The 112493-nt window shown below is 68.2% G+C and carries 103 protein-coding genes, 1 tRNA gene, 1 other RNA gene and 1 pseudogene (1 of these 106 running past the window's edge); 72 read left to right on the top strand and 34 right to left on the bottom strand.

The features are described from left to right. Window positions 1-152 carry the 3' portion of an MraY family glycosyltransferase gene (locus tag WG922_RS00530; protein WP_340279853.1) on the top strand. The gene continues 1021 nt to the left of window position 1, outside the view, so the window shows 152 of its 1173 coding nt (coding positions 1022-1173); its start codon lies beyond the left edge, outside the window; the stop codon is at window positions 150-152. Window positions 153-235: 83 nt separating this feature from the next. On the opposite strand, the gene WG922_RS00525 is transcribed toward WG922_RS00530, so the two are convergent. The 4 genes from WG922_RS00525 to WG922_RS00510 form a co-directional block, all read right to left on the bottom strand. Beyond that, window positions 236-1972 carry a hypothetical protein gene (locus WG922_RS00525; protein WP_340279852.1) on the bottom strand — a complete coding sequence of 579 codons (1737 nt, stop codon included), beginning with the start codon at window positions 1970-1972 and terminating at the stop codon, window positions 236-238. 162 nt (window positions 1973-2134) lie between these two features. Continuing rightward, window positions 2135-3277, bottom strand: a complete 1143-nt coding sequence (rffA, locus tag WG922_RS00520; RefSeq protein ID WP_445322781.1) for a dTDP-4-amino-4,6-dideoxygalactose transaminase — start codon at window positions 3275-3277, stop codon at window positions 2135-2137. After that, window positions 3256-3669, bottom strand: a complete 414-nt coding sequence (locus tag WG922_RS00515; RefSeq protein WP_340280473.1) for a GtrA family protein — start codon at window positions 3667-3669, stop codon at window positions 3256-3258. Before WG922_RS00515 ends, rffA begins: the two co-directional genes overlap by 22 nt. Beyond that, window positions 3669-4601: a glycosyltransferase family 2 protein gene (locus tag WG922_RS00510; RefSeq protein WP_340279849.1), complete on the bottom strand. Its 933-nt coding sequence runs from the start codon at window positions 4599-4601 to the stop codon at window positions 3669-3671. The genes WG922_RS00515 and WG922_RS00510 overlap by 1 nt, the downstream gene beginning before the upstream one ends. A 159-nt stretch (window positions 4602-4760) precedes the next feature. Between WG922_RS00510 and WG922_RS00505 the strand changes: the two genes are divergently transcribed. Both WG922_RS00505 and WG922_RS00500 read left to right on the top strand, forming a co-directional pair. Further along, window positions 4761-5645, top strand: a complete 885-nt coding sequence (locus WG922_RS00505) for a methionyl-tRNA formyltransferase (protein WP_340279848.1) — start codon at window positions 4761-4763, stop codon at window positions 5643-5645. Next, window positions 5642-6502, top strand: coding sequence for a class I SAM-dependent methyltransferase (locus WG922_RS00500; RefSeq protein ID WP_340279847.1), 861 nt, complete (start codon window positions 5642-5644; stop codon window positions 6500-6502). The genes WG922_RS00505 and WG922_RS00500 overlap by 4 nt, the downstream gene beginning before the upstream one ends. 41 nt (window positions 6503-6543) lie before the next feature. On the opposite strand, the gene WG922_RS00495 is transcribed toward WG922_RS00500, so the two are convergent. The 15 genes from WG922_RS00495 to WG922_RS00425 all read right to left on the bottom strand — a co-directional run bounded on the left by WG922_RS00495 (window position 6544) and on the right by WG922_RS00425 (window position 22500). Then, the gene (locus WG922_RS00495; RefSeq protein ID WP_340279846.1) at window positions 6544-7767 is read right to left on the bottom strand and encodes a glycosyltransferase family 4 protein; all 1224 of its coding nucleotides are present in this window, start codon (window positions 7765-7767) and stop codon (window positions 6544-6546) included. 10 nt (window positions 7768-7777) lie between these two features. Continuing rightward, on the bottom strand, window positions 7778-8914 hold the full coding sequence (gene wecB, locus WG922_RS00490) for a non-hydrolyzing UDP-N-acetylglucosamine 2-epimerase (protein WP_340279845.1): 1137 nt from the start codon (window positions 8912-8914) through the stop codon (window positions 7778-7780). A gap of 2 nt (window positions 8915-8916) precedes the next feature. Continuing rightward, window positions 8917-10041: a UDP-2-acetamido-2,6-beta-L-arabino-hexul-4-ose reductase gene (gene wbjC / locus WG922_RS00485; protein WP_340279844.1), complete on the bottom strand. Its 1125-nt coding sequence runs from the start codon at window positions 10039-10041 to the stop codon at window positions 8917-8919. A 2-nt stretch (window positions 10042-10043) separates the two neighbouring features. After that, window positions 10044-11087, bottom strand: coding sequence for a polysaccharide biosynthesis protein (locus tag WG922_RS00480; protein WP_340279843.1), 1044 nt, complete (start codon window positions 11085-11087; stop codon window positions 10044-10046). Next, a complete protein-coding gene (locus WG922_RS00475; RefSeq protein ID WP_340279842.1) occupies window positions 11088-11891 on the bottom strand; it encodes an AglZ/HisF2 family acetamidino modification protein in 804 nt (267 codons plus the stop codon). Between the two features lies 1 nt (window position 11892). Continuing rightward, entirely contained in the window at window positions 11893-12507 is a 615-nt protein-coding gene (gene hisH / locus WG922_RS00470) for an imidazole glycerol phosphate synthase subunit HisH (RefSeq protein WP_340279841.1), read from the bottom strand. Continuing rightward, window positions 12504-13637, bottom strand: coding sequence for an N-acetyl sugar amidotransferase (locus WG922_RS00465; RefSeq protein WP_340279840.1), 1134 nt, complete (start codon window positions 13635-13637; stop codon window positions 12504-12506). Before WG922_RS00465 ends, hisH begins: the two co-directional genes overlap by 4 nt. 41 nt (window positions 13638-13678) lie before the next feature. Next, entirely contained in the window at window positions 13679-14611 is a 933-nt protein-coding gene (locus WG922_RS00460; RefSeq protein WP_340279839.1) for a glycosyltransferase family 2 protein, read from the bottom strand. Beyond that, window positions 14602-15897, bottom strand: coding sequence for an O-antigen polymerase (locus WG922_RS00455; protein WP_340279837.1), 1296 nt, complete (start codon window positions 15895-15897; stop codon window positions 14602-14604). The genes WG922_RS00460 and WG922_RS00455 overlap by 10 nt, the downstream gene beginning before the upstream one ends. Then, window positions 15894-17207, bottom strand: coding sequence for a lipopolysaccharide biosynthesis protein (locus WG922_RS00450; RefSeq protein ID WP_340279835.1), 1314 nt, complete (start codon window positions 17205-17207; stop codon window positions 15894-15896). The genes WG922_RS00455 and WG922_RS00450 overlap by 4 nt, the downstream gene beginning before the upstream one ends. 9 nt (window positions 17208-17216) lie before the next feature. Beyond that, on the bottom strand, window positions 17217-18317 hold the full coding sequence (locus WG922_RS00445) for a DegT/DnrJ/EryC1/StrS family aminotransferase (RefSeq protein WP_340280472.1): 1101 nt from the start codon (window positions 18315-18317) through the stop codon (window positions 17217-17219). Continuing rightward, window positions 18317-18937, bottom strand: a complete 621-nt coding sequence (locus tag WG922_RS00440) for an acyltransferase (RefSeq protein ID WP_340279834.1) — start codon at window positions 18935-18937, stop codon at window positions 18317-18319. Before WG922_RS00440 ends, WG922_RS00445 begins: the two co-directional genes overlap by 1 nt. A 4-nt stretch (window positions 18938-18941) precedes the next feature. Continuing rightward, the gene (locus tag WG922_RS00435; RefSeq protein ID WP_340279833.1) at window positions 18942-19889 is read right to left on the bottom strand and encodes a Gfo/Idh/MocA family oxidoreductase; all 948 of its coding nucleotides are present in this window, start codon (window positions 19887-19889) and stop codon (window positions 18942-18944) included. Window positions 19890-19894: 5 nt separating this feature from the next. Continuing rightward, the gene (locus WG922_RS00430) at window positions 19895-21196 is read right to left on the bottom strand and encodes a nucleotide sugar dehydrogenase (RefSeq protein ID WP_445322774.1); all 1302 of its coding nucleotides are present in this window, start codon (window positions 21194-21196) and stop codon (window positions 19895-19897) included. A 224-nt stretch (window positions 21197-21420) separates the two neighbouring features. Further along, a complete protein-coding gene (locus WG922_RS00425) occupies window positions 21421-22500 on the bottom strand; it encodes a Wzz/FepE/Etk N-terminal domain-containing protein (protein WP_340279831.1) in 1080 nt (359 codons plus the stop codon). A gap of 120 nt (window positions 22501-22620) precedes the next feature. Between WG922_RS00425 and argB the strand changes: the two genes are divergently transcribed. The 11 genes from argB to WG922_RS00370 all read left to right on the top strand — a co-directional run bounded on the left by argB (window position 22621) and on the right by WG922_RS00370 (window position 35385). Beyond that, window positions 22621-23511, top strand: a complete 891-nt coding sequence (argB, locus tag WG922_RS00420; protein ID WP_340279829.1) for an acetylglutamate kinase — start codon at window positions 22621-22623, stop codon at window positions 23509-23511. A 94-nt stretch (window positions 23512-23605) separates the two neighbouring features. Continuing rightward, a complete protein-coding gene (locus tag WG922_RS00415) occupies window positions 23606-24301 on the top strand; it encodes a response regulator transcription factor (RefSeq protein ID WP_340279828.1) in 696 nt (231 codons plus the stop codon). A gap of 62 nt (window positions 24302-24363) precedes the next feature. Continuing rightward, window positions 24364-25788 carry a sensor histidine kinase gene (locus tag WG922_RS00410; protein ID WP_340280469.1) on the top strand — a complete coding sequence of 475 codons (1425 nt, stop codon included), beginning with the start codon at window positions 24364-24366 and terminating at the stop codon, window positions 25786-25788. Between the two features lie 49 nt (window positions 25789-25837). After that, window positions 25838-26515 (top strand): nucleoid occlusion factor SlmA, encoded by a 678-nt coding sequence (slmA, locus tag WG922_RS00405; protein ID WP_445322773.1) that lies wholly within the window; start codon window positions 25838-25840, stop codon window positions 26513-26515. Between the two features lie 225 nt (window positions 26516-26740). Further along, the gene (locus WG922_RS00400; RefSeq protein WP_340279827.1) at window positions 26741-27589 is read left to right on the top strand and encodes a fumarylacetoacetate hydrolase family protein; all 849 of its coding nucleotides are present in this window, start codon (window positions 26741-26743) and stop codon (window positions 27587-27589) included. Window positions 27590-28006: 417 nt separating this feature from the next. Next, window positions 28007-28639: a TetR/AcrR family transcriptional regulator gene (locus tag WG922_RS00395; RefSeq protein WP_340279825.1), complete on the top strand. Its 633-nt coding sequence runs from the start codon at window positions 28007-28009 to the stop codon at window positions 28637-28639. Window positions 28640-28700: 61 nt separating this feature from the next. Continuing rightward, on the top strand, window positions 28701-30497 hold the full coding sequence (locus WG922_RS00390) for an acyl-CoA dehydrogenase C-terminal domain-containing protein (protein ID WP_340279823.1): 1797 nt from the start codon (window positions 28701-28703) through the stop codon (window positions 30495-30497). Window positions 30498-30523: 26 nt separating this feature from the next. After that, window positions 30524-32923, top strand: coding sequence for a 3-hydroxyacyl-CoA dehydrogenase/enoyl-CoA hydratase family protein (locus WG922_RS00385; protein ID WP_340279822.1), 2400 nt, complete (start codon window positions 30524-30526; stop codon window positions 32921-32923). A 13-nt stretch (window positions 32924-32936) separates the two neighbouring features. Beyond that, window positions 32937-34145: an acetyl-CoA C-acyltransferase gene (locus tag WG922_RS00380; RefSeq protein ID WP_340279821.1), complete on the top strand. Its 1209-nt coding sequence runs from the start codon at window positions 32937-32939 to the stop codon at window positions 34143-34145. 33 nt (window positions 34146-34178) lie between these two features. Continuing rightward, window positions 34179-34943, top strand: coding sequence for an enoyl-CoA hydratase (locus WG922_RS00375; RefSeq protein WP_340279819.1), 765 nt, complete (start codon window positions 34179-34181; stop codon window positions 34941-34943). Between the two features lie 55 nt (window positions 34944-34998). Further along, entirely contained in the window at window positions 34999-35385 is a 387-nt protein-coding gene (locus tag WG922_RS00370) for a VOC family protein (RefSeq protein WP_340279817.1), read from the top strand. A 91-nt stretch (window positions 35386-35476) separates the two neighbouring features. Here WG922_RS00370 and WG922_RS00365 read toward each other — a convergent pair whose 3' ends face one another. Continuing rightward, a complete protein-coding gene (locus tag WG922_RS00365) occupies window positions 35477-35947 on the bottom strand; it encodes a helix-turn-helix domain-containing protein (protein ID WP_340279816.1) in 471 nt (156 codons plus the stop codon). A 137-nt stretch (window positions 35948-36084) separates the two neighbouring features. Here WG922_RS00365 and WG922_RS00360 point away from each other — a divergent pair, with 137 nt between their 5' ends. From WG922_RS00360 to gudD, 5 genes are all read left to right on the top strand, one after another. Next, window positions 36085-36534 carry a DUF3237 domain-containing protein gene (locus WG922_RS00360; protein ID WP_340280465.1) on the top strand — a complete coding sequence of 150 codons (450 nt, stop codon included), beginning with the start codon at window positions 36085-36087 and terminating at the stop codon, window positions 36532-36534. A 33-nt stretch (window positions 36535-36567) separates the two neighbouring features. Beyond that, window positions 36568-37308, top strand: a complete 741-nt coding sequence (locus WG922_RS00355; RefSeq protein ID WP_340279815.1) for a FadR/GntR family transcriptional regulator — start codon at window positions 36568-36570, stop codon at window positions 37306-37308. 281 nt (window positions 37309-37589) lie between these two features. Beyond that, window positions 37590-38501: a 5-dehydro-4-deoxyglucarate dehydratase gene (gene kdgD, locus WG922_RS00350; protein ID WP_340279814.1), complete on the top strand. Its 912-nt coding sequence runs from the start codon at window positions 37590-37592 to the stop codon at window positions 38499-38501. A 41-nt stretch (window positions 38502-38542) separates the two neighbouring features. Next, window positions 38543-39499: a Bug family tripartite tricarboxylate transporter substrate binding protein gene (locus WG922_RS00345; protein ID WP_340279813.1), complete on the top strand. Its 957-nt coding sequence runs from the start codon at window positions 38543-38545 to the stop codon at window positions 39497-39499. 1 nt (window position 39500) lies between these two features. Then, window positions 39501-40826, top strand: a complete 1326-nt coding sequence (gudD, locus tag WG922_RS00340) for a glucarate dehydratase (RefSeq protein ID WP_340279811.1) — start codon at window positions 39501-39503, stop codon at window positions 40824-40826. Between the two features lie 34 nt (window positions 40827-40860). On the opposite strand, the gene WG922_RS00335 is transcribed toward gudD, so the two are convergent. Together WG922_RS00335 and WG922_RS00330 are read right to left on the bottom strand one after the other, a co-directional pair. Then, on the bottom strand, window positions 40861-41943 hold the full coding sequence (locus tag WG922_RS00335) for an AI-2E family transporter (protein WP_340279809.1): 1083 nt from the start codon (window positions 41941-41943) through the stop codon (window positions 40861-40863). Window positions 41944-41991: 48 nt separating this feature from the next. Further along, the gene (locus WG922_RS00330) at window positions 41992-42459 is read right to left on the bottom strand and encodes an acyl-CoA thioesterase (RefSeq protein WP_340279807.1); all 468 of its coding nucleotides are present in this window, start codon (window positions 42457-42459) and stop codon (window positions 41992-41994) included. A 43-nt stretch (window positions 42460-42502) separates the two neighbouring features. Between WG922_RS00330 and WG922_RS00325 the strand changes: the two genes are divergently transcribed. The 11 genes from WG922_RS00325 (at window position 42503) to htpX (ending at window position 53851) form a co-directional block, all read left to right on the top strand. Beyond that, the gene (locus tag WG922_RS00325) at window positions 42503-44374 is read left to right on the top strand and encodes an ABCB family ABC transporter ATP-binding protein/permease (protein ID WP_340279806.1); all 1872 of its coding nucleotides are present in this window, start codon (window positions 42503-42505) and stop codon (window positions 44372-44374) included. 51 nt (window positions 44375-44425) lie between these two features. Then, the gene (locus WG922_RS00320) at window positions 44426-45358 is read left to right on the top strand and encodes a LysR substrate-binding domain-containing protein (RefSeq protein WP_340279805.1); all 933 of its coding nucleotides are present in this window, start codon (window positions 44426-44428) and stop codon (window positions 45356-45358) included. A gap of 44 nt (window positions 45359-45402) precedes the next feature. Beyond that, window positions 45403-46815 carry an aspartate ammonia-lyase gene (locus WG922_RS00315; RefSeq protein ID WP_340279804.1) on the top strand — a complete coding sequence of 471 codons (1413 nt, stop codon included), beginning with the start codon at window positions 45403-45405 and terminating at the stop codon, window positions 46813-46815. Between the two features lie 206 nt (window positions 46816-47021). Then, window positions 47022-47921 carry a transporter substrate-binding domain-containing protein gene (locus WG922_RS00310; protein ID WP_340279803.1) on the top strand — a complete coding sequence of 300 codons (900 nt, stop codon included), beginning with the start codon at window positions 47022-47024 and terminating at the stop codon, window positions 47919-47921. A 91-nt stretch (window positions 47922-48012) separates the two neighbouring features. After that, window positions 48013-48732, top strand: a complete 720-nt coding sequence (locus WG922_RS00305; protein ID WP_340279802.1) for an amino acid ABC transporter permease — start codon at window positions 48013-48015, stop codon at window positions 48730-48732. A 2-nt stretch (window positions 48733-48734) separates the two neighbouring features. Further along, window positions 48735-49403: an amino acid ABC transporter permease gene (locus WG922_RS00300; RefSeq protein ID WP_340279800.1), complete on the top strand. Its 669-nt coding sequence runs from the start codon at window positions 48735-48737 to the stop codon at window positions 49401-49403. Between the two features lie 21 nt (window positions 49404-49424). Then, window positions 49425-50162: an amino acid ABC transporter ATP-binding protein gene (locus tag WG922_RS00295; RefSeq protein ID WP_340279798.1), complete on the top strand. Its 738-nt coding sequence runs from the start codon at window positions 49425-49427 to the stop codon at window positions 50160-50162. 173 nt (window positions 50163-50335) lie between these two features. After that, window positions 50336-50908 (top strand): hypothetical protein, encoded by a 573-nt coding sequence (locus WG922_RS00290; RefSeq protein ID WP_340279796.1) that lies wholly within the window; start codon window positions 50336-50338, stop codon window positions 50906-50908. 181 nt (window positions 50909-51089) lie between these two features. Beyond that, window positions 51090-52133: a dihydroorotase gene (pyrC, locus tag WG922_RS00285; RefSeq protein ID WP_340279795.1), complete on the top strand. Its 1044-nt coding sequence runs from the start codon at window positions 51090-51092 to the stop codon at window positions 52131-52133. After that, the gene (locus WG922_RS00280; RefSeq protein ID WP_340279794.1) at window positions 52115-52885 is read left to right on the top strand and encodes a DUF3025 domain-containing protein; all 771 of its coding nucleotides are present in this window, start codon (window positions 52115-52117) and stop codon (window positions 52883-52885) included. The genes pyrC and WG922_RS00280 overlap by 19 nt, the downstream gene beginning before the upstream one ends. 96 nt (window positions 52886-52981) lie before the next feature. Further along, window positions 52982-53851, top strand: a complete 870-nt coding sequence (gene htpX, locus WG922_RS00275) for a protease HtpX (protein ID WP_340279793.1) — start codon at window positions 52982-52984, stop codon at window positions 53849-53851. Window positions 53852-54007: 156 nt separating this feature from the next. Here htpX and WG922_RS00270 read toward each other — a convergent pair whose 3' ends face one another. Beyond that, entirely contained in the window at window positions 54008-55651 is a 1644-nt protein-coding gene (locus WG922_RS00270; protein WP_340279791.1) for an NAD(P)/FAD-dependent oxidoreductase, read from the bottom strand. A 69-nt stretch (window positions 55652-55720) separates the two neighbouring features. On the opposite strand from WG922_RS00270, the gene rnpB reads away from it, so the two are divergent. Next, window positions 55721-56062: RNase P RNA component class A (rnpB, locus tag WG922_RS00265), an RNA gene on the top strand. A 204-nt stretch (window positions 56063-56266) separates the two neighbouring features. Here rnpB and WG922_RS00260 read toward each other — a convergent pair. Next, entirely contained in the window at window positions 56267-57898 is a 1632-nt protein-coding gene (locus WG922_RS00260; protein ID WP_340279789.1) for an MBL fold metallo-hydrolase, read from the bottom strand. Window positions 57899-57970: 72 nt separating this feature from the next. On the opposite strand from WG922_RS00260, the gene dapF reads away from it, so the two are divergent. The 26 genes from dapF to WG922_RS00130 all read left to right on the top strand — a co-directional run bounded on the left by dapF (window position 57971) and on the right by WG922_RS00130 (window position 87542). Then, complete coding sequence (gene dapF, locus WG922_RS00255) at window positions 57971-58828, top strand: diaminopimelate epimerase (protein ID WP_340279788.1); 858 nt, start codon at window positions 57971-57973, stop codon at window positions 58826-58828. Further along, window positions 58825-59526: a DUF484 family protein gene (locus tag WG922_RS00250; RefSeq protein ID WP_340279787.1), complete on the top strand. Its 702-nt coding sequence runs from the start codon at window positions 58825-58827 to the stop codon at window positions 59524-59526. The genes dapF and WG922_RS00250 overlap by 4 nt, the downstream gene beginning before the upstream one ends. Window positions 59527-59531: 5 nt before the next feature. Further along, on the top strand, window positions 59532-60449 hold the full coding sequence (locus tag WG922_RS00245) for a tyrosine recombinase XerC (RefSeq protein WP_340279785.1): 918 nt from the start codon (window positions 59532-59534) through the stop codon (window positions 60447-60449). 200 nt (window positions 60450-60649) lie between these two features. Continuing rightward, window positions 60650-61861 carry a class I SAM-dependent rRNA methyltransferase gene (locus tag WG922_RS00240; RefSeq protein ID WP_340279783.1) on the top strand — a complete coding sequence of 404 codons (1212 nt, stop codon included), beginning with the start codon at window positions 60650-60652 and terminating at the stop codon, window positions 61859-61861. 80 nt (window positions 61862-61941) lie between these two features. Further along, window positions 61942-63009 (top strand): CobW family GTP-binding protein, encoded by a 1068-nt coding sequence (locus tag WG922_RS00235; RefSeq protein WP_340279782.1) that lies wholly within the window; start codon window positions 61942-61944, stop codon window positions 63007-63009. A gap of 899 nt (window positions 63010-63908) precedes the next feature. After that, entirely contained in the window at window positions 63909-64694 is a 786-nt protein-coding gene (gene dksA / locus WG922_RS00230) for an RNA polymerase-binding protein DksA (RefSeq protein ID WP_340280463.1), read from the top strand. Window positions 64695-64713: 19 nt separating this feature from the next. Further along, complete coding sequence (locus WG922_RS00225) at window positions 64714-66513, top strand: type IV pilus assembly protein FimV (protein ID WP_340279781.1); 1800 nt, start codon at window positions 64714-64716, stop codon at window positions 66511-66513. 146 nt (window positions 66514-66659) lie between these two features. Continuing rightward, window positions 66660-67211: an ATP-dependent protease subunit HslV gene (gene hslV, locus WG922_RS00220; RefSeq protein WP_340279780.1), complete on the top strand. Its 552-nt coding sequence runs from the start codon at window positions 66660-66662 to the stop codon at window positions 67209-67211. A 23-nt stretch (window positions 67212-67234) separates the two neighbouring features. Next, a complete protein-coding gene (hslU, locus tag WG922_RS00215; protein WP_340279779.1) occupies window positions 67235-68551 on the top strand; it encodes an ATP-dependent protease ATPase subunit HslU in 1317 nt (438 codons plus the stop codon). A gap of 452 nt (window positions 68552-69003) precedes the next feature. Continuing rightward, window positions 69004-69432 carry a division/cell wall cluster transcriptional repressor MraZ gene (gene mraZ, locus WG922_RS00210; protein ID WP_340279778.1) on the top strand — a complete coding sequence of 143 codons (429 nt, stop codon included), beginning with the start codon at window positions 69004-69006 and terminating at the stop codon, window positions 69430-69432. Between the two features lie 11 nt (window positions 69433-69443). Further along, entirely contained in the window at window positions 69444-70355 is a 912-nt protein-coding gene (gene rsmH, locus WG922_RS00205; RefSeq protein WP_340279777.1) for a 16S rRNA (cytosine(1402)-N(4))-methyltransferase RsmH, read from the top strand. Between the two features lie 5 nt (window positions 70356-70360). Continuing rightward, the gene (ftsL, locus tag WG922_RS00200) at window positions 70361-70654 is read left to right on the top strand and encodes a cell division protein FtsL (RefSeq protein WP_340279776.1); all 294 of its coding nucleotides are present in this window, start codon (window positions 70361-70363) and stop codon (window positions 70652-70654) included. Next, window positions 70651-72381 (top strand): peptidoglycan D,D-transpeptidase FtsI family protein, encoded by a 1731-nt coding sequence (locus WG922_RS00195; protein WP_340279775.1) that lies wholly within the window; start codon window positions 70651-70653, stop codon window positions 72379-72381. The genes ftsL and WG922_RS00195 overlap by 4 nt, the downstream gene beginning before the upstream one ends. Beyond that, on the top strand, window positions 72381-73862 hold the full coding sequence (locus tag WG922_RS00190) for a UDP-N-acetylmuramoyl-L-alanyl-D-glutamate--2,6-diaminopimelate ligase (protein ID WP_340279774.1): 1482 nt from the start codon (window positions 72381-72383) through the stop codon (window positions 73860-73862). Before WG922_RS00195 ends, WG922_RS00190 begins: the two co-directional genes overlap by 1 nt. Window positions 73863-73864: 2 nt before the next feature. Beyond that, on the top strand, window positions 73865-75289 hold the full coding sequence (locus tag WG922_RS00185; RefSeq protein ID WP_340280462.1) for a UDP-N-acetylmuramoyl-tripeptide--D-alanyl-D-alanine ligase: 1425 nt from the start codon (window positions 73865-73867) through the stop codon (window positions 75287-75289). Continuing rightward, a complete protein-coding gene (gene mraY / locus WG922_RS00180) occupies window positions 75289-76467 on the top strand; it encodes a phospho-N-acetylmuramoyl-pentapeptide-transferase (RefSeq protein WP_340279773.1) in 1179 nt (392 codons plus the stop codon). Before WG922_RS00185 ends, mraY begins: the two co-directional genes overlap by 1 nt. Next, a complete protein-coding gene (locus WG922_RS00175) occupies window positions 76464-78047 on the top strand; it encodes a Mur ligase family protein (RefSeq protein WP_340279772.1) in 1584 nt (527 codons plus the stop codon). The genes mraY and WG922_RS00175 overlap by 4 nt, the downstream gene beginning before the upstream one ends. Continuing rightward, window positions 78044-79300, top strand: coding sequence for a putative lipid II flippase FtsW (gene ftsW / locus WG922_RS00170; protein ID WP_340279771.1), 1257 nt, complete (start codon window positions 78044-78046; stop codon window positions 79298-79300). Before WG922_RS00175 ends, ftsW begins: the two co-directional genes overlap by 4 nt. Then, window positions 79297-80394: an undecaprenyldiphospho-muramoylpentapeptide beta-N-acetylglucosaminyltransferase gene (murG, locus tag WG922_RS00165; protein ID WP_340279770.1), complete on the top strand. Its 1098-nt coding sequence runs from the start codon at window positions 79297-79299 to the stop codon at window positions 80392-80394. Before ftsW ends, murG begins: the two co-directional genes overlap by 4 nt. After that, window positions 80391-81803, top strand: coding sequence for a UDP-N-acetylmuramate--L-alanine ligase (murC, locus tag WG922_RS00160; RefSeq protein WP_340279768.1), 1413 nt, complete (start codon window positions 80391-80393; stop codon window positions 81801-81803). The genes murG and murC overlap by 4 nt, the downstream gene beginning before the upstream one ends. Then, window positions 81800-82768 carry a D-alanine--D-alanine ligase gene (locus tag WG922_RS00155; protein WP_340279766.1) on the top strand — a complete coding sequence of 323 codons (969 nt, stop codon included), beginning with the start codon at window positions 81800-81802 and terminating at the stop codon, window positions 82766-82768. Before murC ends, WG922_RS00155 begins: the two co-directional genes overlap by 4 nt. Beyond that, window positions 82765-83574, top strand: coding sequence for a cell division protein FtsQ/DivIB (locus tag WG922_RS00150; protein WP_340279765.1), 810 nt, complete (start codon window positions 82765-82767; stop codon window positions 83572-83574). The genes WG922_RS00155 and WG922_RS00150 overlap by 4 nt, the downstream gene beginning before the upstream one ends. A 13-nt stretch (window positions 83575-83587) precedes the next feature. Continuing rightward, window positions 83588-84817, top strand: coding sequence for a cell division protein FtsA (ftsA, locus tag WG922_RS00145; protein ID WP_340279764.1), 1230 nt, complete (start codon window positions 83588-83590; stop codon window positions 84815-84817). 148 nt (window positions 84818-84965) lie between these two features. Continuing rightward, a complete protein-coding gene (gene ftsZ, locus WG922_RS00140) occupies window positions 84966-86204 on the top strand; it encodes a cell division protein FtsZ (RefSeq protein ID WP_340279762.1) in 1239 nt (412 codons plus the stop codon). Between the two features lie 228 nt (window positions 86205-86432). Next, the gene (gene lpxC / locus WG922_RS00135; RefSeq protein WP_340279761.1) at window positions 86433-87356 is read left to right on the top strand and encodes a UDP-3-O-acyl-N-acetylglucosamine deacetylase; all 924 of its coding nucleotides are present in this window, start codon (window positions 86433-86435) and stop codon (window positions 87354-87356) included. 9 nt (window positions 87357-87365) lie between these two features. After that, window positions 87366-87542: a hypothetical protein gene (locus WG922_RS00130; protein ID WP_340279760.1), complete on the top strand. Its 177-nt coding sequence runs from the start codon at window positions 87366-87368 to the stop codon at window positions 87540-87542. Between the two features lie 25 nt (window positions 87543-87567). Here WG922_RS00130 and ruvC read toward each other — a convergent pair whose 3' ends face one another. After that, window positions 87568-88116 (bottom strand): crossover junction endodeoxyribonuclease RuvC, encoded by a 549-nt coding sequence (gene ruvC, locus WG922_RS00125; RefSeq protein ID WP_340279759.1) that lies wholly within the window; start codon window positions 88114-88116, stop codon window positions 87568-87570. Window positions 88117-88344: 228 nt separating this feature from the next. On the opposite strand from ruvC, the gene WG922_RS00120 reads away from it, so the two are divergent. From WG922_RS00120 to WG922_RS00110, 3 genes are all read left to right on the top strand, one after another. Beyond that, entirely contained in the window at window positions 88345-88749 is a 405-nt protein-coding gene (locus WG922_RS00120) for a group II truncated hemoglobin (protein ID WP_340279758.1), read from the top strand. Window positions 88750-88816: 67 nt separating this feature from the next. Continuing rightward, on the top strand, window positions 88817-89410 hold the full coding sequence (locus WG922_RS00115; RefSeq protein WP_340279757.1) for a LemA family protein: 594 nt from the start codon (window positions 88817-88819) through the stop codon (window positions 89408-89410). Window positions 89411-89422: 12 nt separating this feature from the next. Continuing rightward, window positions 89423-90418: a M48 family metalloprotease gene (locus WG922_RS00110; protein ID WP_340279755.1), complete on the top strand. Its 996-nt coding sequence runs from the start codon at window positions 89423-89425 to the stop codon at window positions 90416-90418. Here WG922_RS00110 and WG922_RS00105 read toward each other — a convergent pair. Next, a complete protein-coding gene (locus tag WG922_RS00105; RefSeq protein WP_340279754.1) occupies window positions 90415-91062 on the bottom strand; it encodes a Smr/MutS family protein in 648 nt (215 codons plus the stop codon). The genes WG922_RS00110 and WG922_RS00105 overlap by 4 nt on opposite strands. Before the next feature lie 122 nt (window positions 91063-91184). Between WG922_RS00105 and WG922_RS00100 the strand changes: the two genes are divergently transcribed. Genes WG922_RS00100 through WG922_RS00090 form a run of 3 tightly spaced genes read left to right on the top strand, consistent with a single transcriptional unit; the run spans window position 91185 to window position 97047 of the window. Further along, window positions 91185-92408, top strand: a complete 1224-nt coding sequence (locus tag WG922_RS00100) for an efflux RND transporter periplasmic adaptor subunit (RefSeq protein ID WP_340279753.1) — start codon at window positions 91185-91187, stop codon at window positions 92406-92408. Continuing rightward, complete coding sequence (locus WG922_RS00095) at window positions 92405-95584, top strand: efflux RND transporter permease subunit (RefSeq protein WP_340279751.1); 3180 nt, start codon at window positions 92405-92407, stop codon at window positions 95582-95584. Before WG922_RS00100 ends, WG922_RS00095 begins: the two co-directional genes overlap by 4 nt. Continuing rightward, entirely contained in the window at window positions 95581-97047 is a 1467-nt protein-coding gene (locus tag WG922_RS00090) for an efflux transporter outer membrane subunit (protein ID WP_340279750.1), read from the top strand. Before WG922_RS00095 ends, WG922_RS00090 begins: the two co-directional genes overlap by 4 nt. A gap of 118 nt (window positions 97048-97165) precedes the next feature. On the opposite strand, the gene WG922_RS00085 is transcribed toward WG922_RS00090, so the two are convergent. Then, on the bottom strand, window positions 97166-98074 hold the full coding sequence (locus tag WG922_RS00085) for a LysR family transcriptional regulator (RefSeq protein ID WP_340279748.1): 909 nt from the start codon (window positions 98072-98074) through the stop codon (window positions 97166-97168). 126 nt (window positions 98075-98200) lie between these two features. Here WG922_RS00085 and WG922_RS00080 point away from each other — a divergent pair, with 126 nt between their 5' ends. From WG922_RS00080 to WG922_RS00065, 4 genes are all read left to right on the top strand, one after another. Next, window positions 98201-99316, top strand: coding sequence for an aromatic ring-hydroxylating dioxygenase subunit alpha (locus WG922_RS00080; RefSeq protein ID WP_340279747.1), 1116 nt, complete (start codon window positions 98201-98203; stop codon window positions 99314-99316). 142 nt (window positions 99317-99458) lie between these two features. Further along, the gene (locus tag WG922_RS00075) at window positions 99459-100412 is read left to right on the top strand and encodes a PDR/VanB family oxidoreductase (protein WP_340279746.1); all 954 of its coding nucleotides are present in this window, start codon (window positions 99459-99461) and stop codon (window positions 100410-100412) included. 58 nt (window positions 100413-100470) lie between these two features. Further along, on the top strand, window positions 100471-101457 hold the full coding sequence (locus WG922_RS00070) for a Bug family tripartite tricarboxylate transporter substrate binding protein (RefSeq protein WP_340279745.1): 987 nt from the start codon (window positions 100471-100473) through the stop codon (window positions 101455-101457). Next, window positions 101457-102254, top strand: a complete 798-nt coding sequence (locus WG922_RS00065) for a class II aldolase/adducin family protein (RefSeq protein WP_340279744.1) — start codon at window positions 101457-101459, stop codon at window positions 102252-102254. The genes WG922_RS00070 and WG922_RS00065 overlap by 1 nt, the downstream gene beginning before the upstream one ends. A 15-nt stretch (window positions 102255-102269) precedes the next feature. Here the strand turns inward: WG922_RS00065 and radC are convergent, their stop codons facing one another. After that, entirely contained in the window at window positions 102270-102947 is a 678-nt protein-coding gene (radC, locus tag WG922_RS00060; RefSeq protein ID WP_340279743.1) for a RadC family protein, read from the bottom strand. A gap of 91 nt (window positions 102948-103038) precedes the next feature. Between radC and WG922_RS00055 the strand changes: the two genes are divergently transcribed. From WG922_RS00055 to WG922_RS00045, 3 genes are read left to right on the top strand one after another with little or no spacing between them, the layout of a single operon-like run. Beyond that, window positions 103039-103512 (top strand): FKBP-type peptidyl-prolyl cis-trans isomerase, encoded by a 474-nt coding sequence (locus tag WG922_RS00055; protein WP_340279741.1) that lies wholly within the window; start codon window positions 103039-103041, stop codon window positions 103510-103512. 5 nt (window positions 103513-103517) lie between these two features. After that, window positions 103518-104474 (top strand): 4-hydroxy-3-methylbut-2-enyl diphosphate reductase, encoded by a 957-nt coding sequence (ispH, locus tag WG922_RS00050; RefSeq protein WP_340280460.1) that lies wholly within the window; start codon window positions 103518-103520, stop codon window positions 104472-104474. Window positions 104475-104499: 25 nt separating this feature from the next. Next, the gene (locus tag WG922_RS00045; protein ID WP_340279739.1) at window positions 104500-106968 is read left to right on the top strand and encodes a DUF3482 domain-containing protein; all 2469 of its coding nucleotides are present in this window, start codon (window positions 104500-104502) and stop codon (window positions 106966-106968) included. An 87-nt stretch (window positions 106969-107055) separates the two neighbouring features. Here WG922_RS00045 and WG922_RS00040 read toward each other — a convergent pair whose 3' ends face one another. Then, a complete protein-coding gene (locus WG922_RS00040) occupies window positions 107056-107271 on the bottom strand; it encodes a CsbD family protein (protein ID WP_340279737.1) in 216 nt (71 codons plus the stop codon). A gap of 151 nt (window positions 107272-107422) precedes the next feature. Here WG922_RS00040 and serS point away from each other — a divergent pair, with 151 nt between their 5' ends. Beyond that, the gene (serS, locus tag WG922_RS00035) at window positions 107423-108733 is read left to right on the top strand and encodes a serine--tRNA ligase (protein WP_340279735.1); all 1311 of its coding nucleotides are present in this window, start codon (window positions 107423-107425) and stop codon (window positions 108731-108733) included. 53 nt (window positions 108734-108786) lie between these two features. Here serS and WG922_RS00030 read toward each other — a convergent pair whose 3' ends face one another. Further along, on the bottom strand, window positions 108787-109200 hold the full coding sequence (locus WG922_RS00030; protein ID WP_340279734.1) for a VOC family protein: 414 nt from the start codon (window positions 109198-109200) through the stop codon (window positions 108787-108789). Between the two features lie 142 nt (window positions 109201-109342). On the opposite strand from WG922_RS00030, the gene WG922_RS00025 reads away from it, so the two are divergent. Next, window positions 109343-109433: transfer RNA gene (locus WG922_RS00025), tRNA-Ser, on the top strand. Window positions 109434-110095: 662 nt separating this feature from the next. On the opposite strand, the gene WG922_RS00020 is transcribed toward WG922_RS00025, so the two are convergent. The 4 genes and pseudogenes from WG922_RS00020 to WG922_RS00005 form a co-directional block, all read right to left on the bottom strand. After that, window positions 110096-110428 carry an RNA recognition motif domain-containing protein gene (locus WG922_RS00020; protein ID WP_340279733.1) on the bottom strand — a complete coding sequence of 111 codons (333 nt, stop codon included), beginning with the start codon at window positions 110426-110428 and terminating at the stop codon, window positions 110096-110098. 418 nt (window positions 110429-110846) lie between these two features. Next, on the bottom strand, window positions 110847-111650 hold the full coding sequence (locus WG922_RS00015) for a DUF1206 domain-containing protein (RefSeq protein ID WP_340279731.1): 804 nt from the start codon (window positions 111648-111650) through the stop codon (window positions 110847-110849). Between the two features lie 301 nt (window positions 111651-111951). Continuing rightward, window positions 111952-112335, bottom strand: a pseudogene (gene nuoB / locus WG922_RS00010) (NADH-quinone oxidoreductase subunit NuoB); the annotation flags it as partial. Next, window positions 112277-112493, bottom strand: a 217-nt coding sequence (locus tag WG922_RS00005; RefSeq protein ID WP_340279730.1) for a hypothetical protein, incomplete at its 5' end; no start/stop codon positions are given. The pseudogene nuoB and the gene WG922_RS00005, both read right to left, overlap by 59 nt.

Raw genomic sequence — 112493 nt, 5'->3', positions numbered from 1 at the left:
CGGTTTCGCCGATCGTCTGGGGCTTCTCCAGTGTCCCGGCGGCTGCCGCCGTCCTCTGGTCCGACAGCACCCCCATCCTGATCGCCGCGTTCGCTGCGTGCGCACTGCTGTACGCGCTCGTGTACCGGCGGCTGGTTCGGTTCCGCTGGTGATCAGAGCACTGGCAGGTTCCCGCGCAGACAGCTGATGTAGCTATTGGGTGTTGGAGCAACTGTGGCTGTTCTCATTGCACGGGTCACTCGCCGGAGCGCTTGTCAGCACATACTGCATCACCCTGGGACCTTGTCGGCTGCATCAGTACCTGCAGGCGCCTTTCCGCATAACCGCCAGCACCCGGTGCAGTAAGCCAGCTGGCCACCATGCGGTAGTCGCGAGCCATCTCCAGTCCAAAGTGCGTCAGGAGTGCGGGGTCGAGCTTGCGTGGGCCGTCTGGTTCGAAGAGAACCCATGCGCGAGCGATTTCCTCGCAAGGGACGTGGCGCAACCCGGCAACGGCAAAGCGTTCACTGCCCGGGTATCCGCCAATCGTCCAGGGTTGACCAATGCTCTTCGCCCCGAGGGCATACAAAACGCCCGGGGACTGCCCGGTGAGATCGATCATGGGTGATCCGAGCTGGAAGCCGGCTGCGCGAGCTGTGCTCATCGCTTCTCGAATATAGTCCGCGAAGCCTTCGGACAGTACCAGCGTGCTTCCCGCGCGCCCGAACTCGATGGGACTCCCGTTCTCGTACAGCGACTGAGGCTGCCGATACGGATTCGAAAGCGCGGCGTGAATGATTAACGCAGTGATCAGCTGGGAGCCAGCGCCCAGCGGCAGCAATGCAGACCAGGTCCAACGATCGACGACCCGCATAAGCACGGTCAGGCCGGAGAGCGCCCAAAATAGCCCAGAGGCACCTGCGACCTGCCAGTAGTTGTTGTTCGTCCCGAAGGCATATACATGGGGGAGCGCCAGGAACAGAATGGCGAGCGACCAGTCCGGCCGTCGCACGGTCTTGGGAATGCCGCCACCTAGCAGGACGGCGAGTGCCAGCGCGGCTACGGACACTCCGAAAATCATCATGTCCTTGTGGCTTCCGAAGTCGAGCTTCGGCATCCATGCCCCCGCCGCCAGCAACACAACGAGGAGCACCAGCGCAGCGCTGATGCCGAAGGCTGCATATCGCCGGAAACCGGGGTGCTGCGCCGCCAACCCTGCCACCGTGGCAAGGACTGCGACAAAGGTGAGGATTGCCAGTTCCCCGTGTCGCAATTGGAACGTATCGATCCGCAGTACGTTCTGCAGCGAGTGCCCGCCTTGCAGATAGCCCAGATATTCCATCCCGAGCTGCAGCCGCTTTGTGAACTGGGCAACGGAGCCGTCGATGACCTGCGCGCTGACGAGTACCAGCAATGCGGCAAGCGTTGCCGTCGCAAGCAGCAAACGCGAATTCCACTTCCCGGCCAGGAGAACATAAGCGGTCGCGCACACCGCCAGCGCTGCGGCAGTGCTCGGCTTGGCCATGAAGGCGAGCCAGCCGCCCACCGCAACCAATAGCCACCCGGCTACGCTGGCCCGTGTCGGCGCGCGTTCGCTGAGTACCAAGCCGGAGGCGGCGATGAAGAGCGCCTGTTGGGCCAAGCTGTTGTAGCTCGGTGTAGGCAGCCAGGTGTCTACGACGAGCAGCGCGGCGCACGCGATGGCAGCCGACAACGCCAGGCGAGCTTTCCACGGCAATGGGTCGCGACTGTGCTTGCGGAGGGTGACCTCTGCCAGGAACCATCCAAGCACATATGAGATCAGGATGTTCGCTTGCCGGAGTGGAGCTACCTCACCTCCGAAAAGCTCATGAAGCGGGTTGTAGACGAAGCCGAAAAGATAAGGGGAGTAGCTGTAGAGAGATGGATCGGCCAGCCACGTAAGGTAGAAGGCTTCATCCGTCACGTCCACACCGTAGTGGCTGTAGTTCATCAGCCAGGCAAGGATCGCCACCGTGCCTGCTGCGCACAGGACCACCTGACCTAGGCGGCCCGATGAGCGAAGCCGATGAGATGTCGCCGAAAGCGATGGCGTTCGGGAAGTCATCGGGCTATGTTGCTGAGCCGATACCTGCGCTGTAGCGGCTTGCCCGCGCGGCGTAGTTGAAGGACGGGTTCAAAGCAGTTGGAGCACTTGTTCCACCACCTTGTCCTGCTGCTCTTCCAGCCCAAGCCACAAGGGCAGGCGCACGAGGCTGTCCGAGGCATCTGCCGTGCGTCGAAGGTCGCCTGTCGCTCTGCCCCGGCTCCCCATGGGGGCGCTATGCAGCGGAACGTAGTGGAAAACCGCCTGAATGCCGCGCTCCTTCAGCGCCTCGATGAGCGCAGTGCGGCGCCTCAGGTCAGGCAGGAGCAGGTAGTACATGTGGGCATTGTGTCGGCACGAATCGGGCACGATGGGGCGACGCAACTTGCCTCTTGCCTCGGCGTCTGCAAACGCGACGTGATAGCGTTCCCAGAGTGCCAGTCTGCGCTCCGTAATGGTGTTGGCTTCTTCCATCTGCGCCCATAGAAAGGCGGCGACTAGTTCACCGGGGAGGTAGGAAGAGCCCAGGTCCACCCATGTGTACTTGTCCACTTGGCCGCGAAAAAAGAGCGCGCGGTTCGTGCCCTTTTCCCGAATGATTTCCGCGCGCTCTTCATCCTGACGCCTATTGACCAGCAGGGCGCCGCCTTCTCCGGAAATGATGTTCTTGGTTTCGTGGAACGACACGGTCGCCAGGTCCCCAATGCTTCCCAACGCCCTGCCTTTGTATGACGACATCAGCCCCTGCGCGGCATCCTCAATGACCAGCACGTTGTGCCGGCGAGCGATGTCCATGATCGCGTCCATCTCGCACCCGACGCCGGCGTAGTGCACGGGCACGATTGCACGTGTGCGCGGGGTGATGGCTTGTTCTATCAGCCCCTCATCTATGTTCAACGTGTCCGGCCGGATATCCACGAACACGGGCACGCCACCGCGCAGAACAAAAGCGTTGGCTGTAGAGACGAAGGTGAAGGAAGGCATGATCACTTCGTCACCTGGTTGAATGTCAGCTAGTAGCGCGGCCATTTCGAGAGCAGCGGTACACGAGTGGGTGAGCAGTGCCTTTTGGGATCCAACGCGACGTTCGAGCCACTCGGAGCATCTTCTGGTGAATGCACCATCTCCAGCGAGATGCCCGGAAGCGTGAGCTTGGGCTATATACCAGAGCTCCTTGCCGGTCATGTACGGCTTGTTGAAAGGTACTTGAGTCATTGTGTCGGGTGCACCAATGTCGCTTCTGCGCCGCGAAAAACCCAAGAACGCTGAAGCAGGAACAGGAAAATGGCCACTGCCACTATGGCGACGGCCTGCACATGCTGATGGGGAAATCCGAGCCGATTCATGCCGATCTCCAGCGTGACAAGGTTCAAGGCATAGCCGCATGCGTACGAGACGTAGTAGCGAACTACGGTACTTCGCCTAGAGGCACGGCAAGAAAATGTCCAACGCTTGTTCAGGATGAACGTCTGCAGTGCCCCTAGTGCGTATAGCAGCGTTACCGCCGGAGTGACCGGCATTCCCAGCCACGTCAACGCCAGGTAGCCCGCATACAGCACTACATTGGATAGGACGCCAACGACTGCGAACCGGGCGACCTGGATGGCAAGTGGCCGACGTAGCATCATCCAGGCGCGGCGGTACTATCGGATTCGATATACGGTGGGCGCTCCATGGCGCGAAAGTGCATCCGAGCAAGGTACTCGCCGAAAATTCCCAATGCGAAAAGCTGCACGCCGGAGAAGATCGCGATGATCGACGCAAGGAATGTGAAGCCTGGCACCGAACTGCCGAAGATGAAGAAGCGTCCCAGGACGTACAGCATGATTCCCACACCGATGGTGCCGAAAACAAGTCCGAGAACACTGGCGACCTGAAGCGGCAGGATTGAAAAGCCGGTCACCATGTTGAGTGCATGCGTGACAAGTTTCTTCAAGCCATAGCCGGAATCGCCCAACGCACGCGCATCCTGCCGCACGCGTACTGATGAAAAACGAGTGGTTCCCCAGGTGAGCAAGACATCGATGTTCACCGACGGGCTGCGGTAGCTCTCGAATGCCCGGCGCAGGTGTGCGCGGAACACGCGGAAGGAACTCACCTGGCTCGCAGACTCCACGCCCATGCTTTCCTGCAGTGCAATCTTGGTGACGCGAGACGCTATGTCTCGAAGTAGCCCATGGGTCTCGCGCGCCGGCCTGCCGTAGACCACGTCATAGCCCTTCTCAAGATGCGCGAGCAAATGAGGGATTTCCTCCGGGGGGTTCTGCAGGTCGTCGTCGATCGTGACGATCAGTTCCCCCTTGGCTGCGCGGATGCCGCACAACAGCGCATTGTGCTGCCCGTAGTTCCGGCCCAACCTGATACCCCGCACGCGGCTGTCAAGGTTCGCAAGCTTCGTGATCACATCCCACGCGCCGTCTCCGCCACCGTCCTCCACGAACAGGATCTCGAAGGAGCGGGCCGGCTCTTCGAGGGCCAGGACCAGCCGCTGATAAAGTTCCGGCAAAGATAGTTCTGAGCGGAAGACCGGGACAACAATCGAAAGCTGGACCGACATGAAGGTTGCGACCGCGGGCCGCGGCTCAGGGTGCAAGGGATGGGAACCAAGGAGGATACCGCAGCAGCAGGCATGAAGCCCGCAGGCCCCGGGCGAATGGGCAAGCCTTGGCGGCTATACTGCCTCTTTGAGCTGTGACCTGGAATGCTGGTAGCGCCCATGACGATCACTGTGTTTGCGATGACACAGAAGGGTTATGCAGTTGTGGACTTCATCACGCAGCACTTTCCTCGCCTGCTCCACTCGGTCGTCATCGGGCGCGATCCGGCGCTGGAAAACGATTACTCGGCACAGTTGCAAGCGCTCTGCGAGACGCGCGGCATATCCTGGTCGCCACGCGAGGCCTGCGGCGCGCTGTCATCCGAATACGCACTGGCGGTCTCATGGCGCTGGCTACTGGATGTTCCGGACAATCGCCTGATCGTTCTGCACGACTCTCCTTTGCCGCGCTATCGTGGGTTCGCACCCATGGTCAATGCGCTTATCAACGGCGAACGTGAACTGGGTGTCACGGCGCTGTTCGGCGTTTCTGAATACGACCGCGGCGATGTTATCTGCCAGAGCACGACCACGATCGACTATCCGATGACGATCCAGGAAGCCATCGAGCACAACATGCAGAACTACCTTGCGGTTGTGCGTCGCGTGTGCGACCTCCTGGAACGGGGGCAAGCGCTTCCGCGGATGCGGCAGGTGGAAAACGATGCGACCTATTCGATCTGGCGTGACGCAGACGACTATCGCATCGATTGGTCGCAGTCTGCATCGGCAATCCGCCGGTTTGTCGATGCCGTGGGAGCACCGTATGCGGGCGCTCAGACGAACGACGGCGAGCAATGCGTGTTCGTGGACGCAGTAGAAGAAGTTCCTGATGTCCGCTGTGAACTGCGCGATTGCGGAAAGGTCATCTTCCTGTCGCAAGGCCGTCCCGTCGTCATCTGCGGCAGTGGCCTCGTGCGGGTCACGGCTGCCCGCGTGCAGGCTGAGGACGGCTCGTACGCGTCGTATCTGCCGTTGCAGCGTTTCCGCGTGCGCTTCCGATGAACCGCAGCGAGGCGAGCGGCTCCTATGTGCTCGGTTCTGACGGCATCTTCAGGCCGCCGTTCCAGGTGCAGCACCGAGACGAAGAGTTCCAGGAGAGCAGCTTCGACGTGCTGCTGGCGATGCAGGAGCGCCACTTCTGGTACCGGGGACGTCATCGGTTTCTACTAGGGGCCCTCGACCGCTTTCGTGCAGTCGCGAGCGATCCGGACGTTATCGATCTCGGCGGCGGTTGCGGCGGTTGGATCCGCTACCTGAGCCAGCATCGTGGTAGCTGGGCGAGCACCTTGGCATTGGCAGATTCCTCCCCCGTGGCGCTCCATGCTGCGGCTTCCGTGCTGCCGTCGTCCGTGCAACGCTATCAGGTGGACCTCATGGACCTGCGCTGGGACGGCCGATGGGATGTTGCTTTCCTGCTGGACGTTATCGAGCACCTTCCTGATGACCTCTGTGCTCTCCAGCAGGCGCGACGCGCGTTGCGTCCGGGTGGGCTGCTGCTCGTCACAGTCCCGGCATTTCCGGCGTTCTGGAGCTACAACGACGAACTTGCGTTGCACCTGCGTCGATACACCCGAGCCGACTTCTTGCGACTCGCCGAGGCAGCAGATTTCGAGTTATGCGATGCACGCTACTTCATGTTCCTACTGAGTCCCTTGTATCTGCTGGCGCGTCATCGACCTGGCATCGCCAGGATGTCGGAGGAGCAGAAGAGAAAGTTGTTCGTGCGTTCGCATCGCACGCCGGCAGCGCCTGTGAACGAGGCTCTCAGTGCTGTTTTCGCAGCCGAGACTCCTTTTGGGCATAAGGTGCGATTCCCCTGGGGTACATCGATGCTTGGTGTATTCCGGAAGGCGGGATAGGCCGAGAAACCCCCCGCATCCGTGCGGGCGCCGAAGAAGCATCAAGCAGCTGCGGCTGCGGTTGCGGTTGCGTGATCTTCCGAGAGCGCCGCAACGATGCGAACCACCGTGGCTTCCGGAGAAAACATCGTCTGTGCCAATGCCCGGCATCGTGCGTGGTAGTCGGTATCCCGCGCCACCTCCACAAGCAGCTTCTCCGCCTCCACCTCCAGCGCGTCGGCAGAACCGTCCGTGCTCACCGCGCCCACGCGTCGGCTGGCGATCAGCTGGACCAGGTCGTTGCCGGGGTTGATCGAGGCCAGCACCGGCAGGCCGGCCTGCATGTACGAGAGAAACTTGCCCGGGATGTTGTGGGTCTTGTGCTTGGGGTCGAGACACACGAGGCCGACCTGGCATTGCGCGTAGAGACCTGGGATCTCGGAGGGGTCGATCTCTTCGAAGAAGAGCACGTTGTCCAGCCGGCGTCGTCCGGCTTCTGCGCGCAGCGCATCCGCATCGCTGCCGCGGCCGACGAACACGAACCCGATGTCCGGACGCCGCCGCAGCCGGTCGGCGAGATCCAGCAGCAGGCCGGCGCCCTGCGCCACGCCCATGTTGCCGGCATAGACGAAGATCTTGCGGCCTGCCAGCCGCGTGCTTGCGATGGAGATGCTGCAGCCGCGGTTGGGCGCATCCGCCAGCCAGTTCGGAAGCACTTCCAGGACGCGACCGCTCTCTTGCTCCCACTCACGAAAGTACACCGCGTTGCCGGGCGTCTGAATGCCGATCACATCCGCCACCGCGTACTGGTGGTTCGCGACCGCCTTGAAGAAGCGATAGGGCAGCCCACGGCCCATCAAGCCCATATCGACGGCCCACTCCGGGAAGATGTCGCGGATGATGAGATAGCTGCGGCACGCGCTTTGCGACTTCAGCGCCTGAACCATCGGGCCGAAGAAGATGGACGGCGAATACCAGACGATTCCGTCCCAGCGCTGGTCGCGCAGCGGGCTCTTGCGCAGGTTGCGCAGCATTGCATGCGGCATGACCAGTTCCGCCAGCGTACGCCGTACGTAGCTGGTGTCTCGCGTGCGGGGCGTCCTCAGCCGCACGACCTGCACGCCTTCGTAGGTCTCGATCACCCACGGTTTCGCGAGCTCCGGCGCAGAAACGAGCACCGTGATCTCGTGGCCCTGCCTGGCGAATTCAACGGAAAGATCACGCAGCTGAACAGCGCCGGAAGACCGCAGCGGTGGATAGGAATCCGCGATGAGTGCCAGCCGCATCAAACCTTCCTCAAGCCTGCTTCCACACGACCCGGTTCACATAGTCGGTGTAGCTGTGGATCAGCCGGACCACCTTGTCCGAGACGTTCGGCATGCCGTAATCGGCCACAGGTCGCAGCAGGCGCTGGTCGCCGCGCGGCTGTCGCTCCAGGATGGCGAGGCCCTGCAGGACGCGCTCCACCTCCAGGCCCACCATCATCACCGCAGCTTCTTCCATGCCTTCGGGCCGCTCGTGCGCCTCACGGATGTTGAGTGCCGGGAAATTGAGGATGGAGGACTCCTCGGTGATCGTCCCGCTGTCGGAGAGCACGGCCTTGGCGCCTGTTTGCAGCTTCACGTAGTCGTGAAACCCGAGCGGCTTGAGCAGCTTCACCAGCGGGTGGAAGCGTGCACCGGAGGCGTCCACGCGCTTTTGCGTGCGCGGGTGCGTCGACACGATGATCGGCAGCGCGTGGTGCTCGGCGACCGCATTGAGCATGGCCACGAGCTTGGTGAAGGCGATGTCCGGCTCGATGTTCTCCTCGCGATGCGCGCTGACCACGAAGTAGCCGTGCTCGCCCAGGCCGAGGCGCTGCAGCACGTCGGACGCCTGGATCTGCGGCAGGTAGTGGTGCAGCACCTCGTACATCGGGCTGCCGGTCTTGATGACGCGGTCCGGCGGCAGCCCCTCGCGCAGCAGGTAGTCGCGCGCGATGGTGCTGTAGGTGAGGTTGACGTCCGCCGTGTGATCGACGATGCGGCGGTTGATCTCTTCGGGCACCCGCTGGTCAAAACAGCGGTTGCCTGCCTCCATGTGGAAGATGGGAATCTTGCGGCGCTTGCCCGGAATGACCGACAGGCAGCTGTTGGTGTCGCCCAGCACGAGCATCGCCTCGGGCTGCACCTGCGCCATGACGCGGTCCGCCGCCACGATCAGGTTGGCGATGGTGTGCGACGGGCTGCTGCTGCCCTCGGCACTGTCCAGGAAATAGTCGGGCTTGCGCACCCCCAGGTCGTCGAAGAAGACCTGGTTCAGCTCGTAGTCGTAGTTCTGGCCGGTGTGCACCAGCACGTGCTCGCAATGCTCGTCCAGCCGGGCCAGCACCCGCGACAGACGGATGATCTCCGGCCGGGTGCCGACGATGGTCATGACCTTGAGCTTGTTCATCTTCAGAGTGCGTTCGCGTAGGTGTCGGGGCGTTCGCGGTCGAACACTTCGTTGGCCCACAGCATGACCACGAGTTCGTCCGCTCCCATATTGGTGATGTCGTGGGTCCAGCCGGGGATGGTCTCCACGATCCGGGCCTCGTCGCCCCTGGTGGTGAGCTCGAAGGCTTCGCCCGTGTCCATGTGGCGAAAGCGGAACCGCGCCTGTCCCTTGATCACCAGGAACTTCTCGGTCTTGGTGTGGTGGTAGTGGCCGCCGCGCGTGACGCCGGGGTGTGCCGTGAAATAGGAGAACTGCCCCGAATCGGCAGTCTTGAGCATCTCGACGAACACGCCACGCGGATCGGCATGCTGCGCCACCGGATAGGCGAACGCCTCCGGGGGCAGGTAGCTCACGTAGGTGGCGTACAGCGCCCGTGTCAACCCCGTGCCGACGCGGTCGATGGTCAGCGTTGCGCGGCTGTCGCGGAACTGCCGGATGGAGTGCGCCAGCTCTCCCAGCGTCGCCGTGTAAGTCGGCTCCACCCGGGCGAATCCGTCGCCGTCGCGCTCGGGTGGCGTGCCGTCGATCACCCGCAGGAAGGTGTCCACCACATCGTCGACGTACACGAGCGTCAGTGGGGTGGTGGGGTCGTTCACCTGGATGGGGAGGTCACGGGCGACGTGGTGGCAGAAAGTCGCCACGACGGAGTTGTAGTTGGGCCGGGCCCACTTGCCGAAGACATTGGGCAGTCGAAAGACGTGCACCGGATGCCCTTCGCTTGCCAGTGCCTGCATGGCCTCTTCGCCCGCCCGTTTGCTGCGGCCGTATGGCGAGTCGTTGCGAGCCTGGATGGAGGAGGTATAGAGGACAGGCACGCGGCGCCCCGTGCGCCGGGCGATGTCTGCGACCGCCTCGGCGAGGCGCTGGGTCAGCTCCGCGTTGTCCGCGACGAACTCGCGCGGATCCGTGGGGCGGTTGGCGCCGGCAAGGTGCACGACGACGTCGGCCTGCGCGAGCCGCGCCGCCAGCGTGGCCGGATCGTCCTGACGGCCGAACGGCAGGACCTCGTCGCCCTTGCGTTCCGACAGGCGCAGCCGCAGGTTCTTGCCGACGAATCCGTTCGGCCCGGTGATCAGCACCCGCATGCTCAATCCTCGGGGTTCGCGTGCTCGCCGCGCACGATCTTCTGCATGAAGTCGAGCTTGAGCAGCAGCGCTTTCATGCCCTCGACATCCAAACGGGTGGTGTTGTGCGAGTTGTATTCCTCGCCATGGCTCGCCTGCGTGATCCGCGGCTCGCCCTTCTCGACGAACTTCGCGTAGTTGAGATCCCGTCCATCCGGTGCGACACGAAAATAGCCTTCGAGATCGTCCGCACCGGCGCGCTCCTCGCGCGTCAGCAGTGACTCGTAGAGCTTCTCGCCGTGGCGGGTGCCGATCTCGATGACCGGATGATTGGGCTTGTCCAGAAGTTCGAGGATGGCCTTGATCAGGGTCTCGACGGTCGCAGCGGGCGCCTTCTGGACGAAGATCTCTCCGTTGCTGCCGTGCTCGAACGCATACAGCACCAGCTCCACGGCGTCGGCCAGGGTCATCATGAAGCGGGTCATGCTCGGGTCCGTGACCGTGATCGGCCTGCCCGCCAGAACCTGTTCCACGAACAGCGGAATGACCGAGCCGCGCGAGGCCATGACGTTGCCGTAGCGCGTGCCGCAGATGACCGTGCCGCTGCCTTCGAGGTTGCGGGAGGTCGCGACCATCACCTTTTCCATCATGGCCTTGGAAATGCCCATGGCGTTGATCGGGTAGACGGCCTTGTCGGTGCTGAGGCAGATCACGCGCCTGACCCGCGCATCGATGGCTGCGTTCAGCACGTTCTCGGTGCCCAGCACATTGGTGCGCACCGCCTGCATTGGATGGAACTCGCACGACGGCACCTGCTTGAGCGCGGCCGCATGGAAAACGAAATCGACGCCGCGCATCGCCGCACGGACGCTGCGCTCGTCGCGCACGTCCCCGACGTAGAACTTCAGCTTCGAGTTGTTGTAGCGCTTGCGCATGTCGTCCTGCTTCTTCTCGTCGCGGCTGAAGATGCGGATCTCCTTCAGCCCCGAGTCGAGGAAGCGGCGCAGCACCGCGTTGCCGAAAGAGCCCGTGCCTCCGGTGATGAGCAGGGTGTCGTTGTCGAACATCTAAGCGATCCTTTTCTCCGCGAGCGCGGGGACTGCGGCGCGCAGCAATTCGTCTTTGCGCGCGGGATTGGGATAGTTGATCAGCACCGCCCGGTACTGGCCTTTGAATACAAAGAGACTGCCGGCCGCGGCGCCGACGACGCCGCATTCGCGCACCAGCGCTACGAGGTCGTCCAGCGATCCGGCGCCGCCCAGTATGGTGATGGGCACCTGGACCGCCTCGCGCAACTTGCGTGCGGTGGCCAGGTCGTAGCCCTTCATCTGTCCGTCGCGATCTACGGAGTTGAAGATGATCTCGCCGGCGCCGGCTTGTTGCATGCGCTGCGCCAGCTCGATCGGGTCGCCCCGATGTGCGCGCGTCGCGTTGTGCGTGCACACCTCCAGCGCCTGACCGAGAAAGCCACGCTTGCGCACATCGATCACCACGGCCACGCTCTGGCGCCCGACCGCATCGGCAATGCGGGTGACGGTGCCCGGGTCTTCGATCGCGGCGGCGCTGAGCGAAACCTTCTCCACGCCCAGACCGATGATCCGCTTGGCCTGTTCCGCGGTGCGCACGCCGCCGCCGTAGCACAGGGGCATGCGGCATTCGGCAGCAAGGTCGGCGATCAGCTTGTAGTCGGGTTCGCGGCCCCGTGCGGTCGCGTCGATGTCCAGGACGATCAGCTCGTCGGCCTCTTTCTCGTTGAAGATGCGCACGGCGTTGATCGGGTCGCCTACGTACTTGGGATTCTTGAACGCGACGGTCTTCACGAGACCGCCTTCGTGCACGAGCAGGCAGGGAGTGATGCGGGGTCGCAGCATCTCAGAGCTCCGCGAAGTTGCGCAGCAGGGCCGCACCCCAGTGGTGGCTTTTTTCCGGATGGCACTGCACGCCGAAAACCTTCCCACGTTGCACCGAGCAGCAGAAGTCGAGCCCGTATCCGGCTGCCGCCGCGGCATCTGCCCCGTCCTCGGGCTCGAAATAGTACGAATGGAGGAAGTAGAAGCGCCAGTCACCGTCCAGCCCCTGGAACAGCGGCGCCCCAGGCTGCGGGATCACGTCGTTCCAGCCCATGTGCGGCATCGGCAGGTTCGCCGCAGCGGGCTGCGACGCGAGGTGGCGCACCCGCCCCGGAACCCAGCCGAGCCCACGCTCGCGACCTTCGTCGCTGGAGTCCGCCAGGATCTGCATGCCCACGCAGATGCCCAGCACCGGCACCTCACCTTGGCGCACCAGTTCGTCGAGCGGCTCGCGCATGCCCGACGCCTGCAGCAGGTGCATGGCATGGTCGAACGAGCCGACGCCCGGAAGGATCACGTGGGTGGCGCCTTCGAGCTCGGCGGCCTGGGTGGCCCGGCGCGTGGCGATCCCCATGCGCTTGTACATGGTCGAGAACGCGCTGATGTTCCCGAGCCCGTAATCGACGATGGTGATCATCTGATGATGGCTCGCTGAACGCCGAGCGCGCGCAGCACCCGCGTGCCGAGTTCCATGATGGTCATGGAGTTGGCGTAGTCCCGGTAGGTCTTGTTCGGCGCAGCCATCAGCTCGCGGAGCTGGGGCACCGTCAGGCCAAGCTTGGTGGCGATGTATTCGAAGTCCTGCGCCAGCGTCTCTTCGTCATAGGCCGGCACGGCGATCTTCGCCAGCGCTTCCTCCCGGCTCATTTGCCCCGTGAGGATCAGGCTCGAGAAGTGGGCGCGGCGCTTGTCGTATCCGAACTTCGTCGGCAGCCAGTAGCCTTCGTAGAAGCGCGTGAAGCGCGACTCGTAGTGCTTGTGCGCGTATTTCTGCCAGCCGTACTTATCGACCAGTTCCTGCATGGCCGCTTCCTTGAAGTACGGCACATGGTTTAGCGGCTTGACCACCTGCACGCCCTTGACGTAGCGGTAGTAGAGCTTGAACTTCAGGATGTCCGCGGTGGGGAAGGTCTTGAGAGAGCGGGTGCCGAAACGACGATGGATGTCCTTGAGCTGGCGCAGGTCCGACGCGTGGTAGTGCCACTCCAGCGGCTCGCGCACGCACTCGGTCGAGTAGTTCGCGCCGGTGAGGATGTACTTGAAGCCGTGCTTGGCGGCGAAGTTGTAAAGGCCCGCGAAGAAGGCGTGGTCCTGTGGTGTGTCCAGGTGCGGGACTGCGGCCTTGAAGAACGCCAGCTGCAGGTCGCGCATTTCCTGCCAATCGACCACCTCGGTGTGCAGATCGACCCCGAGGCCGTCCACCAGCTTCTCGATGTTGTTCACCGCCTGCTGGGAGTTCCAGCCGGCGTCCACGTGGAACAGCAGCGGCCGCAAGTTGAACTTGGCCTTGGCGAGGTAGGTGACGTACGAGCTATCGACGCCGCCGCTGATGCCGATGAGGCAGTCGTGGTCGCGGCCCTTTCCGTGCCGACGGATCTGTTCGAGCACCGGCTCCAGCTCGCGCATTCCGCGCTCATCGGGGTGCCAGTGCGGCAGGATGTTGCTGTGGTAGTTGTTGCAGTAGTCGCACCAGCCGCGCGAGTCGAAGGTGATCTTCGAGTCGCTGGTGTCCATGATGCAGTTGGCGCAGATTCGGTACGGTTGCATGATCGTAATTATCGGAGGGGCTGTTGATGGGGTAGAAAGTGCTACCAGCCGCTCAGCAGTCCATAAAGTCGGCTCCGAACGCCGTACATGAAGGAGTTCGTCACGGAGAGTGCGCGCAGCTTGTCGATAAGCGCTACCCGGGATCGAATGACCCCGATCACGCTGCCGCCTGCACGACGTTCCTCACACTGGACTTTCGCCTCGAGCAGAAGCTTGTTCTCCATGGTGAGCATGTCCTTGTACTTGACGTAGAACAGGCGCAGAGCTGCCATCCGCGAGGTCAATTTCTTGTTGTACTCCTGGAACGGCAGGCTCATGTTGATGCTGTTGCCAGCGTGTACGCGCCAGCAACAACAGATCACGTCCGAGTGAACGATGGTCCAGCCATGGAAGTGGAGGATGGCCAGTTCCATCCAGGTGTCCTCGTTGGGCAGCGACTCGGGTACCGGGAAGATCATGCTCACGGCCGGCCTGTTCATGAGTGGCGAGACACCACTGAGCGCCCCTTTGCCCGGTGCACGCGGGACGACATGGCCGTCGAATTTCGCAATCGACGAGAAGGTTTTCAGCTTGCTCAGGCCGACCGCGGGCGCAACATCGGACAAGTTGCGCACCTGGGACCAGCGAAGAGCGAGGCTTCCGGCGGGCATGATGTCATCGCCGGCGAAGATGCAAACGAATCGCCCGGTTGCCTGTGCAACGCCGTAGTTAAACGCCGCGCACTTGCCCCGGCCAGGATTGCGCACCACCTTCAGATGGGAATAGGCGGGCATCAGGGCCGTAGCTATCGCGAGCGTGTCGTCCGTGGAGTGGTCGTCTACAAACACGACTTCGAAGCTCACTCCGTCTTGCCGAAGTATTGATTCCAAGGCCTCGTGCAGGTGCTTCGCTTCATTTCGTGCCGCTACCACAACCGACACTTCAGGCGGATGCTGTCGAACTTCGGCTTCGTGGACTGGCTTCATCAGGGACATGCGGTGTCGTTTGCATCAGGGGTGAGGCGCCGTCGCTGTGCCGGCTTGACCCTTACGAACAAGGCGTGGAAAACCACGTAGATGAACCCGTTGCTCAGGAGGGTTCCGATGAAGGGACCCGAGAACAGGGAGAAAGCGAATAGGGGCCAGAGGGACTCGATTCCGACGTCATCGGATCTGCGGAATAGGCGGAACAGCATTCCGACGGCGATGCCGAACACCACGACGCCGAGCCATCCGAAATTGACGTACGCATCGGTTGTGAAGACGGCGTTCGCGTTGGCGATCTCGTTCCAGGAACCGAACTGATGTTCGAACACAAAGCGCTCGATATTGACCCGCTCCAGGTTGAAGATCCAGCTGAGTAAGTTGCTCGTTGCGCCGTGCAGCGAGTGACCGCCAAACTGATCGCGGTGCACGACCAAGCTGTCCGTCGCTGTGAAGGTGGGCACTGCGACGGCGCGCCAGATGAAGTAGTCGAGAGGACCCGTGGGTTCGTATTGAGCAGAAAGATAGTTTCCGGGCTGGCTGCTTGCGTCGGGACCGTCGGCGACAGAAAGAGCTGTTGCTCCAAATAGCACCACCGTGGAAAAGACCAGGGCGAGGCTCAGCGTTTTGCCCCTCAGCCGGCTTCTGATCGCCAGCAGCACCAGCAACGGAAGTACAAGGTTCAGAAACAAAGCCTTCTGCATGAAGCTAATGCAGTACATGAAGAACGTCGCTGCGGCCGCGTGCCGCAAACGCGCCTGACGCGCATACAGCAGCACCAACGTATACGGCACAACCGTATTCACGAGAAAGGTGCTGATATAGAGGAGCGCAATGCCGGCGCCTTCTCGGCGCTTGAGGAAATCGCCCCTTTCCTCGCTGAGGGTGTTCGGATCCGCTCCCTGCAGCGCGCTGACGATGGGGATGGAGGGCGCCGTCACCACCGTCACCAGTACGAAAAGCAGGAACACGGTCCAGGTGACCGCGATGAAGGCAGTCTGGTCCACCACGAGCCGGGTTGATGACCGCTTCATCTGCTTGTCGAAATACGGGAACTTCGAACCCATCACCATGGCCGCCACGGCCAGCACGGTGATCAAGGCAAGCGTCAGGTGCTCCGTCCTTTCGAGGGACGTCGCATACACCCCCAGCGGCACCAGCGCATAGACGATCAACAGGGCGGCGCAGAAGACACGCAGCGCATAGCGGGGGTGGAGCAGCCGTTCGGCCCAGGTGGCGTGCGCATCGGACTCCGCGGGATGCTGCGGCGACGCGGCCATCGCGACGTTGTCGGTCACTTGCGCCTCCCTGCGATACCGGCGGAGCCGATGCGCGGCTCGGCTGCCCGGCCCAGGTGCTTGCCGCGAGCGGCAAGGTACTGGAGCGCCAGGTGCGCGAGATAGAAGACGGCGAACGCAACGATGTAGAGCCCGATCGCTCCGAGGTAGCCGCCGACCAGGTGGTGGCCTGCCGCGAACGCGGCTGCGGCGACAACAACGCGGCCGATCTGCCAAGCCAAATCGAGCCGGTACATGCCGGCCAGCAAGACCGTCTGACTCATGGGCGAGCCGAGCGTCTGGAAAAAGACCATCACGCCCAACATGGCTGCAATGGGCCCCGCCTCCGCCCACTGGACACCGAAGACGATCGGAAAGGCGCGCTCGGCCGCCACGATGGCGCACAGCGCGGGAACGGCACCCAGCAGCGCAAGCTTGCGGGTGGTCTGGATGAACAGATCGAGGCAGGCGCCGGTCGATCGGTATTGACGCGCGGCTTCGTGCCGGTAGACCTCGCCAATCGCGTTTGCGATGACAGCGCACGGCACCACCAGGACCCGATCGACCAGAGCGTAGAGCCCACCCACTCGCGTGCCGTAGACCGCCGTCAACAGCAGAACCGGCATTTGGCTCGACGCCATGTTCGCCAGGTGCCCGACGATCAAGTACTTCGGGAAGTCGTTGTAGTGCCGGGCCGCTGCGAGCAGGCTTTTCAAGGAGGTGCTCGCCGTGTGCCTGCGAAGGTCCTGGACCGTCGTCTTGGCAATGCGTGCCACGGCAACGGCGGAGCCGAAAGCATGCCCCGCGATCAGGCCGGCTGCTACCCAGCCGATCCAGCCGGCTGCCAGTGCCATCGCCGACATGGCCAGCGCCTGCGCGGCTCTCGCCTGCGCGATGACCGAGTAGCCGGCCTGCCGCGTCTGCCAGTACACGAGGCCCTGCAGAGAGCTAGTCAAGAATATGGATGCGGGCAACAGGAGCAGCCACATGGGCGTCGGTCCCACCCACGCCAGGAGATCCGGCGCCACGACAAAAAGCCCCGCGAGTACCGCCAGGATGAACAGACTGAAGGCGCCTGATAGCAACACGGCAATGGTCAGCAAGGCGAACGCTACCTGTTCGCGCCGAGGAATAAGGACCGCCAGCTCGTAGCGCCCCGTGGCCGCGACGGCGCCGATCGCGGAGATGGAAACGAACAGCGCCAGTTGTCCGAAGTGCTCAGGCGTGAAGAGTCTTGATAGCGCAGGGCTCAGCAGCACCGGCACAGCCAGGGCGAAGGTGGTCCCGCTCAGCAGCGTGAGAACGTTCCTGGCGAACCCGGCATGGGCCATGGTCGGCTGTCAGCGGATCAAGGCACAGCTACGCAGTGCGCCGACCACCTGATGCATCTGCGCTTCGCGCAGATCCGCGCTCATGGGTAGGCTCATGACCTTTTCGGCGCACTCGACACTGACCGGGCACATTCCCGGCACTGCGAACACCGCATATGCGGGTTGCCGGTGCAAGGGAATCGGGTAATGGACGGCAGTCGGAATGGACAATTCGGCCAGGCTGGAGCGAACCAGATCCCGGTTCTCCACGAAAACCGTGTATTGCGCCCAGACGCAGTCGCGATCGGATCGGATTGCGAGCCGCCGCACGCCGGCAACGTCCGCCAGGAGCTCGTTGTACGCGGCTCCGATGCGTTTACGTGATTCGACCTCCCAATCGAAGCGCTCGAGCTTTCCGAGAACCACCGCACACTGCAGAGTGTCCATCCGTCCGCCGACGCCGACGCGCGTATGCGTATAGCGAGCGCTTTGGCCATGGACGCGGATCTCCTTGCAAGCGGTCGCGAGGGCGTCGTCGTTCGTGAAGATCGCGCCGCCGTCGCCATAGCAGCCGAGCGGCTTGCTCGGGAAGAAACTGGTGCAGCCGAGCGTGCTCAGGTTGCCGCTGCGACGTCCGCGATAGGTGGCACCGAAGCTTTGCGCTGCATCTTCGATCACCGGCAGGCCGTGCCGCTGCGCGATCGCGTTGATCTCGTCCATGTCGGCCGCCTGGCCGTACAGACTCACGGGCATGATGGCCCGCGTCCGCGGCGAGATCGCGGCTTCGATGAGCCGCGCATCGATGTTGCAGGTGTCTGCTTCCACATCGACGAACACAGGGGTCGCGCCGAGCAGCACGATCATCTCGGCCGTGGCGGCGAAGGTGAACGGCGTCGTGATCACCTCGTCGCCGGGGCGCAACCCCAGCGCCATCAGCGAGATCAGCAAGGCCTCCGTGCCGCTCGACACGGTGATGCAATGGCGCGAGCCGGTGTATGCAGCCAGCTGCTCCTCGAGCTGGAACACCTCGGGCCCCATGATGTACTGGCCGTGGTCCAGCACCGCCTGGATGCGGGTGTTGATCGTCTCGCGCAGCGCTGCGTACTGCGACTTGAGGTCGATGAAGTCCATCATGGCCTTTCAGCTGTGTCGTCCGCGGGCGCGGCGAGGCTGCGGAATTCGCAGTGCAAGCGCTCACCCGACAGCCGGTAACGGTCTCCGGTGTGCGGGCATTCGTATTCGCCGGTGCCATGCACAGGCAGTGGAATACGTTCGCCGTGCCGACTCATCCAGCCGATGTGCCGCCCCGGAACGCCCGCGACCAGCGCGAACTCGGGAACGTCGCGGTTGACCACCGCTCCAGCGGCGACGAAGGCATAGCGGCCGATCGTGACGCCGCACACGATGGTGCTGTTCGCACCCAGGGTGGCTCCCCGGCGCACGAGCGTGCGCCGGTATTCGTCCTTGCGCGCCACCGCCGCCCGCGGGTTGTAGACGTTGGTAAAGACCGCGCTCGGCCCACAGAAGACGTCGTCCTCCAGCGTCACTGCGTCGTAGACCGACACGTTGTTCTGGATCTTGACGTTGTTCCCGATCACGGTGTCGTTGCCCACATAGACGTTCTGGCCGAGCGAGCAGTGCTGGCCGATCCGGGCGCCGCTGCTGACATGGCAGAAGTGCCAGATGCGCGTGCCCTCGCCAATCTGGCAGCCGGGGTCTGCAAAGGAACTCGGATGGATGGTTGCGGACATGGGTTCAGCGCAGATTCCAGGCCATGGGATGCATCTCGTTGCCTTCGCCGGAAGTGGCCTTCGCGGTGCGAATGACATCCACGGTTTCGATGCAGTGGCGGGCATCGGCCAGTCCGTATCCGCGGCCCGCCAGGATCTCCCGATAACTCGTCGTGTGCAGGTCCGTGAAGCCCTCGCTGAATTCGAGGAGTTGTCCATCGATGTCGATGCGGCGGAAGGTCGGCTTCTTGCCCTTGACCTCCGGCGGCAGGTCGTTCGCGTCGATGGAGAGGAACCACCGCACCCGCGCCCGCTCGTACTCAAGGTAGCCCGCCGCCTTCTCGGTGCCGCTGTAGTGCACAACATTGCGCTGCAAGCTGCCAAAGATGAAGTGCAGCATGTCGTAGAAGTGCACGCCGATGTTGGTGGCCACCCCGAAGGATTTGCGCGGGTCGCCCTTCCAGCTCTCCGCATACCACTTACCGCGGGAGGTGATGTAGGTCAACTCGACGTCGAACTTGCGGTCCGCTGGGGCGGCGCGTGTTTTCTCCCGCAGCGCCAGGATGGCTTCGTGATGCCGCAGCTGCAGGATGTTGTAGACACGGCGGCCGGTTTCCTGCTCCACGCGTTCCAGTTCGTCTATCAGCGACGGAGTGGGCACCAGCGGCTTCTCGCAGATCACGTCGGCGCCGAGCCGCAGCCCGGCAGCGATGTGCGCATGGTGCAGATAGTTGGGGCTGCACACCGAGACGTAGTGAAGGGCCCTCCCGGGATCGCGTCGCAGTTGCCAGGCGTGCTCGTGGAAGCGTTCGAATTCGGTGAAGAACTCGCTTTGCGGGGAAATGCTGTCGATGATTCCCACCGAATCGTTGATGTCGTAAGCGACCGAGAGGCGGTTGCCGGTGTCCTGGATGGCGCGCATGTGCCGGGGCGCGATGTAGCCGGCAGCTCCGATGAGGGCGAAGTTTTTCATGGGAATCAGAGGCGGAAGACGGAAAAGCCTGCGGCGGCGAGTTGGTGGCGGTCGTAGAGGCCCTTCAGGTCGGCCACCACCGGCTGGTGCTCCCAACGGCATAGCGATTTCAGTTGCGCGATGTCCATCGCCCGGTACTCGGAATGTCCGACCGCAATGATCAGCGAGTCCACTGGCCGGCGGGGCGTGAGCTCGCCCAGTTCGATACCATATTCCTCGTGCACCTCTGCCCGGTCGGCGAGCGGGTCCGTGACGACGACGTTCACGCCCCAACTTTGCAGTTCTCGCACGAGGCCCGCGACCTTGCTGTTGCGGATGTCGGGGCAGTTTTCCTTGAAGGTGATGCCCAGCACGCCGACGGTGCTGCGTGCAACATCGATTCCGTTGTTCAACATCCGCTTGATCACGTTGCGAGCGGCGTAGCGCGCCATGTTGTCGTTGATTCGGCGGCCCGCGAGGATCACCTGCGGGTGGTAGCCGACCTGCTCCGCCTTGTGGGTCAGGTAGTAGGGGTCCACGCCGATGCAGTGGCCCCCGACCATGCCCGGGCGGAACGGCAGGAAGTTCCATTTGCTTCCCGCAGCCTCCAGCACTTCGAGGGTGTCGATTTCGAGTCGCTCGAAGATCACGGACAGCTCGTTCACGAGTGCGATGTTGAGGTCGCGTTGCGTGTTCTCGATCACCTTTGCCGCTTCGGCCACCTTCATGCTTGCCGCGGGGAAGGTGCCTGCGGTGATCACCGAGCGATAGAGTTCGTCGATGGCAGCGGCTGCCTCAGCGCTGGAGCCGCTCGTGATCTTCCTTATCTTGGTGAGCGTATTCACCTTGTCCCCGGGGTTGATCCGCTCCGGGCTGTAGCCGCAGAAGAAATCGACGTTGAAGCGCAGGCCGGAGATCCGCTCGAGAATAGGGACGCAGACTTCCTCGGTGCATCCAGGGTAGACCGTGGACTCGTAGATGACCACGTCGCCCGACTTCAGCGCGCCGGCCACGGTCTCGCTCGCTTTCATCAGCGGCGTGAGGTCGGGGCGGTTGGCGGTGTCGATCGGCGTCGGCACGGTCACGATGAAGACCTGGGCCTGGCGCAGGTCCGCCGATACACACGAGTATTTGACGAATCGAGCTTCGAGAAGCTGTTGCGCGGACACTTCCAGCGTCCGGTCGTGGCCATCGCGCAATTCGCGGATGCGCCCTTCGTCGATGTCGAAGCCGACGACGGGCCGCTGCTTGCCGAATTCGACGGCCAACGGCAGGCCGACGTAGCCCAGCCCAACAACGGCAATCGTGCTATTTCCAAGATCGATCATTTCGTAGGGGGCCCTTGGTATGGCGTGTCGATTTCGGCGGCGTGCAAGCCGGGGGCCATGCACTCGCGTCGGCACATATTCGGAACTTGTTCGCCTTCTATGGCCTCAATACACCCGCGCGGCTGCCGGTCTGCCGGTGCGACGGGCCTGAATCTTAATCAGCCGTGAAGCGAGGCTTTCGCCGACGGCTGCTGTCTGTTGTTTCCGCAGCACGAGAAAGCCACCTAATTCGCTGAGCGCGCGCGGGGTGCAGCTGGAACGGCGGCTGGCTCATCGACTAATCCCAACTGCGCAGCCGACTTTCGCCGGCGCTCTCGTGTGAGCGCCACGATCAACGCAATGGCGAGGCCCAGCGCGGCGCCGAGGGCGGCGTTGAAGACCGGCCGCGGATGCTGAGGCCGCAAAGGCACGGCAGCCGGTGCAGCCAACCGGATCTCCTCGACTTGCTCCCTTTCCGCCGCCTCGATCTGCCGCGCAATGCGTTTTCGCAGGGCGCTCGCGTAGTACAGCTCCTTGAGAACTTCGAAGGCAGCCGGCGTCAGGACAGCACCGCTTTCGCCCACGCGCTTTCCTACGAGCTGACCTTGAAGACCGGCAAGCCGGTCTTGAACGAGGTTGAACAGCAGGGTGCTCTCGTTAGGGCCCGCGGGTGTGCCGCTTCGCAGGTTGCTCTCGGCCTGCAGGTCGGCCACCACCTGGATGACAGCGGCTTCGTTCGGCGACAGTACGTTGCGCCAGTTCGTAATCCCGACCTTTGCAAGACCCGCCTCCAATTCTTCAGCTTCGCTCCCAAGCTGCTGGGCATGCGCGCGCAGTTTCTGCAGCGTTTTCGCGCTAGCGGACAGGCGCTGGTCATGGGCTGTGCCGATCGTGAGTTGCGCAATCCGGTCCGCCAGCTTGGCCGCGTACCCCGGCTCCCGGTCGTCGGCGCTGATGGACAGCATGCCGTCCCGGCTGGCGTTCGTCGCGATCGAACGGCTGTAGATCAGCGCCGCTTCTGGCTCGCTTTGCGCGCCGTGGCGTTCGGCGAAATTCAGTTCGGCGAAGATCCTGCTGCGGACCAGGTCGCTGTCTGCCACTCGCTTGAGAACGAAGGCCGGAGTACCTGCCGAGGGTGCGATCGTGCTTGTGGCCCGATAGCTCGGCGCAAGCAACAGGCTGCCCAGGTATGCGAGAACCGCAAGCAGAATCGGCAGCCCAAGGATCAGGAATCGGTGCTGCCAGACGAACAGCAGGAGGTCTGTCAGCGAAAGGTCGGGGGATGACGACGGTGCAGGCGTCGCTCGAACTCGAGGCGCGGTCATGAAAGCTTGAGCATGGCCCTGCCAGCGGGCGAGGCTCGTATAGCGGATGAGGACCGGAATACTACACCAGCGCCATACGGCACAATTTGCCGTCTCAACCGACTTCGCGGCGCCTCCTCCATGTCCTCCCCCCCCACCATCGCCCCCCGCGACAAGGCCGAAATCCTCGCCCAGGCCCTGCCGTACATCCGCAAGTTCCACGGCAAGACCATGGTGATCAAGTACGGTGGCAATGCCATGACCGATCCGGAGCTGCAGGCGGACTTCGCGGAGGACGTGGTGCTGCTCAAGCTGGTCGGCATCAACCCGGTGGTCGTGCACGGCGGCGGGCCGCAGATCGAGACGGCCCTCAACCGCCTCGGCAAGAAGGGCCAGTTCATCCAGGGCATGCGCGTGACCGATGCCGAGACCATGGAGGTGGTGGAGTGGGTGCTGGCCGGCGAGGTGCAGCAGGACATCGTGGGCCTGATCAACCAGGCTGGGGGCAAGGCGGTGGGGCTCACGGGGCGCGACGGCGGGCTGATGCGCGCGCGAAAGCTCAAGATGATCGACAACACCGATCCGAGCAAGGAGCACGACGTGGGGCAGGTGGGCGACATCGTCTCGATCGACCCGTCGGTGGTGAAGGCGCTGCAGGACGACCAGTTCATCCCCGTCATCAGCCCCATCGGTTTTGGCGACCAGAACGAGAGCTACAACATCAACGCCGACGTGGTCGCGGGCAAGCTCGCCACCGTGCTGCAGGCCGAGAAGCTGCTGCTCTTGACCAACACGCCCGGCGTGCTGGACAAGACCGGCAAGCTGCTCACCGACCTCACGGCCCGAGAGATCGACGAGCTCTTCGCCGACGGGACCATTTCGGGCGGGATGCTGCCCAAGATCGCCGGTGCGCTCGACGCCGCCCGCAGTGGCGTGAACTCGGTGCACATCGTCGATGGCCGGGTGCCCCACGCCATGCTGCTGGAGATCCTCACCGAGCAGGCCTTCGGCACGATGATCCGCTCGCACTAGCTTCCTGCTAGTGTGAAGTTCTCGTTTTTGAGCGTTTTAACTCTTTCGGATAACTCAAAGGTCTGCTACGTTCGCGCCGAAGGATGGGCTGACTATGCGACTGCTGCTCGTGGAAGACGATTTGATGGTGGCCAGCGGAATTAAGCTGGGGCTGACGGATGCGGGATACGCGGTCGATTGGGTCGGCAGCGGCGAGCGGGCGGAGGAGGTGCTCAAGAAGGAGACCTTCGACGCCGCCATCGTCGATATCGGCCTGCCGAGCATGACCGGCCTCGAGCTCACGCGACGCCTGCGCAAGGCGGGCAGCGCCAGCGCCGCGATGCCGGTGCTGATCCTCACGGCGCGTGACGCCCTGCAGGACCGGGTGCAGGGGCTGGACCTCGGAGCCGACGACTACATGGTCAAGCCTTTCGAGCTGCCTGAACTCCTGGCGCGGCTGCGTGCGCTGCTGCGGCGCTCGCAGGCGGCCACCTCCGCCGTGCTGACCTTCGGTCCGATCGAGCTCGACACCGCGGCGCGCCGCGCTGGTGGGCGCAAGGGCGAGGAGCTGGTGCCCATCGAGCTGGGCCCGCGCGAGTGGACCGTGATGGAGTACCTGCTGCTCAACGCCCCGAAGCCGGCCAGCAAGGACAAGCTCCTGCAGGCGCTGACCGGCTGGGACAAGGAGATCACGCCCAACGCCGTCGAGGTCTACATCTCCCGCCTGCGCGGCAAGCTCGAGCCCTACGGTGTCGCACTGCGCTCCATCCGCGGCTTCGGCTACCGCGTCGAGCTGGTGGATCCGGGCTGAACGTGGACTATCCGACCGCTGCGCCGCAACATGGCGTGCCCGCCGGCTCGAGCGCGGGAGCGATCGTGTTCGGCCTGCGGCGGCGGCTGCTGGTGCTGCTCATCGCGCCGCTGCTGATGCTGGCGATGCTCAACGCCTGGTTCGAGTACCGCTCGGCGGACAGCGTCGCCGCCCTGCAGGACCAGCACCTGCTCAGCCTGCTGCCGCTGCTGGCCGACTCGCTGGTGACCGGCGACAGCGGCGCCCCGGTCCTGCTGCTGCCGCCGGCACTCGAGCAGTTCCTGGATGTCCGGCGAGCGACGACTGCCTACGCCATCAGCGACAGCGACGGCCAGGTCCTCTATGGACAGGCGTGGCTCGCCTCGTCCCCACTGGCAGTCCACGGCCCGGAGTTCCACAGCGAAGAGAGCCGCGGCGTCACCTGGCGCATCGTGCGCCAGCGTCACAGCACCATCTTCGGCGACCTGGTGATGACGCTGGCGGACGCATCCGATCCGCGCCAGCAGTGGGCCCGCGCCATCCTGGCCAAGGTGCTGCTGCCCCACCTGGTGATGATCGGTGCCGCCGCACTGGCGGTGCGCTGGGCCGTGGCGCGCGCGCTCAAGCCGCTGCTGCAGCTGGCCGAGGTGGTGTCGCGCCGCTCCCCCCAGGACCTGAGCGCGATCGAGCAGGACTCGTCGCCCGACGAGGTCCGGCCTCTGGTCGCCGCGCTCAACCGGCTGCTCGAGCTGGTGCGCGCCCAGGCCGAGGGGCAGCGGCGCTTCATCTCCGATGCGGCACACCAGCTGCGCACGCCCTTGGCCGCACTGCAGGCCCAGGTGGAGGCGTGGGCGCAGGCGGCGCGCCGCATCGCGCCGCCGGGCGGGCCGGGCACCATGCTGTTGCCCGTCGAGCAGATCGAGAAGCTGCGCGGCGCCACGCGCCGCACCACGCAGCTGGCCAATCAGCTGCTCGCGCTCTCCCGCGCAGACGCCGGCGCCATGGGGGCGCAGCCGCTGCAGCCGGTCGATCTCAAGGCGTTGTGCGAAACCACCCTTGAAATTCAGCTCGACGCGGCCACCCGCCACGCGATCGACCTGGGGCTCGACGTGCAGCCGGTCACCCTGGATGCCCACGCATGGCTGCTGCGGGAGCTGCTCGCGAACCTGGTCGATAACGCCATCCGCTACACCCCCCGCGGCGGCACCGTCACCATCCGCTGCGCACCGTGCGCGGGCGGCGCACTGCTCGAGGTCGAAGACGATGGTCCGGGCGTTCCGCCGGCCGAGCGGGCGCGCGTCCTGGAGCGCTTCTACCGGGTGCAGGGTACCCAGGGAGAGGGCACCGGACTCGGCCTGGCCATCGCCGAGGAGATCGCGCGGGTCCACGGCAGCCACCTCGAGCTCGACAGCGGGCAGGGCGGGCGTGGCCTGAAGGTCGGGCTCCGCCTGCGAGGTGAGCGCGTACTCGGTGGCATGGCCGCATCGGCGCTGCTGCAAGCGGTCTGAAACTGCTGTGCGAGAATTCCCGCAGCCCCTCACCTACGCCCCCGCAACCATGCCCGACGCCGAGCCGACCCTGCGCAGCGACTCTCCCGAGGAGGTGCTCCCGGCGCCTATGCCCCCGTCGGTGCGCAAGCGGCCCAAACCGGGGGAGCGGCGGGTCCAGATCCTGCAGGCCCTCGCCACGATGCTCGAGCAGCCCGGCGCAGAGCGGGTCACCACGGCAGCGCTCGCCGCGCGCCTGGAGGTCAGCGAGGCGGCCCTGTACCGCCACTTCGCCAGCAAGGCGCAGATGTTCGAAGGGCTGATCGAGTTCATCGAGCAGAGCGTGTTCACCCTGGTCAACCAGATACTGGAGCGGCCCCCCGCGCATACCGACGACTCGGCCGCTGTCGCAGCGCGCCAGTGCGTCGCCATTGCCACCATGCTGGTGCAGTTCGCCGAGCGCAATCCGGGCATGACGCGGGTCATGGTGGGCGACGCCCTGGTGTTCGAGAACGAGCGCTTGCAGCAGCGCATGAACCAGTTCTTCGACAAGATCGAGGCCACCTTGCGCCAGTGCCTGCGGGCCGGGGCAGAGCCGTCCGGCAGTGCCACACCCACGGTCGATGCGCAGGTGCGTGCCTCGCTGCTCACCGCGTTCCTGGTGGGGCGCCTGCAGCGCTTTGCCCGCTCCGGGTTTCGCCGCCCGCCTTCGGAGTACCTCGAGGCCAGCCTCGCGCGCATGCTCTGAGCGGCGGGCCGTTGCACCACGACTGCGGTGCCGGTGCATGCCGCTAGAACCTAGGCAGGCTGGGGAGCGGCGCTGGTCCTGGCGGCGCTTTGCGCCCGATGCGGTGCCCGCAGGCCTTGGCGTTGAACGTGCGCACGCGTGAGAGCGCAGGCGCCGGTCGCGCAGCCCGGCCGAGGGCCACGCTCGCGGCGATGATGCCGTCCTGATCACTTCACGAGACAACGAATGAAACTGCTGCGATACGGCAACCCCGGACGCGAGAAGCCCGCGCTCCTCGAAGCGGGCGGCAAGCTGCGCGATCTGAGCGCGGTAGTGCCCGACATCGGCCCCGAACAGCTCGGCCCGGCCGGTCTCGCGCGCCTGGCCAGGCTCGATCCCGAGAAGTTGCCCGCCGTGCGGGGCAAGCCGCGTCTGGGCTGCCCCGTCGCGCAGATCGGCAAGCTCGTCGCCATCGGCCTGAACTACGCCGACCATGCTGCCGAAGCAGGAGCGCCCCTGCCGAGCGAGCCCATCGTGTTCCTCAAGGCGACCAGCTGCATCCAGGGCCCGAACGATGCGGTCATGCTGCCACGCGGATCGGTCAAGACCGATTGGGAGGTCGAGCTCGGCGTGGTGATCGGCAGCCGGGCCCGCTACGTCTCCCGCAAGGACGCGCTGGCGCACGTCGCCGGCTACTGCGTGGTGAACGACGTGAGCGAGCGTTCCTTCCAGCTCGAGCGTGGCCCGCAATGGGACAAGGGCAAGGGCTGCGACACCTTCGGGCCGATAGGTCCCTGGCTGGTCACGCCGGACGAGCTCGCCAACGTGCAGCGGCTGGGCATGTGGCTGGACCTGAACGGCCAGCGCATGCAGACGGGCAACACCCGCACCATGGTGTTCGACGTCGCGCGGATCGTGAGCTACGTGAGCCAGTTCATGACCCTCCTGCCCGGCGATGTGATCGCAACCGGCACGCCGCCCGGCGTGGGGCTGGGCATGAAGCCTCCGCGCTTCCTGAAGAAGGGGGACGTGATGACCCTGGGCATCGACGGCCTCGGCGAGCAGCGGCAGGAGGTCGTCGCGTTTCGCGCGTGAGGCAAGGGGCGCGGGCCGCTCCCCGTCATGGCGAGGCCAGGCGTCCCGCATGACCGAACGAGAGCGGCTCGTCCGCGCTCGTGCAGCGCCAGGGCGCCCACTGGCCGCGTGCGACTCATGGAGTGGCGCGCCGCGTGGGCGGCGGGGCGATGGAAGACGTCCGGGCTGATCGGAACGACTGCCTGTGGAGGTCGCATGCAGATCCGGCCGCGAACAGCGAGGCTTCGCATGCCTTCGCACGCGCGGTAGGGGAAGCAGGATTGCCCCGCGCGCAGCCGCGACCCGCTTGTGCGCTTACTTCCGGTTGCCCCGGGCCGACCGCACCGGAACACCTTTTTTTGCTCCGACCAGGACATCCCCTCCGGAAATCCATGCAAAATAGAACGACCGTTCGTTTTATTCGGCATCCGCACCGTCATGTCCACCGCCTCCGCGCCCAAGAGCCAGCGTGCCCAGCACAAGGGCCAGGCGACCCGCGCCGCCATTCTGGATGCGGCGCTCGGCGTCGCCGCCCACGTCGGCCTTGAAGGGCTGTCGATCGGTGCGCTGGCCGAGGTCGCCGGCATGAGCAAATCGGGCGTGTTCGCCCACTTCGGCTCCCGCGAAGAACTGCAGATCTCGGTGGTGCGCGAGTACCACGAGCGCTTCGAGGCCGAGGTGTTCCGGCCGGCCCTGCGCGCGGCGCGTGGGCTGCCGCGCCTGCGGGCCCTGTTTTCCAACTGGATGAAACGCTCAGCGGTCGAGATCGACGCGGGCTGCATCTACATCAGCGGCGCCGTCGAGTTCGACGACCGTCCCGGACCGGTGCGCGATGCGCTGGTCGAGTCGGTGAATACCTGGCTGGATGCCATTCGCCGCGCGATCACGGCGGCCCGGCAGGAAGGCCATCTGCGCGCCGACACCGACGTGGACCAGATGCTGTTCGAGATCCACGGACTCATCCTCGCGCTGCATTACGAAGCCCGCCTGCTGCACCAGCCGGGCTCGGTCGCACGTGCCGAGGCCGGCTTCGAGAACCTGCTGCGCCACCGCCTGCCCGCAGCGCCCTGATTCACCGCCCGCGTCCCCGTTCCACTTCCACCCTTCCACGAACCCGTCCCAGGAGATCCACATGCCCATCTACACGCCGCCGCTGCGCGACATGCAATTCGTCCTGCACGAGGTGCTCGAAGTCGGCCGCGAATTCCAGGCCCTGCCGCGCCATGCCGAGGTCGATGCGGACACCGTCAATGCCATCCTGGAGGAGGGCGGCAAGTTCGCCAGCGAGGTGCTGCTGCCGCTGAACCAGGTCGGCGACGAGCAGGGCTGCACGCTCGATCGCGAGACGCACGAAGTGCGCACCCCCGCCGGTTTCAAGGAAGCGTTCGCGAAGTACGTGGAGGGCGGCTGGCCGGCGCTGTCGTGCGACCCCGAGTTCGGGGGGCAGGGCCTGCCCATCGTGGTCAACCAGGCCTTCTACGAGATGCTCAACTCGGCCAACCAGGCCTGGACCATGTATCCGGGGCTCTCGCACGGCGCCTACGAGGCCTTGCACGAGCACGGGACCGAGGATCAGAAGCGCCTGTACCTGCCCAAGCTGACCAGCGGCGAATGGACCGGCACCATGTGCCTGACGGAGCCCCACTGCGGCACCGACCTGGGGCTGCTGCGCACCAAGGCCGAGCCCCAGCCCGACGGCACCTACCGCATCACCGGCCAGAAGATCTTCATCTCGGCCGGCGAGCACGACATGGCCGCCAACATCGTGCACCTGGTCCTCGCGCGCCTGCCGGACGCGCCGCAGGGCAGCAAGGGCATCAGCCTGTTCATCGTTCCCAAGTACACGATCAACGCCGACGGCTCGCTCGGCGCGCGCAACGGCGTGCATTGCGGCGGCCTGGAGCACAAGATGGGCATCCACGGCAACGCCACCGCGCAGATCGTGCTGGAGAACGCGGTGGGCACCCTGGTCGGCAAGCCCAACAAGGGCCTGCAGGCGATGTTCGTGATGATGAATGCGGCGCGCATCGGCGTCGGCATGCAGTCGCTGGGACAGACCGAGGTCGCCTACCAGAACGCTCTCGCCTACGCCAAGGACCGCCTGCAGTCGCGCAGCCTGAGCGGCATCAAGGCCAAGGACAAGCCGGCCGACCCGATCATCGTGCACCCGGACGTGCGCCGCATGCTGCTCACGGCGAAGGCCTATGCCGAAGGCGGCCGGGCGCTCAGCCTGTTCTGCGCCTTGCTGATCGACCGCGAACTGCAGCACACCGACGAAAAGGTGCGCAAGGACAGCGCCGAGCTGGTGGCGCTGCTCACGCCCATCGTGAAGGCTTTCCTCACCGACAACGGCCACATCGCCACCAATGCCTGCATGCAGGTCTTCGGCGGCCACGGCTACGTGCGTGAATGGGGCATGGAGCAGTTCGTGCGCGACAACCGCATCAACATGATCTACGAGGGCACCAACACCATCCAGTCGCTGGATCTGCTGGGCCGCAAGGTGCTGGGCAACAACGGCGCCACGCTCAAGAAGCTGGGCAAGATGATCGGGCAGCTGGTCGAGCAGGAGGGCGTCAACGAGCAGATGGCCGAGTTCATCAACCCGCTGGCCGCCCTGGGCGACCAGATGACCAAGTTCACCACCGAGCTGGGCTTTCGCGCCTTCCAGAACGCCGACGAGGTCGGTGCCGCCGCGGTCGATTACCTGCGCGTGGCCGGCCACCTGGTGTTCGGCTACTTCTGGGCCCGCATGGCGCAGGTGGCGCTGCGCCGCATCGAGGCCGGCGACACCGACCCGTTCTACCAGGGCAAGCTGCAGACGGCCCGCTTCTACTTCGCCCGCCTGTTCCCCGAGACCGCCTCGCTGATGCGCAGTGCGCGAAGCGGTGCCAAGGTGCTGGTGGACACCGACCAGGCCCTGGCCTGAGCGCGGCGCCTGAACGAGACATCCCCATGAACCGATTCCAAGTCAAGAAGGTCGCCGTCCTCGGGGCCGGCGTGATGGGCGCGCAGATCGCCGCCCACCTGGTGAACGTGAAGGTGCCGGTGGTGCTGTTCGACCTGCCCGCCAAGGAGGGGCCCAAGAACGGCGTGGTCACCCGCGCCATCGAGGGACTGAAAAAGCTCAAGCCGGCGCCGCTGGGCGTGCCTGAAGACGCTGCGCTGATCGAAGCTGCGAACTACGACGACGACCTGGAACGCCTGGGCGAGTGCGACTTGGTGATCGAGGCCATCGCCGAGCGCATGGACTGGAAGCTCGACCTGTACCGCCGCATCGCGCCGCACATCGCGCCGCACGCCATCGTCGCCTCCAACACCTCGGGGCTGTCGATCACGCGCCTGTCCGAGCCGCTGCCGGCCGAGCTGCGCCCGCGCTTTTGCGGCATCCACTTCTTCAATCCGCCGCGCTACATGACGCTGGTGGAACTGATCGCCACGCCGGCGACGGACGCCGCCATCCTGGATGCGCTGGAGACCTTCGTCACCAGCGTTCTCGGAAAGGGCGTCGTGCGCGCCAAGGACTCGCCCAACTTCATCGCCAACCGCGTCGGCATCGCCGGCATGCTGGCCACCATGAAGGAGGCTGAGCGCTTCGGGCTGAGCTACGACGTGGTCGATGACCTCACCGGCAAGAAGATGGGGCGCGCCTCCAGCGGCACCTTCCGCACCGCCGACGTGGTGGGCCTGGACACGCTGGCCCACGTGGTGCGCACCCTGCAGGAGACGCTGAGCGCCGACACCGACCCCTTCTACGCCAGCTACGCCACCCCCGAGGTGCTCAAGACGCTGCTGGAGCTGGGCCACCTCGGCCAGAAGAGCAAGGCGGGCTTCTACAAGAAGGTGGGCCGCGACATCCTGCGCTTCGAGCTGGAAAGCCGCGACTACGTGCCCGCCGGCCAGAAGGCCGACGAGGTCTACGCGCGCATGCTCAAGAAGCCCGCGCCCGATCGGCTGCGGCTGCTGCGCGAGGCCAAGGGCCCGCAGGGGCAGTTCCTGTGGGCCATCCTGCGCAACGGCTTTCACTATGCCGCCGTGCACCTGGCGGACATAGCCGAGACCGCGCGCGACCTCGACCTCGCCATGCGCTGGGGCTTCGGCATGAAGCAGGGCCCCTTCGAGCTGTGGCAGGAGGCCGGGTGGCTGCAGGTGGCGCAATGGGTGCGCGAAGACATCGAAGCCGGGCGGACGCTGTCGGACGCGCCGCTGCCCGACTGGGTCTTCAGCGATGCGGTGGTCCAGGCCGGCGGCGTGCACACGCCCGAGGGTTCGTGGAATCCATCGACCGGGCGCTTCGAGCCGCCGCGCGTGCTGCCGGTGTATGCGCGCCAGCTGTTTCCCGAAACCGTACTGGGCAGCGGCGGACGCTCGCCCGCCACCGCAGGGCGCACGCTGCACGAAGACAGTGCCATCCGCCTGTGGACGCTGGACGACGAGGTGCTCATCGCCAGCAGCAAGACCAAGCTGCACGTCATCAGCCCCGAAGTAGCCGAGGGGCTGCAGCGCGGCGTGGAGCTGGCCGAGCAGCAGTTCAAGGGTCTGGTGATCTGGTCGGGCAGCGACAACTTCTCCGCCGGCGCCGACCTGCAGTCCATGCTGCCGGCCTTCATGGCCGTGGGCGTCGCGGCCATCGAGGACGCCGAACAGCACCTGCAGCAGACCATGCTGCGCATCCGCTATGCCGGCGTGCCGGTGGTCTCCGCCATCCGCGGACTCGCCCTCGGCGGAGGCTGTGAGCTGGCCGTGCATTCGGCGCGCCGCGTGGCTGCGATGGAGAGCTACATCGGCCTGGTGGAAGTCGGCGTCGGCCTGGTCCCCGGTGCCGGCGGCCTCGCGTATATCGCCCGCCGCGCCGCCGAGAACCAGCGCCAATCGACCCACAAGGACCTGCTGGCGTTCCTCACCGAGCCCTTTACCGCCGCGGCCATGGCTAAGGTGGGCACCAGCGCGCTCGAATCGCGCCAGCTCGGCTATCTGCTGGACAGCGACGTGATCGTGCCGAACAAGGATGAACTGCTCTGGGTGGCGATCCGCGAAGTGCAGGCGCTGCACGACGGCGGCTGGCGCGCGCCAATGCGCCGGCCGTTCCCGGTGGCGGGGCGCAACGGCAAGGCCACCATCCAGGGGCAGCTGCTGAACATGCGCGACGGCGGCTTCATCAGCCTGCACGATTTCCGCATTGCCAGCCTGATCGCGCAGGTGGTCACCGGCGGCGACGTCGATGCCGGCACGCTGGTGACCGAGGAGTACCTGATGAAGCTCGAGCGCGAGGCCTTCTGCTCGCTGGTTACCCACCCCAAGACCCAGGACCGCATCCTGGGAATGCTCTCGACGGGCAAGCCCGTGCGCAACTGAAGGAGCCCAAGACATGAGCAAGCAAGTCCAGGACGCCTACGTCGTCGCGGCCACCCGCACCCCGATCGGCCGCTCGCACCGCGGCTACTTCCGCCACACCCGGCCGGACGAACTCCTCGCCACCGCGCTGCGGGCGGCGCTCGCGCAGGTGCCCGGGCTGGACCCGCAGGCCATCGAGGACGTGGTCTGCGGCTGCGCCATTCCCGAGGCGCAGCAGGGCCTGAACATCGCGCGCATCGGCGCGGTGCTGGCCAAGCTGCCCAAGAGCGTGGGCGGCATCACCGTGAACCGCTTCTGCGCCTCGGGCCTGTCGGCCGTGCAGATGGCGGCCGACCGCATCCGCGTGGGCGAGGCCGATGTGATGATCGCCGCCGGTACGGAGAGCATGAGCATGGTGCCCATGATGGGCAACTCGCCGTCGCTCTCGCCCTCGATCTTCACCAACGTCGATGACATCGAGAGCTACGGCATCGCCTATGGCATGGGCCTGACGGCCGAGAAGGTGGCGCAGCGCTGGAAGGTCAGCCGGGAAGACCAGGACGCCTTCGCCTATCGCTCGCACATGAAGGCGCTCGCCGCGATGCAGGCCGGCGAGTTCGCCGACGAGATCACGCCTGTCGAAGTCACCGAGCGTTCGGTCGATCTGGCGTCGTCCGAGCTGCGCGTGAGCAGCCGCACCGTCGAGCTGGACGAGGGGGCCCGCCCCGACACCACCGTGGAAGGGCTGGCCAAGCTCAAGACCGTGTTCGCCGCGCGCGGCAGCGTCACCGCGGGCAACAGTTCGCAGACCTCCGACGGTGCCGGCGCGCTGGTGCTTGCCAGCGAAGCGGCCGTGAAGCGCTTCGGGCTCACGCCGCTCGCGCGCTTCGTGAGCTACGCCAGCCGGGGCGTGCCGCCGCACATCATGGGCATCGGGCCCATCGAGGCGGTGCCGGCGGCGCTCAGGGGCGCGGGCATCCGACTCGAAGACCTCGACTGGATCGAGCTGAACGAAGCCTTCGCGGCGCAGTCGCTCGCCGTCATCCGCGAGCTCGGGCTGGATCCGGCCAAGGTCAACCCCATGGGCGGGGCCATCGCCCTCGGCCATCCGCTGGGCGCGACCGGCGCGATCCGCTCGGCCACCGTGGTCCACGCCCTGCGGCGCAAGCAGCTCAAGTACGGGATGGTCACCATGTGCGTCGGCATGGGGCAGGGCGCTGCGGGTATCTTCGAGCGTGTCTGACCGGATCACCCCGCAACCCCAAGGAATGACTTCATGAGCGATGTCCTCGTCCACACCGAAGCCGGCGTGTGCACCATCACGCTGAACCGGCTCGCGCGCAAGAACTCCATCACCTCCGCGATGTACCAGGCGCTGGCCGACGGCATCGCGTCTGCCGAGGCCGATACCGGTGTGCGGGCGGTGGTGATCCAGGGCCACGAGACCGTGTTCTCGGCCGGCAACGACATCGCCGATTTCCTGGACAAGCCGCCTTCGGGCGAAGACGCTCCGGTATTCCGCTTCCTGCACGGCATCGCCGGCTTCTCCAAGCCGCTCGTGGCCGCCGTGTGCGGCCCCGCGGTGGGCATCGGCACCACGCTGCTGTTTCACTGCGACCTGGTCTATGCCGGCGACAACGCGGCGTTCTCGATGCCCTTCGTCAACCTGGGCCTGGTGCCCGAGGCGGCGTCCAGCCTGCTGGTGCCGCAGATGCTGGGCTACCACCGTGCGGCCGAGGCGCTGCTGCTGGGCGAGCCTTTCATGGCGGAGGCGGCGCTCGAAGTGGGGCTGGTCAACCGCGTGGTGCCCCCGTCCGAAGCCAATGCGCTCGCGCAGGCGCAGGCCCGCAAGCTCGCTGCCAAGCCGCTGTCCTCGCTGGTGGAGACCAAGCGCCTGATGAAGCGGCCTCGGCAACAAGCCGTGCGCGAGCAGATGCAGGCCGAAGCGGCCATCTTCGCCCGCATGCTCACGGCGCCCGCTGCGCGTGAAGCCTTCGGTGCCTTCATGGACAAGCGCAAGCCCGATTTCTCCGGGCTGTGACGCGGGTCGCCTGCGGCGTCTTGTCATCCCAAGGAGAGCTTCGCTGAACCCTGTCGTGCATTTCGAGCTGCCCTACGAAGACCGCGAGCGCGTCATGCGCTTCTACCAGGAGGCTTTCGGCTGGAAGCTGCAGGCCCTGGGTGAGGCGATGGGCGACTATGTGCTCGCCACCACCGCCGAAGCAGACGCCATGCCCGACGCCCCCGCAGGCGCGATCAATGGCGGCCTGTTTCCGCGCAAGCCGGATTGGCCGGCGCAATATCCCTCGGTGGTCATCGGCACGCGAGACGTGAAGGACTCGATGCAGAGGGTGCGCGCCGGCGGCGGGCAGGTGCTGGGTGAACCCATGGACATCCCCGGCGTGGGCGCGTACGTGAGCTTCATGGACACGGAGGGCAACCGCCTGTCGCTGCTGCAGCCGCTGGGCGGGAATCGGGCCTAGAGCTGCTGCCGGCGCCACGCCAGGGAACCGCTGCGCGTGCTTGCGCAGGCGGCAGCGGATACGGCGGCACCCGCCCGCGTCGTGGTGCAGCTCAGGCGCGCAGGCGCGCCGGCGCTTCGCGCTGCGCCAGCCGGGCCACAGCCTCGCGCTTGCCGAGCGTGCGCACGGCGGCGATGGCCTGCAACTGCCCCGCGCGCGGGCGGGCCTTGCCGTCTTCCCACTTGTAGACCGATTGCGCGGTGACGCCGACCAGGCTGCCCATGGCCGCGGCCGACAGACCCAGTCGCCGGCGCAGGCCGGCGAAGCCCTTGGCGCTGAAGCGCAGCTGCGGCGCAGCCGGCGGCTGGACCTCGCCCGCCCGGGGGAGGCGCCGATCGACGACGGCGTTACCGCGTTCCAGCCTGGCGAGCCGGCGTTCCATCGCCCCGAGTTGCCGCCGCAGTTCCTGCACCTCGGCGCGGGATTGCCAGAGCGAGCGGCGCAGGGCCTCCTGCTGCTCGCGTGCGGCCCGGCGCGCGGCCGCTTCGATTTCGCCCTTGAGGGCGGCTGCCAGTGTGGACATGGAACTCCGGGGTGCCGCGGGGGGTGGCGGGTCGGCGCGATGGTAGCGAAAAGCCGGCACGGACCGGCGCGTATGCTTGGTCCTCCACAGGCCCCACAACAGGAGACTTTCCCGTGCAGAGCGCCACCCGCTGCGAGATGCAGCTCAAGTTCTTCGCCGACCTGTCGGTGCAGGTCGGCAAACCCCTGGAGGTCGGCCGCACACCGCGCGGCGTGCGCCGTGTCATTCCCATCACCGGTGGGGAGGTGCGCGGCGACGGGTGGACCGCGCGGGTGCTGCCTGGCGGCGCCGACTACCAGGTCATCGTGAGCGACACGCTGGCCGAGCTGCAGGCGCACTACGTGATGGAGACCGACGGCGGCGATCTCGTGTACGTGCGCAACCACGCCATCCGCCGCGCCCCGGCCGAAATCACCGCCCGTCTCGTGCGCGGCGAGGCGGTCGATCCGTCGCTGGTGTACTTCCGCTGCCAGCCCGCGCTCGAGACCGCCTCGGCGTCGCTGGGCTGGGTGAACGAGCGCCTGTTCGCCGGTGCCGGCATCCGCCTGCCGGACCGGGTGGTGATGAGCTTCTACGAGCTTGCGTGATCGCTTCGACGTCGTATCTCTCATAATTTGGGCATGCATGCCGTCCTTCCGCCCGCTCGCCGCTCCCGCTCGCTGACTGCCGACCTGGTGGAGGTGCTGGGCGACCGCATCCGGGACGGCCGCATTCCGGCTGGCGCGAAGCTGCCCCGCGAGGCGGATCTGATGGCCGAATTCGACGTCAGCCGCACGGTGGTGCGCGAGGCCATGTCGCGACTGCAAGCTGCGGGCATGGTCGAGACGCGGCATGGCGTGGGCACCTTCGCCGTCGGGCTGGGCGATAGCGCGAGCTTTCGCATCGCCCCGCAGCAGGCGGGCACGCTGCGCGACGTGATCGCGGTGCTGGAGCTGCGCATCGCAGTGGAAACGGAGGGCGCCGGCCTCGCCGCACTGCGACGCAGCGACGAGCACCTGCAGGCCATGGCCGCGGCGCTGGGTGCCTTCGAAGCGGCCGTCCAGGCGGGCCGAGACGCCGTGGGGCCCGACTTCCAGTTCCACCTGGAGATCGCCCGCGCAACCGGCAACCCGCATTTCGAACGCCTGATGACCACCCTCGGCGGCACCATGATTCCGCGCGCGCGGCTCGGGCCGGACACGGCTGCGGCGTCGCCGCACGGGCCGGGCGCGGGGCAGGGCGACTACCTGCTGCGTGTGCATGCCGAACACCGGGCGATCCAAGACGCCATCGTCCGCGCCGACCCCGAAGCGGCGCGGGCGGCGATGCGCATGCACCTGAGCAACAGCCGCGAGCGGCGGCGGGCCGCGCTGGCGGGCTGAGCCGGCACGCGCCGCTGGCGGGGGCACGGTGTTTTGGGTGCCAGCGAGCCCTGTGCCTCGCGTCGCTGCAGGCGCTCTGCCGGTGGTGTGGTCGCGACCGCAAGACGGGACGGCGACTGCCCGACCGGGTGACCAGTCCGTGTCGCCGTGCGCGTACGCGAATCGCGCCGCGGTGCCGTCACGCGATAGCGCATCGTCACCACGGCAAAAAAACCTTGGCTGATCCGAAAAAGCAGTTGTACGATGTCTTACCTCATGACTCGCTGCACCTCGAATACCCCATGACGCCCACCGAACTGAAGACCGCCCTGTCCACCGGGCTGCTCTCCTTCCCGCTGACCGACTTCGACGCCGAGCTGCGCTTCGACGCCGCCGGCTATGCGGCCCGCCTCGAATGGCTGATGCCCTATGGCGCCACGGTGCTGTTCGCCGCCGGCGGCACCGGCGAGTTCTTCTCGCTGGAGCCGGGCGAGTTTGCCGATGTGGTGCGCACGGCCGTCGAGACCTGCCGCGGGCGCGTGCCTATCGTGGCCGGCGCCGGTGGCGGAACACGTCTGGCGATCCGCTACGCACAGGAAGCCGAGCGCTGCGGCGCCCAGGGCGTGCTGCTGCTGCCGCACTACCTGACCGAAGCGAGCCAGGAAGGCCTGGTGGCGCACGTCGAAGCCGTGTGCCGCAGCGTCAGGATAGGTGTGATCGTCTACAACCGCGGCGCCTGTCGCCTCAGCGCCGACTCGCTGGAAGTGCTCGCCGAGCGCTGCCCCAACCTCATCGGCTTCAAGGACGGCCTGGGCGATATCGAGCGCATCGTCTCGATCCGCCAGCGCCTGGGCGAGCGCTTCGTGTTCATCGGCGGCATGCCCACGCACGAGGTCTATGCCAACGCCTACAAGGCACTGGGCGTGCCGACCTACTCGTCGGCCGTCTTCAACTTCATCCCCCGCACCGCCATCGAGTTCTACGACGCCTACGCCCGGGGCGACCAGGCCACCGTCGGGCGGCTGCTCGACGATTTCTTCCTGCCGTACCTGGAGCTGCGCAACCGCGGCGAGGGATATGCCGTGAGCATCGTCAAGGCCGGTGCGCGCATCGCCGGGCACTCCGCCGGCCCGGTGCGTCCGCCCTTGTCCGACCTCAAGCCGCAGGAAGTCGAGCAGCTACAGGCCCTGATCACCCGCTTGGGCAGCCAGTGACAAAAGGCGCCCTCACCATCCGCAACCCCAAGGAGACACGCATGAAGAAAGCACTCATCACCCTTGCACTGGCGGCCTGTGCCAGCGGCAGCGCACTGGCCTGGCCCGACAAGCCCGTCACCCTGGTGGTGCCGTTCCCGCCCGGAGGCTCCACCGACACGATCGCCCGCACCCTGGCGCCCAAGCTGCAGGAAAAGCTGGGCGGGACCTTCGTGGTGGAAAACCGCGCCGGCGCCACCGGCACCATCGGTGCCGCACAGGTCAAGCGCTCGGCGCCCGACGGTCACACGTTGTTCGTGTCCTCGCTCGGCCCGTTCGTGATCGCGCCGCACCTGATCAAGGGCGTGCAGTACGACGCGCTCAAGGACTTCGACCTGCTCACGGTCGCCGTGCAGGCGCCGAACGTGCTGGTGGTGCCGGCCGCGTCGCCGTTCAAGTCGGTCTCCGACGTGCTGGCCCAGTCCCGCAAGACGCCTGGGAAGGTGAGCTTCGCGTCCTCCGGCAACGGATCCTCGGACCACCTCACGGCCGAACTGTTCTGGCAGCAGACCGGCACGAGCGGCGTGCACATCCCCTACAAGGGAGGTGCGCCAGCCGTGAACGACCTGCTGGGCGGCCAGGTGGATGCCTCGTTCCAGAACATCAACGCCGTGGTCCAGCACATCGCCGCCGGCAAGTTGCGTGCGCTGGCGGTCACCTCCGACAAGCGCTCGCAGCTGCTGCCGCAGGTGCCCACGCTGGAGGAGGCCGGCGTCAAGGACGTCAACGTCTATTCCTGGCAAGCGGTCGCCGCACCCAAGGGGTTGCCGGCGGAGGTGCGCACCAAGCTGCACGCCGCGCTGGTGGCTGCGATCAACGACGAAGCGGTCAAGCCGAAGCTGCTGTCGCAGGGCTTCGAGATCGTGGCCAACACGCCGGAGCAGTTCGCGAAGTTCCAGGCCGACGAGTTCGCCCGCTGGAAGCGCGTCATCGAGACCGGAAAGATCACGGCCGACTGACATGAGCCTGCCCACCGTCAAGCACATGCGGGTGGTGCCCGTCGCGGGCCGCGACGGGATGCTGCTGAATCTCTCGGGCGCACACGCGCCCTTTTTCACCCGCAACCTCGTGATCCTCACCGACAGCGCCGGCCGCACCGGCGTCGGCGAGGTGCCGGGCGGCGAGAAGATACGCCAGACGCTGGAGGACGCCCGTCCGCTGGTGGAAGGGCGCCACCCGGGCGAGCTGCAGGCGGTGCTCGGTGCCATGCGCATCCGCTTCGCCGACCGTGACGCCGGCGGCCGCGGGCTGCAGACCTTCGATCTGCGCACCACGATCCATGCCGTCACGGCGGTGGAATCCGCGCTGCTCGACCTGCAGGGCCAGCACCTGGGCGTGCCGGTAGCGGCGCTGCTCGGCGAAGGCCAGCAGCGTGACGCGGTGCCGATGCTGGGATACCTGTTCTTCGTCGGCGACCGCAGCAAGACCGACCTGCCGTACGCGAGCGAGCCGCAGGCCGATGACGACTGGCTGCGCCTGCGCCACGAGCCGGCGCTCACGCCCGAGGCGGTGGTGCGCCTGGCCGAAGCGGCGCAGCAGCGCTATGGATTCCAGGACTTCAAGCTCAAGGGCGGCGTGCTGCGCGGCGAGGACGAGGTGGAGGCGGTGCGTGCGCTGCACGAACGTTTCCCCGACGCCCGCGTGACGCTGGACCCGAATGGCGGCTGGCTCCTGGAGGACGCCGTGCGCCTGATGCGCGACATGCATGGCGTGCTGGCATACGCGGAAGACCCGTGCGGCGCCGAGGAGGGCTTCTCGGGCCGCGAGGTGATGGCGGAATTCCGCCGCGCCACGGGGCTGCCGACGGCCACCAACATGGTGGCGACCGACTGGCGCCAGCTGGCCCACGCGCTGTCGCTGCAGGCGGTGGACATCCCCCTGGCCGATCCGCACTTCTGGACCATGGCGGGCTCGGTGCGGGTGGCGCAGACCTGCCGCGACTGGGGCCTGACCTGGGGCTCGCACTCCAACAACCACTTCGATGTCTCGCTGGCGATGTTCACCCACGTCGGCGCGGCGGCGCCGGGCCGGGTGACCGCGATCGACACGCACTGGATCTGGCAGGACGGCCAGCGCCTCACGCGCGAGCCGCTGAAGATCGAGGGCGGCAGCGTACGCGTGCCCGACCGGCCGGGACTGGGGATCGAGCTGGACATGGACGAGGTGGAGAAGGCGCACGCGCTCTACCGCCAGCACGGCCTGGGCGCACGCGACGACGCGGTGGCCATGCAGTACCTCGTGCCGGGCTGGCGCTTCGACCCCAAGCGCCCCTGCCTGGTGCGCTGAAGCGAGCGGGCAGGCGCCGGCAGGAGAAACCTGATTACTCCTCCACCGCCTGCTGCCGCCGCAAGGTGGTGAGCAGGTTCCATGCGACCAGGAACATGGCGGCGACCACCGGCCCCATCACGAAGCCGTTGATGCCGAACATCGACAGGCCGCCCAGGGTGGACACCAGCACCAGGTAGTCGGGCATGCGGGTGTCCTTACCCACCAGGATGGGGCGCAGGAAGTTGTCCACCAGCCCGATCACCAGCGTGCCCCACAGGGTCAGCACGACGGCCTGCCAGAGCTGGCCCGAGCTCACCATCCAGATGGCCACCGGCACCCACACCAGCGCCGCACCGACCGCGGGAATCAGCGAGGCCAGGGCCATGACACCGCCCCAGAGCAGCGGCCCGGGCAGCCCCAGCATCCAGAAGGCCAGCCCGCCGAGGGTGCCCTGCACCAGCGCGATGGCAATGTTGCCCTTGACGGTGGCGCGCACCACCGTCGCGAACTGCGTGAGCAGCCGGTCCGATTGACGCTCCTTGAGCGGGATGGCCAGCGCGATGCGCCGGCTCAGGGTGCGCCCGTCGCGCAGCAGGAAGAACAGCACATAGAGCATTACGAACAGCCCGAGCACGAAGTCGAGCGTGTAGGTTCCGATGCCCAGCAGCCGGGTGGCGATCGCCTGCCCGCTGCTGGCCAGCAGGGTGGCGAGCTGGTCCAGCAGGCCCTGCAGGTTGTCCAGCCCGAAGCGCTCGAGGATGTTGCGCGCCCATTCGGGAACCGCGTCGAAGACGCCGCGCACCATGAGCCCGAGGTTGATCTGCCCCGACCGGACTTTCTGCACCAGCACCGACACCTCCTGCACGATGGAGACGGTGACCATGATCAGCGGCAGGATCACGATGATCAGGATCAGCAGCAGGCTCAGGAGGGCGCCGGTGTTGGGCCGGTAGCCCACCTGGGCCAGCACCCTGCGGTGCAGCGGCTGGAACACGATGGCGATGAAGATCGCCCAGAGCACCGCGCCGATGAAGGGCCAGATGACGACGGTGAACGCTGCCGAGATGCCGGCCACCAGCCACAGCAGGCTGCGATGTTCGAGCAGGGGCGGGCGCAGCGGATCGTTCGGGTGCATGGCGGGGTTCGTGTCGGCGCGGGGTCGAGGGGGGCGGGAAGCGCAGGCTCAGCGTGCGGGGTGCGCGCCCGGCAGGCCGTCGCCGGCTTCGCGTGGAACGGGGCGGGGCGCTCCCTGGTCGTCGATGGCCACATAGGTGAGCGAGGCCTCCGTCACCTTGATGTAGCTGCCCTGGCTGCCGAAGCGCTCGGCGAACACCTCGACCTGTACGGTCATGGAGGTGCGACCGACCCGCGTGAGCCCGGCATAGAAGGACAGGATGTCGCCCACCCGCACCGGGTGCTTGAAGATGAACTGGTTCACCGCCACGGTGGCCATGCGCCCCTTGGCGATGCGAGCCGGCACCACCGAGCCGGCGAGATCGACCTGCGCCATCACCCAGCCTCCGAAGATGTCGCCGTTGGCGTTGGTGTCGGCCGGCATGGGGATCACCTTGAGCACCAGCTCCTTGTCGGTCGGCAGGTCGGCCGCAGGCGCGGCTGCACGCCCCCCCGTGGCGCCTGGTTTCATGGACATGGGCACAATCTCCTGTCGTTCACTGAGCCTTGGATTCTCCCTGATGCGCCGCGCCGGCGAACTCGCTTCTTCCGCCCCCCTGTCTCCTTCGGGATCGCAGCCGGCCGCCGCTGGCCGCAGCGACTGGGCCACGCTCGCCCGGCTGCTTCCCTACCTCTGGCAATACCGCTGGCGCGTGGCTGCGGCACTGGCTTTCATGATCGCGGCCAAGATGGCCAACGTCAGTGTGCCGCTGGTGCTCAAGGAGCTCATCGATTCCATGACGCCCGGCGGCGGTCGGCTCGCCGAGGCCGCCGCCTCGGCCGACGCGGGGGCGCTGGCCGCCGTCGTGCTGGCGGTTCCGGCCGGGCTGCTGCTGGGATACGGGCTGCTGCGGCTGTCGACATCGCTCTTCACCGAGCTGCGCGAACTGGTGTTCGCCAAGGCTACGCACGGTGCGGCGCGCAGCATCGCGCTGCAGACCTTCCAGCACCTGCATTCGCTCAGCCTGCGCTTCCACCTGGAGCGCCAGACCGGCGGCATGACGCGCGACATCGAACGTGGCGTGCGCGGCATCGAATCGCTGATCTCGTATTCGCTCTACAGCGTGCTCCCCACGCTGGTCGAAGTGGCGATGGTGCTGGGCATCCTGGCGGTGAAGTTCGACATGGGTTTCGTCTGGATCACCGCGGCGGCGCTGGCCGTGTACATCGTGTTCACCGTGAGCGTGACCGAGTGGCGCACGAAGTTCCGCCGCGAAGCCAACGAGTTCGACTCGGCCGCGCACACCAAGGCTGTCGATTCCCTGCTGAACTACGAGACCGTCAAGTACTTCAACAACGAAGGCTTCGAGGCGCACCGCTACGAAGAGAGCCTGGAGCGGCTGCGCAAGTCGCGGCTGAAGTCGCAGAGCACGCTCTCGATGCTCAACACGGGGCAGCAGCTGATCATCGCGACGGCGCTGGTGGCCATGCTGTGGCGCGCCACGCAGGGAGTCGTCGATGGCCGCCTCACGCTGGGCGACCTGGTCATGATCAATGCGTTCATGATTCAGCTGTACATCCCGCTGAACTTCCTGGGCGTGCTGTACCGCGAGATCAAGCAGAGTCTCACCGACCTGGACAAGATGTTCACGCTCATGGAGCGCGAGCGTGAGGTGGCGGACGCACCGGGCGCGCAGCCGCTGCGCGGGCTGGAGCACCCGGCCGTACGGTTCGAGCACGTGACCTTCGGCTACGAGCCGGCCCGGGTGATCCTGCACGACCTGAGTTTCGAGATCCCGGCGGGCAAGACCGTCGCGGTGGTCGGCCCCTCCGGTTCGGGCAAGTCCACGCTGGCGCGGCTGCTGTACCGGTTCTACGACGTGCAGCACGGGCGCATCACCATCGCCGGCCAGGATATCCGCCAGGTGACCCAGGCCAGCGTGCGCCGGGCCATCGGCATCGTGCCGCAGGACACCGTTCTGTTCAACGACACGGTCGAATACAACATCGCCTACGGACGCCCCGGTGCCAGTCGCGCCGAGGTCGAGGAAGCCGCCCGCGCCGCGCGCATCCACGACTTCATCGCCTCGACGCCGCGCGGCTACCAGACGATGGTCGGCGAGCGCGGCCTCAAGCTTTCGGGCGGCGAAAAGCAGCGCGTGGCCATCGCGCGCACGCTGCTGAAGGACCCGCCGATCGTGATCTTCGACGAGGCCACCTCGGCCCTCGATTCGGCCAACGAGCGCGCGATCCAGGCCGAGCTGCGCAGCGCGGCCCAGAACAAGACCGCGCTGGTCATCGCGCACCGGCTGTCCACCGTGGTCGATGCGCACGAGATCCTGGTGCTCGAGGCCGGCCACATCGTCGAGCGCGGCACCCACCCGCAGCTGCTCGCGCGCGGCGGACGCTACGCCGCCATGTGGGCGCTGCAGCAGCAGCACCCTGACGACTGAGCGGCTGCGCGGCAGGCGAGCCGCCGCTTAGTTGCATTCACAATCTCCGCCATGGAAACCAAGTGGCTGGAAGACTTCGTGAGCCTGGCGGAGACCCGCAGTTTCAGCCGGTCCGCCCAGCTGCGCCACGTGACGCAGCCTGCGTTCTCCCGGCGCATCCAGGCCCTGGAGGCCTGGGCCGGCACCGACCTGGTCGATCGCAGCGCCTACCCCACCCGGCTCACGCCGGCCGGCGAAATGCTGCACGCGCAGGCGCTGGAGGTGCTGCAGTCGCTGCAGGGCATGCGCGCCATGCTGCGCAGCTACTCCGCGGCGGCGCACGACGTCGTCGAGTTCGCGGCGCCGCACACCCTGGCGCTCACCTTCTTCCCCGGATGGCTCGCCGCGCTGCGCGAGCGATTCGGTCCCCTGAAGGCGCGCATGGTGGCCCTGAGCGTGCACGACTCCGTGCTGCGCCTGCTCGAAGGTGCGTGCGACCTGCTCATCGCCTACCACCACCCGGCGCAACCGTTGCAGCTCGATCCGGAACGCTTCGAGATGGTGGTACTCGGCCGGGACACGATCGCACCCTACGCCCGGGCGAACGCGCAGGGCCAGCCGCTGTTCCGTCTGCCCGGGACGGCCGACCGGCCGCTGCCCTACCTGGCATACGCGCCGGGCGGCTATCTGGGCCCGCTGGCCGAACGCGCAGTCAAGCAGGCGCCTGAGGAACTGCACCTGGATCCGGTGTACGAGACCGACACCGCCGAAGGCCTCAAGGCCATGGCGCTGGAGGGGCACGGGGTCGCGTGGCTTCCGGCCGGCGCGGTCGCCAACGAGCTGCGCAGCGGGCGGCTGGTGCCGGCGGCGGGCGAGGGCGGTGCCGCGACCCTTCAGCTCGATCTCGAAGTGCGGGCTTTCCGGCAGCGGCCCGCAGGGCGCGACGCGGTCAAGGGGGCGGCGCAGGCGCTGTGGACCTACCTGACGGAGCCCGAGCGGCGCTGAAACTGTTTACATTCGGCTGCATATCCACCGGAGAGTTCGCAGCCATGACCGACAGCTTCCGCACCGAGCAGGATTTCCTGGGCGCCAAGGAGATCCCCGCGAACGCCTACTGGGGCGTGCACACCGCCCGCGCGGTGGAGAACTTCCCGATCTCCGGAACCCCGATCGCCGCGATGCCCGAGCTGGTGCGCGCATTCGGCTTCGTGAAGAAGGCCTGCGCCCGCGCGAACGAGCAGCTGGGCGTGCTCGATGCCACGCGCGCCCACGCCATCATGTGGGGCTGCGAGCGGCTGATCGAGGGACAGCACCACGACCAGTTCGTGGTCGATGTGATCCAGGGGGGCGCCGGCACCTCCACCAACATGAACGCCAACGAGGTGATCGCCAACCTCGCCCTGGAACGGCTCGGCTTCGACAAGGGGCGCTACGACGTGCTCCACCCGAACGACCACGTGAACGCGTCGCAGAGCACCAACGATGTCTATCCGACCGCCGTGCGCCTGGCCTTGTGGGCCGGCATCGACGGGCTGCTCGCATCGATGGCGGTGCTGCGCGCGGGATTCGAGGCGAAGGCAGAGGAGTTCAAGGACATCCTGAAGATCGGCCGCACCCAGCTGCAGGACGCGGTCCCCATGACCCTGGGGCAGGAGTTCTCCACCTACGCCGTGATGATGGAAGAGGACGAGGCGCGGCTGCGCGAGGCACGCGCCCTGATCCAGGAGATCAACCTCGGGGCCACGGCGATCGGCACCGGCATCAATGCGCCGGCCGGCTATGCGGACCTCGCCTGCGCCACGCTGGCCGAGGTCAGCGGCATTCCGGTGGTCAAGTCGAAGAACCTGGTCGAGGCCACGCAGGACACCGGCGCTTTTGTGCAGCTCTCGGGTGTGCTCAAGCGGGTGGCGACCAAGCTGTCCAAGACCTGCAACGACCTGCGCCTGCTCTCCAGCGGCCCGCAGGCGGGCTTCGGAGACATTCGCCTGCCGCCGCGGCAGGCGGGCTCCTCGATCATGCCGGGCAAGGTGAACCCCGTCATTCCCGAGGTGATGAACCAGGTGGCGTTCGAGGTGATCGGCAACGACATCACCGTCACCCTGGCGTCCGAGGCGGGGCAGCTGCAGCTGAATGCCTTCGAACCCATCATGGGCTGGAGCCTGTTCAAAAGCATCCGGCATCTCTCCAGTGCCTGCCGCACGCTGCAGGCGCACTGCGTGGCCGGCATCGAGCCCAACCGCGAGCTGCTCGCCAAGCGGGTGCGCGAATCGGTGACGCTGGTCACTGCGCTGAACCCGATCATCGGCTACGAAAAGGCGGCACTGATCGCCAAGACGGCCATCGCGACAGGCGCGGCGATCGAGGACGTCGCGGAGTCGCTTGGCATTCTCACGCGCGCGCAGATCGATGCGCTGCTGGTGCCCGAGCTGCTCACGCAGCCCCTGCGCCTGCAGTCGCAGTGAGCCTTCAGCGGGCTATTCCTGCGGCGGCAGCCTCGATGGTCGCAGGCACGTTCTCTGCTATATCCTCCCGATCCACCGGCCGGCGGGGCACGCATGCGCGCATGGTCGTCCGCTCACTGCAAGCTAGCTCAGGGTATTCCCGGGCGAGCGGGTCCGTAGAATTTTTCGTTCAATCCACCCTACGCCAATCAATCAAGGAGATGCGTATGAAAAAGCACTTGCTGGCCCTCGCCGTGACGGTAGCCGCCACCGGCAGCGCCTTCGCTCAGGCCAACGACACCCTGGCCAAGATCAAGAACTCGGGCACCGTCACCATGGGGGTGCGCGACTCGTCCGGAGCGCTGTCCTATACGTTGGGCGACGGCAAGTACGCCGGCTACCACGTCGAGGTGTGCCAACGCATCATCGACAACGTCGAGAAGGCCGTCGGCCGCAAGGTCGATGTGAAGTACCAGCTGGTCACCTCGCAGAACCGCATCCCGCTGGTGCAGAACGGCACCGTCGATATCGAGTGCGGCTCCACCACCAACAACGCCACCCGCCAGAAGGACGTCGCGTTCCTGCCCACCACCTTCGTCGAGGAAGTGCGCATCGCGGCCAAGGCCAACTCGGGTATCAACTCGATCAAGGACCTGGACGGCAAGACCGTGGCAACCACCACCGGCACCACCTCGGTGCAGCACCTGCGCAAGCACGAGCGTGGCCAGGGCGTGAACTTCAAGGAGATCTACGGCAAGGACCACGCCGACAGCTTCCTGCTGCTCGAGTCGGGTCGCGCCGATGCGTTCGTGATGGACGGGGCCATCCTGGCCGGCAACATCGCCATGTCCAAGAACCCGGCCGACTTCAAGCTGGTTGGCGAGGTGCTGAGCGTCGAGCCGATCGCGATCATGGTGCGCAAGGACGACGCGGCCTTCAAGAAGATCGGTGAGGACACCATCCGCCAGATGGCCAAGGCGGGCGAGCTCGCCAAGCTGTGGGACAAGTGGTTCATGCAGCCGATCCCGCCGAAGAACACCAAGGTGGGCTATGCGGCCAGCGAGAGCACCAAAGAGGCCTGGGCCAACCCCAACGACAAGCCGATGGAAGAGTACGGCAAGAAGTAAGGCGGCCTGAGGGCCACGGCGCAAACCCCGCACCCCGCGTTCGCTGGGGCGGGGTTTGTGCCATAAGAATGCGCGCGGAGGGCACGACTACATGACCTGGGACTGGGGATTCTTCTTCAACGACGACGGCGGCGGCCGTACCTACCTCGAGTGGCTTTTCGAGGCCTGGCAGTGGACGCTGGCCGTGGCCGGCTGCTCGTGGCTGGTGGCGGTGTCCGTCGGTGCGCTGGTGGGAACGCTGCGTACCTTGCCGAACAGTCCCTTGCTGGTGCGCGCGGCGAACGTCTGGGTCGAGCTGTTTCGCAATATCCCGATTCTGGTGCAGCTGTTCATCTGGTACTTCGTCGTGCCGCGGATGTTCCCCGTCTTCCAGAACGTTTCCGGTTTCGTGCTGGTGGTGTTCGCCCTGGGCTTTTTCACCTCTGCGCGCATCGCCGAGCAGGTCCGCGCCGGCATCCAGTCGCTGCCGCGCGGCCAGCGCTACGCCGGCATGGCCATGGGCTTCACCACCGCGCAGACCTACCGGTATGTGCTGCTGCCGATGGCGGTGCGCATCATCATGCCGCCGCTCACCAGCGAGTCGATGAACCTGCTGAAGAACTCGTCGGTGGCCTTCGCGGTATCCATTCCCGAGCTGACCATGTACGCCATGCAGGTGCAGGAAGAGACCTCGCGCGGCATCGAGGTCTACATCGTGGTCACGGCGGCCTATGCGGTCTCGGCGTTCGCGGTGAACCGCGTATTCGCTTTCATCGAGCGGCGCGTGCAGGTGCCCGGCTTCATCGTCGCCGGCGCGGCGGGAGGGCACTGACCGTGGGGGACTTCGATCTCAGCTTCGTCAATTGGGACATCTTCAGCAAGTTCGTACTGAACGGGCTGATCTTCAGCGTGCAGCTCACGATCGTCGCCACGCTCGGCGGCATCTTCTTCGGAACCATCCTCGCGCTGATGCGCCTGTCTGGCCGCGCCGCACTCGTCGTGCCGGCCACCATCTACGTGAACGGCATGCGCTCGGTGCCGCTCGTGATGGTGATTCTGTGGTTCTTCCTGCTGGTGCCGCTGATCATCGGGCGGCCCGTGGGCGCCGAGTATTCGGCCTACATCACCTTCATCGCGTTCGAGGCCGCATATTTCAGCGAGATCATGCGCGCAGGCATCCAGTCCATCCCTCGCGGGCAGGTCTACGCCGGACAGGCGCTGGGCATGAGCTACGGCCAGAACATGCGCATCGTGGTGCTGCCGCAGGCCTTTCGCAACATGCTGCCGGTGCTGCTCACGCAGACCATCATCCTGTTCCAGGACACGTCCCTCGTATATGCCATCGGCGCCTACGACCTGCTCAAGGGCTTCTCCACCGCCGGGAAGATCTACGGGCGACCGGAAGAGGCCTACCTGATGGCTGCCGTCGTCTACTTCGTCATCTGCTATGGCCTGTCCTGGATGGTCAAGCGCCTGCAGATGCGCATCGCCATCATTCGTTAAGAGACTGGAGTCGCCAAGGCCATGATCGAAATCAACAACGTGTCCAAGTGGTACGGCCCCGTCCAGGTGCTCAACGACTGCTCGGTGAACATCAACAAGGGCGACGTGGTGGTCGTCTGCGGGCCCTCCGGCTCCGGCAAATCGACCCTCATCAAGGCCGTCAACGGCCTCGAGCCGATCCAGAAAGGCACCATCACGGTGGACGGCATCGCCGTGAACGATGCCAGGACCGATCTGCCGAAGCTGCGCAGCCGCGTCGGCATGGTGTTCCAGCACTTCGAGTTGTTCCCCCACCTGTCGGTGACCGAGAACCTCACCATCGCGCAGATCAAGGTACTCGGGCGCAAGCCCGACGACGCGAAGGTGCGCGGCCTCAAGATGCTCGACCGGGTGGGGCTGATGGCGCACAAGGACAAGTTTCCAGGTCAGCTCTCCGGTGGCCAGCAGCAGCGCGTGGCCATCGCACGCGCGCTTTCGATGGACCCGATCGTCATGCTGTTCGACGAGCCCACCTCCGCGCTCGACCCCGAGATGGTGGGCGAGGTGCTGGACGTGATGGTCGGCCTCGCCGCGGAGGGCATGACCATGATGGTGGTGACCCACGAGATGGGCTTTGCCCGCAAGGTTGCCAACCGCGTCATCTTCATCGACGTGGGCGGCCGCATCCTCGAGGACTGCGGCAAAGACGAGTTCTTCGGCAACCCCGAGGCGCGGCAGCCGCGCACCAAGGATTTTCTGAACAAGATCCTGAGCCACTGAGCCACTGAGCCACTGAGCCACTGAGCCACTGAGCCAGTGAGCCAGTGAGCCAGTGAGCCAGTGAGCCAGTGAGCCAGTGAGCCAGTGAGCCAGGGCTCCGCGCTCAGCTTGCCGACAGCCGGCGCCGCATTTCATAACTAAAGTCTTCATCCTTTCAACAAGGAGGATGCGAGATGATTGATTTGAAGCTTCGCTTGGTTGCGGTCGCCTGCGCGGCGGTCCTGGCGGCATGTGGCGGTGGTGGTGGCGGCGATGACGCGCAGGTGGAGGCCGAGGCGGCGCCCGAAACCGCGAACGAGGCCGCTGAAGCCACGAACGCCTCCCTTGCCGAGAAGCTGGTGGGAACCTATGTGGGTTGCACCCCGATTGACGCCACGACGTCGGCACGATCGACGCATACCACTGCGGCAGGCAGCAACACCGAGCTGCCCTACACCTTCCTCTACGAGAAGTTCCCCACCCCCGACTGCTCCGGCACGCGCACCGGCGGCTATACGCAAGCCGGTGGCAAGGTCCAGCTGTCGGGTGTTCAGGTCGAGGTCGATGGCATCAAGGCCGAGAAGATCGTCCTGGTGCTGCCGAATTTCTCAACGTTCGGCTCGGTCAGCCTGAACACCTGGCCGACTGGCAACTTCAAACAGGTGGCGTCCATCCAGGGCGGCAAGCTCCGCATCGGCGATCGGCAGCAACTGGGTGCCGACGGCTATCCGACGCGCCTGAGCAGCACGGTGTTCACAAAGCAGTAAGCGCCGCGCCGACCTACCGCTTCAGCCCTGCCGCGTGGCGGGGCTGTTCCGCCGTCATCCTGAACGCGCTCGAAACTGGTCGTGAACCCGGCTGCAGCGGGAGGGGTGCTTGACCCGATACAGCGGCGTTCTCGGCGATCACTGCAGACGTGTGGTCCGACCCCGATGCGACAATCGCCGGATGCCCTCCGCCCCCGATTCGCTCACCATCACGCGACCCGACGACTGGCACCTGCACGTGCGCGACGGCGCCGCCATGGCGGCCGTGGTGCCGCACACCGCGGCGCAGTTCGCCCGGGCCATCATCATGCCCAACCTGCGCCCGCCGGTCACCACCGCTGCGCAGGCCATGGCTTACCGCGAGCGCATCCTCGCCTGCGTGCCCGAAGGCCTCGCGTTCGAGCCGCTGATGACGCTTTACCTCACCGACAAGCTGCCGCCCGACGAGATCGCGAGGGCGCGGGATGCGGGCGTGGTCGCGGTCAAACTCTACCCCGCGGGCGCAACCACCAACAGCGACGCCGGCGTGACCGACCTGCGCAAGGTTCACCGCACGCTCGAAGCGATGCAGCGCGCCGGCATGCCGCTGCTGGTGCACGGCGAAGTCACCTCGCCGGAGATCGATCTGTTCGACCGCGAGGCGGTGTTCATCGAGCAGCAGCTGGTGCCGCTGCGCCGCGACTTTCCCGGGCTGAAGATCGTGATGGAGCACATCACCACCCGCGAGGCGGCACAGTACATCCGCGACGCCGGGCCGCTCACCGCGGCCACCATCACGGCGCACCACCTGCTCTACAACCGCAACGCCATCTTCACCGGCGGCATCCGGCCGCACTACTACTGCCTGCCGGTGCTCAAGCGCGAAACCCACCGCCTGGCGCTGGTCGAGGCCGCCACCTCCGGCAGCCCCCGATTTTTCCTGGGGACGGACAGCGCGCCGCACCCGGCGCACCTCAAGGAGCACGCCACCGGCTGCGCCGGCTGCTATACCGCGCATGCGGCCATCGAGCTGTACGCGCAGGCCTTCGAAGCCGCCGACGCCCTCGATCGGCTGGAGGGCTTCGCCAGCGTGCACGGTCCCGCCTTCTACGACCTGCCGCGCAACAGCGGCACCCTGACGCTGCGCCGCCAGCCCTGGACCGTACCCGAGCACTACCCGTTCGGCGAAGCGGCGCTCAAGCCGCTGGGCGCAGGCGAGACCCTGGCGTGGAAGGCGCAGGCCTGATCGCGTGGTCGGCGCCGTGGTTCGCACCGTGGCGCGTCCCAGGCGAGGCGGCCGCGCTGCGGGTGGCGGCGCAGGCGCCGGTGCACGAGGCGCTGCAGGCGCAGTGGACCGCTGCGGTGACGCAGCTGCCGGCCGATGTGCCCGTGCGCTTCGTGTCCCAGGCAGCGCTGCCGCCCGAGGTTCCTTACGAGCGCTTCATCTTCGAGACGCGCAGCTGCCCCAGCCGCGACAACCTGCACGACTTCTTCAACGGACTGGTGTGGCTGCGCCTGCCACGCGCCAAGGCGAGGCTGAACGCCTTGCAGGCCGCGCAGATCGCAGCCCAGGGCATTTCGCACGTGCGCGGCCCGGTGCGCGATGCGATCACCGTTTTCGACGAGAACGGCGCCTTGCTGGACGCGCCGCAGCCGCTGTGGGAGGCGCTCGCCGAGCGTGCCTGGCGACGCCTGTTCGTGGAGTTGCGTCCGCTGTGGACCGAGGCCCGGCTGCTCATCTTCGGCCACGCGCTGCTGGAGAAGCTGCTCACACCGCGCAAGGACCTCACGGCGCACGTCTGGCGTGCCGCCGCGCCCCTGGCCGACTTCGCGCGGGCGGATGCCTGGCTGGCCGACCAGTTCAACGAAGCGACACTCGCGGCCAAGCCCTTTGCGCCGCTTCCCGTGCTGGGCGTGCCCGGCTGGTGCGCCGCCAACGAGAACTTTTCCTACTACGATGACTCACTGGTGTTCAGGCCTCGAGCCCGACGGTCGTGATTGCGGCTCGGCGGGCTTGAAAACGGACGGGTTGCACCCATCTGACCCGCCGTGCGGTCCTCGCGACTTCTTTCCTTCTGACGGAGCTTCAAGGCAATGAAACGCATTTTCCTGTTCGTGGCGACGAACCTGGCCGTGGTCGTGGTGCTGGGCATCGTCGCGAGCCTGCTGGGGGTCAATCGCTACCTCACGGCCAACGGCCTGAACCTCGGCGCGCTGCTGGGCTTCGCGCTGATCATGGGCTTCGGCGGCGCCTTCATCTCGCTGCTGCTGTCCAAGACCATTGCCAAGTGGAGCTCCGGCGTGCAGGTGATCGATCAGCCGCGCAATGCCGACGAGCAGTGGATCGTCGAGACCGTGCGCCGCTTCGCCGACAAGGCCGGCATCGGCATGCCCGAAGTCGGCATTTTCGAGGGCGAGCCGAATGCCTTCGCCACCGGTGCCTTCAAGAACAGCGCGCTGGTGGCCGTGTCCACCGGGCTGCTGCAGGGCATGACCCGCGACGAGGTCGAGGCCGTGATCGGCCATGAGGTGGCCCACATCGCCAACGGCGACATGGTCACCATGACGCTGATCCAGGGCGTCATGAACACCTTCGTCGTGTTCCTCTCCCGCGTTATCGGCTACGTGGTGGACGGCTTCCTGCGCGGGCGCGATTCGCAGAGCTCCGGCCCTGGCATCGGCTACTTCGTGACCACCATCGTGCTGGACATCGTGCTGGGCTTCCTGGCCGCCATCATCGTCGCCTGGTTCTCGCGCCAGCGCGAGTTCCGCGCCGACCGCGGCGCCGCCGAGCTGATGGGGCGCAAGCAGCCCATGATCAACGCCCTGGCCCGGCTGGGCGGAATGGTTCCCGGCCAGCTGCCGCAGGGGCTGCAGTCCATGGGCATCACCTCGGGGGTGGGCAAGCTGTTCTCCACGCACCCGCCCATCGAAGAGCGCATCGCCGCCCTGCAGAACGCTTGAACTTGCAGCGGCTTCGCTGCACCGAGAAGCCGCCCGCGGGCGGCTTTTTTCTTGGGCGCTTCCCGTGTGCTGCGCCGCCGGTCCGCCGCCCTGTCGCTGCCCCGTGCCGCGGCAGTGGCAGTGGCAGTGGCAGTGGCAGTGGCACGGCCGCGCCGGTCAGCCGGCGAGGCTGCGCGCCACCGCTTCCCCGACGCGGATGCCGTCTACGCCGGCCGACAGGATGCCTCCCGCATAGCCCGCACCTTCGCCGGCGGGATACAGGCCGCGCACGTTCAGACTCTGGAGGTCCTCGCCCCGGGTGATGCGCAGCGGCGCCGAGGTGCGGGTCTCCACGCCGGTCAGCACCGCGTCGTGCCGGTCGAAGCCGCGGATCTTGCGGCCGAATGCGGGCAGAGCCTCGCGCAGTGCGTCGATGGCGTAGCCCGGCAGGCTGGGGTGCAGGTCGCCGAGCAGCACGCCGGGCTTGTAGGAGGGCAGCACCTCGCCGAACTGCGTCGAGGGACGCCCGGCGATGAAGTCGCCCACCAGCTGGCCTGGTGCCTCGTAGCTGGAGCCGCCCAGCTCGAAGGCGCGCGACTCCAGCGCCCGCTGCAGGCGCACGCCGGCCAGCGGGTCGTCGCCAGGGTAGTCGCGCGGCTCGATGCCCACCACGATGCCCGCATTGGCGTTGCGTTCGTTGCGCGAGTACTGGCTCATGCCGTTGGTGACGACGCGGCCGGGCTCCGAGGTGGCGGCCACCACCGTGCCGCCAGGGCACATGCAGAAGCTGTAGACGGCGCGCCCGTTGCTCGCGTGGTGGACCAGCTTGTAGTCGGCCGCACCCAGGAGCGGGTGCCCGGCGTGGCGGCCCCAGCGGGCGCGGTCGATCATCCCCTGCGGGTGCTCGATGCGAAAGCCGATCGAGAAGGGCTTGGCCTCCAGGAAGACGCCGCGCTCGTGCAGGCGCTCGAAGGTGTCCCGCGAACTGTGGCCGAGGGCCAGCACCACGTGGTCGGTACGCAGCTCCTGCGAGTTGCCGCTCTCCTGGTCCAGCACGGTGACGCCGCGCAGCTGCCGGCCGTCGGCTGAGTTCTCGATCAGGAAGTCGGTCACCCGCTGCTGGAAGCGCACCTCGCCGCCCAGCGCGATGATCTGCTCGCGCATGTTCTCGACCACCTTGACCAGCTTGAAGGTGCCGATGTGCGGGTGCGCGACATAGAGGATCTCCTCTGGCGCGCCGGCCCGCACGAACTCACCCATGACCTTGCGCCCCAGGTGTCGCGGATCCTTGATCTGGCTGTAGAGCTTGCCGTCCGAGAAGGTGCCGGCGCCGCCTTCGCCGAACTGCACATTGCTTTCGGGCTGCAGCACGCCCTTTCGCCACAAGCCCCAGGTGTCCTTGGTGCGCTGGCGCACGCTCCTGCCGCGCTCCAGCACGATCGGCCGCAGGCCCATCTGGGCCAGCGCCAGTGCCGCAAAGATCCCGCAGGGACCGAAGCCGATGACCACCGGCCGCGGCTCAGGGGGTTGTGCAGCCTGCACCGGCGGGTACCAGCCCATATCGGGCGCCGCGGCCACATGCGGATGACCGGTCAGCCGCGCCAGGACGCCGGCCTCGCGGGCGGGCTCGCGCAGCGCCACATCGATGATGTAGACGGCCACCAGCTCGGGCTTGCGCGCGTCGAAGCTGCGCTTGAACACATCGACGCGCTCGATGTCTGTCGGCTGCAGTGCCAGTACCTGGCAGGCGGCAGCCCGCAGCGCGGCGTCGGGCTGCTCCGCTTGTGCAAGCGGCAGCTTGATTTCGGAAATGCGGATCATGGTCTTGCGGGCCCGTAGTTACCGGACCAAAGACGGGGGATGGGAGAGGGCGCAGATAATACCCGCCGTGAAGCACGCCAGGCCGTCGCTGGTGCATGGTGCCGAAAGGCCGCACTGGAGGAACGTCCGGACTGCACAGGGCAGCGTAGCAGGTAACACCTGTCCACCGCGAGGTGAGGATCAGAGCAACAGAGACGAGTCGGCGCGGGTGCTCGCAAGGGCACCCGCGCCGGGTGAAACGGGCAATCTCTACGCGCAGCAATACCAAATAGGCCAGCGGTGATCTGTGTCCCGGGGAGCTGGCGGGTAGGTAGCACCGAGCCGTGTCGGCGACGCACGGCCCAGAGGAATGACGGTCACATCACGGGAGACCGTGGTGCACAGAATCCGGCGTATCGGCGCGCTTCACACTTTTTTCATGCTGGGCTGGCGAACGCGCGCTCCCCCTCTGCGGCCTCAAGCGCCTGGACGGACGCAGCGCCCGCGGGCCGCGGCAGTCGAACCTGCCGGAGCGCGCAGGCGCGCCTCACCCCGGTGCCGGTCGGGCACCGGCGCCAGGAGTCATTCGCAGCGGCATTCCACCGAAGCATTCCGCAGCGCCCGCAGGCAGGCGCCTCACCCGTGTCCGAGCTCGCGCAGGCGCTCCACGTGCGCCAGCAGCGAACGCTTGGCCATCGGCCACATCCGGGTCGGCACGTCGCCGTACACCAGCGGCACCCAGGTGTCGAGGTCGCCGTCGGGCCGCTCCTGCATCGCAGCAGCCACCTTGGCCTCGCGCGCGAGGCGGTGCGCCTTGAGCCGCGCGATCGCCTCGCCGGCTGCGCCGATCACGTGGCCGTGCGCCGGCAGGATGAACTCCACGCCGTGTTCCCCACAGACCTGCGCCAGCCGGTCCAGCGACTCCAGGTAGTGGGTCATGTTGCCGTCGGGCGGGTTCACCACCGTGGTGCTCCCGTTGAGAACGTGGTCTCCCGAGAACAGCAGCGCGTCTTCGAGCAGCAGCAGGCACAGGTGGTTGGCTGCGTGTCCGGGCGTGGTGATCACCCGCAGACTGTGGGTGCGGCCGCCGCCTTCGAGCCGAAGCACCTCGGCATCCTGCAGCTCCCGATCGGGGCGGAACGCGGCCTCGGGCCCCGCCGTCGCCCGCGCTGCCAGGCCGAGGATCGGCGGCCTGCTGGCGCACAGCTGCTGCAGCGGCCGCGCGCCCGGTGCATGGTCGGCGTGCGAGTGCGTACAGACGATGAGGCGCACGTCGCCTCCGGTCGCCTGCACCAGGCGCTCGATGTGCGCCGGATCGTCCGGGCCGGGATCGATCACGAGATATCCGGTGTCCGTGTCGCCCACCACATAGGTGTTCGTGCCCGGCCCGGTCATCGCGCCGCGGTTGGATGCCGTGAGCCGCGCAAGATGGCGCAGCAGCGGCACCGGGCGCTCATGCTGCCAGTCGAGCGCATGCACGATCTGGCCGTCGGGGCAGACCAGCGCCAGCTCGCCGTAAGGCATCTCGTGTTCCATGTACCGCGCTTCCTGGCCTGCGAGCAGGCCGGCGCGCGGGCAGCTGGTCCACAGCGGCCGGTCGCCTGCGCAGGCCTGCAGCACAGCCTCCACGGTGCGGAACTCCCGCAGGCGCTCGAGCGTGCGAATGGTCGGGAAGATCATGAGGAAGCTGCCGGCGGCGTGCCGCGCCAGCGCGTCGCCGGGGCGCACCCACACCGGCTCGAACTGTTCGGCCTCGTCGGCCACGGGCTGCTGGCCGTCGGGCATGCGCGCCACCAGGAAAGGCACGTCGAAGCGGCGCGGCAGGTCGCGGTCGGTGATCCAGTGCGCAAGCCCGAACACGGCGTCCGCCGCGAGCGTGAGGCCACGTGCGCGGCACTGGTCGAAGAGCGGCGCGTGCCGCTGCAGCGCCGCAACCTGTTCAGGCGCGACCGGGTGGCCGTCGGCATTGCGGGCCAGCAGCACGCCGAGCTCCTCGAAACTCTCGCGAATGGCGGCAATCGCGGCGGTGAGCTGCACGCTGTCCTGCGTCGGCCGGCGTGCCGCCAGCCCGTGCGCGGCGGCGTCGGCCTCGTCGATGCCCCCGCCGGGGAACACATAGGCGCCGGGGGCGAAGCTGGCGCGGGACGAGCGCCGCGTCATCAGCACCTCGACGCCCTCCGGGGTATCGCGCATCAGGATCACGGTGGCGGCGCGGCGCAGGGCGGCCGGCTCGCGCTGGGGGTGGAGCAGTTGCTGGGGGCGGACCATGCGGGCGATTATCGAAGTGACGGCGCACCCTCTGTCGCGCCGGGCCGACTGCGCAGCGGATAATCCGCTGCCATGCGAGTGCGCTTCACCAAGATGCAGGGTGCCGGTAATGATTTCGTCGTGCTGGACGAGACCCGCGCGCCCCTGAACCTCAGCGCCGCCCAGTACCGCTGGCTGGCCGACCGCCACTTCGGCGTCGGCGCCGACCAGATCCTGTCGGTGCGCCCGTCGCCCGCTCCGGGCATCGACTTCGCCTACGTGATCCACAACGCCGACGGCGGCGAGGTCGAGCACTGCGGCAACGGCGCGCGCTGCTTCGTGCGCTTCGTGCGCGAGCGCGGCCTCACGGACAAGTCCCGCATCACCGTGCAGACGGTCAACCAGCGCCTGGAGCTGCAGATGCTCCCCGACGGGCGGGTCACGGTCGATATGGGCCGGCCGACCTTCGCCTTGCCTGACATTCCTTTCGACCCCGCTGGCCTGCAGCCGGAGCCGGCAGCCGACTGGGAGCGCTGGTCGCTGTCGGTGGACGGCGAGCGCGTTGCGCTGGCCGTGCTGTCCATGGGCAACCCGCACGCGGTGCTGGAGGTGGCCGATGTCGATGCTGCGCCCGTCACGAGCCTGGGCCCGCGCATCGAGACGCATCCGGCCTTTCCGCGCAAGGTCAACGTGGGCTTCATGCAGGTGCTCGCGCGGGACGCCGTCCGGCTGCGCGTGTGGGAGCGCGGCGCCGGCGAAACCCTGGCCTGCGGCACCGGCGCGTGTGCCGCGGTGGTGGCGGGCATCCGCCTGGGCCGCCTCGACAGCCGCGTCGATGTGCACACCCGCGGCGGCGTGCTCACCATCACCTGGGACGGCGCTGGCAGCGCGGTGCGCATGACCGGCCCGGCCACCACCGTTTTCGAAGGCGAAGTAGAGATTCCCCAATGAGCATTACCGGCAGCCCCGACATGAACCCCATCACCGAGGACGACATCGCCAACTACCTGGCGAACACGCCCGACTTCTTCATGCGCCACGCCGAGCTGCTCGCCAGCGTGCAGCTCACCAGCCCGCACGGCAATCGCGCCGTGAGCCTGCAGGAGCGGCAGGCCGAAATGCTGCGCGAGAAGATCAAGGTGCTCGAGCATCGCATCATGGAGATGGTGCGCAACGGCAACGAGAACATGATCATCGCCGACCGCCTGCAGCGTTGGGCGAGGCAGTTGCTGCTGGTGCGCGCCGACGAGGCGCTGCCGGGGGCGATCGCCGCCGAGGTGCGCAGCCAGTTCATGGTGCCGCAGGTGGCGATCAAGGTTTGGGGCGTCGCGGGGCGCTACGCGGGCGAGCCCTTCGCGCAGGGCGTCAGCGAGGACGCGCGCACCTTCGCCACCTCGCTCACCCAGCCCTACTGCGGCGTCAACTCCGGCTTCGAGGCCGTGGGCTGGCTGGAAGACCCGTCCATGGCGATGTCGCTCGCCCTCATCCCCCTGCGCGAGGGCGACGCCAACAGCACCGCGCCTGCCTTCGGCATGCTGGTGCTCGCCTCGCCCGATCCGCAGCGGTTTTCCAGCGGCATGGGCACCGACTTCCTCGAGCGGATCGCCGAGCTGGCGAGTGCCGCGCTTACCCGCATGCGCCGCGACTGACCTCCATGGCGGACGACGCGGCACTCGTCGAGCAGTACCTCGAGCACGTGCGTGTCGGCAGGCGGCTCGCGGCGCGGACCGTGGAGCTGTACGCGCTCGATCTGCGCAAGCTCCAGGCGTTCGCATCCGAGGCCGGTGTCGCGCTCCTGCAGGTGGAGCCGACGCATGTGCGACGCTGGGTCGCCCGCATGCACGCCGGCGGACGCAGCGGCCGCGGCATCGCGCTGATCCTCTCAGGCTGGCGCGGCTTCTACGCCTGGCTCGGGCGCGACGGGCGCATTCCGTCGAATCCCGTGCTGGGCGTACGTGCCCCACGCTCGCCCCGGCCGCTGCCCAAGGCCCTCGACGTCGATGACTCGGTGCAGCTGGCGAGCTTTCGCGCCCCCGACGCCGACCCCTGGAGCGAGGCGCGCGACGCCTGCATCGTGGAGTTGCTGTATGGCTGCGGTCTGCGCGTCGGCGAACTGGTCGGCCTGGATCTGCAGGCCAGCACCGCCGCGCGCGGCTGGATCGATGCGGCCGCGGGCGAGGCCCATGTGCTGGGCAAAGGCGCGAAGCGGCGCACCGTGCCGGTCGGCAGCAAGGCGCTGCAGGCCCTTGAAGCCTGGGCGGCGGTGCGGGGCACCGCGCTCGAGCCGGCACTGTTCCTGAACGCGCGCGGCCGCCGGCTCGGAGCGCACGCGGTCTGGTCACTCTTGCGCCGGCGCAGCCTGCAGGCGGGGCTGGCGACGCCGGTGCATCCGCACATGCTGCGGCACTCCTTCGCAAGCCACGTCCTGCAGTCCAGCGGCGACCTGCGCGCCGTCCAGGAACTGCTCGGCCACGCCAGCATCGCGACGACGCAGGTCTACACCCGGCTCGACTTCCAGCACCTGGCCAAGGCCTACGACGCGGCGCATCCGCGGGCGCGGCGCAAGGGGTAGGTGCTTCGGCCTGTTGCGCGATGAACCGATGCGATTACAGGGGCCGAGAAGGGTGCGGATATCGAGGTGCTGCGCCAAATGGTGCGGTTCCTCGCCCAGCACCTGATGGAGATGGACCTCGAGAGACCCAGAGCCGCGCGAAGGGCGCGTGCGTAGGCCGAAGCGACGGCACGTCCTGATCACGCCCGACAATCCCCGCCATGAAAAGCATTCGCCTCAAGGAAGGCAAGGAGCGCTCGCTCCTTCGCCGCCATCCCTGGGTCTTCGAGTCGGCCATCGCCAAGGGCGGCGCCGATCCGGGGGAGACCGTGCGCATCGATGCCCACGACGGGCGGTTCCTCGCCTGGGCGGCGTTCAGTCCGGTGTCGAAGATCCGGGCGCGCGCCTGGAGCTTCGAGGCGCAGCAGCGCATCGACGCCACATTTCTCGACCGCACCGTGGCACAGGCCATCCAGGCGCGGCAGCGCTTTGCCATTGCCAGCGACGGCCTGCGCCTGGTGCACGGCGAATCCGACGGCTTGCCGGGCCTGGTGGTCGATCGCTACGGCGACACGCTGGTGGCGCAGTTCCTGTCGGCAGGCGTCGAGCGATGGAAGGACGTGCTGAGCGAGGCGCTGCTGGCCCACACCGGCCTCACGCGCCTGTACGAACGCTCCGACGCGAGTGCCCGCCAGCTCGAGGGCCTGCCTCCCGCCACCGGCTGGCTGCGGGGCGACGGCGCCACCGAATGCACGATCCGCGAGCACGACTGGCGCCTCACGCTCGATATCGCCACAGGGCATAAGACCGGCTTCTACCTCGATCAGCGCGACAACCGGCTGCGACTGCGCGATGCGGTGGCAAGGCTGGGCCTGCAGCGGGTCCTCAACTGCTACTGCTACACCGGCGGCTTCACGGTTGCGGCGCTGGCGGGCGGCGCGCGGCAGGTCACCTCGATCGATTCGTCCGCACCGGCGCTCGAGCGTGCTCGTGCGCACGTCGCGCTCAATCGCTTCGACGCTGGCCGCGCCGAGTTCATCGATGCCGACGTCAACGCGAGCCTGCGCCGCCTGCTGGAGGAGGGCGCACGCTTCGACGCCATCGTGCTCGATCCGCCCAAGCTCGCGCCCACCGCAGCGCACGCCGAGCGCGCCGCGCGGGCCTACAAGGACATCAACCGGCTGGCCCTCAAGCTGCTGGAGCCGGGCGGGGTGCTGTTCACGTTCTCCTGCTCCGGCGGCATCCCTTTCGAGCTGTTCCACAAGATCGTGGCCTCGGCCGGCATCGACGCTGGCGTGGATGGCTTCATCACCGAGCGCCTGGGCGGCGCGCCGGACCACCCGATGACCCTGGTGTTCCCCGAAGGCGAGTACCTCAAGGGGCTGGTGGTGCAGCGCAAGGGCTCGACGGCGGTCGGGCAGGGCGGCCTCTAGGGTTTGCCTGCGCCCACGTGCGGCCCGCGGCCATCCCGAGGCCGCTACACTCGCGGACCTCCGAATCTGCGAGCGCGACCATGAGCCTCATCCCCGCCACCATCCTCACCGGCTTCCTCGGCTCCGGGAAGACCACCTTGCTCAAGCGCGTGCTGAGCGAGGCGCACGGCCAGAAGATCGCCGTCATCGAGAACGAGTTCGGCGAAGAGAACATCGACAGCGACATCCTGGTCAGCGAGACCCAGGAGCAGATCGTCCAGATGAGCAACGGCTGCATCTGCTGCACCATCCGCGAGGACCTGCGCTCCACGCTGCAGCTGCTGGCGGCCAAGAAGCGCAAGGGCCTGCTCGACTTCGAGCGGGTGGTCATCGAGACCACCGGGCTCGCCGACCCCGGCCCCGTGGCGCAGACCTTCTTCATGGACGACGAGATTGCCGAGACCTATCTGCTCGACTCCATCCTCACGCTGGTCGATGCCAAGCACGCGGCCCAGCAGCTCAACGACCGCCAGGAGGCGCGCCGCCAGATCGGCTTCGCCGACCAGATCTTCGTGAGCAAGACGGACCTGGTGCCCGCCGAGGAGACCGATGCGCTGATGCACCGGCTGCGCCACATGAACCCACGCGCGCCGCAGCAGGCGGTGCACTTCGGCGCGGTGCCGCTGTCGAAGGTGTTCGATCTGCGCGGCTTCAACCTCAACGCCAAGCTCGAGATCGATCCCGACTTCCTCAAGGACGCGGACCACGACCACGGCCACGGCCACGACCACGACCACGACCACGTTCATGGCGAGCACTGCGACCACCCCTCGCATGCGCAGGGTGGGCACGGCCACCACCATCATCACGACGACGATGTGAAGAGCTTCGTCTTCAAGTCCGAGCGGGCGTTCGACCCTGCCCGACTCGAGGACTTCCTTGGCGCCATCGTCAACATCTACGGGCCGCGCATGCTGCGCTACAAGGGCGTTCTGTACATGAAGGGCACCGAGCGCAAGGTGATCTTCCAGGGCGTGCACCAGCTCATGGGCAGCGATCTCGGTCCCGAGTGGCGGGCCGACGAGCCACGCGAGAGCAAGATGGTGTTCATCGGGCTGGACCTGCCCAAGGACATCTTCCTGCAGGGCTTGCAGCAATGCCTTGTTTGATCCAGAGCAAGGCGGCCCCATCGCAGGCGGCATGCGCGCCGGCCGATGCGCTAGGCTCGCGCTTTCCTTGACCGGGGCTGTGCGCCGTGCTTGTCTCTCTTCTGCAACTGATGGGGTTTGTCGCGACATCGGAGCAGCCAAAGGCCGAGCTTGTTGCCAAAGCGGGTATAACTCCGCCCCAAGCCGGCCATTCGTCCCGCGTGCAGCGTAGCGCGTCGGATGGCCCCGAGCGGCCCATCGGGGTCGCAGCCGCGAGGAGGCAGGAAGTGAAGCCGCAATCCAAGCCCGCCGTAAAGGCGCAGAAACAGGCCGTGAAAGCCAAGCCCATGAAGTCCGCCGTCAAGACGCCGAGCGCGGCGGCCAAGACTGGCGCCAAAGCCGCCGTGACCACGGCGGCGCGGGCTGTGTCGCCGAGGCCTGGGGCGGCTGCCAAGCCGTCCGCGAAAAAGCCCGCGACGCCGAACCGCAGCGCCGCCGCTTCCCCGGCCAAGGCGCCGGTTGCAGCCAAGTCCGCAGCCACCCGGCCAGCGGTGAAGTCCGACGGCAAAACCGCCGCCAAGGCCTCCAGCAAGGCCTCCGCGCCCGCCCCGAAAACGACATCCAGGCCGGCTTCGAAGCCTGCCAGCAAGCCCGCCGGGGCCGCCAAATCCGCTACCCCTAAGCCCGTCAAGCCCGTCACTCCCAAGGCCGCCGCCCCCAAACCCGCCACCTCCAAACCCGCCGTTTCCAAACCCGCCGTTTCCACCACTCCCGCCGCCAAGTCCGCACCCCAGGCGACCACCAAGCCGGCGTCCAGGCCCGGCGCTTCTGCGGTGGGCAAGAGTGCCGCCCATCCGGATGTGGCGCCGAAGACGACGGGCTCCGCCAAGGCATCCGCCAAGCAACCTGCAAGTACCGCTATCCCTTCACCTACCACCACCCGTCCGGTCGCCACAGCCCCTGCCGCGGTCGCCCGGGCAACCTCCGGTGCCGCCGCGCCTGCCGCCGCTCCTTCCCCTAGGGCGACGGTCTCCGCCGCGAGCGTTTCCTCCTCCACCCCCGTAGCTGCCGTGCCCAAGGCGGTGTCTTCGGTTCGGGGCGATCCGCCCAGGGCCAGCCGACCGTCGGCGCGCCTGGCCCAGATCACGGTGCCCTCGATGGCGCAGTCCGTCGCCTCGACCGCACCGAAGGCCAGCTACATCCAAACACCCAGTCCCCACGTGCTCAAAACGCCTCCCCTCGCCCAGGTCAAGAAAGACCCCAAGCTCGCCAACAACTGGAAGACCAAGAGCGTCGAAGAGCTCACCGACGCTGAAGTGCTGGCCATGCCCGACGCGGAGTACATGAACGAAAAGCAGATGGCGTACTTCCGCCTGAAGCTGCTCGGGCTCAAGCGCGACATCCTGGCCAACGCCGGCGAGACGACCGAGCACCTGCGCGAGGACACCGTGATCGTGCCCGATCCGGCCGACCGCGCCACCATCGAGGAAGAGCACGCGCTGGAACTGCGCACCCGCGACCGCGAGCGCAAGCTGCTCAAGAAGATCGAGCAGTCCATCGCCCGCATCGACGCCGGCGACTACGGCTATTGCGACGAGACCGGCGAGCCGATCGGCGTCGGCCGCCTGCTTGCACGCCCCACGGCCACCCTGTCGCTCGAAGCGCAGCAGCGCCGCGAGCTCAAGCAAAAGATGTTCGGCGACTGATCCGGTAGGCGACGCCGCCATGGCAGAGAGCAAGGGGGGCGAGGGCGGCAGCCTTCTGGCCAAGGTCTTCCGGTTCGTTCGCAACCCTGCGGGCAGCTGGGGAGAGTTCGATGCGCCCGAGGAGGCCCGCGAGAGCGGCTACTCCAAGCAGATGCTCAAGGAGATGATCGAACGCAAGCGGCGCAACGATTTCGTGCGCCGGCGCGAGTTCGACATGCTGCGCAAGCTGCGGCGGTCGGAGGCCATGTCGGGTCAGGACGCGACCGGCCGGCCCTCTTTCTTCCAGAGCTCGCTGCCCTCGCGGCCGGACGATCGAGCCAGCACGCTGAAGAAGATCGACGAGATCGAGGCGCAGATGTCGCAGCAGTGGTGGAAGACGCGCAACGCCGACCCCACCAGCACCGGCGGATTGTCGGCCGGCAACAGCGGCCTGCCCGTGAACACGTCTCCCATGTCCGGGATGTCGCTGCCTGCGGTCGAAACCGAAGGCGCTTCGCCGCGAGCCGAGCCCCCCGTGCTGTTCACCGTGGTGACGGAGGGCGGAGCCCGCGTTTCGCCCGACACCAGCCAACCCGAGTTCGACACGCTCCCCATGGCCGCGATGGAAGCGTCGGCGCAGCACGCATCGCAAGCGCCTTCGGAAGACGTGCGCGCCTCCGTGATGCCGGAGTACTTCGAGCTCGCCCAGCCGACGGAACCTGCCGCCCTCGATGCACTTCCGGGGGAATACGCCCACGACGTCGAGCTGGAGGACGCCGCGATCCGGTTCGCCAACGGCGACGATGCCGGCGCCGAGGCGGTCCTGCGCCGGCTGGTCTCTGCGGACGGCGGACGCCGCGAGCACGTGGAGACCTGGCTGGCCCTGTTCGACCTGTACCGCGCCACCGGGCAGCAGGAGCCCTTCGACGAGGCCGCCGTGGAGTTTGCGGGCCGGTTCAACCGCTCGGCGCCGCAGTGGCTCGTGCTCTCGGGAAATTCGACGCTCGGCGCCTCCGCGCAGCCGAACGCCAGCGATGCGTCTGCGGCCCGGGCGGCTGCGGACTGGAACGCACCGGCGGTGCTCACGACGCAGGGCGTCGCGGGCTTGCAGGCGGTGGTGGCGCGCGCCGGCGGCCCCTGCAGACTGTCCTGGGCGCGCATCAACCGCATCGATGAAGCGGCGGTGGAGCCGCTCACCCGGCTGCTGTCGCAGTGGGTCGGCCAGCCGCTGCGGCTGCACTTCCTCGCCGCCGAGCGCCTCGAGGAGCTGCTGCGCCAGCACACGGTCTCAGGCGACCGAGCGGCGGGCGTCGGCTGGTGGAAGCTGCGCATGGAAGCGCTGCGCGTGATGCACCTGGCAGACGAGTTCGAGCTGGTGGCGCTCGACTACTGCGTGACGTACGAGGTCTCGCCGCCGTCCTGGGAGAAACCGCGCTGCCAATACAAGGCGATCGCTGCCGACGGCAGCGAACTCGGTGCGGAGCGCTTCTCCGATTCCGTGGTCTCGAGTTTTGCGGCCAGCAGCTTCTACGGCGACGGCGGGCCCTCGTCGCGGGCGCCGCGCCCGCTGCGCAGCGAACTCGCGGGATCGCTGTACGGTGACGCTGCGCTGGCCCTGGACCGGCTGCCGCCGGTGCTGCCCGGCGAGGAGCTGCAGGTCACCTGCAGCCGCCTGGTGCGGGTCGATTTCGCTGCGGCGGGAAGCCTGCTGAACTGGTCTACGGCGCGGCAGTCCGAGGGTTGCATGATCCAGTTCACCGACGTACACCGCCTGATCGCGCCCTTCTTCGGCGTGGTCGGCATTCACGGCGTTGCCCGGGTGCACCTGAGGCGCGACTGAGCGTAACCTCCGCTGCAACGGTTACAGAGGACCTGCAGCCTTGGTGACGCGGTGACGCGGTGACGCGGTGACCCGGTGACGTCCACCACGACAAGCGTTACCACCGCGCGCCTTGCATTCCTGCGCCGCGCCCCCACGTCGCTGCGATGGAACAGTTTCACGGAACGACCATCGTCAGTGTCCGTCGTCCCCTTCCGGACGGCAGCTGGCAGGTGGCAATCGGGGGTGACGGACAGGTCACGCTGGGCAATGTGGTCATCAAGGGTTCGGCCCGCAAGGTGCGTCGGCTCTACCACGACAAGGTGCTTGCCGGATTCGCCGGCGCTACCGCCGATGCCTTCACCCTGTTCGAACGGTTCGAGGGCAAGCTCGAGAAGCACCAGGGCCATCTCGTGCGCGCCGCCATCGAGCTGACCAAGGACTGGCGTACCGACCGCGTCCTGCGTCGGCTGGAAGCCATGCTTGCGGTAGCCGACAAGGACGCTTCGCTGATCATCACCGGCAACGGCGACGTGCTCGAGCCCGAGCACGGCATCATCGCCATCGGCTCCGGGGGCGCGTACGCGCAAGCCGCGGCCCGAGCGCTGCTCGAGCACACCGAGCTGCCGGCGCGGGATGTCGTGAAGAAATCGCTGGAGATCGCCGGCGAGCTCTGCATCTACACCAACATGCACCACACCATCGAATCCTTGGGATAAACAGCCCATTCGTCCAGACGCCCATGTCCTCCATGACCCCCCAGGAAATCGTCTCCGAGCTCGACCGGCACATCGTCGGCCAGCACCAAGCCAAGCGCGCTGTTGCCATCGCCCTGCGCAACCGCTGGCGGCGCCAGCAGGTCGAGGAAAAGCTGCGCCCCGAGATCACGCCCAAGAACATCCTGATGATCGGCCCCACCGGCGTCGGCAAGACCGAGATCGCGCGGCGGCTCGCCCGGCTGGCGGACGCGCCGTTCATCAAGGTGGAGGCCACCAAGTTCACCGAAGTCGGCTACGTGGGCAAGGACGTGGATTCCATCATCCGCGACCTGGTCGAGATGGCCGTCAAGCAGACTCGGGTGGCCGAAATGCGCAAGGTGCGCACCCGGGCGGAGGACGCCGCCGAGGACCGCATCCTCGGCGCGCTGCTGCCCGGCACCGGCGCGGGTGAGGAAAACGCGACGCGCCAGAACTTTCGCAAGAAGCTGCGTGAGGGCCAGCTCGACGACAAGGACATCGAGATCGAGCTGCTCGACGCCAAGCCGCAGTTGGAAATTATGGGGCCGGCCGGCATGGAAGACATGGCCGAACAGCTGCGCGGCATGTTCAGCCAGTTCGGAGGAGGCCGGCGCAAGAGCCGCAAGCTCAAGATCCGCGACGCAATGCGCCAGCTGGTGGACGAGGAGGCGGCCCGGCTGGTCAACGAAGACGAGATCCGCGCCGCCGCCATCCACAACGCCGAGCAGAACGGCATCGTCTTCATCGACGAGATTGACAAGGTCACCTCCCGCAGCAGCGAGGGCGGCGGCAGTGCGGCCGAGGTGTCTCGACAGGGTGTCCAGCGTGACCTGCTGCCGCTGGTCGAGGGCACCACCGTGTCCACCAAGTACGGTCCCATCCGCACCGACCACATCCTGTTCATCGCGAGCGGGGCCTTCCACCTGTCCAAGCCCAGCGACCTGATCCCCGAGCTGCAAGGACGCCTGCCGATCCGGGTCGAGCTGGGGTCGCTTTCCGTCGAGGATTTCGAGGCGATCCTCACCCAGACCCATGCGTCCCTGGTGAAGCAGTACCAGGCCCTGCTGGCCACAGAAGGCGTGACGCTCGAGTTCACGCCGGAAGGCATCACGCGGCTCGCACGCATCGCATACGACGTCAACGAGCGAACCGAGAACATTGGTGCGCGCCGGCTGTCCACGGTGATGGAGCGGCTGCTCGACGAGATCAGCTTCGATGCCGCCCACCTGGGCGGCAAGACCGTCAGCATCGACGCGGCGTATGTCGATGAGCGCCTGGGCGAGCTCAGCAAGGACGAAGATCTGAGCCGCTACATCCTGTAGTTCCGCCCGTCGGCGCGGCAGCGCCGCCTGCCGCGCAAAGCCTGGTCCCTGGGACCGGGCTGCCGCGCTTGCCCGCCGCTTTCGTTTTTCGTCTTTCGCCTGCCTGCTGCCGTGGCGGCGCACGTGGGGCAATCCCGTGCGCTTGCAGTCGGTCTTCGCCGGTTCAGCCGATTCGCTCCGACGCCGCAAACCCACAGCGCGGCCGCACGAATCCAGGTGCATGGCCGGCCTCATGCATCACTTGCAGTCCTCTCTCTAAGTGCTTCATCCAGAACGCATTTTCCCCTGTCGCTTTCGTAGAAAAGCGTTCTAAGTCATTGATTCCATTGGATTTTTTGGCACAGGCGACTTGCGCCGTTGAGTTTTCCTGATAAAGTGGGAAGAAGTGCAGTTTGGTGGGAAAAAGTGTCCTTTCTCCCCCGATTGCGGCCCTCCAGCACAGGAATTACGCGGTGTTTCAAGGCGCCTCTTCGCTCAGTCTCGATGCCAAAGGTCGGCTCTCCGTGCCGACGCGGCATCGTGACGTACTGAGCGCCACGGCGGCCAATCAACTCACCATCACCAAGCACCCGCACGGCTGCCTGATGGTCTTTCCACGACCCGAATGGGAAAAATTCCGCGAGCGCATCGCAGCCCTTCCCATGCAGGCCCAGTGGTGGAAGAGAATCTTTCTGGGCAACGCGATGGACGTCGAAGTCGATGGCGCCGGTCGCGTGTTGATCTCTCCCGAGCTGCGCGCGGCTGCCGGCATCGAACGCGAAACCATGCTGCTGGGCATGGGCAACCACTTCGAGCTCTGGGACAAGGCCACCTACGACGCCAAGGAGGCGGAGGCGATGGCCGGTGAGATGCCCGACGTGTTCAAGGACTTTTCTTTCTGACGGCGCAGGCGGTGGATACCGAATGGCAACACACCACCGTCCTGTTGAACGAAGCGATTTCGTCGCTCGTCACCAGGCCGGACGGACTCTACGTCGATGCGACCTTCGGGCGTGGCGGACACGCGCGCCTGCTGCTGTCGCGGCTCGGTGCGGCCGGCCGCCTGCTCGCCTTCGACAAGGACCCGGAAGCCGTGGCCGAGGCCGCGCGCATCCAGGACGCACGCTTTTCCATCCGGCACGAGGGCTTTCGCCACCTGGCCGAGCTGCCCGTCGCGAGCGCGGCGGGCGTGCTGATGGACCTGGGCGTGAGTTCGCCCCAGATCGACAACCCCGGTCGCGGGTTTTCTTTTCGCCACGACGGTCCGCTGGACATGCGCATGGACACCACGCGCGGACAGAGCGCGGCCGAGTGGCTGGCACAGGCCGAGTCCGGCCAGATTGCGCAGGTGATTCGTGACTATGGCGAAGAACGGTTTGCTGTTCCGATTGCAAAGGCGATTGTGGCTCGCAGACAGGAACGGGGCCCTCTTGCAACCACCGCCGAGCTGGCCCAGCTCGTGGCTGGCGCGGTCAAAACCCGCGAGCCGGGCCAGGACCCTGCAACGCGCACATTTCAGGCTCTTCGGATTCACGTCAACGCCGAGCTTGAAGAGCTCAAGCAGGCGCTAGAGGCCAGCGTGGACGTGCTGCAACCCCAGGGGCGGCTCGTGGTGATCGCCTTCCATTCGCTGGAGGACCGGATCGTCAAGCAGTTCATCGCACGCCATGCGCGCGAGGTGGTCGATCGCCGCGTGCCATTCGCAGTGGGCGCGCCGCTCAAGCTGCGGGCGCTGGCGCGCATCCGGCCATCGGCCGAAGAAGTCGCGGCCAACCCCCGCGCGCGCAGCGCCATCATGCGCGTGGCCGAGCGGACGGGGGACTGATCGCCATGGCCCGCCTCAACCTCGTATTGCTTCTCGCGGTGCTCGCCAGCGCCCTGTACCTTGTGCGGGTGCAGTACGACTCGCGCCGCCTGTACGTCGAGATCGAGCGCGCCCAGGCCGAGGCCCGCAAGCATGACACCGACCGCGAGCGCCTTACCGCCGACAAGCGCGGACAGGCGACGCCGCTGCGGGTCGAGCGGCTCGCCAAGGAGCAGCTGCAGATGCGGCCGGCGGGCCCGGGCATCACCCAATACGTGAGCCAGGGCGCAGGCGCTCCGGTGCAGGAGCCGCGCCCGTGACCCGCAGCGTGCTCTACACCTCCAGCCCGCTGCTTGCCAGCAAGACGCCCGTCTGGCGCAGCAAGTTCATCGTGGCCGGCATCGCCATCGCGTTCATCGGGCTGTCCGGCCGCGCGGCGTGGGTGCAAGTGTTCGGCAACGCGTTCTTTCAGCGGCAGGGCGAGGTCCGTTTCGCCCGCACGGTAGAACTGCCGGCCAACCGCGGCCGCATCCTCGATCGCAACGGCCTGCTGCTCGCCACCAGCGTTCCGGCCCAGAGCATCTGGGCCATTCCGGAGGACATCGACGCCGACCGGGGGCAGCTCTCGCGCCTTGCCAAGCTGCTGGAGATGCCGCTGGCCGATCTCGAGAAGAAGATCGGCAACGAAGAAAAGACTTTCGTCTGGCTCAAGCGCCAGCTCGACGAACCGGTCGCGGCGCAGGTGATGGCCCTGGGCATCAAGGGCATCTACCAGCGCAAGGAGTACAAGCGCCAGTACCCCGAAGGCGAGGCCGCCGCCCACGTGGTGGGCTTCACGAACGTCGAGGACCAGGGCCAGGAAGGCATCGAGCTCGCCTTCAACAAGGACCTGGCCGGCCGCGCCGGTTCGCGCCGCGTCATCAAGGACCGCCTGGGGCGCATCATCGAGGACGTGCGCGAGCAGGTGCCCCCGGTGGACGGCCGCGACCTGCAGCTGTCCATCGACAGCAAGGTGCAGTTCTTCGCCTACCAGAAGCTGCGCGACGCGGTGGCGCAGCACAAGGCCAAGGCCGGCAGCGTGGTCGTCCTCGACGTGCAGAGCGGCGAAGTGCTGGCCCTGGCCAACTACCCCAGCTATTCGCCCGACAAGCGGGTCAACCTCACCGGTGCGCAACTGCGCAATCGCGCGCTGACCGACACGTTCGAGCCCGGCTCCACGATGAAGCCCTTCATCGCTGCGCTGGCACTGCAGCGTGGCCTGGTGCGCTCCGACACGCAGATCCAGACCGCTCCCGGGCGCCTCTCCATAGGCGGCTCGACCATCAACGACACGCATCCGCTGGGTGTGCTGACCGTCGCCGAGGTGATCCAGAAGTCCAGCAACGTCGGCACCGTCAAGATGGCGATGCAGATGCACCCCCGCGAGATGTGGGAGCTGTACTCACAGGTCGGTTTCGGCCAGCGCCCGCAGCTGCCGTTCCCCGGCATCGTGAGCGGCCGGTTGCGCGCGTACAAGACCTGGCGGCCCATCGAGCAGGCCACCATGAGCTATGGCTACGGCCTCTCGGCCAGCCTGTTCCAGCTGGCCCGTGCCTACAGCGTGTTCGCGCGCGACGGCGAGCTGATCCCGGTGACCCTGTTCAAGACCGAGCAACCCGCCGCCGGCATGCGCGTGCTCGACCCCCGCCACGCCGCCGCCGTGCGCCAGATGCTGCACATGGCTGCCGGCCCGGGCGGCACCGCGCCGCAGGCGCAGGCGATGGGCTACTCGGTGGGCGGCAAGACCGGCACTGCGCGCAAGCAGGAGGGCAAGGGCTACGCGGTCGGCAAGTACCGCGGCTTCTTCGTCGGCCTGGCGCCGGTCGATAAGCCGCGCATCGTGGTGGCCGTGATGATTGACGAGCCCAGTGCCGGCGCCTACTACGGCGGCACCGTCGCCGGCCCGGTGTTCAGCGCCACGGTGCAGCAGACGCTGCGCATGCTGGGCGTGCAGCCCGACATGAGCGTCAAGCCGCAGGTCGTGGTGGCGGTGGAGGAATCGTTCTGATGCGCCGGCTGGACACACCGATGCAAGCCGCGCAGTGGCTGAGCGACCGCGTGGGCGGATCGCTGCGCACCGACAGCCGGCGGGTGGGCGCGGGCGACGGCTTCATCGCATGGCCCGGCGCCGCCACCGACGCGCGCCGCCACGTCGCCGACGCACTGCGCCAGGGGGCGGCCGCCTGCCTCGTGGAAGCCGAAGGGGTCGATGCCTTTGCCTTCAGCGGCGAGGCCGTGGCCTGCCTCGCCGGCCTGAAGGCGGCGGCCGGTCCCATCGCTTCGGCCTACTACGCGCGTCCGAGCGAGCGCCTCTCGGTGCTCGCCGTGACCGGCACCAACGGCAAGACCTCCACCGCCTGGTGGCTTGCGCAGGCGCTCTCGGCGGCGCGCCCGCATGCCGGCTGCGGCGTCGTCGGGACCCTGGGTGTCGGCCGCCCGCCCGATGTCGTGTCCAACGGCCTGACCACACCCGACCCGGTGCTGCTGCAGCAGTGGTTCCGCCGTTTCGCCGACGAGGGCCTGTCGGCCTGCGCGATCGAGGCCTCGTCGATCGGCATCGCCGAGCGCCGCCTCGACGGCACCCGCATCGAGGTGGCGCTGTTCACCAACTTCACGCGCGACCACCTCGACTACCACGGCAGCATGGAGGCGTACTGGCAAGCCAAGGCCGAGCTGTTCGCCTGGCCGGGCCTGCGTGCCGCGGTGGTCAACATCGACGATCCCCGGGGCGCCGGGCTGGCCGAAAGCCTGCAGCAGCGCGAACTCGATCTCTGGACCGTCTCCTGCAGCCAGCCGGCGCGCCTGCGTGCCGAAGGCGTGGTCCACGGCGCCGATGGGCTCTCCTTCGATGTCGTCGAAGGCAGCGAGCGGCGCGGCCTGCGAAGCCGCCTCATCGGGCAATTCAACGTGGCCAACCTGCTCGGCGTCGTCGGCGGGATGCGCGCGCTCGGCTGCACCCTGGCGCAAGCCGTCGATGCCTGCGCGGCGCTGCTCCCGGTGCCCGGTCGCATGGAGTGCATCGTGCAGCCCGGCGCACCGCTGGTAGCGGTCGATTACGCCCACACGCCCGACGCCCTGGACAAGGCGCTTGCTGCGCTGCGGCCGCTCGCGGCAAGCCGGGGCGGAAAGCTCTGGTGCGTGTTCGGCTGCGGCGGGGGCCGCGACGCTACCAAGCGTCCCCTGATGGCCGCCATCGCCGAGAAGCAGGCGGACCGCGTGGTCGTCACCAGCGACAACCCGCGCGGCGAAAAGCCCGAAGCCATCATCAGCCAGATCCTGCTCGGCCTTTCTTCGCACGGCGATGCGGTGCGCGTCGAGGCCGACCGCGCGCGTGCCATCGCCGGCACGGTGGCCGACGCGGCGCCCGAAGACGTGGTGCTGCTGGCCGGCAAGGGCCACGAGAACACGCAGGAGGTCGCAGGCCGCAAGCACCCCTTCGACGACCGCGTGCATGCACGCGCGGCGCTCGCGCGGAGGGCGCACGCATGACCATGTGCACCCTGCAGCAGGCGCTCGGCTGGATCGATGGCGGCCGCCTCGTCGGCAATGCCGCCACGACGATCGCGCGCGTCCACACCGACACCCGCAGCCTGCAAGCCGGCGATCTGTTCGTCGCGCTGCGCGGTGAGCGCTTCGACGCCAACGACATGCTGGCCGACGCGGCGGCGCGCGGCGCGACCGCGGTGCTGGCGCACCGTGGCCGCATCCCGCCCGGCGTGTCCGGCATCGAGGTCGATGACACCAGGCTCGCGCTCGGGCAACTCGCCCGCGGCTGGCGCAGCCAGTTCGAGCTGCCGCTGATCGCCGTCACCGGCAGCAACGGCAAGACCACCGTCACGCAGATGGTCGCCTCCATCCTGCGCGCCTGGCAGGGCGAAGCGTCGCTGGCCACGCAGGGCAACTTCAACAACGACATCGGCCTGCCGCTCACGCTGCTGCGCCTGCGCGCGGCGCATCGCGTCGCGGTGCTTGAGCTCGGCATGAATCACCCTGGCGAAATCGCCTATCTCGCCGGCATTGCCCGCCCGAGCGTTGCGTTGGTGAACAACGCCCAGCGCGAGCACCAGGAGTTCATGGCCACCGTCGAGGCGGTTGCGCGCGAGAACGGTGCGGTCGTCGAGTCGCTCGGCGCGCAAGGCATCGCGGTGTTCCCGCAGGAAGACGTGTACGCGCCGCTGTGGCGCGAGATGGCCGGCACGCGTCGCTGCATCACCTTCGGCGCCGCCGCCCATGCGGGCGCCGATCTGTTTCTGGCCGGGTCTGAATGGCACGAGGGGCACTGGAGGGTACGGGCGCAAACGCCCGCCGGGCCAGTGGAATTCCGACTCCATATCGCCGGCCGCCACAACGTGGGCAATGCCCTCGCTGCCGCCGCCTGTGCCCTCGCGGCGGGCGCACCGCTGCATGCCGTGGCGCAGGGGCTGGAGGCGTTCGAGCCCGTCAAGGGGCGCTCCCGGGCGCTGCCGCTGCAGCATCAGGGCCGCACGCTCACGCTGGTGGACGACAGCTACAACGCCAACCCCGACTCGGTGCGCGCCGCCATCGACGTGCTGGCCGAACTGCCTGGCCCGCAGCTGCTGGTGCTGGGCGACATGGGCGAGGTCGGCAACCAGGGGCCGCAGTTCCACGCCGAGGTCGGCGACTATGCGCGTGAGCGCGGCATCCAGCACCTCTTCACGCTGGGCGAGCAGGCGCGCGGCATGCGCGGGCAGCATTTCGAATCGCACCAGGCACTCGTCGCGGCGGCGCACACCCTGCTGCCGCAACTGGCCAGCATCCTCGTCAAGGGATCGCGCTTCATGCGCATGGAGCAGGTGGTCCAGGGGCTCGCGCAGGCTGCGTCGCCGGACGCTTCCCCGGTGACGACTGCGGCAACGACAACAACAACAACAACAACGACACGAGGAGACGCCTGATGCTGCTGAGCCTGGCCATCTGGCTGCAGACCCTCTCGCCGGAATTCGGCTTCCTGCGGGTGTTCCAGTACATCACCTTCCGCGCGGTGATGGCCGCCATGACGGCGCTGGTCATCGGCATCGCGCTCGGCCCCTGGGTGATCCGGCGGCTCACCGAACTGAAGATCGGCCAGCCGGTGCGCGACTACGCGATGCAGACCCACCTGGTCAAGAGCGGCACGCCCACCATGGGCGGCGTGCTGATCCTGCTGTCCATCGCCATCTCCACGCTGCTGTGGTTCGATCTTGCCAACCGCTTCGTGTGGATCGTGCTGATCGTCACGCTGGGCTTCGGCATGATCGGCTGGGCCGACGACTGGCGCAAGGTGGTCCGCAAGGACCCCGAGGGCATGCCTTCGCGCGAGAAATATTTCTGGCAATCGCTGATCGGAATGCTGGCCGCCGTGTACCTGGTCTTCAGCATCTCGGAAAGCTCCAACATGCGCGTGGTGGAGTTGTTCATCAGCTGGGTGCAGTCCGGATTCGACGTCGATCTGCCCCCGAAGGCCGGCCTGCTGGTGCCCTTCTTCAAGGAAGTGAGCTACCCGCTCGGTGTCTTCGGTTTCATGATCCTCACCTACCTGGTGATCGTCGGCGCGAGCAACGCGGTGAACCTCACCGACGGCCTCGACGGGTTGGCCATCATGCCGGTCGTGATGGTCGGCTCGGCGCTCGGCGTCTTCGCCTATGTCACCGGCAGTGCCGTGTATTCGCGCTACCTGCTGTTCCCCTACATTCCCGGCGCCGGCGAGCTCCTGATCTTCTGCGCGGCGATGGCCGGCGCGGGGCTGGCCTTCCTCTGGTTCAACGCCTACCCGGCGCAGGTCTTCATGGGCGACGTGGGCGCGCTCGCGCTCGGCGGTGCCCTCGGCACCATTGCCATCATCGTGCGCCAGGAGATCGTGCTCGCCATCATGGGCGGCGTCTTCGTGGTCGAGGCCCTGTCCGTGATGATGCAGGTGACCTACTTCAAGTACACCAAGCGCCGCTTCGGCGAGGGTCGGCGCATCCTCAAGATGGCGCCCCTGCACCACCACTTCGAGAAGAGCGGCTGGAAGGAAACGCAGGTGGTGGTGCGCTTCTGGATCATCACCATGCTGCTGTGCCTGGTGGGCCTGTCCACCCTGAAGCTGCGATGAGCGGGCCCATGTTCCACGACCTGCACGTCCTCGTCCTCGGCCTCGGCGCCTCCGGGCTGGCCATGGCGCGCTGGTGCGCGCGCCACGGCGCCCGCGTCACCGTGGCTGACACGCGCGAAGCGCCGCCGCAGTTGCCGACGCTGCGCGCCGAGCTGCCGCAGGCGCGTTTCGTGGCCGGCCCGTTCGGTGCGCACCTGCTCGCCGACGGCGTGCAGGCCGTGTTCCGCAGCCCGGGGCTGAGCCCGACGCAGGTCGATGCCGTGCTGCAGCCGGCGCGTGAGGCCGGCCTGCGCATCGGCGGCGAGCTGGAGCTCTTTTCCGAAGGGCTGGAGGCGCTGCGCGTCGAGCAAGGCTATGCCCCGGCGGTGCTGGCCGTCACCGGCACCAACGGCAAGACCACCGTCACCTCGCTGTGCGGCCAGCTGGTCGAGCGCAGCGGCCGCACCGTCGCCGTGGCCGGCAACATCGGCCCCACACTGCTCGACACGCTGTGGGCCAAACGCGAAGCGCAGGCCCTGCCGCAGGTCTGGGTGCTTGAGCTCTCCAGCTTCCAGCTCGACGGCGCGCAGGCCTTCGAGCCGACCGCCGCCACCGTGCTGAACCTGAGCCAGGACCATCTCGACTGGCATGGCGGCATGGATGCGTATGCGCAGGCCAAGTCGCGCATCTTCGGCACGCAGGGCGTGATGGTGCTCAACCGCGAAGACCCGGCCGTGATGCGCATGCTGCCGCCGCCCGTGCGCCTCAAGGGCGGCCGCACCGAGCAGCGCGAACACCTCACCTTCGGCGGCGACCTGCCGCAGCGCCCCGGCGACTTCGGCATCGAGGTGGTCAATGGCATGGCCTGGCTGGTGCGCGCACTCGAAGGCGACGAGACCCGCAAGCGCCGGCGTCGCCCCGCTGCTGCGGCCGCCGACGCGATGGGCGACGACGCGGCGCGCCCCGCCGCGATCGCCGTAGAGCCCGACGAATTGCACCTGCAGCGCCTGATGCCCGCCGACGCGCTGCGCATCCGCGGCCGGCACAACGCCGCGAACGCGCTGGCGGCGCTGGCGCTGGCAACGTCGTGCGGCTGCCCGCTCGGCCCCATGCTCTACGCGCTGCGCGAGTACCGCGGCGAGCCGCATCGGGTCGAACCCATCGGCATCATCGACGACGTCGAGTACTTCGACGACAGCAAGGGAACCAACGTCGGCGCCACGGTGGCCGCCCTGCAGGGGCTCGGCGCCGATCGCAAGCTGGTGGTCATCCTCGGCGGCGACGGCAAGGGCCAGGACTTCGCACCGCTGGCCGAACCTGTCGCGCGCCACGTCCGCGCGGTCGTGCTGATCGGCCGCGATGCACCCGCGATCCGCGGCGTGCTCGCCCCCACCGGCATCGCGCTGCTCGATGCCGACTCCATGCCCGCTGCGGTGCAGCTCGCGACGCAGCGCGCCCATGCCGGCGATGCGGTGCTGATGTCGCCGGCCTGCGCCAGCTTCGACATGTTCGAGCACTACGAGCACCGTGCACAGGTGTTCCGCGACGCGGTGCGCGCGCTGGCCGACGACGCCGGCGTCGCCCTGGAAGGTTTCGAATGAAACTGCTGCCCGCCGCGCTCTCCGACCGCTTCGCGCGCCTGATCGCCGGCAGCCCGCAGGGCGCCACGGTGCTGCCGGTGCGCCTGTCGGGATATACGGGCGTGGCCGCGCCGGCCCGCGCGCAGATCTACGACCAGGCGCTGGTCTGGGTCGCGGCCGGGCTGCTGCTGTTCGGTCTGGTGATGGTCTATTCGGCGTCCATCGCGATGCCGGACAACCCGCGCTTCGCCCGCTACAGCCCGATGCACTTCTTCGTGCGCCACATCATCGCCCTCGCCATCGGCTTCGTCGCTGCGCTGCTGGCCTTCCAGGTGCCGGTGGCGGTGTGGGAGCGACGCGCGCCCTGGCTGTTCGTGGGTTCGCTGCTGCTGCTCATCGCCGTGCTCGTGCCCGGCGTGGGCAGCGTCGTCAACGGGGCGCGCCGCTGGATCTCGCTGGGCTTCATGAGCTTCCAGCCGTCGGAACTCGCGAAGTTCGCGGTGGTGCTCTACGCCTCGAACTACATGGTGCGCAAGATGGAGGTGAAGGAGCGTTTCTTCCGCGCCGTGCTGCCCATGGCCGTGGCGGTGGCGGTGGTGGGGCTGCTGCTGCTGGCCGAGCCCGACATGGGCGCTTTCCTGGTGATCGCGGTGATCGCCATGGGCATCCTGTTCCTGGGCGGCGTGAACGCGCGCATGTTCTTCCTCATCGCGGCGGTGCTGGTGGTCGCCTTCGGCCTGATGATCGCCCTGTCGGACTGGCGGCGCGAGCGCATCTTCGCCTACCTCGACCCGTGGAGCGAAAAGCACGCACTGGGCAAGGGCTACCAGCTCTCGCACGCCCTCATCGCCATCGGGCGGGGCGAGATCTTCGGCGTCGGGCTCGGCGGCAGTGTCGAAAAGCTGCACTGGCTTCCCGAGGCCCACACCGACTTCCTCTTCGCCGTCATCGGCGAGGAGTTCGGCTTCGTCGGCATCGTCTGCCTGATCGCCGCCTTCTTCTGGCTGACCCGGCGCATCATGCACATCGGCCGCCAGGCCATCGCCATGGACCGGCTCTTCGCCGGTCTGGTGGCGCAGGGCATCGGCGTCTGGATCGGCTTCCAGGCCTTCATCAACATGGGCGTCAACCTGGGCGCGCTGCCGACCAAAGGCCTCACGCTGCCGCTCATGAGCTATGGCGGCTCGGCCATCCTGCTGAATTTCGTGGCGCTGGCGGTGGTGCTGCGGATCGACTTCGAGAACCGCGTCCTGATGCGCGGAGGCCGGCCATGACGGACACCACCGGCGCCCCTGCCACCGCCAGCCGCACCGCCCTCATCATGGCGGGGGGCACCGGCGGCCACATCTTCCCGGGCCTGGCGGTAGCCGAGGCGCTGCGTGCCGCCGGCTGGCAGGTCCACTGGATGGGCGCGCCCGACAGCATGGAAAGCCGGCTGGTGCCGGCGCGCGGCTTTGCCTTCGAGGCGGTCGATTTCTCCGGCGTGCGCGGCAAGGGCGTGGTCACGATGGCGATGCTGCCGGTGCGGCTGCAGAAGGCCTTCTGGCAGGCCGCGAAGGTGGTGCGCCGCATCAAGCCCGACGTGGTCGTCGGCCTGGGCGGCTACATCGCCTTCCCCGGCGGCATGATGGGCACCCTCTTCGGCAAGCCGCTGGTGCTGCACGAGCAGAACTCGCGCGCCGGCATGGCCAACAAGGTGCTCGCGGGCATCGCCGACCGCGTCTTCACCGCGTTTCCCGACGTGCTGTTCAAGGGCGAATGGGTCGGCAATCCGCTGCGCGAAGAGTTCCTGCGCCAGGCGCCGCCGGCCGAGCGGCTGGGCGAGCGCAGCGGGCGGCTGCGGCTGCTGGTGGTGGGCGGCAGCCTCGGAGCCAAGGCGCTCAACGAGCTGGTGCCCAGGGCGCTCGCCTTGCTGCCCGCGTCGCACCGCCCGGTGGTGCTCCACCAGAGCGGCGCGACGCAGATCGACGCGTTGCGCGCCAACTACCAGGCGGCCGGCGTCGAGGCCGAGCTCACGCCCTTCATCGACGACACCGCGCGCGCCTTCGCCGATGCCGACCTGATCGTCTGCCGCGCCGGCGCGAGCACCGTCACCGAGATCGCCGCGGTCGGAGCGGCCGCCGTCTACGTGCCCTTCCCGCACGCGGTGGACGACCACCAGACCGCCAACGCGCAGTTCATCACCGAAGCCGGCGGCGGCTGGCTCATGCAGCAGGACGCGCTCACGCCCGAGTGGCTGGCCGAGCTGCTGGGCAAGGTGAACCGCGCCGAGCTGATTCAAAAGGCCTGCGCCGCGAAGGCGCGGGAAAAGACCGGCGCGACCGCCGCCATCGTCGCCGCCTGCGAGCAACTGGCACAGAAAGCATGAAACACGCCGTCCGGCACATCCACTTCGTAGGCATCGGCGGCTCGGGCATGTCCGGCATCGCCGAGGTGCTGCGCAACCTGGGCTACGAGATCTCCGGCTCCGACCTTGCCGACAGCCCCACGCTGCGCCGCCTGCACGGGCTGGGCATCCGCACCTGCATCGGCCACGACGAGAAGCACATCCAGGGCGCCGACGCGGTCGTCACCTCCACGGCGGTGCAGGCCGACAACCCCGAGGTGGTGGCGGCGCGCCGCCGCAAGATCCCGGTGGTGCCGCGCGCCATGATGCTGGCCGAGCTGATGCGCCTGAAGCAGGGGATCGCGATCGCCGGCACGCACGGCAAGACCACCACCACCAGCCTGGTCGCCAGCGTGCTGGCCGAAGGCGGGCTCGACCCCACCTTCGTCATCGGCGGGCGCCTGAACAGCGCGGGCGCCAACGCGAAGCTCGGCGCGGGCGACTACATCGTGGTCGAGGCCGACGAGTCGGACGCATCGTTCCTGAACCTGATGCCCGTCATGTCGGTGGTCACCAACATCGACGCCGACCACATGGAGACCTACGGCCACGACTTCGGCCGGCTCAAGGGCGCGTTCCTCGACTTCCTGCACCGCATGCCGTTTTACGGCACGGCCATCCTGTGCGTGGACGACCCGGTGATCCGCGACATCGTGCCCGACGTGCAGTGCCCCATCACCAGCTACGGCGTGAGCGAGGACGCGCAGGTGCGCGCCATCGGCATCCGGGCCGAGGGACCGCAGATGCGCTTCACTGCGCAGCGGCGCAACGGCGTGGTGCTGCCCGATCTCGACGTGACGCTCAACCTCGCGGGCCACCACAACGTGCTCAACGCCCTCTCGGCCATCGCGGTGGCGGTGGAGCTGAACATTCCTGACGCGGCGGTGCTCAAGGCACTGGCCGAGTTCCGCGGGGTCGGACGGCGCTTCCAGTCGTACGGTGACGTGCCCGTGCGCGCGGCCAACGGCGCAGGCCGCTTCACCGTCATCGAGGACTACGGACACCACCCGGTGGAGCTCGCCGCCACGCTGGCCGCCGCCCGGGGTGCCTTTCCCGGCCGCCGGCTGGTGCTGGCCTTCCAGCCGCACCGCTTCACCCGCACGCGCGACTGCTTCGAGGATTTCGTGAAGGTGCTCGGACACGCCGACGCGGTGCTGCTGGCCGAGGTCTATGCCGCCGGCGAGACACCGATCGTCGCGGCCGACGGCCGCTCGCTGTCGCGCGCGGTGCGCGTGGCCGGCAAGGTGGAGCCGATCTTCGTCGATGACATCGCGGCCATGCCCGAGGCCATCTTCGAGATGGCGCGCGACGGCGACGTGGTGATGTGCATGGGTGCGGGTTCCATCGGCGGCGTGCCGGCCCGGCTGCAGGACATGGGAGGTGTGCGGTGACGACGCAGCACGACTTCGGCAAGGTCGCGGTCCTGATGGGCGGGCGCAGCGCCGAACGCGAGATTTCGCTCATGTCCGGCAGTGGCGTGCTCGAGGCGCTGCGGGCGCAGGGCGTGGACGCCCATGCCTTCGACCCGGCCGAGCGCGACCTGGCCGAGCTCAGGCACCAGGGTTTCGATCGCGCGTTCATCGCGCTGCACGGCCGCTTCGGCGAGGACGGCACCGTGCAGGGTGCGCTCGAGCTGCTGGGCATCCCCTACACCGGTGCGGGCGTCCTGGCCTCCGCGATCGCGATCGACAAGGTAATGACCAAGCGGGTCTGGCTGGCCGAGGGACTTTCCACCCCGGCCTACGTGCTGCTGCGCAAGGGCGAAACCACCCCCGAGCAGATCGCTGCCGTTCCGCGGGAGCTGGGCCTGCCGCTGATCGTCAAGCCGGCCCGCGAGGGCTCGTCCATCGGCCTGACCAAGGTGGTGCGGCCCGAGCAGATGGCGCAGGCGGTGGACGCGGCCGCGGCGCTCGACTGCGACGTGCTGTGCGAGCAGTTCATCGCCGGCGACGAAGTCACCTGCCCGGTGCTGGGCACCGGCGCCCAGGCGCGCGCGCTGCCGGTGATCCGGATCGTTGCGCCCGAAGGCAACTACGACTACCAGAACAAGTACTTCACCGACGACACCCAATACCTGGTGCCCTGCGGATTGCCCGCGGGCGAGGAGGCCGCCATCCAGGCGCTGGTGCTCCAGGCCTACCGCGTGCTGGGCTGCCGCGGCTGGGGCCGCGCCGACGTGATGATCGACGCCGCCACGCGCAAGCCCTACCTGCTCGAGATCAACACCTCGCCGGGCATGACGGGCCACTCGCTGGTGCCGATGTCGGCGGCCGCCGCCGGAATGCCCTACCAGCAGCTGTGCGTGCAGGTGCTCGCCTCGTCGGGCCTCGAGCAGCAAGGCTCGCACGCGCCATGAGAAAACCCGCCCCCGTCCCGCAGCCGGCCGACGTCCGGCTCATGAACGCCACCGCGACGCTGCTTTTCGCGACCGTGGGCGTCATGGTGCTGGCCGGGGCGGGCTGGTGGGTGCTGCGGCATCCGGCGTTCTCTGTGGCGCGCATCGCGGTGCACGGCGACATCGCGCACAGCAGCGAGGCCACCTTGCGCGCCAACGTCATGCCGAGGCTGGCGGGCAACTTCTTCACCGTGGACCTGGTGCAGGCGCGCGACGCCTTCGAAGACGTGCCGTGGGTGCGCAGGGCCCAGGTGCGCCGCGCCTTCCCCAACGAGCTGCACGTGCGGCTGCAGGAGCACCAGGCGGTGGCCTTCTGGGGTGCGGAGGGTGAAAGCACGCTGGTGAACAGCTTCGGCGAGGTGTTCGAAGCCAACCCCGGCGATGTCGATCAGGAGGGGCTGCCGCGCCTGTCGGGTCCGCTCGCCGAGTCGGCGCAGGTGCTGGCCGCCTGGCGCGCCCTGGCGCCGCTGTTCGCGCAGGTCGAGCTGCCCATCGAGCAGCTCACGCTCACGGGCCGCGGCAGCTGGCAGGCGGTGCTCGAGACGGGCGCGCGCGTCGAGCTCGGGCGCGGCAGCGTCGAAGAAATACAGGCGCGGGCGCGCCGCTTCACGCTCACGCTGACGCAGGCAGCGGGGCGATACGGCCGCCGGCCCGAGGCGCTGGTCGCGGCCGACCTGCGCCACGTGGATGGCTACGCGATCCGGTTGAGGGGCGTCAGCACGCTGGGTGCCGACGCGCAGGGGAAAAACGCGCAGGCGAAAAGGTAGAGAGAGGGACACGATGGCAAAGGAATACAAGGACCTGGTCGTCGGCCTGGACATCGGCACCGCGAAGGTGATGGTGGTCGTGGCCGAAGTGATGCCGGGCGGCGAGTTGAAGCTCGCGGGGCTGGGAGGGGCGGCCTCGAACGGGCTCAAGCGCGGCGTCGTGGTCAACATCGACGCCACCGTGCAGAGCATCCAGCAGGCGCTCAAGGAAGCCGAGCTGATGGCCGACTGCAAGATCACGCGTGTCTACACCGGCATCACCGGCAGCCACATCCGCGGCATCAACTCCAGCGGCATGGTGGCCGTCAAGGACAAGGAGGTCACGCCCGCCGACGTGGCCCGGGTGGTGGAGACCGCCCGTGCGATCAACATCTCCACCGACCAGCGGCTGCTGCTGGTGGAGCCGCAGGAGTTCGTGATCGACGGCCAGGACGTCAAGGAGCCGATCGGCATGAGCGGCATCCGGCTCGAAGCCAAGGTCCACATCGTCACCGGCGCGCAGAGCGCGGCCGAGAACATCGTCAAGTGCGTGCGCCGCTGCGGCCTCGAGGTCGAGCAGCTGATGCTCAACCCGCTGGCATCGAGCTATGCCGTGCTGACCGAGGACGAGAAGGAGCTGGGCGTGGCGGTGGTCGATATCGGCGCCGGCACCACCGACGTTGCGATCTTCACCGGCGGCGCGATCCGCCACACCGCCGTCATCCCGATCGCGGGCGATCTGATCACCAGCGACATCGCGATGGCGCTGCGCACCCCCACCAAGGACGCCGAGGACATCAAGGTCGAGTGCGGCTACGCCAAGCAGCTGCTGGCCGACCCCGAGCAGCAGGTCGAGGTGCCGGGCCTGGGCGACCGCGGACCGCGCATGCTGTCCAAGCAGGCGCTGGCCGGCGTGATCGAGCCGCGCATCGAGGAGATCTTCTCGCTCGTGCAGCAGGTGATCCGCGAGTCGGGCTTCGAGGAGGTGCTGTCCTCGGGCATCGTGCTCACCGGCGGCAGCGCCGTCATGCCGGGCATGGTCGAACTCGGCGAAGACATCTTTCTCAAGCCGGTGCGCCGGGGCGTTCCCAAGTACGTGGGCGCGCTGTCCGACATGGTTGCGCAGCCCCGCGCGGCGACGGTGATGGGCCAGCTCGAGGAGGCGCGGCTCGCGCGCATGCGCGGCCTCAAGGTGGCGCAGAAGAACGGATCGGTGAAGACGGCCTTCGGGCGCTTCAAGGACTTCATCGTGGGGAACTTCTGATGCACCCCACGAAGGCATGGCTGGCGCGGGGAAGCCCCGGACGCCGGCACGAGCGATGGCGGTGCACCGGTCCGCCACCTCGAACGTTCAGCACCCGGGTCCCGACATATTTTCAAGGCAACTGCAGTTCCTTCCGAGGAGTACGAACATGACCATCGAGATGATCGAAAGCGAAGAATTCAACATGGGCACCCAGATCAAGGTGATCGGGGTAGGAGGTGGCGGCGGCAACGCCGTCGAGCACATGATCGAGCGCCAGGTCCAGGGCGTCGAATTCATCAACGCGAACACCGACGCGCAAGCCCTGGCGCGCACCGCCGCGCACAAGACCATCCAGCTCGGTCAGAGCGGCCTGGGCGCGGGCAGCAAGCCCGAGAAAGGCCGCGAGGCGGCGGAGGCGGCGGCCGACCAGATCCGCAGCGCCATCGAGGGCGCGCACATGCTGTTCATCACCGCCGGCATGGGCGGCGGCACCGGCACCGGCGCCGCACCCGTGATCGCGCGCGTGGCCAAGGAGATGGGCATCCTCACCGTCGGCGTGGTGACCAAGCCCTTCGACTGGGAGGGCGGGCGGCGCATGACCAACGCCGACCAGGGCCTGTCCGAACTCGAGGCCAACGTCGATTCGCTGATTGTGGTGCTCAACGAGAAGCTGCTCGAAGTGCTGGGCGACGACATCACCCAGGACGAGGCCTTCGCGCACGCCAACGACGTGCTGAAGAACGCGGTGGGCGGCATCGCCGAAATCATCAACGTGCCCGGCCACGTGAACGTCGACTTCGAAGACGTGCGCACCGTCATGGGCGAGCCCGGCAAGGCCATGATGGGGACGGCCGTGGCGGCCGGCCCCGACCGCGCCCGCATCGCGGCCGAGCAGGCCGTGGCCTGCCCGCTGCTCGAAGGCATCGACCTGTCGGGCGCCAAGGGCGTGCTGGTGCTGATCACCGCCGCCAAGGGCAGCCTGAAGCTGTCGGAGTCGAAGCTCGCGATGAACACCATCCGCGCCTACGCCTCGCCCGATGCGCACGTGATCTACGGCACCGCCTACGACGACAGCCTGGGCGACCAGGTCCGCGTCACGGTGGTGGCCACCGGGCTGTCGCGCCAGGGCCAGCAGCGCCGCACCGCGCCGCCGCTGCAGGTGCTGCGCACCGGCACGCACGACGTCGGCTTCAGCGTGCCCACCCTCAACGAGCTGGCCAGCGGCCGCAGCCCGATGGCCGCGCCGGCCTCGATCTCCACCGGCAAGGATTCGTACGGCGGCCTGTCGGTGCCCAGCGTCTGGCGCACCAACCGCACCACGGCGGCCGCCAAGGTGGACGCGCTCGCCTCGGGCGGCATGGACGACTTCGAGATCCCCGCGTTCCTGCGCAAGCAGGCCGACTGATGGGCCGAAGGCCGCGGGGCGGTGCGGCGTGAAGCCTGAGGAGCGCAACCCGGGTCCGGTTGCGCGCCATCCGGCGCCACGCCGCACAGCGCCAGCGGCGCCCGCCGTCCGGTCCATTGCGCCTGCGGCACCGGCTCGGCTTGCGCCGAGTCTGCCGTGGCAGGGCAATCGGGGTCATAGCCAGCGCCCACGGCGCCTGCGCGCCTGCGAACCGTAAAATTCGCGCCCATGCTCCAGCAACGCACCCTCAAGACCCTCACCCGCGCCGTCGGCGTCGGGCTGCACAGCGGACAGCGGGTCGAGCTGACGCTGCGTCCTGCGGCGCCGGACACCGGCATCGTCTTTCGCCGCACCGACCTGCCGCAGCCGGTGGACATTCCGGTGTCGGCGCAGGCCGTGACCGACACCCGCATGGCCTCGACCATCTCCAGCGGAACGGCGAAGGTGCATACCGTCGAGCACCTCATGTCGGCCTGCGCCGGGCTGGGCATCGACAACCTCTATATCGACATCACCGCCGAGGAAGTGCCCATCCTGGACGGCTCCTCGTCCTCCTTCGTGTTCCTGCTGCAAAGCGCCGGCATCGAGTTGCAGCGCGCGCCGCGGCGCTTCATCCGCGTGCTGCGCCCGGTGGAGGTGCGCGAAGGCGAGGGCGAGCGGCTGAAGTGGGCGCGGCTCGCGCCGTACCACGGCTTCAAGCTCAGCTTCGAGATCGACTTCGCGCACCGCGTGGTCGACTCCACCGGCCAGCGGCACGAGTTCGACCTGGGCCGCGATTCCTACAGCCGCGACATCGCGCGCGCCCGCACCTTCGGGTTCACCAAGGACGTGGAAATGATGCGCGCCAGCGGCCTGGCGCTGGGCGGCGGGCTCGACAACGCCGTGGTCATGGACGACTGGCGCGTGCTGAACACCGACGGGCTTCGCTACGACGACGAGTTCGTCAAGCACAAGATCCTCGACGCCATGGGCGATCTGTACCTGGTGGGCAAGCCGCTGCTGGGTGCGTATTCGGCCTTCCGCTCGGGCCACGCCCTCAACAACCAGCTGCTGCGGGCGCTGCTGGCCGATGAAAGTGCCTGGGAGCTGGTGAGCTTCGAGGACGAGCGCAAGGCACCGTCGGGCTTCGGCCTGCCGGCGCGCGCCTGGTAGCCGCGCGCCGTGGTCCTGTTCCGTGCGCTGATCTTCCTGCTCCTGCTGGCCGCCGGCCTGATGTTCGCGGCCTATGCGCTCACCGGTCAGGCCAAGTACAAGCGATGGGGTCTGCTGACTCTCAAGTGGACGGTGTTCGGCGCGTTGGCCTTCTTCGCCGTGCTGATCCTGGAGCGCTTCCGATAGCGTGCGTGCGCACCGGCACGCCGCCTCAGGTGGCGCGGCCGGCCTTGTAGGCCCCGGTGTTGCGCCGGGCGCTTTCACCCTGGCGCGCCAGGCGCGCGAGCGCCTGCCCGGCGTGCGCGTGCGTGATGGCCAGGCCCAGCGCGTCGGCAGCATCGCTGCCCGGCAGCCCCGGCAGCTTCAGCAGGCGGCGCACCATCTCCTGCACCTGCGGCTTGCCCGCACGGCCATGGCCCGCCACGGCGCGCTTCATCTGCAGCGCGGTGTATTCGGCCACCTCCAGATCGCCCGCCACCAGCGCCGTGAGGCAGGCGCCGCGCGCCTGCCCCAGCAGCAAGGTCGATTGCGGGTTGGTGTTCACGAAGACGATCTCCACGGCCGCCGCTTCGGGCTGGTAGCGGCGCCGGAGCTCGGCGATGCCCTCGAACAGCACCTTCAGGCGCCCCGGCAGGTCGCCGCGCGGCAGGTGCGTGGTCTTGATGGTGCCGCTGGCCACGTAGCCAAGCGCGTGGCCGTCCACGTCGAGCACGCCGAAGCCGGTGGTCTGCAGGCCGGGATCGATGCCGAGGATGCGCATGCGCTGAGCGGTTGGTACGGGTGAATCGGTGCGGGTGGAGGCAGTCCGGATTGTGGGGCATGGATGAGTCGGCTGGGCACATGCGAAGCCTGCGCACCGCCGGTTGCACGGTGCGCAGGCTGGAGTTCGACGGCGGGTGCCTGGTGCGGCCCCGGATCGCCGGCCTGGCGATCGCCTGCGTGGTGCATCCAGCCGCGGGCCCGTCCGGTGCTGGGGGACAATCTCCGGATGCAGATGCAAGAGAAACCGCCGCACGACACACCGTTCGAATGGATCGGCGGCGAGGACAAGGTGCGGGCACTCGTCGAGCGCTTCTACGACCTGATGGACCTCGAGCCCGCCTACGCCGAGCTGCGCGCCAGCCACGGCAGCGAACTGGCCGACGCCCGGCAGAAACTGTTCTGGTTCCTGTGCGGCTGGCTGGGCGGGCCCAGCCACTACACCGATCGCTTCGGCCATCCGCGCCTGCGCATGCGGCACATGCCTTTTTCCATCGGCATCAAGGAACGCGACCAGTGGGTTGCCTGCATGGACCAGGCGATGGGGGAAACCGCGGTCGATCCCGCACTGCGCAAGCGCCTGCGCGACTCCTTTCTCCAGACGGCCGACTTCATGCGCAACCGGCACGGCTGAGAATGCCGCGCGCGCGCGGGCGTCCGACATAATGGCCGAGCCTGAGGTAGGGCGTACAGGAGCGCAGATGACAGCAGCAGAGTGGATCGCGTTGGCGGTACTGGCCGGCGCCCTCGTGTGGCTCGTGTGGGCCTTCAACCGGCTGGTCCAGAGCCGCAACCGCATTGCCAACGCCTTTGCCCAGATCGACGTGCAGCTCAAGCGGCGCCACGACCTCATTCCCAACCTCGTCGAGACCGCGCGGCGCTACCTGAGCCACGAGTCGTCCACGCTCGAATCGGTGATCCGCGCTCGTGGCGAGGCCGTGAGCGCGGTCGATGCGCTGCGCCCACGGCCGGCCGATGCGCCAAAGGCCCAGGCGCTCGGCGCCGCCGAACAGGTGCTGTCCGCGAGCCTCGGACGCCTGCTGGCCATCGCGGAGGCCTACCCCGAACTCAAGGCCGACGAGACCATGCGCTCGCTGAGCGAGGAGCTCACCAGCACCGAGAACCGGGTCGGCTTCGCCCGGCAGGCCTACAACGACGAAGTGCTGGCCTACAACGACCGCGCAGGGCAGTTCCCCGAGTTGCTGGTGGCGCGCCTTTTCGGGTTCCATCCGGCCGCCATGCTGCAGTCCACCCAGAGCGCCGCAGAGCGCGCTGCCCCGCGCGTGGCGTTCTGACGCGCGTACATCGTGCGTTTTTTCGAGCACCAGCAGGCGGCGCGCGCACGGTCCCTGCGCCTGGTTGCGCTGTTCGCGCTGGCGGTCGCGGCCACGGTGCTGGGCATCCATTTCGCGCTGCTGGCCTGCTGGTGGCTGATGAATGCATGGCTGCCCATCGAGCTGCCGCTGCCGCGCTTGTTCCTCAGCGTCAACGTCGGTGTCACCTTGCTGCTGGTCCTGGGCAGCTGGTGGATCGAAGCGTCCAACCTGGCAAGTCCGGGGGCCGCGCAGCGGCTCGCGCGTCGCCTGGGTGCCCGGGAGGCCCGCCGCGGCGATGGCGCCGCCGAACAGCGCCTGTGCAACATCGTCGATGAGGTCGCCATCGCCTCGCACATGCCGCGGCCGCAGGTGATGGTCCTGCCGCGCGTCCAGGCCATCAACGCGCTGGCCATCGGCATGGCCGAAACCGAGTCGGTCGTGATGGTCACGCAGGGCGCGCTCGACTGGCTCACCCGCGACGAGCTACAGGGGCTGGTGGCCCACGAGTGCAGCCACATCCACGAAGGCGACACCCGCCTGAACATGCAACTCGCGGGCATGGTGGGCGGCCTCGAGCTGGTCTGGCGACTGGGCGACGACCTGCGCGAGCACACCGCGCTCGGCACGCTGGCCGGCTGGGCGGTCATGGCGGTGGGCTCGTTCGGCTGGTGGGCGGGGCGAGCGCTGCAGGCGGCGGTGTCCCGCCAGCGGGAGCTGCTGGCCGACGCGCGCGCGGTCCAGTGGACGCGCAGCCGCGACGGCCTCGGCGGCGTGCTGCGCAAGGCCCTGATGCAACGGCAGCAACCGGGCGCCACCGCAAGCGATCCGGCCTGGTCCGCGGCCCTGCACCACCTGCTGCTGGTGGGCACCAGCGAGCGGGGCGGCTGGTTCGATTCGCATCCGCCGCTCGCGACGCGCATTCGTCGGCTCTACGGCCGCACCATGCCGCCCCTGCCACTGCAGTCGGGCCTGGCGTCCGGCCTCTAGAACCTCGGGCCGAGGGGCTTCAGCAGCACTACCAGCGCACCGGCGCCGCCTTCGTCGCCGCGGGCCTGCACGAAGGCCAGCACCTCGTGTTTCTGCACCAGCCAACTGTGCACCTTGCCCTTGAGAACGGGCATGCGGCCGGGTGAGCCCAGGCCCTTTCCGTGCACCACGCGCACGCAGCGCAGACCGGTGCGGTGCGCCTCGCGGATGAATTCGGAGAGTGCCTCGCGCGCCGCTTCCCGACGCAGCCCGTGCAGGTCGATCTCGCGCTGGATGCTCCAGGCGCCGCGCCGCAGCTTGCGGGTGACGTCGAGGCCGACACCGGGCCGGCGGAAGCTCAGCGCGTCATCGACCTCCAGCAGCGTGCTGGCGTCGAACTCGTCGCTGATCGCCTCGTGCAGCACGCGTTGCTCGTCCAGTTGCTGCTGGGCTGCGATGGGCAGCGGCTGCTCGGGCGCGAGCACCACGCGGCCGTGGTGCGCGAGTTTGTGCACCCGGCCCGCGGCGCGTGCGAACAGATGCGCATCGGCGTGGGCGCGCTGCTGGGCTTCGCGGCGCGCGGCTTCCTCGGCCTCACGCCGCTCGCGCTGCTGCGTGAGCGCGCGCTGGATCGCCTGCAGGTCTTTCAACGACCTGGCTTTCATGTCGTGTGCCTCCTCTGGGTGCGCGCATCGTAGTGGCAAAGGAAAGGCTTCGTCCGGCCCGGGCCCATGGTCGGCCTCGCTCCCCTAAGATGGCTCGCTCCACCTTGCCGAACCGCCGTTCCATGCCCCGATCCCGTGTCGTCCTGCTGCTGCTGGCCCTGGCCGCTCTCATCGCGCTGGCGGCCGTGCTGACATGGACGTTTCGTGCGCCGCCGCGGCCGTACCCGGTGTCCGATGCGGTTGCGCAGCCGGCCGGCGACGCGCGCAGCGCACCGGCCGACCAGCCGCCAGTGCCTGTGGTGGTGGGCGAGGTGGTGTCCGCGGTCGACGAGGCACGCCTCGCCCTGCCGGGATCGGGGCGTGCCGCGCGCTCGGTCACCCTGTATCCGGCTGCCGCGGGCGAGGTCGCGCAGGTCGATTTCCGTCCCGGGCAGCGGGTGGAGGCCGGCCATGTCCTGCTGCGGCTGGACGACCGGACCCAGCGGCTCGCGCTGGACACCGCCACGGCCCGACTCGAGCAGGCCCGCAAGCTGCTGGCGCGCTACGAGGCCACCCGGGGCACCGGGGCGGTGCCCGGCAGCCTCATCGACGAAGCCGCCAGCACCGTGCAACTCGCACGCATCGAGCAGCAGCAGGCGCGCGAAGCGCTGGCCGACCGGGTGCTGCGTGCGCCGTTCTCCGGTGTCGTCGGACTCGCACAGGTCGAGCCGGGCGATCGCATCGCGCTGGACACCGCCATCACCACGCTGGACGACCGGCGCTCGATCGAGGTCGATTTCGACGTGCCCGAGGCCTACGCGGCGAGGGTGCAGGCAGGCCAGACCATCGCCGTGAGCAATCCGGCTTTTTCGGGGCGCAGCTTCGAGGGGCGCATCAGCGCCCTCGACAGCCGCGTCGATGCGCGCACGCGTACCCTGCGCGCGCGCGCCAACGTGCCCAACACCGAGGACCTGCTGCGCCCGGGCATGTCCTTCCAGGTGCAGCTTGCCTTGCCGGGCCAGCCTTTCCCGGCGGTGCCCGAGCTGGCGCTGCAGTGGGGGCGCGAAGGCGCGCTCGTCTGGGCCGTGCGCGCCGGCCGCGCCGAGCAGGTGCCGGTGCGCTCGGTGCGCCGGGTCGAAGGGCGGGTGCTGGTGGAGGGCGCGCTCGAGCCGGGTGAGCAGGTGGTGGTCGAGGGTGTGCAGCGACTGCGCCCCGGGCGGCGCGTGTCGGTCGAAGGCGACGCGCGCGGCGGCTCGGCGGATGCAGCTGCGGCCGGCGCATCCGGGCGGGCGGAAGCCGGCACGAACGGCGCCAGCAGCGCCCAGGGCGCGGTCGGCAGCGGCGGCCGCAACGGGACGGCGCCATGAAGCGCGACGGTGCCGCGTCCAGCGGACTGCCGGCGCTGGCGGTGCGCCGGCCCTGGCTGGTGCTCGTCCTCAACCTGCTGATCGTCATCGCCGGCGCGGGCGCCTGGTTCGGCATCGAAGTGCGGGAGCTGCCCAACATCGACCGGCCCATCGTCGCGGTGCGCGCCGACTACCCGGGCGCCGCACCCGAGACGCTGGACGCAGACGTCACGCGCGTGCTGGAGGCGGCCGCCGCGCGGGTGCCGGGCGTCGCGCTGGTGCGCTCGGCCAGCGAGGAAGGCAACCTGCGCGTCATCCTCGAGTTCAACCCGAACGTGAACCTGGTCGATGCCGCCAACGACGTGCGCGACGCCATCGCCCGCGTCGAGGGCAGCCTGCCGGACGCCCTGGAGAACCTCACCATCGTCAAGGCCGACGCCGACGCCGAGCCCGTGATGCAGCTGGCCATCGGCAGCAGCCGCCTGTCGATCGACGAGCTGTCGCGGCTGGTCGAGGACCGCATCGAGCCGGAGCTGATCTCCGTGCCCGGCGTGGCCGACATCACGCTCTTCGGCGAGCGCCGCCGCGTCATGCGCGTGCGCGTCGATGCGGCGCGGCTGGCGGCGCAGGGGCTGACGGTGGACGACCTGGCCGGCGTGCTGCGCACCGCCCGGGCCGACGTGCCCGCCGGCAGCCTGCGCTCGCCCGAACAGGAGGTGCTGGTGCGCGCCAACGTGTCGGTCGCCACCCCCGAGGAGGTGCGGCGCCTGCGCCTGCGCCCCGGGCTGGAACTGGGCGCCGTGGCCGACGTGTTCTTTGCCCCGGCCGACGCCAGCTCCTACGTGCGGCTGAACGGCCGCACCGTCATCAGCCTCGGGGTGGTGCGCCAGGCGCAGTCGAACACCGTGGCGATTTCCGACGGCGTTCGGCAGGTCGTCGAGCGCATCAACCGCGAAGGAGAGGACCTGCAGATCACGGTGGTCCGCGACGACGCGGTGTTCGTGCGCGGCGCCATCACCGAAGTGCTGTGGAGCCTGGTGGCCGCCGTGCTGATCGTGGTCGCCGTGGTCTGGGCGTTCCTCGGCCAGTGGCGCGCGACGCTGGTGCCGACCGTGGCAATCCCCGTGGCGCTGGTGGGCACGCTGGCCGCCATCTGGCTGCTGGGGTTCTCGTTGAACCTGCTCACCTTGCTGGCGCTGCTGCTGGCGACCGGGCTCGTGGTCGATGACTCGATCGTCGTGCTGGAGAACGTGCAGCGGCGGCGTGCCCAGGGGCTGGGGCCGCGCGCGGCGGCGGTGCTGGGCACGCGCGAGGTGTTCTTCGCCGTGGTGGCGACCACCGCCACGCTGGTGGCCGTGTTCGTGCCGATCTCCTTCCTGCCGTCCGCGGCCGGGCGGCTGTTTCGCGAGTTCGGTTTCGTCATGGCGTTCTCCGTTGCCGTGTCGTCCTTCGTGGCGCTCACGATGGGGCCGATGATTGCCTCGCGCCTGCCGCCGGAGCGCCCGCCCGGGCGGCTGTGGCGGCACGCGTCGGCGGGCGGCGCGCGGGTGGTCGCGGGGTACGACCGCGCGCTCGGCTGGGCGCTGCGCCATGCCTGGATCGTCGCGGCGGCGGCGGTGCTGCTGGCCGGCGCGGCCTTCGTCCTGTTCCAGCGGCTGCCCACCGAGCTCACGCCCACCGAAGACCGCGGGGTGCTCACGGTGCGCCTGGAGGCGCCCGACGGCGTGAGCCTGGCCTACAGCGACCGGCAGCTCGAGCAGGCACTGCAGGCGGTGCGCCCGCTGCAGGAGGAGGGCCTGGTGGAGAACATCTTCACCATCGCCGGGCGCTGGGACCTGAACCGCTCCGAGATCGTCGCGCCGCTGGTTCCGTGGGACGAGAGAGAGGTCTCGCAGGCGCAGCTGGAGACGCGCGTGCGTACCGCTTTGGAGCGCCTGCCTGGAGCGCTCGTGCGGGTGCGCAGCGGCAACAGCCTGGGCGTGGGCGGCGGCGACGGCAGCGTGCAGATGGCCATCACCGGCGACGACTATCCGCGCATCGCCGAGGCGGCCCATGCCTTCGCCGAGGCGGTCGAGCGCGATATCCCGGGGCTGCGCGACGTGCGCGTCGACTACCAGGCCACGCAGCCGCAGCTCACCGTGCAGGTGGACCGGGCCCGGGCCGCCGAGCTGGGCGTGTCGGTCGAAGGGCTGGACGTGCTCTTGCGGGCGCTGGTCAGCGGCACCGAGGTCGCCGAGCTCACCGTGAACGACCGCAACCTGCCGGTGATGCTGGAGAGCGCGGCGCGCGGCGCCACCGACCCACAGGACCTGCTGATGCTGCGCGTGCGCGCCACCGGGGCGGGTGGCGTCACGGGTGGTGCCGCAGGCGCTGCCGACGCGCCCCTGGTGCCGCTGTCGCAGTTCGTGCGGTTCGAGGAAACCGCCATCCCGTCCGAGCTGGACCGGCTGGGCCAGCGCAGGGCGGTGGAGCTGAGCGCCATTACGGCCGACGGCGTGCCGCTGCAGCAGGCGGTGGCCGACTTGCGCGAGCTCGCCGCGCGCGAGCTGCCGCCGGGGATGGGGCTGCTGTTCCGCGGGGACGCGGCCACGCTGGAGCAGACCGGCCGCGAGATCGGCCTCACCTTCGCGATCGCGCTGCTGGTGGTGTTCCTGGTGCTGGTCGCGCAGTTCGAGGGCGTCACGAGTGCGGCCGTGGTGCTGCTCACCGTGCCCTTCGGTCTCGCGGCGGCGGCCTTCGCGCTCACGCTCAGCGGCACGTCCATCAATCTCTACAGCCAGATCGGGCTGCTGCTGCTGGTGGGCGTGATGGCCAAGAACAGCATCCTGCTGGTGGAGTTCGCCGACCAGCTGCGCGACGCCGGTCGCAGCGTGCGCGAGGCGGCGCACGAAGCGGCGCGCACACGCCTGCGGCCGATCGCCATGACCATGGCCTCCACCGTGCTCGGCGCAGTGCCGCTGCTGCTGGGAAGCGGCGCCGGGGCCGAGTCGCGCGAGGCCATCGGCTGGGTGATCTTCGGCGGCCTGTCGCTGTCGGCCCTCTTCACCCTGTTCCTTACCCCGGTGCTCTACCTCGGGCTTGCGCGATTCGCACGCCCGCGCGCGGACGCCGGCGCCCGCCTGGAACGCGAGCTGGACGCCGCGGAAGACGGCGCGCAAGGTCCCGCAGGTGCCCACGCCGCGGGGGAGCGCGCGTGAAGGTGCAGGTCCGCCGCTGCCTGCCTCGCCTCGCCACGCTGGCCGCACTGGTGCTCTGCGCGGGCTGCTCCTCGCTGGCGCCGCGCCCGGAGCCGGTGTCCAGCGCCGTCGCCACCCGCGACCTGGCGCTCCAGGCGCCGTTCACGGCCGGCGAGGGTGCTCCGCAGGCCACCGACGCCGACTTGCGCTGGTGGCACCGCTTCGACGATCCGCAGCTCGCCGCCTGGGTCGAGCGGGCCCTCGCGAGCAACGTCGAGATCGCGATCGCCGAGACGCGCATCGCACAGGCGCGCGCCCTGCTGCGTGCGGCGCAGGCGGCGCGAGGACCCCGGGTCGATGCCCAGGCCGACCTCACGTTGCGCCTGCGCCAGGGCGCGTCGGCGCAGCAGCAGCGTCAGCGCCGCCTGCAGCCCGGCGCGGGCCTGGCCCTGGAGTTCGATGCCGACCCCTGGGGCGGGCTGCGCCTGGCCGAGAGCGCGGCCGCGGCCGGCGTGCTGCGCAGCGCCGAGCTGCGGGAGGCAGCGCGGCTGGGCACCGCCGCGCTTGCGGCGCGCGGCTATATCGCCTGGCGGCTGGCGCTGCACGACCACGCCGTGCTGGGGGACAACGCGGCGATCCTGCGCGAGGCCTTGCGCATCGCGCGCGTGCGGGTCGAGGCCGGCATCGCGCCGGTGCTCGACCGCGACCGCGCCGAAGCCGAACTCGCGTCCACCCAGGCCGCGCAGGCCGCGGCCGCGGTGCGCGCCGGGCAGGCCCGCGCCGCGCTGCAGGTGCTGGCCGGTGAGCGGCCGCAGGCCCTGGCGCCTCCGCTGGTGCCGCAGCCGGACCGCCGACGGGAGGGGGAGCGCCTGGAGCCGCTGCCGTCCCTGGAGGGCACGCAGCCCGTGGTGCAGCCGCTGGACCTGCTGCGCCTGCGCCCCGACCTGCGCGCCGCCGAGCAGGCGCTGGTCGCGGCGGCCGCCGAGGTCGGCGTCGCACGCACCGCGCTGCTGCCCCGGCTGCGGTTGCCGGGCGCGGTGGTGCTCGGGGCGGCCGTGGGCGGCGGCGCCTTCGAGCTGGTGAGCGCCACGCTGGCCGGCCTGGTGGAAGCGCCGCTGTTCGACGGCGGCGCCGCGCAAGCGCAGGTGCAGTCCGCACGCGCGCGCGCCCGCGAGGCCGAGCTGGTATGGCGCCAGAGCCTGCTGGAGGCGCTGCAGCAGGTCGAGAGTGCCCTGCTGGCCCGACAGGGGGCGCTGGTGCGCATCGACGCCGCACGGCGCAGCGCCGCCGCCGCGCGCGCCGCCGAGGCGCAGGCGCAGACGCTGTACCGCGCCGGGCTGACCGGTTTCCTCGACGTGGTCGATGCGCAGCGCACCCTGCAGTCCAGCGAGCGCCTGCTGCTGCAGGCCCGCGCCGATGCCGCGACGGCGTCGGTGGACGCCTTCGAGGCGCTGGGGTTGCTGCCGGTGGCGCAGGCGCAGTAGGCCCGCGGGGACGCACGCCGCGCGAGAAATCGACTGCAGCAGGGCCGTTGCCGGCGTCGAGCCGAGCGCGATCCGCCCTGCCGCGGCGCCGGCCACCTGGAGGGCGCGGCCAGCTGCTCTACCCGCCCCCCGGCGCCTGTGCGTACTGCCTCGCTTCGTCCTCGAGCGCGTCGAGGAACACGCGCACCTTGGCGGGCACCAGCTTGCGGCCGGGAAGGAGCGCGTAGATGCGCAGCGGCATGCTGCGCCACTGCGGCACCAGCGGCACCAGCCGGCCCTGGGCCACCGCCTCCGCGCAGAAGGTCGCGGTGATGCGGGCCACGCCCAGGCCGGCCAGCGCGGCTTCGAGGCGCACGCCCGCGTTGCCGCTGCGAAGACGGGGGTTGCGCACGGCCACCTCGGCCACGGCACCGGCGGGGCCGGAGAAGCTCCAGGCGGTGTCGTCGCCGCCGGCCAGCAGGGGCAGCTCGGCGAGTTCCTGCGGGCCCTGCACGGGCCCGTGGCGCGCCAGCAGATGCGGCGACGCGAACACGCCGCGCTCGAGCGAGTAGACCCGGCGCGTGACCACCGTAGAGGGCGCGAAGCTGTGCTCGATGGCGGAGAACACCAGGTCGAACTGGCGCTCGAACAGCGCCACCCGCGCGTGCTCGACATCGATGTGCACCTTGAGCTGCTCGTGCTGTCCCATCACGCGGCAGGCGACCGCCGCCAGGTGGTGGGCGCCGAATTCGTAGGGGGCGGCGATCCGCAGCGTGCCCTGCACCACGCCGCCCTGCGCCAGCGCATCGACGGCGCGCTCGCGCAGCTGCGCGAAGGGCTTGGAGATGTCGCGAAAGAGCGAGTCGCCGGCTTCCGTCAGGCGCAGCTTGCGGGTGGTGCGCTCGAGCAGGCGGGTACCCAGGCCCGCCTCCAGGCGCGCCACCGACGCGCTCAGGCTCGACTTCGGCCGGTCGAGGGCGCGCGCGGCGGCCGTGAAGCCGCCGTGCTCCACGACCTGGCAGAAGGCATCGAAGTCGTCCCAGTTCATTGCTGCCGAAGATTGTCCAGGAATCGGAACACAGCAACCACCGACGGTGCTTTATCGCGGGCCCGCGGCTGCCTAGGATCGATGCATTCCATCTCGACGCGGGCGCGGGCCCGAAGGAGCGATTCAATGTTTCTCAAGAACTGCTGGTACGTGGCCGCCTGGGACCACGAACTGATCGACGGCAAGATGCTCGCGCGCACCCTGCTCGAGCAGCCGGTGCTGCTGTACAAGTCCGAGTCCGGCAAGGTCGTGGCCCTCGAGGACCGCTGCTGCCACCGCGGCGTGCCGCTGCACCTGGGGCGCCGCGAAGGCGACTGCGTGCGCTGCATGTACCACGGGCTGAAGTTCGACCCGTCGGGCAAGTGCATCCAGATCCCGGGGCAGGAGGTCGTTCCGCCCAAGCTGGGCGTGCGCAGCTTTCCCGTGCTGTCCAAGGACGGCCTGGTGTGGATCTGGATGGGCGATCCGGCCAAGGCCGACCCGGCCGACATCATCGACTTCCCCTACCTGCGCGATCCGCAGTGGAAGGGCATCCCCGACTACATGCACTACGACGCCAACTGGCTGCTGATCGTCGATAACCTCAGCGACTTCGCGCACCTGGCCTTCGTGCACACCAAGACGCTGGGCGGCTCGGAGGAGTACGCCTATGTCACCAAGCCGGTCGCCATCGAGCGCCAGCCGCGGGGCTTTCGCGTCGAGCGCTGGCACATGGACGCGGCGCCGCCGCCCTTCCATCGCAAGGTGCTCCCCGCTGCCGAGAAAGACCGCCATGTCGATCGACGCAACATCGGCCACATGCACATCCCGGGCATCTTCTTCCTGGAGTCGATGTTCTCGCCGGCCGGCAGCGGCTCGGAGAACGGCAACCGGGAAGGCAGCCGCGAATACCGCAACTGCCAGTTCATGACGCCCGAGACGCGCCGCACCACGCACTTCTTCTGGACCTACTTGAACAACTTCGAGGGCGATGACCACAACGTCTCGCGCTCGCTGCACCAGAGCCTCATCGAAGGCTTCATGGAAGACAAGCACTTGATCGAGGCGCAGCAGAAGGTGCTGGACGCCGACCCGGAGTTCCGGATGCTGGCCGTGGCCGCCGACGCCGCGCTCTCGCACTTCCGCTGGACCTTCGACAAGCTGGTGGCGGCCGAGCGCAGCGCCGAGGCCGCGAGCAAGGCGGCCACCACCTCGGCCGGCACCATCCCGATCAAGCCGCAGCAGGCGGGCGCGAGCGCATGAGCCGGGCTGCACTCCAGGCGCGTCGCGCTGCACGGCCGGGCATGCTCTCTTGCATGGTGCGCCGCTGCGCCGCTGCGCCGTTGCAGCATGCCGGTTTGCGGCGCTTCGAGGCTGCGCGCGAGGTGGCCCGCGAGGTGCTGCGATGACCCAGCCGCTGAAGCTGCGCGTCGCGGCTCTGGCGGCGGAGGCGCGCGACGTGATGCGCGTGGAGCTGGCGGCGACCGACGGCGCGCCGCTGCCGCCGTTCGAGCCGGGTGCGCACCTCACGCTGCAACTGCCCGCCGGCCTGGCGCGCCAGTATTCGCTGGTCAACGACTGGCGCGAGCAGCACCGCTACGTGCTCGGCGTGGGCCTGGCCGGCGAGAGCCGTGGCGGCTCGCAGTGGGTGCATGCCAGCCTGCGCGTGGGCGCCGAGCTCACGGCCACCGGCCCGGCCAACAACTTTCCGCTGGACCCGGACGCGCAGTCGTTCCTGTTCATCGCCGGCGGCATCGGCATCACGCCGCTGCTGTCCATGGTGCGCTGGTGCGAGGCGCGCGGGCGCGCGTGGCGGATGGTGTACGCAGCGCGCAGCCGGGTGCGCCTGGCCTTCTACGAAGAGCTGCGCGCCTTCGGCCGCAAGGTGCGCTGGCACTGCGACGACGAGCACGAGCGTCCGCTGGACGTGCGGGCGCTGATGCAGGAGGTGGAGCCGGGCACGCAGGTGTACTGCTGTGGCCCCGGCCCGCTGATGACGGCGGTGCAGGAGGCCGGCGCCCACCTGCCGCCAGAGACGCTGCACTTCGAGTGGTTCTCCGCGCCGGCCGCGCCGGCGGACGCTCACGGCGGCGATGGCTTCTGGATCGATCTGAAGCGCAGCGGCACCAGCCTGCACGTTCCCCCCGAGCGCAGCGTCCTGGAGGTGCTGAAGGACCACGGCCACGAGCTCCCCTTCTCGTGCCGCGAGGGCCTGTGCGGCACCTGCGAGACCACCGTGTGCGAGGGCGAGCCCGACCACCGCGACTACGTCTACTCCCCCGCCCAGCGCGAGGGCCTGCGCACCATGCTGATCTGCGTCTCGCGGGCGAAGTCGCCGCGGTTGACGCTCGACCTCTGACCGCCTCTTTCCCGTCCTGACAACAGCGCCTTCGGACAGCGCCACCTGGAGACATCACATGACACTCAACCGCCGCCATTTCCTCAACAGCACTGCCGCCGGCCTGGCGCTGGCGGGCTTCGGCCCGATGGCCTGGGCGCAGGAACGCGAGACGGCCCGCGTCGTCATCGGCTTCGCACCGGGCGGCACCATCGACCTGGTCGCGCGCCGCGTGGCCGACAAGATGTCGCCCGGGTATGCGCGCAACGTGATCGTCGAGAACAAGACCGGCGCGGGCGGCCAGATCGCGGTGCAGAACGTCGCCACCGGCGCGGCCGACGGCACCAGCATCCTGCTCACGCCGGCCTCTCCGCTGGCGCTGCATCCGCACACCTTCAGCAAGCTGCCCTACGACCCGGTGGCCGACCTGGCGCCGGTGTCCGGTGCGGTGAGCTTCGACTACGCGCTGGCCGTGGGGCCCATGGTGCCGGCGTCGGTGAAGACCGTCCCCGAGTTCCTGGCCTGGGCCAAGGCGAATCCGCAGCAGGCCAACTTCGGCTCGGCCGGCAACGGATCGGCCGCGCACTTCATGGGCGCGGCCCTCGCGCGTGCCGGCAGCGCGGACGTGCGCCACGTCGCCTTCCGCGGCTCGCAGCCTGCGATTCTGGACATGGTGGGCGGGCAGCTTCCGGCGGTGATCGGGCCGACCGGCGAGTTCATGGCGCAGGTGCAGGGCGGCAAGGTCCGCCTGCTCGGCACGAGCGGCCCCAAGCGCGGCAAGTTCACGCCCGAGGTGCCGACCTTCGCCGAGCAGGGCTACAAGGACGTGCAGGTGATCGGCTGGTTCGGCTACTACGTTCCGGCCCGCACCCCGCAGGCCGTGGTGTCGCAGGCCAACGCCAGCGTGCGCTCCGCGCTCGGCTCTCAGGACGTCGTCGACAGCCTGGCCAGGCTCTACATGGAGCCGATGCCCACCACGCCCGCCGAAATGGCGGCGCTGCAGAAGACCGAGTCGGCTTTCTGGGCCGGTGTCGCCAAGGCCATCGGCTTTTCGCCGGCCGCGTGATGGATGCGCCCCGCGAGCCGACGCAGGATATGCGGGCCGAGTTCGAGCGCCGCCGCCCCGCCGGCTGCGCTGCGGCCGAATGGCAGCTGCGCTGCGAACTGGCGGCCGCCTACCGCCTGTTCGCCCAGCTGGGCTGGCACGAGCTGATCTACAACCACCTCACCGTGCGGGTGCCCGATTCGGAGCATTACCTGATCAACCCGTTCGGGCTCATGTACCGGGAGATCACGGCCAGCCGGCTGGTAAAGATCGATCTGGAGGGCAACAAGGTCGAGCCCAGCCCGTGGCCGGTGAACCCCGCGGGCTTCATCGTGCACGGCGCGGTGCACGCAGCGCGCGAGGACGCGCACTGCGTCATGCACACCCACACCACGGCGGGCCAGGTGGTCTCCTGCCAGCGCGAGGGCCTGCTCGCGCTGAGCTTCAACTCGATGTTCTACGCCGGCCGGGTGGCCTACCACGACTTCGAGGGCATCACGCTCGACCGGACCGAATGCCAGCGCCTGGCGGAGCACCTGGGTACGCGCAACGTGATGATCCTGCGCAACCACGGCCTGCTGGTGTGCGGCCCGAGCATCGGCGACGCCTTCGCGGAGCACTACATGCTGCAGCGCGCCTGCGAGGTGCAGGTGGCGGCGCAGGCCAGCGGCGCCACGCTGGTGCAGCCGGCGCGCGAGATCGCCGAGCGCGCGGGCGAGCAGTACGAGCGCACGGCGCGCCAGGGCGACCAGAACACGCTGCTGTGGAACGCGATGCTGCGCTGGGCCTGGGACATCGATCCCGGGTTCGCGGCCTAGCGGCAGCGGCGCGGGCTACATCAAGCCCCGCTGCGCCATCGACAACGCCTGGCCGGGCGCGACGATCACATGATCGACCACCCGCACATCCACCAGCGCCAGCGCGGCCGCCAGCGAGCGCGTGAGCTGCTGGTCGGCCCCCGAGGGCAGCACCGATCCGCTGGGGTGGTTGTGCGCCAGCACCACGCTGCAGGCCTGCAGCGCCAGCGCGCGCAGCACCACCTCGCGCGGGTACACGCTGGCCTCGGTCAGCGTGCCGCGAAACAGCTCTTCCATGGCGATCAGGCGGTTGCGTGCATCGAGGAACAGCACGGCGAACACTTCATGGGGACGGGCCGCCAGGTGCAGCTGCAGGTAGTGCTTGACCGCGTCGGGTGAGTCGTACACCTCGCGCTCGCGCAGCTGCTGGGCCATGGCCCGCCGCGCGAGCTCGAGCACGGCCACCACCTGGCTGCGCTTGGCCGAGCCACCCAGGCCCTTGATGCGCTTGAGCTCGACGGCGCCCGCGTGCAGCAGGCCCGAGAGGCCGCCGAAGGTGTCGATGAGCTCCTGAGCCAGCGCGAAGACGCCCTTGCCGGGCAGGCCGGTGCGCAGCAGCAAAGCCAGCAGTTCGGTGTCGGAGAGGGCGGCCGCGCCGTGTGCGAGCAGTTTTTCGCGGGGGCGGGCATCGAGCGGTAGTTGCTTCAGGGGCATGGATCGCATGGCGCAAGCCGGGCCATTACCGCTCGAGGCCCTGCCGGCGAGGCCGGGTTTCTACAATGGCAGCCAGTTTATCGGGACATCCATGGCCTCTATCGCCTCCCGCGTCGCCGCGGGTTCGTTTCTCACGCTGCACTATCGGCTGGCCGGACCGGCCGGAGACATCATCAACACCTTCAGCGGCAAGCCGGCCACGCTCACGCTGGGCTCGGGCGAGCTCTCGCCCGCCGTGGAGCAGCGCCTCATCGGCATGGAGGAGGGCGCCCACGCCACCTTCGAGATTCCGCCCGGCGAGGCCTTCGGCGAGCGCAATCCCGAGATGGTGCAGTGGGTCGCGCGCAGCCTGCTCAACCAGATGGGCGATCCGGACGAGGAATACCGCGTCGGCGATGTGGTGCAGTTCCCCACGCCGGACGGGCTGGGCAGCTATGCCGGTGCGGTGCGCCAGGTGGGGCAGGGCGGCGCGGGCGCTTCGGGCGACGCCGTGCTGTTCGACTTCAACCATCCGCTGGCGGGGCAGCCCGTCACCTTCGAAGTGCGCGTGATCGGGGTGCTCTGATGGCGATGCACGCTCCTCCTTCCGAGATCCTGCTGGCCGAGCCGCGCGGCTTCTGTGCCGGCGTCGATCGCGCCATCGACATCGTCGAAGCGGCGCTCGCCAAGTTCGGCGCGCCGGTGTACGTGCGCCACGAGATCGTGCACAACACCTTCGTCGTGAACGATCTCAAGGCAAAGGGCGCCGTCTTCATCGAGGAGCTCGCCGACGTGCCGCCCGGCGCGACGCTGGTGTTCTCGGCGCACGGGGTGAGCAAGGCGGTGGAGCGGGAGGCGCACGAACGCGGCTTCGAGGTGTTCGACGCCACCTGCCCGCTGGTGACCAAGGTGCACGTCGAGGTCGCCAAGCTCGCGCGCGAGGGCTATGAATTCCTCATGATCGGACACAAAGGGCATCCAGAGGTGGAGGGCACCATGGGCCAGCTCGACGCCGGCATTCACCTGGTGGAGGACGTGAACGACGTCGCCCGCGTGCAGCCGGCCCAGACGGAAAAGCTGGCCGTGGTCACCCAGACCACGCTCAGCGTCGATGACGCAGCGCACATCATGGCCGCCATCAAGGCGCGCTTCCCGCAGGTGCGCCAGCCCAAGCAGCAGGACATCTGCTATGCCACGCAGAACCGCCAGGACGCGGTGAAGCTGCTCTCGCGCGAGGTCGATGTGGTGGTGGTGGTGGGCAGCCCCACCAGCTCCAACAGCAACCGGCTCGCCGAGGTCGCGCGCAAGCTGGGCGTGCCGGCGCACATGGTCGATAACGCGGGCGAGCTGCAGCCGCAGTGGCTGGAGGGCAAGTCGCGCGTGGGGCTCACGGCGGGCGCGTCGGCGCCCGAGGTGCTGGTGCAGGACGTCATCGCGCGCATCCGTGCGCTCGGCGCCGTGTCGGTGCGCCGCATGGAGGGCATCCAGGAAACCGTGAAGTTTCCGCTGCCCAAGGGCTTGAAGTTGAACCCGCCCACGCAGGCCTGAATCGCTGGTGCAGGCCTCCGACCCCGTGCTCCCCCTGGAAGGCCGCCGCGCCCGGCGCCTGCTGCTGGCGCGGGCCGTGGAGGAGGCCGACACCACCGGCAAGCTGATCAGCCCCGTCGAGCGTGAGCAGGCCGGGCGGGCGGCCCTGCATGCTGTCGCCGGGCCGCACAGTCCGCACGCGCCCGACGCCGGCCGCTACCTCGATGAGCGCGCCCGGCGCATCCTGGAGATCGTCAACAACCGCGACCCGCGCACCGCCGCGCTGCAGCGCTCCGAGCCCTGGGAGCGCCACCTCGGCTGGGGGCTGCCGCTGCTGGCACTGGCGCTGGGTGCGCTGCTCGAGCGCATCGACAACCCGGGGCAGGTGAACATGTTGTCGCCGCCGCTGCTGGGCTTCCTGCTGTGGAACCTGCTGGTCTACCTCGGGCTGCTCATTGCGCCCCTGGTGCGGCGCCACCGGCCCGCGGGCGGCCCCGGCGGGCTCGCCTCGGCGCTGCGCGACTGGCTAGGGCACCGCACCGCTGCGCCGCGCGCGCGAAGCAACGTGCGCGGCGCGGTGGCGGCGCGCTTTCGGCAGCACTGGTGGGACGTCGCCGGCCCGCTGGAGGGCTGGCGCATCGCGCAGATCCTGCATGCCTCGGCGGCGGCCTGGGCCGTCGGCGTAGGCCTGTCGATCGTGCTTGGCGGACTGGTGCGCGAATACCGCGTCGGCTGGGAGAGCACGCTGCTCGACCTGTCGCAGGTGCACGCACTCCTGAGCTTCCTGTTCGCGCCGGTGGTGGCGCTGCTGCCGGTCGATGGCTTCACCATCGCCGAGCTCGAACGCATGCACTTTCGCTCCGGCGCAGCCGTCGGGCAGGCCGAAGCGCGCGAATGGATCACGCTCTACCTCGGCCTGCTGGCGTTGGTGGTGTTCGTGCCGCGCACGCTTCTGGCGGTGTGGGCGGCGGTGCGGCGACGTTGGATGGCACGCACGCTGCGGGTGGACCTTGCGGACAGCTACTACGCAGAGCTGCTGGCACGGGTGAGCCCCGCACGCGTGGTGGTGGCCTGGGCCGCCAGCGGCCCGCGCGCCCACGCGATCATGGCGCGGCTTTGGTCCGAAGCCTCGGCCGAGCCGCTGGATGCCGGCAGCCGCGTGACGCCGCTGCGCACCGACGAAGGCGACGAGCTGAGCGTGTGGGAGCTGGTGCCGGTGAGCGTGCCGCAGGACGCGCAGGACGACGATATCGACTCCGGGAGCGGTTTCGAGCAGCTGCCGCTGCCCGATCTCGATGTTCCCGGCCCGTCCGCGCAGACGCAGGCGGAAGGCGGAACCGGCACTGCGGCACGCGCCCCCACCGGGCTGCCGGCGCTTGCGGCACAGCCGGCACGCTGGCTCGGGCGCCTGCGCACCTGGTGGGAGCCGCGCGAGACACCCGCGGCCACGGCGCCGCAGCGCATGGAGGCCGACCTGTGGGTGCTGGCACTGCACACGCCGGAGGCCCTGCGCGAGCTGCTGCCCCGGGTGCGCGCGCTGTCGCGGCCGGTGCTGCTGCTGCACGCCGGCGACGAGGACCAGGAGGACGCGCTGCGGGAGGCCGCCGACCTCGAGCGTTTGCCCTTCGAGCTGCTTGCGCTGCGTGCCGACGCCGCGTGCTGGGCCTGGGAGCCCGACCTGCACGACGCCTTGCGGCGCCACCTGCCGCAGCACAAGGCGCCCGGCGTGCACCGCCTGCTGGCCACCTGGCAGACCCGGCACGAGGAGCGCATGCAGCAGTCGATGCGGCTGGTGGCAGAGCCGCTGCTGCAGGCTGCGCGCGATGTGCAGGACATTGCGAGCGGTCCCTTGTCCTTGCGCAGGCTGGTGAGCGCCGGCGAGCGGGAGGCCAGCCAGCACGCACGCGAAGACGCCATGCACAAGCTGATGGAGCGACTGGCCACCGCGCAGGCGCAGGCATGGGCAGAGGTGCGCTACCTGTACGGCCTGCCGCCCATGGCGGTCCACCAGGAGGAGGCGCAGCACCCGGCCGACCGCTTCGTGCTGCGCCAGTCCGTCGATGCACCGCAGGCCGGCATGGCGGGCGCTGCCAGCGGCGCGGCAGCCGGCGCGGGCATCGACCTCATGACGGGCGGGCTCACGCTGGGCGCGGCCGCGGCGCTGGGAGCGCTCATTGGCGGAGGCGCGGGCTTCCTGGGCGCGGCGCTGAAGAACCGCGGCGCGCCGGGCGCCGGCAGCCAGGTGCAACTGAGCGACGAAATGCTGCAGGCGCTGTGCGAGATGGCGGTGCTCAACTACCTCGGCGTGGCGCTGCGCGACCGGGACCCGCAGGCGACCGACGTGCCCGGAGCCTGGCGCAGCGAGGTGGTGGCCGTGGTGGAGGGGCGCAGCCAGCTGCTCGCCGGGCTGTGGGACAAGGCCCGCCAGTCGCCGCCAGACGTGGCACTGCCCGGCACGCTGGCCGGGCAGTTGGGGGAGATCGTGCGCGAGGTCCTGGCACGCCTTCGGGGCTGACGGCCCCTTTGGCGGCAGGCCTCACGCGCAATCGAACGCAAGGCGGGACGGCGCTGCTGGCGACGCGCCCGGCCCCGCGCGGTGCACTCACTTGCGGTCTGTGCGGTCGGTGCGCTCCTTCTCGTCACGCATGGCGTCGTTCACGCCTTCCTTCGCCTCACCGTAGTTCTTCTGCACCTTGCCCTCGGCTTCGCGTGCCATGCCCTTGCCTTCGTGCTTGGGGCTGTCGAGCGCGTCGCCCATCTCCTTCTGGGCCTTGCCGGCGACTTCCTTCATGCTGCCCTTGGCTTGGTCTTTGTTCATGTGTGGCTCCTTTCGAAAGCGGTGGATACAGGCTTTCAGACTAGGCACGCGGGAGCGCGCAGGGTGCCGGTCGGGTTCGGCGTGCGCTGTGGTCCCGGGACTACGCGGCAGTTGCAAAGCTGCGGCGTGGGGCGGGCCATAAAATCGCCCGATGCTCGACATCAGCCTGCTCCGCAAGGACCTCGACGCGGTGGTCCGCGGCCTCGAAACGCGCAAGCAAGCGCAACCCTACCTCGACGTGGACGCCTTCCGGCGCCTGGAGGCCGAGCGCAAGACGCTGCAGACCCGCACCGAGGAGCTGCAGGCGCAGCGCAACCAGCTGTCCAAGCTGATCGGCCAGCGCAAGGCGAAGGGCGAATCCGCCGAGGAGGTGATGCAGCAGGTCGCAGGCATCAAGCAGGAGCTGGACCAGTCGGCCGCTCGCCTGGAGCAGCTGCAGCCCGAGCTGCAGGCGCTGCTGCTGGCCGTGCCCAACCTGCCGCATGCGAGCGTGCCCCAGGGTGCCGACGAAACGGGCAACCAGCTCGTGCGCCGCTGGGGCGAACCCCGCGTCTTCGACTTTCCCGTGCGCGACCACGTCGATCTCGGCGAACGGCTGGGCCTGGATTTCGACATCGGCGTGAAGCTTGCGGGGTCGCGCTTCACGGTCATGAAAGGGGCACTGGCGCGGCTGCACCGGGCGCTCGCGCAGTTCATGCTCGACGTGCAGACGCGCACGCACGGCTACACCGAGTGCTACACGCCCTACATCGTCAACGCCGAATCGCTGCGGGGTACGGGCCAGCTGCCCAAGTTCGAGGCCGACCTCTTCGCCGCGCGCAAGGGTGGCCAGGAAGGCGAGGCGGGCAACGACGATGCAGCGCTCTACCTGATCCCCACCAGCGAGGTCACTCTCACCAACTTCGTGCGCGACGAGGTGCTCGCCGAATCGGACCTGCCGCTCAAGCTCACGGCGCACACGCCCTGCTTCCGCTCCGAAGCCGGCAGCGCCGGCCGCGACACGCGCGGCATGATCCGCCAGCATCAGTTCGACAAGGTCGAGATGGTGCAGATCGTGCACCCCGAGCGCAGCTACGACGCGCTGGAGGAGATGACCGGCCACGCCGAGGCCGTCCTGCAGCAGCTGGGGCTGCCCTACCGCGTCATGCTGCTGTGCACCGGCGACATGGGCTTCGGCGCCGCCAAGACCTACGACCTGGAGGTGTGGCTGCCGGCCCAGGACACCTACCGCGAGATCAGCTCGGTCTCCAACTGCGAGGCCTTCCAGGCCCGCCGGTTGCAGGCGCGCTTCAAGACCGCACAAGGCAAGAACGAGCTGGTCCACACGCTCAACGGCTCGGGCCTCGCCGTCGGCCGCACCCTGGTGGCCGTGCTGGAGAACTACCAGAACGCCGACGGCTCGGTCACGGTGCCGCAGGCGCTGCGGCCGTACATGGGCGGGCTGGAGACGCTCGCCCCCTGAGCAGGGCGCGGCGGGGCGCGCGGTCCGTTGTCTCGCTTGCGTGCGGCAGGCGCTCAGTGTTCCGAGCTCACCATCCAGGGCACCCCGAAACGGTCCGTGACCATTCCGAAGTGGCCGCCCCAGAACGGCGGCGCGAACGGCATCGTCACCTTGCCGCCTTCACTCAAGGCATTGAACTTGGCGCGTGCCTCATCGGCGCTGCCGGGCACATAGAGCGACATCGCAAACCCGCTTTGCTGCGGCGGCGGCTCACCCGGCATGGCGTCGCTGGCCATGAAGCGTGCGCCCGCGCATTCGAACGTGGCGTGCATCACCTTCTGCTTCCACTGCGCAGGCAGCTGCGCGTTGTCCATCGGCGAGCCCTCGTAGCGCATCAGCCCGGTGATCTCTCCGCCCAGGCTGCGCCGGTAGAACTCCAGCGCCTCCTCGCAGGTGCCGCCAAAGAAAAGGTAAGCCTCGATCTGCATGGCGCGACCTTCCTCATCGGGAGACGATGACCCCCGGAACGCGGCATCCTAGACCCGCGTCGCGGGCCCGTAAACCGCCCGGAATGGGCTGTTGCATCGGCTACAATCGCCGGCTTCGCACCACAGCGAAACCATCACGACAGGAGCGGTGGCAGAGTGGTCGAATGCGCCGGACTCGAAATCCGGTATACGGTTTCACCGTATCGAGGGTTCGAATCCCTCCTGCTCCGCCAAGGACCCGTCCACACGGGTCCAACGAAGTCCCCCAAAGCAGCAGAAAGCCTTGAGAAATCAAGGTTTTTTGTCTTCTGAGGTCCAGGATCGTCCACTGCGATCCAGCACCTTATGGGGGTACTTAGTGGGGTATCGAGGCAAGCGACAAGGCGGACCTTTGCGGGTTCCAGTACGCTTGGGCGAGGCTCAACGCACTCAAAACCAAATTCGAAGCACGCGAGCTCATTGCTACGTGCGGCACGTCGAACAAAACTGTTTGCTCGCCGTCCGTGCCGTATTGGGCCCCAATCTCGTCAATGACGAGGATGTCTACAGATCGGTAGGCATCAAGCACTTCTGACTCTGAGAGTACGGAGGTCTTGCGCCACGTACTCCGAACTTCACGTACCAAACATGTCCGCTTTCGGCCAGAAGCAGCCATCTTCGCTTGCGGGCCGCGGGCCTGTACCACGCGGCTCGTTCTCGCCGAAGCGCCAAGATCAAACATGAGCGTTTACCGAGAATCCTGCACCGCATGAACCGTCGCGCCCGCTACTGGACTTTCCGTCGCCATGCTGATCGCCCCGCTCGCGCGAGCGGAAGATTCACCGCTTGCAAACGCCTTTCAGCTCGCCCGACGTGCAAAGCCGGCTGAGCCGGTTTCTTGCTGAAGCGACTGGCGTCAGTAACGACCACCGCCGTACCCGCCGTTGCCATAGCCAACGTCCGCTCGCTGGGCTGCGCTGAATCCGTCTGCACCATACCCACCCGTGCCGCGGCCTTCTTCACGAGGACGGGCCAGGTTCACGGTGATCGAGCGTCCATCAACCGACATGCCGTCCAGCGCCTTGATGGCAGCCTGCGCGACTTCCGCAGAGGCCAGGTCGACAAAACCGGACCCCTTGGAGCGGCCGCTTTCACGATCCATCATGACCTTCGCGGAAGAAACGCTGCCGAACTCGGAGCAGTTGCTTTCCAGAATGGAGTCGGTCACGGAGTAGAACAGGTTGCCCACGTAGATTTTCTGCTCATGGAAGATCCTTTCTCAATGAGGGCGCGCAGTGCGCGCTGGAGGCGGGTAGTCGAACCGGAGTTGGATGCCTGGACATTGGATCTGCGTCGAGCAGACCATCAATGCAAGGGAGATGCAGCATGGTCGTCTGCATCCAGCCGCGCGGTGCGCAACTCCAGAGAACATCGAGACACTGGATGGCAACATGCCGAGGGTTGGGCGGTACGTCCGACTGAAGTGCAACGAATCGGCGAACGCACCTCGCAGGGTCGCGTCCGTCACGCTCATGCGACTTGGGCAAGCCGCACCTCGAAGCGGCCCGACAGGCCCACGAGCAGGGCGACGACCGGCGGACCTCATGATTGATCGTGTCAGGCACGCTGACATCCCAGCCAAAACCAGAGCTGGGCGCCGCCCGCGATCACGCCACATCGATTCGACGGTATCGCGCCTGCACGCCCTCGAAGAGCCCGTAGGCAATGAGGCCGATGGCGACCAGCCCTAGCAGCCAGGGGCCGTAGGGCTGCCCGTGCAGGCTGGCCAGTGCGCCGCCGATGCCGCGGGCCTCGCTTGGGTCATAGCTCAGCGCGGCCCGGACCAGGAAGATGCCGACGACGCCGAAGACGATGCCTCGGGCGGCCATTCCCATGCGACCGAAGCGCACGACCCACACCTTCGCCAAGGGGCTGAGCCGCCCGAGGTCCAGGCGCTTGGGCAGGTCGGTGCGGTACGCCCGAAACAGTTCGACAAGTCCGAACCCGATAATCGCCAGTCCCACGGCCGCGATGATCCAGCGGCCCAGCGGTTGCGCCAGCACCCGCGCCGTCCAGTCCTGCGCCCCGGAGTCGCCGCTGCCGCCGCTAATGAAGCCGAAGGCCAGGCGCACGGCTTCCAGCGCGAGTGCTGCGTGGATAACGCCGCTGATCGCATAGCCGGCCCTCTTGACGAGCGCGTTGCCGTGCGCCCCCAGGCCTTGCGGGTCCATGCCGCCTTCCACGAACCGCCACATCGCATAGCCCGCGAGCCCGATCGCAATCAAGGCCAGCAGGACCCAGCCGTACGGCTGCTGCAGGACCGAGCGCAGGGCCCCCGAGGAATCCGTCGTTTCACCGCCTGTGCCTAGCGCCGCCTGGAGTGCGAGCGCTCCGATGATCAGATACACAAGGCCTTTCGCCGCGAATCCCGCCCGGGCGAGGCGCTCGACCCACGGTGCGGCCTCGCGCACAGCTCGCTTGGCGGAGGTCTGGACGCCGGGTGATAAGTACGCCATGCCATCTCCCATGTAGTTCGGCCCGTGTCCGGCGCGGGAATCCGCCCCAGACGGTCATAGCCGGAGCTCGGCTTTCCTTCTTGTAGGCGACCAGGGACGCGGGAGCTTGCAGGACGATGCCTGACAAAGAAGGTGTGCGTGGCACCTCGCAAGGAAGGACGAAGGCTCGCCATCCTGCCCAACACGGTCCCTGGCCGGCGCTGCTGGCAAGCATTTGTTCTGGCGGGAGCAAAGCGCCGGGCTCGAAGACCGTCGCGCGCTTTATCTTCTGCTGGAGCTGGAGCACGCCATCGAGTAGCGCCTCGCGCGTGGGCGGGCAGCCGGGCACGTAGACGTCCACCGGAATGATCCGGTCGCAGCCGCGGACGACCGACTAGGAGTAGTGGTAGTACCCACCGGCGTTCGCGCAGGAGCCCATGGACAGTAAATAACGGGGCTCTGCCATCTGGCCGTAGGCCTTGCGGATTGCCGGCTCCATCTTGCTGGTGAGCGAGCCTGACACGATCATGTGGTCCGCCTGCCGCGGGCGCCAGGGCCGGCTCGGCTGGCGGCGTGGTTCCCAATAGGCGCGCCAACGATCCTCATCCGGTGGGACGCGTGGCCTCATCCAATGGCTTCCTGGCCAGCGTGTCCAGTGCATGGCGCATCATCGGGTCGAGCGTCAGCGGAATGATCCGGTCCGAGACGGCCTGGGCGCTGAGGCCCAGCGGCGGCCGCGAAAGCCACGGCAGCAAGGGCTGCTTCCGGCCAGAACCGGCCGTCGCAGATCCCAGCCGAGACGCAGCATCTTCGAGTCCG

Source organism: Ramlibacter sp. AN1015 (assembly GCF_037726105.1).
Classification (GTDB): Bacteria; Pseudomonadota; Gammaproteobacteria; order Burkholderiales; family Burkholderiaceae_C; genus Ramlibacter.
Note: the sequence above shows the minus strand (reverse complement) of the source record. Positions and strands in the feature narration are given on the sequence as shown.

What these genes read in the sequence shown, in the direction of transcription:
- hslU (WP_340279779.1), top strand. Translation starts at nt 67,235, where the DNA reads ATGTCCTCCATGACCCCCCAGGAAATCGTCTCCGAGCTCGACCGGCAC.
- WG922_RS00400 (WP_340279827.1), top strand. Translation starts at nt 26,741, where the DNA reads ATGAAACTGCTGCGATACGGCAACCCCGGACGCGAGAAGCCCGCGCTC.
- dapF (WP_340279788.1), top strand. Translation starts at nt 57,971, where the DNA reads ATGCGAGTGCGCTTCACCAAGATGCAGGGTGCCGGTAATGATTTCGTC.
- WG922_RS00495 (WP_340279846.1), bottom strand. Translation starts at nt 7,767, where the DNA reads ATGCGGCTGGCACTCATCGCGGATTCCTATCCACCGCTGCGGTCTTCC.
- WG922_RS00390 (WP_340279823.1), top strand. Translation starts at nt 28,701, where the DNA reads ATGCCCATCTACACGCCGCCGCTGCGCGACATGCAATTCGTCCTGCAC.
- WG922_RS00085 (WP_340279748.1), bottom strand. Translation starts at nt 98,074, where the DNA reads ATGAACTGGGACGACTTCGATGCCTTCTGCCAGGTCGTGGAGCACGGC.
- lpxC (WP_340279761.1), top strand. Translation starts at nt 86,433, where the DNA reads ATGCTCCAGCAACGCACCCTCAAGACCCTCACCCGCGCCGTCGGCGTC.
- WG922_RS00345 (WP_340279813.1), top strand. Translation starts at nt 38,543, where the DNA reads ATGAAGAAAGCACTCATCACCCTTGCACTGGCGGCCTGTGCCAGCGGC.
- WG922_RS00095 (WP_340279751.1), top strand. Translation starts at nt 92,405, where the DNA reads ATGAAGCGCGACGGTGCCGCGTCCAGCGGACTGCCGGCGCTGGCGGTG.
- ftsZ (WP_340279762.1), top strand. Translation starts at nt 84,966, where the DNA reads ATGACCATCGAGATGATCGAAAGCGAAGAATTCAACATGGGCACCCAG.
- WG922_RS00440 (WP_340279834.1), bottom strand. Translation starts at nt 18,937, where the DNA reads ATGTCCGCAACCATCCATCCGAGTTCCTTTGCAGACCCCGGCTGCCAG.
- WG922_RS00185 (WP_340280462.1), top strand. Translation starts at nt 73,865, where the DNA reads ATGTGCACCCTGCAGCAGGCGCTCGGCTGGATCGATGGCGGCCGCCTC.
- WG922_RS00030 (WP_340279734.1), bottom strand. Translation starts at nt 109,200, where the DNA reads ATGCAGATCGAGGCTTACCTTTTCTTTGGCGGCACCTGCGAGGAGGCG.
- WG922_RS00070 (WP_340279745.1), top strand. Translation starts at nt 100,471, where the DNA reads ATGACACTCAACCGCCGCCATTTCCTCAACAGCACTGCCGCCGGCCTG.
- WG922_RS00365 (WP_340279816.1), bottom strand. Translation starts at nt 35,947, where the DNA reads ATGTCCACACTGGCAGCCGCCCTCAAGGGCGAAATCGAAGCGGCCGCG.
- WG922_RS00360 (WP_340280465.1), top strand. Translation starts at nt 36,085, where the DNA reads ATGCAGCTCAAGTTCTTCGCCGACCTGTCGGTGCAGGTCGGCAAACCC.
- WG922_RS00175 (WP_340279772.1), top strand. Translation starts at nt 76,464, where the DNA reads ATGAGCGGGCCCATGTTCCACGACCTGCACGTCCTCGTCCTCGGCCTC.
- slmA (WP_445322773.1), top strand. Translation starts at nt 25,838, where the DNA reads ATGCCCGACGCCGAGCCGACCCTGCGCAGCGACTCTCCCGAGGAGGTG.
- WG922_RS00075 (WP_340279746.1), top strand. Translation starts at nt 99,459, where the DNA reads ATGACCCAGCCGCTGAAGCTGCGCGTCGCGGCTCTGGCGGCGGAGGCG.
- WG922_RS00150 (WP_340279765.1), top strand. Translation starts at nt 82,765, where the DNA reads ATGAGAAAACCCGCCCCCGTCCCGCAGCCGGCCGACGTCCGGCTCATG.
- WG922_RS00330 (WP_340279807.1), bottom strand. Translation starts at nt 42,459, where the DNA reads ATGTCCATGAAACCAGGCGCCACGGGGGGGCGTGCAGCCGCGCCTGCG.
- WG922_RS00395 (WP_340279825.1), top strand. Translation starts at nt 28,007, where the DNA reads ATGTCCACCGCCTCCGCGCCCAAGAGCCAGCGTGCCCAGCACAAGGGC.
- WG922_RS00305 (WP_340279802.1), top strand. Translation starts at nt 48,013, where the DNA reads ATGACCTGGGACTGGGGATTCTTCTTCAACGACGACGGCGGCGGCCGT.
- WG922_RS00080 (WP_340279747.1), top strand. Translation starts at nt 98,201, where the DNA reads ATGTTTCTCAAGAACTGCTGGTACGTGGCCGCCTGGGACCACGAACTG.
- ispH (WP_340280460.1), top strand. Translation starts at nt 103,518, where the DNA reads ATGCACGCTCCTCCTTCCGAGATCCTGCTGGCCGAGCCGCGCGGCTTC.
- WG922_RS00315 (WP_340279804.1), top strand. Translation starts at nt 45,403, where the DNA reads ATGACCGACAGCTTCCGCACCGAGCAGGATTTCCTGGGCGCCAAGGAG.
- WG922_RS00270 (WP_340279791.1), bottom strand. Translation starts at nt 55,651, where the DNA reads ATGATCCGCATTTCCGAAATCAAGCTGCCGCTTGCACAAGCGGAGCAG.
- WG922_RS00190 (WP_340279774.1), top strand. Translation starts at nt 72,381, where the DNA reads ATGCGCCGGCTGGACACACCGATGCAAGCCGCGCAGTGGCTGAGCGAC.
- WG922_RS00120 (WP_340279758.1), top strand. Translation starts at nt 88,345, where the DNA reads ATGCAGATGCAAGAGAAACCGCCGCACGACACACCGTTCGAATGGATC.
- WG922_RS00430 (WP_445322774.1), bottom strand. Translation starts at nt 21,196, where the DNA reads ATGATCGATCTTGGAAATAGCACGATTGCCGTTGTTGGGCTGGGCTAC.
- WG922_RS00055 (WP_340279741.1), top strand. Translation starts at nt 103,039, where the DNA reads ATGGCCTCTATCGCCTCCCGCGTCGCCGCGGGTTCGTTTCTCACGCTG.
- kdgD (WP_340279814.1), top strand. Translation starts at nt 37,590, where the DNA reads ATGACGCCCACCGAACTGAAGACCGCCCTGTCCACCGGGCTGCTCTCC.
- pyrC (WP_340279795.1), top strand. Translation starts at nt 51,090, where the DNA reads ATGCCCTCCGCCCCCGATTCGCTCACCATCACGCGACCCGACGACTGG.
- WG922_RS00105 (WP_340279754.1), bottom strand. Translation starts at nt 91,062, where the DNA reads ATGAAAGCCAGGTCGTTGAAAGACCTGCAGGCGATCCAGCGCGCGCTC.
- ftsA (WP_340279764.1), top strand. Translation starts at nt 83,588, where the DNA reads ATGGCAAAGGAATACAAGGACCTGGTCGTCGGCCTGGACATCGGCACC.
- WG922_RS00295 (WP_340279798.1), top strand. Translation starts at nt 49,425, where the DNA reads ATGATCGAAATCAACAACGTGTCCAAGTGGTACGGCCCCGTCCAGGTG.
- hisH (WP_340279841.1), bottom strand. Translation starts at nt 12,507, where the DNA reads ATGATCACCATCGTCGATTACGGGCTCGGGAACATCAGCGCGTTCTCG.
- WG922_RS00260 (WP_340279789.1), bottom strand. Translation starts at nt 57,898, where the DNA reads ATGGTCCGCCCCCAGCAACTGCTCCACCCCCAGCGCGAGCCGGCCGCC.
- WG922_RS00065 (WP_340279744.1), top strand. Translation starts at nt 101,457, where the DNA reads ATGGATGCGCCCCGCGAGCCGACGCAGGATATGCGGGCCGAGTTCGAG.
- hslV (WP_340279780.1), top strand. Translation starts at nt 66,660, where the DNA reads ATGGAACAGTTTCACGGAACGACCATCGTCAGTGTCCGTCGTCCCCTT.
- WG922_RS00465 (WP_340279840.1), bottom strand. Translation starts at nt 13,637, where the DNA reads ATGCAACCGTACCGAATCTGCGCCAACTGCATCATGGACACCAGCGAC.
- ftsW (WP_340279771.1), top strand. Translation starts at nt 78,044, where the DNA reads ATGAAACTGCTGCCCGCCGCGCTCTCCGACCGCTTCGCGCGCCTGATC.
- murG (WP_340279770.1), top strand. Translation starts at nt 79,297, where the DNA reads ATGACGGACACCACCGGCGCCCCTGCCACCGCCAGCCGCACCGCCCTC.
- WG922_RS00505 (WP_340279848.1), top strand. Translation starts at nt 4,761, where the DNA reads ATGACGATCACTGTGTTTGCGATGACACAGAAGGGTTATGCAGTTGTG.
- WG922_RS00445 (WP_340280472.1), bottom strand. Translation starts at nt 18,317, where the DNA reads ATGGACTTCATCGACCTCAAGTCGCAGTACGCAGCGCTGCGCGAGACG.
- WG922_RS00355 (WP_340279815.1), top strand. Translation starts at nt 36,568, where the DNA reads ATGCATGCCGTCCTTCCGCCCGCTCGCCGCTCCCGCTCGCTGACTGCC.
- WG922_RS00475 (WP_340279842.1), bottom strand. Translation starts at nt 11,891, where the DNA reads ATGCTGCGACCCCGCATCACTCCCTGCCTGCTCGTGCACGAAGGCGGT.
- argB (WP_340279829.1), top strand. Translation starts at nt 22,621, where the DNA reads ATGTCCTCCCCCCCCACCATCGCCCCCCGCGACAAGGCCGAAATCCTC.
- WG922_RS00100 (WP_340279753.1), top strand. Translation starts at nt 91,185, where the DNA reads ATGCCCCGATCCCGTGTCGTCCTGCTGCTGCTGGCCCTGGCCGCTCTC.
- WG922_RS00115 (WP_340279757.1), top strand. Translation starts at nt 88,817, where the DNA reads ATGACAGCAGCAGAGTGGATCGCGTTGGCGGTACTGGCCGGCGCCCTC.
- murC (WP_340279768.1), top strand. Translation starts at nt 80,391, where the DNA reads ATGAAACACGCCGTCCGGCACATCCACTTCGTAGGCATCGGCGGCTCG.
- WG922_RS00235 (WP_340279782.1), top strand. Translation starts at nt 61,942, where the DNA reads ATGAGCCTCATCCCCGCCACCATCCTCACCGGCTTCCTCGGCTCCGGG.
- wbjC (WP_340279844.1), bottom strand. Translation starts at nt 10,041, where the DNA reads ATGCGGGTGCTGATCACCGGGCCGAACGGATTCGTCGGCAAGAACCTG.
- WG922_RS00425 (WP_340279831.1), bottom strand. Translation starts at nt 22,500, where the DNA reads ATGACCGCGCCTCGAGTTCGAGCGACGCCTGCACCGTCGTCATCCCCC.
- WG922_RS00515 (WP_340280473.1), bottom strand. Translation starts at nt 3,669, where the DNA reads ATGCTACGTCGGCCACTTGCCATCCAGGTCGCCCGGTTCGCAGTCGTT.
- WG922_RS00290 (WP_340279796.1), top strand. Translation starts at nt 50,336, where the DNA reads ATGATTGATTTGAAGCTTCGCTTGGTTGCGGTCGCCTGCGCGGCGGTC.
- WG922_RS00320 (WP_340279805.1), top strand. Translation starts at nt 44,426, where the DNA reads ATGGAAACCAAGTGGCTGGAAGACTTCGTGAGCCTGGCGGAGACCCGC.
- WG922_RS00225 (WP_340279781.1), top strand. Translation starts at nt 64,714, where the DNA reads ATGGCAGAGAGCAAGGGGGGCGAGGGCGGCAGCCTTCTGGCCAAGGTC.
- WG922_RS00245 (WP_340279785.1), top strand. Translation starts at nt 59,532, where the DNA reads ATGGCGGACGACGCGGCACTCGTCGAGCAGTACCTCGAGCACGTGCGT.
- WG922_RS00510 (WP_340279849.1), bottom strand. Translation starts at nt 4,601, where the DNA reads ATGTCGGTCCAGCTTTCGATTGTTGTCCCGGTCTTCCGCTCAGAACTA.
- htpX (WP_340279793.1), top strand. Translation starts at nt 52,982, where the DNA reads ATGAAACGCATTTTCCTGTTCGTGGCGACGAACCTGGCCGTGGTCGTG.
- WG922_RS00240 (WP_340279783.1), top strand. Translation starts at nt 60,650, where the DNA reads ATGAAAAGCATTCGCCTCAAGGAAGGCAAGGAGCGCTCGCTCCTTCGC.
- WG922_RS00460 (WP_340279839.1), bottom strand. Translation starts at nt 14,611, where the DNA reads ATGTCCCTGATGAAGCCAGTCCACGAAGCCGAAGTTCGACAGCATCCG.
- WG922_RS00415 (WP_340279828.1), top strand. Translation starts at nt 23,606, where the DNA reads ATGCGACTGCTGCTCGTGGAAGACGATTTGATGGTGGCCAGCGGAATT.
- ruvC (WP_340279759.1), bottom strand. Translation starts at nt 88,116, where the DNA reads ATGCGCATCCTCGGCATCGATCCCGGCCTGCAGACCACCGGCTTCGGC.
- wecB (WP_340279845.1), bottom strand. Translation starts at nt 8,914, where the DNA reads ATGAACAAGCTCAAGGTCATGACCATCGTCGGCACCCGGCCGGAGATC.
- WG922_RS00040 (WP_340279737.1), bottom strand. Translation starts at nt 107,271, where the DNA reads ATGAACAAAGACCAAGCCAAGGGCAGCATGAAGGAAGTCGCCGGCAAG.
- WG922_RS00335 (WP_340279809.1), bottom strand. Translation starts at nt 41,943, where the DNA reads ATGCACCCGAACGATCCGCTGCGCCCGCCCCTGCTCGAACATCGCAGC.
- gudD (WP_340279811.1), top strand. Translation starts at nt 39,501, where the DNA reads ATGAGCCTGCCCACCGTCAAGCACATGCGGGTGGTGCCCGTCGCGGGC.
- mraY (WP_340279773.1), top strand. Translation starts at nt 75,289, where the DNA reads ATGCTGCTGAGCCTGGCCATCTGGCTGCAGACCCTCTCGCCGGAATTC.
- WG922_RS00250 (WP_340279787.1), top strand. Translation starts at nt 58,825, where the DNA reads ATGAGCATTACCGGCAGCCCCGACATGAACCCCATCACCGAGGACGAC.
- WG922_RS00310 (WP_340279803.1), top strand. Translation starts at nt 47,022, where the DNA reads ATGAAAAAGCACTTGCTGGCCCTCGCCGTGACGGTAGCCGCCACCGGC.
- ftsL (WP_340279776.1), top strand. Translation starts at nt 70,361, where the DNA reads ATGGCCCGCCTCAACCTCGTATTGCTTCTCGCGGTGCTCGCCAGCGCC.
- WG922_RS00435 (WP_340279833.1), bottom strand. Translation starts at nt 19,889, where the DNA reads ATGAAAAACTTCGCCCTCATCGGAGCTGCCGGCTACATCGCGCCCCGG.
- WG922_RS00450 (WP_340279835.1), bottom strand. Translation starts at nt 17,207, where the DNA reads ATGGCCCATGCCGGGTTCGCCAGGAACGTTCTCACGCTGCTGAGCGGG.
- WG922_RS00480 (WP_340279843.1), bottom strand. Translation starts at nt 11,087, where the DNA reads ATGTTCGACAACGACACCCTGCTCATCACCGGAGGCACGGGCTCTTTC.
- serS (WP_340279735.1), top strand. Translation starts at nt 107,423, where the DNA reads ATGCTCGACATCAGCCTGCTCCGCAAGGACCTCGACGCGGTGGTCCGC.
- WG922_RS00375 (WP_340279819.1), top strand. Translation starts at nt 34,179, where the DNA reads ATGAGCGATGTCCTCGTCCACACCGAAGCCGGCGTGTGCACCATCACG.
- WG922_RS00500 (WP_340279847.1), top strand. Translation starts at nt 5,642, where the DNA reads ATGAACCGCAGCGAGGCGAGCGGCTCCTATGTGCTCGGTTCTGACGGC.
- WG922_RS00325 (WP_340279806.1), top strand. Translation starts at nt 42,503, where the DNA reads ATGCGCCGCGCCGGCGAACTCGCTTCTTCCGCCCCCCTGTCTCCTTCG.
- WG922_RS00385 (WP_340279822.1), top strand. Translation starts at nt 30,524, where the DNA reads ATGAACCGATTCCAAGTCAAGAAGGTCGCCGTCCTCGGGGCCGGCGTG.
- radC (WP_340279743.1), bottom strand. Translation starts at nt 102,947, where the DNA reads ATGCCCCTGAAGCAACTACCGCTCGATGCCCGCCCCCGCGAAAAACTG.
- WG922_RS00380 (WP_340279821.1), top strand. Translation starts at nt 32,937, where the DNA reads ATGAGCAAGCAAGTCCAGGACGCCTACGTCGTCGCGGCCACCCGCACC.